The organism is Rhizobium leguminosarum bv. trifolii WSM2297, from assembly GCF_000271845.1.
Genome location: NZ_JH719392.1, coordinates 713,271 through 824,497, shown reverse-complemented (window position 1 = coordinate 824,497; position 111,227 = coordinate 713,271). Strand labels below are relative to the sequence as shown.

99 protein-coding genes and 7 pseudogenes (1 of these 106 only partly in view) are annotated in these 111,227 nt (G+C 61.4%); 54 read left to right on the top strand and 52 right to left on the bottom strand.

The genetic code is table 11. The features are described from left to right. From RLEG4DRAFT_RS59785 to RLEG4DRAFT_RS59760, 6 genes are all read right to left on the bottom strand, one after another. A protein-coding gene (locus RLEG4DRAFT_RS59785) for a glycosyltransferase family protein (protein ID WP_003574350.1) crosses the window boundary here: on the bottom strand, positions 1-991 show its 5' portion. The gene continues 218 nt to the left of window position 1, outside the view; the window shows 991 of its 1,209 coding nt (coding positions 1-991); it begins with the start codon at positions 989-991; its stop codon lies off the left edge, out of view. Positions 992-1,088: 97 nt separating this feature from the next. Then, on the bottom strand, positions 1,089-2,261 hold the full coding sequence (locus RLEG4DRAFT_RS59780) for an ABC transporter permease (RefSeq protein ID WP_003574352.1): 1,173 nt from the start codon (positions 2,259-2,261) through the stop codon (positions 1,089-1,091). Continuing rightward, positions 2,261-3,259 (bottom strand): ABC transporter permease, encoded by a 999-nt coding sequence (locus RLEG4DRAFT_RS59775; protein ID WP_003574354.1) that lies wholly within the window; start codon positions 3,257-3,259, stop codon positions 2,261-2,263. Before RLEG4DRAFT_RS59775 ends, RLEG4DRAFT_RS59780 begins: the two co-directional genes overlap by 1 nt. A gap of 3 nt (positions 3,260-3,262) precedes the next feature. Beyond that, positions 3,263-5,170: an ABC transporter substrate-binding protein gene (locus tag RLEG4DRAFT_RS59770; RefSeq protein WP_003574355.1), complete on the bottom strand. Its 1,908-nt coding sequence runs from the start codon at positions 5,168-5,170 to the stop codon at positions 3,263-3,265. Further along, positions 5,170-7,059 carry an ABC transporter ATP-binding protein gene (locus tag RLEG4DRAFT_RS59765; protein WP_003574358.1) on the bottom strand — a complete coding sequence of 630 codons (1,890 nt, stop codon included), beginning with the start codon at positions 7,057-7,059 and terminating at the stop codon, positions 5,170-5,172. The genes RLEG4DRAFT_RS59770 and RLEG4DRAFT_RS59765 overlap by 1 nt, the downstream gene beginning before the upstream one ends. Positions 7,060-7,212: 153 nt before the next feature. Further along, the gene (locus RLEG4DRAFT_RS59760; protein ID WP_003574360.1) at positions 7,213-8,556 is read right to left on the bottom strand and encodes an adenylate/guanylate cyclase domain-containing protein; all 1,344 of its coding nucleotides are present in this window, start codon (positions 8,554-8,556) and stop codon (positions 7,213-7,215) included. A gap of 574 nt (positions 8,557-9,130) precedes the next feature. On the opposite strand from RLEG4DRAFT_RS59760, the gene RLEG4DRAFT_RS59755 reads away from it, so the two are divergent. After that, positions 9,131-10,468: a nucleotide sugar dehydrogenase gene (locus RLEG4DRAFT_RS59755; RefSeq protein ID WP_037093042.1), complete on the top strand. Its 1,338-nt coding sequence runs from the start codon at positions 9,131-9,133 to the stop codon at positions 10,466-10,468. Here RLEG4DRAFT_RS59755 and RLEG4DRAFT_RS59750 read toward each other — a convergent pair. Beyond that, complete coding sequence (locus RLEG4DRAFT_RS59750) at positions 10,458-11,633, bottom strand: DUF3095 domain-containing protein (protein ID WP_003574364.1); 1,176 nt, start codon at positions 11,631-11,633, stop codon at positions 10,458-10,460. The genes RLEG4DRAFT_RS59755 and RLEG4DRAFT_RS59750 overlap by 11 nt on opposite strands. A 125-nt stretch (positions 11,634-11,758) precedes the next feature. Between RLEG4DRAFT_RS59750 and RLEG4DRAFT_RS59745 the strand changes: the two genes are divergently transcribed. Beyond that, positions 11,759-12,238, top strand: a complete 480-nt coding sequence (locus RLEG4DRAFT_RS59745) for a class I SAM-dependent methyltransferase (RefSeq protein WP_003574366.1) — start codon at positions 11,759-11,761, stop codon at positions 12,236-12,238. 223 nt (positions 12,239-12,461) lie between these two features. Here RLEG4DRAFT_RS59745 and RLEG4DRAFT_RS59740 read toward each other — a convergent pair whose 3' ends face one another. Then, positions 12,462-13,355: a LysR family transcriptional regulator gene (locus RLEG4DRAFT_RS59740; RefSeq protein WP_003574367.1), complete on the bottom strand. Its 894-nt coding sequence runs from the start codon at positions 13,353-13,355 to the stop codon at positions 12,462-12,464. A gap of 69 nt (positions 13,356-13,424) precedes the next feature. On the opposite strand from RLEG4DRAFT_RS59740, the gene RLEG4DRAFT_RS59735 reads away from it, so the two are divergent. Beyond that, on the top strand, positions 13,425-14,396 hold the full coding sequence (locus RLEG4DRAFT_RS59735) for a quinone oxidoreductase family protein (RefSeq protein WP_003574368.1): 972 nt from the start codon (positions 13,425-13,427) through the stop codon (positions 14,394-14,396). Positions 14,397-14,432: 36 nt separating this feature from the next. Here the strand turns inward: RLEG4DRAFT_RS59735 and RLEG4DRAFT_RS59730 are convergent, their stop codons facing one another. Together RLEG4DRAFT_RS59730 and RLEG4DRAFT_RS59725 are read right to left on the bottom strand one after the other, a co-directional pair. Beyond that, positions 14,433-15,311 (bottom strand): FkbM family methyltransferase, encoded by an 879-nt coding sequence (locus RLEG4DRAFT_RS59730; protein ID WP_003574369.1) that lies wholly within the window; start codon positions 15,309-15,311, stop codon positions 14,433-14,435. After that, a complete protein-coding gene (locus RLEG4DRAFT_RS59725) occupies positions 15,311-17,023 on the bottom strand; it encodes an adenylate/guanylate cyclase domain-containing protein (protein ID WP_003574370.1) in 1,713 nt (570 codons plus the stop codon). Before RLEG4DRAFT_RS59725 ends, RLEG4DRAFT_RS59730 begins: the two co-directional genes overlap by 1 nt. 180 nt (positions 17,024-17,203) lie before the next feature. Here RLEG4DRAFT_RS59725 and RLEG4DRAFT_RS59720 point away from each other — a divergent pair, with 180 nt between their 5' ends. The 3 genes from RLEG4DRAFT_RS59720 to RLEG4DRAFT_RS59710 are packed head-to-tail and all read left to right on the top strand — an operon-like array spanning position 17,204 to position 19,852. Further along, on the top strand, positions 17,204-18,298 hold the full coding sequence (locus RLEG4DRAFT_RS59720; protein ID WP_003574371.1) for a glycosyltransferase family 4 protein: 1,095 nt from the start codon (positions 17,204-17,206) through the stop codon (positions 18,296-18,298). Further along, positions 18,295-19,044, top strand: a complete 750-nt coding sequence (locus tag RLEG4DRAFT_RS59715; protein ID WP_003574372.1) for a polysaccharide deacetylase family protein — start codon at positions 18,295-18,297, stop codon at positions 19,042-19,044. Before RLEG4DRAFT_RS59720 ends, RLEG4DRAFT_RS59715 begins: the two co-directional genes overlap by 4 nt. Positions 19,045-19,081: 37 nt before the next feature. Continuing rightward, positions 19,082-19,852: a hypothetical protein gene (locus tag RLEG4DRAFT_RS59710; RefSeq protein WP_003574373.1), complete on the top strand. Its 771-nt coding sequence runs from the start codon at positions 19,082-19,084 to the stop codon at positions 19,850-19,852. A 101-nt stretch (positions 19,853-19,953) separates the two neighbouring features. On the opposite strand, the gene RLEG4DRAFT_RS59705 is transcribed toward RLEG4DRAFT_RS59710, so the two are convergent. Together RLEG4DRAFT_RS59705 and RLEG4DRAFT_RS59700 are read right to left on the bottom strand one after the other, a co-directional pair. Next, a complete protein-coding gene (locus RLEG4DRAFT_RS59705; protein WP_003574374.1) occupies positions 19,954-20,328 on the bottom strand; it encodes a GFA family protein in 375 nt (124 codons plus the stop codon). A 115-nt stretch (positions 20,329-20,443) separates the two neighbouring features. Next, positions 20,444-21,274: an MBL fold metallo-hydrolase gene (locus RLEG4DRAFT_RS59700; RefSeq protein ID WP_003574375.1), complete on the bottom strand. Its 831-nt coding sequence runs from the start codon at positions 21,272-21,274 to the stop codon at positions 20,444-20,446. Positions 21,275-21,768: 494 nt separating this feature from the next. Between RLEG4DRAFT_RS59700 and RLEG4DRAFT_RS59695 the strand changes: the two genes are divergently transcribed. Further along, positions 21,769-22,437, top strand: a complete 669-nt coding sequence (locus RLEG4DRAFT_RS59695) for a GntR family transcriptional regulator (protein WP_003574376.1) — start codon at positions 21,769-21,771, stop codon at positions 22,435-22,437. Further along, complete coding sequence (locus RLEG4DRAFT_RS59690) at positions 22,434-23,150, top strand: GntR family transcriptional regulator (RefSeq protein WP_003574377.1); 717 nt, start codon at positions 22,434-22,436, stop codon at positions 23,148-23,150. The genes RLEG4DRAFT_RS59695 and RLEG4DRAFT_RS59690 overlap by 4 nt, the downstream gene beginning before the upstream one ends. A gap of 9 nt (positions 23,151-23,159) precedes the next feature. Here RLEG4DRAFT_RS59690 and RLEG4DRAFT_RS59685 read toward each other — a convergent pair whose 3' ends face one another. Next, positions 23,160-25,055 (bottom strand): bifunctional sugar phosphate isomerase/epimerase/4-hydroxyphenylpyruvate dioxygenase family protein, encoded by a 1,896-nt coding sequence (locus RLEG4DRAFT_RS59685; RefSeq protein WP_003574378.1) that lies wholly within the window; start codon positions 25,053-25,055, stop codon positions 23,160-23,162. A 221-nt stretch (positions 25,056-25,276) separates the two neighbouring features. On the opposite strand from RLEG4DRAFT_RS59685, the gene RLEG4DRAFT_RS59680 reads away from it, so the two are divergent. From RLEG4DRAFT_RS59680 to RLEG4DRAFT_RS59645, 8 genes are all read left to right on the top strand, one after another. Then, positions 25,277-26,107 carry a transporter substrate-binding domain-containing protein gene (locus tag RLEG4DRAFT_RS59680; protein ID WP_003574379.1) on the top strand — a complete coding sequence of 277 codons (831 nt, stop codon included), beginning with the start codon at positions 25,277-25,279 and terminating at the stop codon, positions 26,105-26,107. 285 nt (positions 26,108-26,392) lie between these two features. Further along, positions 26,393-26,842 carry a type II 3-dehydroquinate dehydratase gene (locus RLEG4DRAFT_RS59675; RefSeq protein WP_003574380.1) on the top strand — a complete coding sequence of 150 codons (450 nt, stop codon included), beginning with the start codon at positions 26,393-26,395 and terminating at the stop codon, positions 26,840-26,842. Then, positions 26,839-27,507: an amino acid ABC transporter permease gene (locus RLEG4DRAFT_RS59670; protein ID WP_003574381.1), complete on the top strand. Its 669-nt coding sequence runs from the start codon at positions 26,839-26,841 to the stop codon at positions 27,505-27,507. Before RLEG4DRAFT_RS59675 ends, RLEG4DRAFT_RS59670 begins: the two co-directional genes overlap by 4 nt. A gap of 10 nt (positions 27,508-27,517) precedes the next feature. Next, entirely contained in the window at positions 27,518-28,159 is a 642-nt protein-coding gene (locus tag RLEG4DRAFT_RS59665; RefSeq protein ID WP_003574382.1) for an amino acid ABC transporter permease, read from the top strand. A gap of 56 nt (positions 28,160-28,215) precedes the next feature. Then, complete coding sequence (locus tag RLEG4DRAFT_RS59660; RefSeq protein WP_003574383.1) at positions 28,216-28,980, top strand: amino acid ABC transporter ATP-binding protein; 765 nt, start codon at positions 28,216-28,218, stop codon at positions 28,978-28,980. Between the two features lie 39 nt (positions 28,981-29,019). Further along, positions 29,020-30,087, top strand: coding sequence for a Gfo/Idh/MocA family protein (locus tag RLEG4DRAFT_RS59655; protein ID WP_003574384.1), 1,068 nt, complete (start codon positions 29,020-29,022; stop codon positions 30,085-30,087). Positions 30,088-30,091: 4 nt separating this feature from the next. After that, the gene (locus tag RLEG4DRAFT_RS59650; RefSeq protein WP_003574385.1) at positions 30,092-30,922 is read left to right on the top strand and encodes a shikimate dehydrogenase family protein; all 831 of its coding nucleotides are present in this window, start codon (positions 30,092-30,094) and stop codon (positions 30,920-30,922) included. A gap of 63 nt (positions 30,923-30,985) precedes the next feature. Next, complete coding sequence (locus tag RLEG4DRAFT_RS59645; RefSeq protein ID WP_125869607.1) at positions 30,986-31,168, top strand: hypothetical protein; 183 nt, start codon at positions 30,986-30,988, stop codon at positions 31,166-31,168. Here the strand turns inward: RLEG4DRAFT_RS59645 and RLEG4DRAFT_RS59640 are convergent. The 5 genes from RLEG4DRAFT_RS59640 to pcaD form a co-directional block, all read right to left on the bottom strand. Continuing rightward, positions 31,165-32,211 (bottom strand): 3-carboxy-cis,cis-muconate cycloisomerase, encoded by a 1,047-nt coding sequence (locus tag RLEG4DRAFT_RS59640; RefSeq protein ID WP_003574387.1) that lies wholly within the window; start codon positions 32,209-32,211, stop codon positions 31,165-31,167. The two genes, RLEG4DRAFT_RS59645 and RLEG4DRAFT_RS59640, sit on opposite strands and share 4 nt — an antisense overlap. A 229-nt stretch (positions 32,212-32,440) precedes the next feature. Beyond that, on the bottom strand, positions 32,441-33,052 hold the full coding sequence (gene pcaG / locus RLEG4DRAFT_RS59635) for a protocatechuate 3,4-dioxygenase subunit alpha (protein WP_003574388.1): 612 nt from the start codon (positions 33,050-33,052) through the stop codon (positions 32,441-32,443). A 2-nt stretch (positions 33,053-33,054) separates the two neighbouring features. Next, the gene (pcaH, locus tag RLEG4DRAFT_RS59630; protein ID WP_003574389.1) at positions 33,055-33,804 is read right to left on the bottom strand and encodes a protocatechuate 3,4-dioxygenase subunit beta; all 750 of its coding nucleotides are present in this window, start codon (positions 33,802-33,804) and stop codon (positions 33,055-33,057) included. A 9-nt stretch (positions 33,805-33,813) separates the two neighbouring features. Further along, on the bottom strand, positions 33,814-34,215 hold the full coding sequence (gene pcaC / locus RLEG4DRAFT_RS59625; protein WP_003574390.1) for a 4-carboxymuconolactone decarboxylase: 402 nt from the start codon (positions 34,213-34,215) through the stop codon (positions 33,814-33,816). Further along, complete coding sequence (pcaD, locus tag RLEG4DRAFT_RS59620) at positions 34,212-35,021, bottom strand: 3-oxoadipate enol-lactonase (RefSeq protein WP_003574391.1); 810 nt, start codon at positions 35,019-35,021, stop codon at positions 34,212-34,214. The genes pcaC and pcaD overlap by 4 nt, the downstream gene beginning before the upstream one ends. A 333-nt stretch (positions 35,022-35,354) precedes the next feature. Between pcaD and pcaQ the strand changes: the two genes are divergently transcribed. The 3 genes from pcaQ (at position 35,355) to RLEG4DRAFT_RS59605 (ending at position 37,537) form a co-directional block, all read left to right on the top strand. Beyond that, complete coding sequence (gene pcaQ / locus RLEG4DRAFT_RS59615) at positions 35,355-36,272, top strand: pca operon transcription factor PcaQ (protein ID WP_003574394.1); 918 nt, start codon at positions 35,355-35,357, stop codon at positions 36,270-36,272. Between the two features lie 72 nt (positions 36,273-36,344). Next, positions 36,345-36,869: an MbcA/ParS/Xre antitoxin family protein gene (locus RLEG4DRAFT_RS59610; protein ID WP_003574396.1), complete on the top strand. Its 525-nt coding sequence runs from the start codon at positions 36,345-36,347 to the stop codon at positions 36,867-36,869. After that, complete coding sequence (locus RLEG4DRAFT_RS59605; protein WP_003574398.1) at positions 36,866-37,537, top strand: RES family NAD+ phosphorylase; 672 nt, start codon at positions 36,866-36,868, stop codon at positions 37,535-37,537. Before RLEG4DRAFT_RS59610 ends, RLEG4DRAFT_RS59605 begins: the two co-directional genes overlap by 4 nt. On the opposite strand, the gene RLEG4DRAFT_RS59600 is transcribed toward RLEG4DRAFT_RS59605, so the two are convergent. After that, the gene (locus RLEG4DRAFT_RS59600; RefSeq protein ID WP_003574399.1) at positions 37,534-38,172 is read right to left on the bottom strand and encodes an alpha/beta hydrolase family protein; all 639 of its coding nucleotides are present in this window, start codon (positions 38,170-38,172) and stop codon (positions 37,534-37,536) included. The two genes, RLEG4DRAFT_RS59605 and RLEG4DRAFT_RS59600, sit on opposite strands and share 4 nt — an antisense overlap. Before the next feature lie 70 nt (positions 38,173-38,242). On the opposite strand from RLEG4DRAFT_RS59600, the gene RLEG4DRAFT_RS59595 reads away from it, so the two are divergent. Then, positions 38,243-38,425: a hypothetical protein gene (locus RLEG4DRAFT_RS59595; RefSeq protein WP_003574401.1), complete on the top strand. Its 183-nt coding sequence runs from the start codon at positions 38,243-38,245 to the stop codon at positions 38,423-38,425. A gap of 444 nt (positions 38,426-38,869) precedes the next feature. Here RLEG4DRAFT_RS59595 and RLEG4DRAFT_RS59590 read toward each other — a convergent pair whose 3' ends face one another. Further along, on the bottom strand, positions 38,870-39,769 hold the full coding sequence (locus RLEG4DRAFT_RS59590) for a LysR family transcriptional regulator (protein ID WP_003574402.1): 900 nt from the start codon (positions 39,767-39,769) through the stop codon (positions 38,870-38,872). Positions 39,770-39,906: 137 nt separating this feature from the next. Here RLEG4DRAFT_RS59590 and RLEG4DRAFT_RS59585 point away from each other — a divergent pair, with 137 nt between their 5' ends. The 4 genes from RLEG4DRAFT_RS59585 to RLEG4DRAFT_RS59570 all read left to right on the top strand — a co-directional run bounded on the left by RLEG4DRAFT_RS59585 (position 39,907) and on the right by RLEG4DRAFT_RS59570 (position 43,208). Continuing rightward, positions 39,907-40,755 (top strand): DODA-type extradiol aromatic ring-opening family dioxygenase, encoded by an 849-nt coding sequence (locus RLEG4DRAFT_RS59585; RefSeq protein WP_003574404.1) that lies wholly within the window; start codon positions 39,907-39,909, stop codon positions 40,753-40,755. A gap of 113 nt (positions 40,756-40,868) precedes the next feature. After that, positions 40,869-41,267 (top strand): DoxX family protein, encoded by a 399-nt coding sequence (locus RLEG4DRAFT_RS59580; RefSeq protein WP_003574406.1) that lies wholly within the window; start codon positions 40,869-40,871, stop codon positions 41,265-41,267. Positions 41,268-41,357: 90 nt separating this feature from the next. Further along, on the top strand, positions 41,358-42,260 hold the full coding sequence (locus tag RLEG4DRAFT_RS59575) for an NADP-dependent oxidoreductase (RefSeq protein ID WP_003574408.1): 903 nt from the start codon (positions 41,358-41,360) through the stop codon (positions 42,258-42,260). Between the two features lie 246 nt (positions 42,261-42,506). After that, complete coding sequence (locus RLEG4DRAFT_RS59570; RefSeq protein ID WP_003574410.1) at positions 42,507-43,208, top strand: DUF899 family protein; 702 nt, start codon at positions 42,507-42,509, stop codon at positions 43,206-43,208. A 20-nt stretch (positions 43,209-43,228) separates the two neighbouring features. Here RLEG4DRAFT_RS59570 and RLEG4DRAFT_RS59565 read toward each other — a convergent pair whose 3' ends face one another. The 6 genes from RLEG4DRAFT_RS59565 to hutI all read right to left on the bottom strand — a co-directional run bounded on the left by RLEG4DRAFT_RS59565 (position 43,229) and on the right by hutI (position 49,962). After that, positions 43,229-43,858: a J domain-containing protein gene (locus tag RLEG4DRAFT_RS59565; protein WP_003574412.1), complete on the bottom strand. Its 630-nt coding sequence runs from the start codon at positions 43,856-43,858 to the stop codon at positions 43,229-43,231. Between the two features lie 174 nt (positions 43,859-44,032). Then, complete coding sequence (locus tag RLEG4DRAFT_RS59560; protein WP_003574414.1) at positions 44,033-44,608, bottom strand: HutD/Ves family protein; 576 nt, start codon at positions 44,606-44,608, stop codon at positions 44,033-44,035. Between the two features lie 5 nt (positions 44,609-44,613). After that, positions 44,614-46,287 (bottom strand): urocanate hydratase, encoded by a 1,674-nt coding sequence (gene hutU, locus RLEG4DRAFT_RS59555; RefSeq protein WP_003574416.1) that lies wholly within the window; start codon positions 46,285-46,287, stop codon positions 44,614-44,616. 24 nt (positions 46,288-46,311) lie between these two features. Then, positions 46,312-47,115: an N-formylglutamate deformylase gene (gene hutG, locus RLEG4DRAFT_RS59550; RefSeq protein WP_003574417.1), complete on the bottom strand. Its 804-nt coding sequence runs from the start codon at positions 47,113-47,115 to the stop codon at positions 46,312-46,314. A 52-nt stretch (positions 47,116-47,167) separates the two neighbouring features. Next, positions 47,168-48,703 (bottom strand): histidine ammonia-lyase, encoded by a 1,536-nt coding sequence (gene hutH, locus RLEG4DRAFT_RS59545; protein ID WP_003574419.1) that lies wholly within the window; start codon positions 48,701-48,703, stop codon positions 47,168-47,170. Next, positions 48,700-49,962 carry an imidazolonepropionase gene (gene hutI, locus RLEG4DRAFT_RS59540; protein ID WP_003574421.1) on the bottom strand — a complete coding sequence of 421 codons (1,263 nt, stop codon included), beginning with the start codon at positions 49,960-49,962 and terminating at the stop codon, positions 48,700-48,702. Before hutI ends, hutH begins: the two co-directional genes overlap by 4 nt. A gap of 122 nt (positions 49,963-50,084) precedes the next feature. Here hutI and RLEG4DRAFT_RS59535 point away from each other — a divergent pair, with 122 nt between their 5' ends. Both RLEG4DRAFT_RS59535 and hutC (RLEG4DRAFT_RS59530) read left to right on the top strand, forming a co-directional pair. Continuing rightward, the gene (locus RLEG4DRAFT_RS59535; protein WP_003574424.1) at positions 50,085-51,431 is read left to right on the top strand and encodes a formimidoylglutamate deiminase; all 1,347 of its coding nucleotides are present in this window, start codon (positions 50,085-50,087) and stop codon (positions 51,429-51,431) included. A gap of 61 nt (positions 51,432-51,492) precedes the next feature. Then, positions 51,493-52,215 (top strand): histidine utilization repressor, encoded by a 723-nt coding sequence (gene hutC / locus RLEG4DRAFT_RS59530; protein ID WP_003574427.1) that lies wholly within the window; start codon positions 51,493-51,495, stop codon positions 52,213-52,215. A 35-nt stretch (positions 52,216-52,250) separates the two neighbouring features. Here hutC (RLEG4DRAFT_RS59530) and hutC (RLEG4DRAFT_RS59525) read toward each other — a convergent pair whose 3' ends face one another. After that, positions 52,251-53,006 carry a histidine utilization repressor gene (gene hutC / locus RLEG4DRAFT_RS59525; RefSeq protein ID WP_003574429.1) on the bottom strand — a complete coding sequence of 252 codons (756 nt, stop codon included), beginning with the start codon at positions 53,004-53,006 and terminating at the stop codon, positions 52,251-52,253. 196 nt (positions 53,007-53,202) lie between these two features. Between hutC (RLEG4DRAFT_RS59525) and RLEG4DRAFT_RS59520 the strand changes: the two genes are divergently transcribed. The 5 genes from RLEG4DRAFT_RS59520 (at position 53,203) to RLEG4DRAFT_RS59500 (ending at position 57,886) form a co-directional block, all read left to right on the top strand. Next, positions 53,203-54,045, top strand: coding sequence for a transporter substrate-binding domain-containing protein (locus RLEG4DRAFT_RS59520; RefSeq protein ID WP_003574431.1), 843 nt, complete (start codon positions 53,203-53,205; stop codon positions 54,043-54,045). A 106-nt stretch (positions 54,046-54,151) separates the two neighbouring features. Continuing rightward, a complete protein-coding gene (locus RLEG4DRAFT_RS59515) occupies positions 54,152-54,877 on the top strand; it encodes an ABC transporter permease (protein ID WP_003574433.1) in 726 nt (241 codons plus the stop codon). A 10-nt stretch (positions 54,878-54,887) separates the two neighbouring features. Continuing rightward, positions 54,888-55,592 (top strand): ABC transporter permease, encoded by a 705-nt coding sequence (locus RLEG4DRAFT_RS59510; protein WP_003574434.1) that lies wholly within the window; start codon positions 54,888-54,890, stop codon positions 55,590-55,592. Positions 55,593-55,619: 27 nt separating this feature from the next. Beyond that, entirely contained in the window at positions 55,620-56,396 is a 777-nt protein-coding gene (locus tag RLEG4DRAFT_RS59505) for an ABC transporter ATP-binding protein (RefSeq protein ID WP_003574436.1), read from the top strand. Beyond that, positions 56,393-57,886 carry an HAL/PAL/TAL family ammonia-lyase gene (locus RLEG4DRAFT_RS59500; RefSeq protein WP_003574438.1) on the top strand — a complete coding sequence of 498 codons (1,494 nt, stop codon included), beginning with the start codon at positions 56,393-56,395 and terminating at the stop codon, positions 57,884-57,886. Before RLEG4DRAFT_RS59505 ends, RLEG4DRAFT_RS59500 begins: the two co-directional genes overlap by 4 nt. 13 nt (positions 57,887-57,899) lie before the next feature. Here RLEG4DRAFT_RS59500 and RLEG4DRAFT_RS59495 read toward each other — a convergent pair whose 3' ends face one another. Continuing rightward, complete coding sequence (locus tag RLEG4DRAFT_RS59495) at positions 57,900-58,442, bottom strand: hypothetical protein (RefSeq protein WP_037093100.1); 543 nt, start codon at positions 58,440-58,442, stop codon at positions 57,900-57,902. A 170-nt stretch (positions 58,443-58,612) separates the two neighbouring features. On the opposite strand from RLEG4DRAFT_RS59495, the gene RLEG4DRAFT_RS59490 reads away from it, so the two are divergent. Continuing rightward, positions 58,613-59,350, top strand: a complete 738-nt coding sequence (locus RLEG4DRAFT_RS59490) for a phosphatase PAP2 family protein (RefSeq protein WP_037093102.1) — start codon at positions 58,613-58,615, stop codon at positions 59,348-59,350. An 82-nt stretch (positions 59,351-59,432) separates the two neighbouring features. On the opposite strand, the gene RLEG4DRAFT_RS59485 is transcribed toward RLEG4DRAFT_RS59490, so the two are convergent. From RLEG4DRAFT_RS59485 to RLEG4DRAFT_RS59455, 7 genes are all read right to left on the bottom strand, one after another. Further along, complete coding sequence (locus RLEG4DRAFT_RS59485; protein WP_003574444.1) at positions 59,433-59,771, bottom strand: helix-turn-helix domain-containing protein; 339 nt, start codon at positions 59,769-59,771, stop codon at positions 59,433-59,435. Then, the gene (locus RLEG4DRAFT_RS59480) at positions 59,768-60,151 is read right to left on the bottom strand and encodes a type II toxin-antitoxin system RelE/ParE family toxin (protein WP_003574446.1); all 384 of its coding nucleotides are present in this window, start codon (positions 60,149-60,151) and stop codon (positions 59,768-59,770) included. Before RLEG4DRAFT_RS59480 ends, RLEG4DRAFT_RS59485 begins: the two co-directional genes overlap by 4 nt. Before the next feature lie 275 nt (positions 60,152-60,426). Next, positions 60,427-62,988: a GcvT family protein gene (locus RLEG4DRAFT_RS59475; RefSeq protein WP_003574447.1), complete on the bottom strand. Its 2,562-nt coding sequence runs from the start codon at positions 62,986-62,988 to the stop codon at positions 60,427-60,429. A gap of 347 nt (positions 62,989-63,335) precedes the next feature. Beyond that, positions 63,336-64,856 (bottom strand): cyclic nucleotide-binding domain-containing protein, encoded by a 1,521-nt coding sequence (locus tag RLEG4DRAFT_RS59470; protein ID WP_003574449.1) that lies wholly within the window; start codon positions 64,854-64,856, stop codon positions 63,336-63,338. A 245-nt stretch (positions 64,857-65,101) separates the two neighbouring features. Then, complete coding sequence (locus tag RLEG4DRAFT_RS59465; protein ID WP_003574451.1) at positions 65,102-65,341, bottom strand: hypothetical protein; 240 nt, start codon at positions 65,339-65,341, stop codon at positions 65,102-65,104. A 9-nt stretch (positions 65,342-65,350) separates the two neighbouring features. Then, positions 65,351-65,611 (bottom strand): hypothetical protein, encoded by a 261-nt coding sequence (locus tag RLEG4DRAFT_RS59460; protein WP_003574453.1) that lies wholly within the window; start codon positions 65,609-65,611, stop codon positions 65,351-65,353. Beyond that, complete coding sequence (locus RLEG4DRAFT_RS59455) at positions 65,612-65,932, bottom strand: helix-turn-helix domain-containing protein (protein WP_003574454.1); 321 nt, start codon at positions 65,930-65,932, stop codon at positions 65,612-65,614. 233 nt (positions 65,933-66,165) lie between these two features. Here RLEG4DRAFT_RS59455 and RLEG4DRAFT_RS59450 point away from each other — a divergent pair, with 233 nt between their 5' ends. Then, positions 66,166-67,227 (top strand): class I SAM-dependent methyltransferase, encoded by a 1,062-nt coding sequence (locus RLEG4DRAFT_RS59450; RefSeq protein ID WP_003574456.1) that lies wholly within the window; start codon positions 66,166-66,168, stop codon positions 67,225-67,227. Between the two features lie 36 nt (positions 67,228-67,263). Here the strand turns inward: RLEG4DRAFT_RS59450 and RLEG4DRAFT_RS59445 are convergent, their stop codons facing one another. After that, the gene (locus tag RLEG4DRAFT_RS59445; protein ID WP_037093105.1) at positions 67,264-68,106 is read right to left on the bottom strand and encodes an AraC family transcriptional regulator; all 843 of its coding nucleotides are present in this window, start codon (positions 68,104-68,106) and stop codon (positions 67,264-67,266) included. A gap of 245 nt (positions 68,107-68,351) precedes the next feature. On the opposite strand from RLEG4DRAFT_RS59445, the gene RLEG4DRAFT_RS59440 reads away from it, so the two are divergent. The 7 genes from RLEG4DRAFT_RS59440 (at position 68,352) to RLEG4DRAFT_RS59410 (ending at position 77,855) form a co-directional block, all read left to right on the top strand. After that, positions 68,352-69,818, top strand: a complete 1,467-nt coding sequence (locus tag RLEG4DRAFT_RS59440) for an alpha-glucosidase/alpha-galactosidase (RefSeq protein WP_037093108.1) — start codon at positions 68,352-68,354, stop codon at positions 69,816-69,818. A gap of 125 nt (positions 69,819-69,943) precedes the next feature. Continuing rightward, positions 69,944-72,031 carry an ABC transporter substrate-binding protein gene (locus RLEG4DRAFT_RS59435; RefSeq protein WP_003574461.1) on the top strand — a complete coding sequence of 696 codons (2,088 nt, stop codon included), beginning with the start codon at positions 69,944-69,946 and terminating at the stop codon, positions 72,029-72,031. A gap of 161 nt (positions 72,032-72,192) precedes the next feature. Then, entirely contained in the window at positions 72,193-73,200 is a 1,008-nt protein-coding gene (locus RLEG4DRAFT_RS59430) for an ABC transporter permease (RefSeq protein ID WP_003574463.1), read from the top strand. Position 73,201: 1 nt separating this feature from the next. Next, a complete protein-coding gene (locus RLEG4DRAFT_RS59425; RefSeq protein WP_003574464.1) occupies positions 73,202-74,338 on the top strand; it encodes an ABC transporter permease in 1,137 nt (378 codons plus the stop codon). 10 nt (positions 74,339-74,348) lie between these two features. Then, the gene (locus RLEG4DRAFT_RS59420) at positions 74,349-76,016 is read left to right on the top strand and encodes an ABC transporter ATP-binding protein (protein WP_003574466.1); all 1,668 of its coding nucleotides are present in this window, start codon (positions 74,349-74,351) and stop codon (positions 76,014-76,016) included. A 22-nt stretch (positions 76,017-76,038) separates the two neighbouring features. Next, positions 76,039-77,409 carry an alpha-glucosidase/alpha-galactosidase gene (locus RLEG4DRAFT_RS59415; protein ID WP_003574468.1) on the top strand — a complete coding sequence of 457 codons (1,371 nt, stop codon included), beginning with the start codon at positions 76,039-76,041 and terminating at the stop codon, positions 77,407-77,409. A 155-nt stretch (positions 77,410-77,564) separates the two neighbouring features. Further along, positions 77,565-77,855 carry a hypothetical protein gene (locus RLEG4DRAFT_RS59410; protein WP_003574469.1) on the top strand — a complete coding sequence of 97 codons (291 nt, stop codon included), beginning with the start codon at positions 77,565-77,567 and terminating at the stop codon, positions 77,853-77,855. Positions 77,856-78,144: 289 nt separating this feature from the next. On the opposite strand, the gene RLEG4DRAFT_RS59405 is transcribed toward RLEG4DRAFT_RS59410, so the two are convergent. The 4 genes from RLEG4DRAFT_RS59405 to RLEG4DRAFT_RS59390 form a co-directional block, all read right to left on the bottom strand. Continuing rightward, positions 78,145-80,418 (bottom strand): glycosyltransferase family 4 protein, encoded by a 2,274-nt coding sequence (locus RLEG4DRAFT_RS59405; RefSeq protein WP_003574471.1) that lies wholly within the window; start codon positions 80,416-80,418, stop codon positions 78,145-78,147. Beyond that, a complete protein-coding gene (locus RLEG4DRAFT_RS59400) occupies positions 80,415-83,651 on the bottom strand; it encodes a glycosyltransferase (protein ID WP_037093043.1) in 3,237 nt (1,078 codons plus the stop codon). The genes RLEG4DRAFT_RS59405 and RLEG4DRAFT_RS59400 overlap by 4 nt, the downstream gene beginning before the upstream one ends. Next, the gene (gene glf / locus RLEG4DRAFT_RS59395; protein WP_003574474.1) at positions 83,644-86,001 is read right to left on the bottom strand and encodes a UDP-galactopyranose mutase; all 2,358 of its coding nucleotides are present in this window, start codon (positions 85,999-86,001) and stop codon (positions 83,644-83,646) included. Before glf ends, RLEG4DRAFT_RS59400 begins: the two co-directional genes overlap by 8 nt. A 65-nt stretch (positions 86,002-86,066) precedes the next feature. Continuing rightward, the gene (locus tag RLEG4DRAFT_RS59390) at positions 86,067-87,239 is read right to left on the bottom strand and encodes a glycosyltransferase (RefSeq protein WP_003574475.1); all 1,173 of its coding nucleotides are present in this window, start codon (positions 87,237-87,239) and stop codon (positions 86,067-86,069) included. Positions 87,240-87,814: 575 nt separating this feature from the next. Here RLEG4DRAFT_RS59390 and RLEG4DRAFT_RS59385 point away from each other — a divergent pair. Further along, positions 87,815-88,259 (top strand): annotated as a pseudogene (locus RLEG4DRAFT_RS59385) (hypothetical protein); the annotation flags it as partial. Here RLEG4DRAFT_RS59385 and RLEG4DRAFT_RS59380 read toward each other — a convergent pair. Together RLEG4DRAFT_RS59380 and RLEG4DRAFT_RS59375 are read right to left on the bottom strand one after the other, a co-directional pair. Then, the gene (locus RLEG4DRAFT_RS59380) at positions 88,247-88,840 is read right to left on the bottom strand and encodes a general stress protein (protein WP_003574476.1); all 594 of its coding nucleotides are present in this window, start codon (positions 88,838-88,840) and stop codon (positions 88,247-88,249) included. The pseudogene RLEG4DRAFT_RS59385 and the gene RLEG4DRAFT_RS59380 overlap by 13 nt on opposite strands. Positions 88,841-88,868: 28 nt before the next feature. Continuing rightward, a complete protein-coding gene (locus tag RLEG4DRAFT_RS59375; protein ID WP_003574477.1) occupies positions 88,869-89,186 on the bottom strand; it encodes a hypothetical protein in 318 nt (105 codons plus the stop codon). A gap of 412 nt (positions 89,187-89,598) precedes the next feature. On the opposite strand from RLEG4DRAFT_RS59375, the pseudogene RLEG4DRAFT_RS59370 reads away from it, so the two are divergent. Both RLEG4DRAFT_RS59370 and RLEG4DRAFT_RS59365 read left to right on the top strand, forming a co-directional pair. After that, a pseudogene (locus RLEG4DRAFT_RS59370) lies at positions 89,599-89,706 on the top strand (exodeoxyribonuclease III); the annotation flags it as partial. Positions 89,707-89,844: 138 nt separating this feature from the next. Continuing rightward, a pseudogene (locus tag RLEG4DRAFT_RS59365) lies at positions 89,845-89,944 on the top strand (GlsB/YeaQ/YmgE family stress response membrane protein); the annotation flags it as partial. 120 nt (positions 89,945-90,064) lie between these two features. Here RLEG4DRAFT_RS59365 and RLEG4DRAFT_RS59360 read toward each other — a convergent pair. Continuing rightward, positions 90,065-90,163 (bottom strand): annotated as a pseudogene (locus RLEG4DRAFT_RS59360) (alpha/beta fold hydrolase); the annotation flags it as partial. A gap of 230 nt (positions 90,164-90,393) precedes the next feature. On the opposite strand from RLEG4DRAFT_RS59360, the gene RLEG4DRAFT_RS59355 reads away from it, so the two are divergent. Next, positions 90,394-90,750, top strand: coding sequence for a response regulator (locus RLEG4DRAFT_RS59355; RefSeq protein ID WP_003574478.1), 357 nt, complete (start codon positions 90,394-90,396; stop codon positions 90,748-90,750). A 301-nt stretch (positions 90,751-91,051) separates the two neighbouring features. Next, a pseudogene (locus RLEG4DRAFT_RS59350) lies at positions 91,052-92,372 on the top strand (alpha-glucosidase/alpha-galactosidase). A 685-nt stretch (positions 92,373-93,057) separates the two neighbouring features. On the opposite strand, the pseudogene RLEG4DRAFT_RS59345 reads toward RLEG4DRAFT_RS59350, so the two are convergent. The 6 genes and pseudogenes from RLEG4DRAFT_RS59345 to RLEG4DRAFT_RS59320 all read right to left on the bottom strand — a co-directional run. Beyond that, a pseudogene (locus RLEG4DRAFT_RS59345) lies at positions 93,058-93,885 on the bottom strand (adenylate/guanylate cyclase domain-containing protein); the annotation flags it as partial. Then, positions 93,881-93,971, bottom strand: a pseudogene (locus RLEG4DRAFT_RS59340) (response regulator); the annotation flags it as partial. The pseudogenes RLEG4DRAFT_RS59340 and RLEG4DRAFT_RS59345, both read right to left, overlap by 5 nt. Beyond that, positions 93,968-95,458 carry a sensor histidine kinase gene (locus RLEG4DRAFT_RS59335; RefSeq protein WP_003574482.1) on the bottom strand — a complete coding sequence of 497 codons (1,491 nt, stop codon included), beginning with the start codon at positions 95,456-95,458 and terminating at the stop codon, positions 93,968-93,970. The pseudogene RLEG4DRAFT_RS59340 and the gene RLEG4DRAFT_RS59335, both read right to left, overlap by 4 nt. 2 nt (positions 95,459-95,460) lie before the next feature. Further along, complete coding sequence (locus tag RLEG4DRAFT_RS59330; RefSeq protein WP_003574483.1) at positions 95,461-96,489, bottom strand: mechanosensitive ion channel family protein; 1,029 nt, start codon at positions 96,487-96,489, stop codon at positions 95,461-95,463. A 68-nt stretch (positions 96,490-96,557) separates the two neighbouring features. Beyond that, a complete protein-coding gene (locus RLEG4DRAFT_RS59325; protein WP_003574484.1) occupies positions 96,558-96,977 on the bottom strand; it encodes a cupin domain-containing protein in 420 nt (139 codons plus the stop codon). A 62-nt stretch (positions 96,978-97,039) separates the two neighbouring features. Next, positions 97,040-97,792 carry an SDR family oxidoreductase gene (locus tag RLEG4DRAFT_RS59320; protein ID WP_003574485.1) on the bottom strand — a complete coding sequence of 251 codons (753 nt, stop codon included), beginning with the start codon at positions 97,790-97,792 and terminating at the stop codon, positions 97,040-97,042. Here RLEG4DRAFT_RS59320 and RLEG4DRAFT_RS59315 point away from each other — a divergent pair. Next, positions 97,776-97,961, top strand: coding sequence for a hypothetical protein (locus RLEG4DRAFT_RS59315; RefSeq protein WP_141651642.1), 186 nt, complete (start codon positions 97,776-97,778; stop codon positions 97,959-97,961). The genes RLEG4DRAFT_RS59320 and RLEG4DRAFT_RS59315 overlap by 17 nt on opposite strands. On the opposite strand, the gene RLEG4DRAFT_RS59310 is transcribed toward RLEG4DRAFT_RS59315, so the two are convergent. Both RLEG4DRAFT_RS59310 and RLEG4DRAFT_RS59305 read right to left on the bottom strand, forming a co-directional pair. After that, positions 97,955-98,866 carry an MBL fold metallo-hydrolase gene (locus tag RLEG4DRAFT_RS59310; RefSeq protein WP_245277924.1) on the bottom strand — a complete coding sequence of 304 codons (912 nt, stop codon included), beginning with the start codon at positions 98,864-98,866 and terminating at the stop codon, positions 97,955-97,957. The two genes, RLEG4DRAFT_RS59315 and RLEG4DRAFT_RS59310, sit on opposite strands and share 7 nt — an antisense overlap. A 367-nt stretch (positions 98,867-99,233) precedes the next feature. Then, positions 99,234-99,689, bottom strand: coding sequence for a carboxymuconolactone decarboxylase family protein (locus tag RLEG4DRAFT_RS59305; RefSeq protein WP_003574488.1), 456 nt, complete (start codon positions 99,687-99,689; stop codon positions 99,234-99,236). A gap of 273 nt (positions 99,690-99,962) precedes the next feature. Between RLEG4DRAFT_RS59305 and RLEG4DRAFT_RS59300 the strand changes: the two genes are divergently transcribed. The 7 genes from RLEG4DRAFT_RS59300 to RLEG4DRAFT_RS59270 all read left to right on the top strand — a co-directional run bounded on the left by RLEG4DRAFT_RS59300 (position 99,963) and on the right by RLEG4DRAFT_RS59270 (position 108,549). Continuing rightward, positions 99,963-100,748: an alpha/beta fold hydrolase gene (locus RLEG4DRAFT_RS59300; protein WP_003574490.1), complete on the top strand. Its 786-nt coding sequence runs from the start codon at positions 99,963-99,965 to the stop codon at positions 100,746-100,748. 231 nt (positions 100,749-100,979) lie between these two features. Then, a complete protein-coding gene (locus RLEG4DRAFT_RS59295; protein WP_003574491.1) occupies positions 100,980-101,960 on the top strand; it encodes an alpha/beta fold hydrolase in 981 nt (326 codons plus the stop codon). Between the two features lie 119 nt (positions 101,961-102,079). Next, positions 102,080-102,940 (top strand): SDR family oxidoreductase, encoded by an 861-nt coding sequence (locus RLEG4DRAFT_RS59290; protein WP_003574493.1) that lies wholly within the window; start codon positions 102,080-102,082, stop codon positions 102,938-102,940. 216 nt (positions 102,941-103,156) lie between these two features. Continuing rightward, positions 103,157-106,834, top strand: coding sequence for a PAS domain-containing protein (locus tag RLEG4DRAFT_RS59285; protein WP_003574495.1), 3,678 nt, complete (start codon positions 103,157-103,159; stop codon positions 106,832-106,834). Further along, positions 106,831-107,472, top strand: a complete 642-nt coding sequence (locus tag RLEG4DRAFT_RS59280; protein ID WP_003574497.1) for a response regulator transcription factor — start codon at positions 106,831-106,833, stop codon at positions 107,470-107,472. The genes RLEG4DRAFT_RS59285 and RLEG4DRAFT_RS59280 overlap by 4 nt, the downstream gene beginning before the upstream one ends. A gap of 2 nt (positions 107,473-107,474) precedes the next feature. After that, the gene (locus tag RLEG4DRAFT_RS59275; RefSeq protein ID WP_003574499.1) at positions 107,475-107,852 is read left to right on the top strand and encodes a response regulator; all 378 of its coding nucleotides are present in this window, start codon (positions 107,475-107,477) and stop codon (positions 107,850-107,852) included. Between the two features lies 1 nt (position 107,853). Next, positions 107,854-108,549 (top strand): response regulator transcription factor, encoded by a 696-nt coding sequence (locus RLEG4DRAFT_RS59270; RefSeq protein ID WP_003574501.1) that lies wholly within the window; start codon positions 107,854-107,856, stop codon positions 108,547-108,549. A 32-nt stretch (positions 108,550-108,581) separates the two neighbouring features. Here RLEG4DRAFT_RS59270 and RLEG4DRAFT_RS59265 read toward each other — a convergent pair whose 3' ends face one another. Beyond that, entirely contained in the window at positions 108,582-109,517 is a 936-nt protein-coding gene (locus tag RLEG4DRAFT_RS59265) for a LysR family transcriptional regulator (RefSeq protein WP_171898162.1), read from the bottom strand. A gap of 59 nt (positions 109,518-109,576) precedes the next feature. Between RLEG4DRAFT_RS59265 and RLEG4DRAFT_RS59260 the strand changes: the two genes are divergently transcribed. Beyond that, positions 109,577-110,326: an SDR family NAD(P)-dependent oxidoreductase gene (locus RLEG4DRAFT_RS59260; RefSeq protein ID WP_003574504.1), complete on the top strand. Its 750-nt coding sequence runs from the start codon at positions 109,577-109,579 to the stop codon at positions 110,324-110,326. The last annotated feature ends 901 nt before the right edge of the window (positions 110,327-111,227 follow it).

Sequence of the window (111,227 nt, the reverse complement as noted above, 5' to 3'; positions counted from 1 at the left end):
TGGCGCGCAGCAGCTGTTCCTCGCGCGGCTTGACGCGCGGCACAATGAGCGCCGGTTTGTCGAAGGAGATGATCTCGCAATAGGTGTTGTAGCCGCCCATGGCGACGACGCCGGCGGCGCCGTCGATCAGCTCTTCCATGTGGTTGTCGAACTCGATCACCTCGATATAGGGAATGGCGTCCCCCTTCTGCACCAGCTTGGCGCGCTCGGCCGCCGGCATATAGGGCCCGAGCACGACGAGCGCCTTCTGCGTCAGGGTCGGATCGGCCTCGTAGGCGTTCATCACGTCGTGGACGAGATCGGAGCCGTCGCCGCCGCCGCCTGTGGTGACCAATAGGTAATTATCCTTGCGGGCGTTGATCGAGGTCTTGCCCTTGGAGACGCTGCGCTGCAGGAAGCCGACGAAATCCATCTTCCGGCGCAGGCTGGCCGGCACATCGAGACCGATCAGGGGATCGTAGAAGTCAGGCGGACCATAGACCCAGACGCTGTCGTAATATTGGTCGATCTTCTGCATGATGCCGTTCCTCTTCCACTCGGCGTCGAGCAGATGCGGCGCGTCCATGATCTCGCGCAGGCCGAGCACCAGGACGGTGCCGCGGGCCTTGAGATAGGCCAGTGTATCCTCGACCTCGCCCTTCAGTCCCATCGGCTCCTTGTCGACGATGAAAATATCAGGCTGGAACGTCTCGGCCGTGTGGCGGATGCTCGACTCGCGCATCTTCAGCGTCTCGTGCAGGTCGATGTGGCTGGCAAGCGACGTGTATTCGCCGTTGCGCAGCTTGATGACGCTCGGGATCTTCACGAAGTCGACGCGAGCGCGGTAGTCGAAGGCGCCGGCGATCGTCGCGCCCGAAATAATCAGGATGTTGAGGCCGCGATAATCCTCGACCAGCGCATGGGCGATGGCGCGACAGCGCCTGAGATGGCCGAGACCGAAGGTGTCATGACTGTACATGAGGATGCGTGCATCTTCGAGACGTCTCACCATGGGTGTTCCCTCCGGGGTGAACAACATGCGTTAGTACCCCCACCGTCCGGAGGCCACGTGGCGTGGGCGGTGCCATAAGGCGCCGCCGGGTTTTCTGCTATTTGTAGGGATCTGCCGCATCACGCAAGCCGTCTCCCAGAAAGTTGAACGCCAAAATGACAAGAACAACAGGAATGATCGGATAGAGCAGCCAAGGATAGAAGGCGATGACGCTGACGCTTTTTGCCTCGGTGAGCAGAATGCCCCAGCTGGTGATCGGCGGGCGAAGACCGAGGCCGAGGAAGGAGAGCGCGGTCTCGCCGAGGATCATGCCGGGGATCGAAATCGTTGCCGAGGCAATCAGATGCGACATGAAGCCCGGCACCAGATGCCGGCCGATGATGCGGGGCGTGCTGGCGCCCATCAGTTGCGCGGCCTGGACGTAATCCTCTTCGCGCAACGCCAGAAGCTTGGAGCGCACGGCGCGTGCAAGCCCCGTCCAGTCGATGATGCCGAGAATGACGGTAATGCCGAAATAGATGACGATCGGACTCCAGGTCACTGGCATGATGGCGGCCAGCGCCATCCATAGCGGCAGGCTCGGCAGCGATTGCAGCACTTCGATCAGGCGCTGGACGATGAGATCGAAAATGCCACCCCGATAACCGGCAAGGCCGCCGATGACGATGCCGAGCACGAAGCTGATCGAAATGCCGATCAGACCGATCGTCAGCGATATCCGCGCGCCGTAAAGAATGCGCGACAGCACGTCACGGCCGAGCCGGTCGGTGCCGAGCAGGAACATCTGGCCGCCGATTGCCGGGCAGACCAGATGATAGTTCGAGGCGGCAAAGCCCCAGAATTTGTAGGCATCGCCGCGGCAGAAGAAGCGGATCGGCTGCACGTCGTTCGGCCGGTCGGTATAGACGCGGTGCAGCGTGTCGAGATCGAGCGTCATGCTGCGGCCATAGACGAAGGGGCCGACGAAATTGCCCTTGTCGAAGAAGTGGATGCTCTGCGGTGGCGCATGGATGAAATCCACATTGCGCGTATGCAGGCCGTAGGGCGCCAGGAACTCGACGATCAGGATCATCAGGTAGACAGCAGCAAGAAAGATGCCGGAGATCAAGGCCAGCTTGTGCTGCTTGAACTTCCACCACATCAGCTGCTTCTGCGAGGCGAGATGGATGCGCGATTGCGCCGCCGTCATGGTCTCGGTCGCCAGCGGATCGAAAGGTGCGGTCGAGACGTAATGCGGCAGCGGGGCGCCGGGTGCGGGAAGGGGCGACATTATTTGGTGCTCCTGCCTTGCAGACGGATGCGGGGATCGAGGAAGCCGAGCGCGATGTCGGAGATCAACACGCCGATGACGTTGAGGAAGGCCAAGAACATCAGGAAGGAGCCGGCCAGATACATGTCCTGGCTCTGAAGCGCCTTGATGAGCATCGGCCCCGTCGTCTCGAGCGACAGCACGATCGCGACGATCTCGGCGCCCGAGATGATCGATGGCAGGATCGAGCCGATATCGGCGACGAAGAAGTTGAGCGCCATGCGCAGCGGATATTTGAGCAGCGCCCGAATCGGATGCAGGCCCTTGGCCCGCGCCGTCGTCACATATTGCTTCTGCATCTCGTCGAGCAGGTTGGCGCGCAGCCGCCGGATCATCCCTGCAGTCCCCGCCGTGCCGACGATGATCACCGGGATCCACAGGTGAGAGAGGATCGAGCGCGCCTTCTCCCAGCTCATCGGCGCCGAGATATATTGCTGGTCCATCAGATGGCCGATCGAGATGCCGAACCAGATATTGGCGAAATACATCAGGATCAGCGCCAGCATGAAATTCGGAATGGCGATGCCGAGCAGGCCGAGGAAGGTCAGACCGTAATCGCTCCAGCTATACTGATGCGTGGCCGAATAGATGCCGATCGGAAAGGCGATCAGCCAGGTGAGCAGGATGGTCGTGAAGGAGACGAGGATCGTCAGCCACAGGCGCTCGCCGACCACGTCCGACACCGGCAGCTGGTATTCGAAGGAATAGCCGAAATCGCCATGCAGCATCCCGCCGACCCAGTAGAAATAGCGCACGATCTCCGGCTTGTCGAAGCCGTATTGCTGGCGCATCTCCTCGATTTCCTGGAGATTGGCGGTTTCGCCCGAGGCGCGCAGTTCGGCGATCTGGCTCTCGAAGAAGTCGCCCGGCGGCAGCTCGATGATGGTGAAAACCAGCGCCGAAATGACGAAGAGCGTCGGCACCATGGCGGCGATGCGCCAGAGAATGTATCTGAGCACGCCTCAGGCCTCCTTGTACCAGAATGCATCCGGCATGTAGATGCCGAGATAGGAGGTGGGATCGAAGCCGTAGAGGGCTTTTTCCGGCAGGTTCTGCAGCTTGGCGGCGCGAAGGATCGGCTGCAGCGTGCTGTTGATCAGACCGATCGAGAACACCTGCTGCGTATAGAGCGACAGCATCTTGTGCCAGATCACCTGACGCTCCTCGAATTTCGCCGTCGAACCCCATTGGCCTAGCAGGTCGACCAGTTCGGCGGCTTCCGGCAGGTCCGGGGCCGTGCCCTCCTGGCCGGCCGAGAGGTAGTGCATCCCCCAGAGCGGCCATTGCAGCTGATCGTCGAGCGTCGGCGCCAGTCCTGCGGGCGACATGTCGGCCGTCGGCACGCCATTGTCGAGGCCGTACCAGATCGACATCATGATCGAACCGCTCATGGCGCGGTTACGGAAGACGTCGCGCTGCGAGGTGCGGGTATAGAGCGCAAGGCCGATATTGGCCCAGTGATCGTGCACCAGCTCCAATACGTCGGTATCGAGATTGCTCTCGCCGGCGGTTTCGACAGTGATCTCGGCGCGCCGCCCGTCCGGCAGCAGGCGGATGCCGTCGCTGCCGCGCTTGGTCAGGCCGAGTTCGTCGAGCAAACGGTTAGCCTCGTCGGCATCGAACTTGACGAAAGCATCGGCATATTCCTGCTTGAACAGCGGGCTGTCGGGCAGGACGGTATCGGCGCTCGGCGTGCCCAGGCCGTAGAAGGCGACCATGTTGATCTCGTGCCGGTCGATTGCCAGCGACAAGGCCCGGCGCAGGCGCACGTCGCGGAAAAGGCCGCGCCACACCTCGTCTGCGCAGTTGAGGTTCGGCAGCAGTGTAATGCGCGAGCCGCGCGCCACCTTCCAGAGATTGACCTTCACTGGGAAGCGTTTCTCGGCCTCCTTCAGGAAGGTGTAGTCGTTGAAGTCGATGCCGGTCGCCTGCAGGTCGGCCTCGCCGGCACCCGCCTTGGCGGCAATGATCGACGAGGAGGAGACGTTGAGGATGAACCGGTCAAGATAGGGAAGCTGCCTGCCGGTCTCGTCGACGCGGTGGAAGAACGGGTTACGCTCGAAGACGAACTGCTCGGCCGGCAGCGGCGTCGTATTGCGCCAGGGATCGAGCGTCGGCAGGTTGGGATTCTCAGGCCGGTAGGAGCGGGCCATCTTGATGTGCAGGTCCTGCCATTTCTTGACGCGGTTGGCCTGCATCATCTGTTCCATCTTCGCCTGGTCGGGCTGGAACTTCTTATGGAACTGCTTGAGATAATGCGCCGGCCCGACGATGACGAGCGGGATGGGGCCGGCCAGCGTCGGCAGGAACATCGGGTTGGGTTTGTCCCAGGTGTAGCGCACCGTCAGCGGATCGAGCATCTCGAAACGCGGCAGGCTGCCGTGCGGGCGAAGCTCCAGCGCACCGCCGCCCGGCGTCAGCTTGTCGTTCAAGATGACGTCTTCCCACCAGTAGCGGAAATCGTCGGCCGTGAACGGCTGTCCGTCGGACCATTTATGGCCCTCGCGCAGCGTGAAGGTGAAGACCGTGTCGTCTTCCGAGTGGAAATCGGCGAGAATGTCAGGCTGGAACTGCAGGTGCTTGTTGTAGCCGACCATGCGGGCATAGCCGTAGATCGTCATGAAGCGGATGTCGCGCTGGCTGCCGATGATGGTGCGCACCGTGCCGCCGTAGCTGCCCGGTTCGAGCCCCATTTCCTTGAGGTTGACGATGCGCGGGCGGGCGGGAAGGCGCGCGGCCATCGGCGGCAGGCTGCCTGATGTCAACTGCTCCTTCAGGAATTCCGGCTCGCCGGCCTGTTCGGCCCGAAGCACCGTGGGCGCGATCGCCGCGCCGACAAGGCCGCCCAGAAAAATGCGACGCGTCACCATCAGCGCAACTCCCTGGCATCGGCGCCTTTGCGGGCGCGCACCAGATGGCCGTCGCCGAGATCGGCATAGGCAAGCTCGGAAGCGTCGTCATGCTCGGCGGTGAAGGTCGCGCCCCAGTTCTGCTTGTCGGCGGCGCCGTTTTCCCGGAGCGCCTTGAAATCGAGCGGCCGGTCGAGATCGGGGAAGGGGACGGCGGCGAGCAGAGATTTCGTATAGGGGTGGACCGGGTCGCGCAGGATGATCTCGCGTGGCGCGATCTCGACGATGCGGCCCTTGCACATCACCGCAATGCGGTCGGCCATATAGTCGACGACGGCGAGATTGTGGGAGATGAACAGATAGGTCAGCCCCAGCTCCTTCTGCAGGTCCTTCAACAGGTTGAGGATCTGTGCCTGGACGGAGACGTCGAGCGCCGAGACCGGCTCGTCGAGGATGACGAGCTTCGGGCCGAGTGCAAGCGCGCGGGCGATACCGATGCGCTGGCGCTGGCCGCCGGAAAAACTGTGCGGGTAGCGGCTGAGGTAACGCTTGTCGAGGCCGATCGCCGCCATCAGCCCTTCGACCTTGCGCTTGTGCTCGTCACTGTCGCCGCGGTCGTGGATCTCCAGAGGTTCGCTCAAAATATTGCGCACCGTCATGCGCGGTGAGAGCGAGGAGACCGGATCCTGGAACACCATCTGGATCTTAGTGCGCATATCCTGCAGGGCCTCGCCGCGCACCGAAAGTACGTCGATCACGTCCTTGCCGTCGTTGAACACCACCGCGCCGCTATCGGGTGTGACGGCGCGCATCAGGATCTTGCTGAGCGTCGTCTTGCCGCAGCCGGATTCGCCGACGAGGCCGAGACATTCGCCGCGGCGGATGTCGAAGCTGACATCGTCGACGGCGTGCACGACCGCGGCTTCATGCTTGCCGAGGAAACTGCGCTTGCGCGTCTTGTAGGTCTTCGAGAGATTGGCAACCGAAAGCAGTGTGCCCGGCGCCTCCGCCTGCAGCGGCTTCTTCTTGCCGACAAGGGTTTCGAGATTGACCGGCACGTCGCGCAGCGCCTTCAGCCGCTCGCCGGGTTTCATGTCAAAATGCGGAACGGCGGCCATCAGTGCCTTGAGATAGGGGTGCTGCGGATTGCGGAAGATCGCCTCGACCGGTCCGGCTTCCATGATCTCGCCGTGATAGATGACGACCACTTCGTCGGCCATGTTGGCGACGATGCCGAGATCGTGGGTGATGAGAAGCATCGCCATGCCGAGCTTGGCCTGCAGGTCGCGCAGCAACTCGAGGATCTGCGCCTGGATCGTCACGTCGAGTGCTGTCGTCGGCTCGTCGGCGATCAACAGCGCCGGCTTGCAGATCAGCGCCATGGCGATCATGGCGCGCTGGCGCATGCCGCCGGACAGTTCGAAGGGGTACATGTCGTAGGTGCGGTGCGGATTGGAAAAGCCGACGAGACCGAGCATTTCCTCGGTCTTTTCCCGTGCTTCCTGCTTGTCGGCTTCGGTATGGATCAAAAGCGCTTCGCTGATCTGGTTGCCGACCGTGTGCAGCGGCGAAAGCGAGGTCATCGGCTCCTGGAAAATCGTCGCCATGCGCCGGCCGCGCAGGTCGCGCATTTCCTCGCTGTCGCGCGAAAGCGACAGGATATCCGTCGTGCTGCCATCGAGCGGATCGGTAAAGAGGATGCTGCCGGAGGCCTTGGCCGGGTTGGGCAGGATGCCCATGATCGACTGGCTGATCACCGATTTGCCGGAACCGGACTCGCCGACGAGCGCGGTGACCTTGCCCGGAAGGATACGAAGATTGGCTTCCTTTACGACGCGCAGCCGGTCGCCGAAAACCGAGAAGGAAACGTCGAGATTTTCAATACGCAACAAATCGGCTGCAGACGCCATACCAATGAAATTCCCCAGTCTTCTGTGTTCCCGTTAAGGCACACTATCGTACCGCAAACGGGGTGTCTAGCAGATGACAATCACAGGAAAACTGCCACATCTCGCCGAAGTTCCCCAGACGAGTCGCGCAGATTCAGAGCAGGCGTTCGAGGTTTACTGGATGAACTTCTCCGTGGTTGTGCGCTCGACGTGTTTCTTCGCGTCCCGGTGCAGGAGAATGACTTGCTCGGCTTCAGAAAGCCCGTTCTGAACCGCCTCGCGGAAGCCCTCGTCGACGTTGATCTCGGGAGCCGGCGCCCGCGGCTGCAGCACCGTCACCTTCTGGCGGATGCCGCGCAGCTTCTCTTCGCCGAGCGTCGTCCATTCGCCGCCGCAATAACCGGCGAAAGCCTGGCTGGCGACGACCTCCCGGCCGTATTTCTTGGTCAGGATCTGCAGCCGCTGCACCTCGTTGACCGCTGAGCCGAAGGCGGAGAAGGTCAGCCGGTCTTTCAGGCCGACATTACCGAACATGACGTTGCCGACATGCAGGCCGATGCCGTAGCCGACCTTGCTGAGGCCTTTCGCCTCGCGGTCCCTATTGAGCTCGGCCACCCGCGCCTGCGCCTGATGGACGGCGGAAAGGGCTGCCTCGCAGGCGATTTTCGACGGGTCCTTGTGGCGCCCGCAGGGATAGACGGCAAGGAAGCCGTCGCCGAGGAAGCTCAGGATCTCGCCGCCATTCCGGTTGAAGGGGGCGGCGATCGCGTCGAAGAACTGGTTCAGCGTGTCGATATAGGCCTGACGGCCTTCCTTTTCGGCATACATGGTGGATTCGCGCATATCGCCCATGACAAGCGCGGCACGGATGGTTTCGCCATCGCCGCGGCGGATCTGGCCGTTCAGCACCCGCTTGCCGGCATCGCCGCCGAGATAGGTGGTCAGCATGTTGTTGGCGAGCTTGCCGAGCACCGCCATCTTGGCGGCGACCGCCAGATGGTTTTGCATCCTGAGCAGCGCGTCGATCATATCGTCGGAAAAGCCGGTGTGATGGTCGGTCGACCAGGAGCCCATCATGCCCTGCACCGAGCCGTCGCCGAAGGGCTGCACGAAGGCGAGGTAATCGGTGATGGCGTCCTTGCGCAGATCCTCGAAGATCGGAAATTCCGCCGGCCCTTCCTGCATCAGCCGGCGGCGGATGTGCTGCAGGTTGTTGTCGAGCAGGTAATAATAGGGGCTCTGCAGGAAGCGGTCCGGCTTCTGCCCGGCCGGCATGCGGAAGCCCTCGATGGTAACGCCGCTCGCGCGCCGCCAGGTAAAACTCAGCGCGTCATAAAGCGGATGCAGCATCGAAAAGGTCAGATGCACGCGCGCAATCGGCAGGCCGGCGGCGGCAAGCCTTTCGCAGAAGCCGCGCACGATGTTTTCAAGCTCGTCTCCGGCCAGCGAAGAGTTCGTCAGCCATTCAGCGACCCGATCCAACAGGATGGAGGACACGCTGGTTTCGATCGTGCTCATTCTCGGTATGATCCTCATAAGGCACGCCATCCCCAAGAGCCAAAAATTCCCCGGCCGGCACATCTTCATGCGCAGGTCAAAAGGAAATCAGGATGTACGAGCGGTATTATTTGTCAACGATGTGCCGAGAGCCCGGCAAGGGCACCCCTCTGTTCCCCATGTCGGAGGACCGGACGGGCAGTCCTTTCACTGTGGTTCATTATCAAGAATCAAAATAGGGATGCTGCAGATGCGAAACAATGGGATGGGAATTTTTTTGTGCGCTGAAGTTGCAGCAAAGGTCATCGCCGGGGCTTTTCGGCCACACCCGGCTAAGGGTTCATCCCCTCGTACGCCTGCCGGCGCCTTCTCCGGTTAGACAGGCGAGGGGACGACGTGCGGCGGCCTCCTCGGTTCCCAATACCCTCTCGCGTGGCACGTCTCCTGTCCGCGCCAGGACGGCCAGAATGGGTGAGGGGCAGTTTTTGGCGCAAACCGGACAGCACTGCCGCCGGGGAGAAGAGGAGCCGGGTTTAATTTGCCCGGATCATGCATTAGATCAGCTTCCTCTCTTCCCCGTTTGAAAGATCCCGCCTTGGCCATCTCCACTTTCGACACGCTTTTGCAGAAGATCGAAACCCGCGCGGCGCGTGCCGGCGTCATCGGGCTCGGCTATGTCGGGCTGCCGCTGGCGATGGCGGTGGCACGCAGCGGTTTTGCGGTCACCGGCTTCGACATCGATCCCTCAAAGATGGTGGCGCTCGATGCCCGCCGCTCTTATATCGACGCCGTCAGCGACGCAGCGCTTTCAGCCGAGATCGAGGCCGGGCGCTTCCAGGCGACCACCGATTTCGCCGGTCTTGCTGACTGCGACGTCATTATCATCTGTGTGCCTACCCCGCTCACCAAACACCGCGATCCCGACCTTTCCTACGTCGAGGCGACGTCGCGCTCGATCGCCCAGCATTTGCGCCCCGGCCAACTCGTCGTCCTGGAATCGACCACCTATCCCGGCACTACCGACGATATCGTCAAGGTCATCCTCGAGGGCACCGGGCTGAAATCCGGCTCCGACTTTTTCGTCGGCTTCTCGCCGGAGCGCGAGGACCCCGGCAATCAGCATTATCATACCGCCACCATCCCGAAGGTGGTCGCCGGCGATGGTCCTGAGGCGCTGTCGCTGATGAAAGCCTTCTATGGTGCCGCGGTTTCGACCGTCGTTCCGGTCTCCTCGAATGCGACGGCCGAGGCGGTGAAGCTCACCGAAAACATCTTCCGTTCGGTCAACATCGCTCTCGTCAACGAGCTGAAGACCGTCTATGCGGCGATGGGCATCGATGTCTGGGAGGTGATCGACGCGGCCAAGACCAAGCCCTTCGGCTACATGCCCTTCTATCCGGGCCCCGGCCTCGGCGGCCACTGCATTCCGATCGATCCCTTCTACCTCACCTGGAAATCGCGCGAATACGAGCTGCCCACCCGCTTCATCGAACTCGCCGGCGAGATCAACTCGGCGATGCCGCGTTACGTCGTCGGCAAGCTTGCCGAAGCGCTCGACATCCGCGCCGGCAAGGCGCTGAGCCGCAGCCGGGTGCTGGTGCTCGGGCTAGCCTACAAAAAGAACGTCGCCGATATAAGAGAAAGCCCGTCGCTGCGGCTGATCGAGATTATCGAGGAACGCGGCGGACGGGCGGAGTATCACGACCCCTTCGTCGCCGAGATCCCGCCGACACGCGAATACCAGGCGCTGAAGGGCCGCAAATCGGTGGCGCTGACGCCTGATACGATCGCCGGCTACGATGCCGTGCTGGTCGCGACCGATCATGATGGGGTGGATTATGCCGCGCTTTCGAAAAGCGCTGCACTGATCATCGACACGCGCAACGTCTTCAACCGGCTAGGCCTCTCGGCCCATCACATCATCAAGGCGTGACGGAAACGGCGGAAAGCGACTTGCCGGTCATCCGGCTGGCGGCCACTGCATAACCGCCAGATGCACCGTCGATGAAATGCATGTGGTCGCGCGAAATCGGCGTCGGCACGAAGCAGGTCATGAGCGCCGAAGTCTGTCGATGCAGACCGTAGCGGGCAATGCCCTTGGCGCGGGCCGCTTCCAGCAGCGTCTCGATCCGTTTCAGGTGCTCGGCGTCGACGTCAACCGTCATCTTCAGCCCGTCGTCGAACTTGCGGAAATCGGAATTGCCGGCGACGTCGCGCTTGTAGCGGCGCGCATCGAAGCGGCCGAGCGGAATGCCCAGCCGGTAGCACACGACCGTGATGGCAAGCTGCAGGAAGATGAAGAGTTTCTGCCGCAGACGCCTTCCGGCTGGCGCGGTGGCCTTGGCCTCGCGATTGATGCCGTGCAGCGAGAAAGCGAGCTCCGGGCCCTCGGCCGGCACCGGATGGCTGCCGCGGCTCTGCTCGCTGGTGATGGCGACGATGCCATTGACGAGGGAGCGAAATTCTTCGCCGGGCCGGCCTTCGCCGGGAACGGCGATGATCGAGACGATCTCACCATTCTGCGCATCGATCGGGCTCCAGCGGCAGGAGAGGCCGGTGAGATCGGGGCGGGTGCCTGCGGGCGCGCGCTCGACATTGTAATGGCCGAGCTTCATCTGTCTTTCGGCCCAACTCGTCCCGCCGCCCCAAAACATCGCATAGGTGACATGAGGGCTTACGGAATAACGGGCGACGCGGACGTCAAGACCCTCGGCGCGGGTGTCAGTGACCGGAACGATGGCGATGCGCAGCATCAGGCCGAGATCCTCCTCGACCCAGACCTGCACGGCGGCAAGCGCTTCGCGCGCCGCCGGTTCCAGCGAACCCGGAAGTGCAATCAGAGCGCCGTCGCCGCCGAAGACGAAGGGATAGTCGCCCTTGCCGACGGCATTCAACACCGCCGAAATGACGCTGGCGCCCGCCATGTTGACGTCCTTGTAGCGGCCGCCGGCGATCGCCTGCGTCGAGCCGACGATATCGGCAAGCGCCAGCACCCATCCATCCGGCAGGGGCCTGTAATTGGCGGCATCGGTCACGCCCTCGAAGGCGCTGAACAGCGGCACGGCGGCAAAGAATTCTTCGTCGGTCACGGTTTTCATGTCATTGACCTTAGCACAGACCCATGTTGCCACTGCAACGCCATTTCCCATTTTACGGCAATCGACTTGGCAAGGTTTCATGTGTTAGCACCCGCTGACGATTTTTCACGACGGATACGGAATAGATGAGCCGCCTCGACAGCTTCATTCGCCGGTTGACGGCTCAACGCGACATTCTGAACGCGATCATCGATCTGGTCAGCGAAATCGACGGCCCGGTGCTGGAATTCGGCCTCGGCAACGGCCGCACCTATGATCACCTGCGCGAAAATTTTCCCGACCGCCGCATCGTCGCCTTCGACTGGGAAGTCCGCTCCTATTCGGCCTCGACACCGGAGGCCGAAGACATGGTGACCGGCAATATCCGCGACTCCGGCCAGGCCTTCCTCGGTATTGGTGCCGCGCTTGCCCATGCCGATATCGGCACCGGCCATGACGAGATCGACGCGGTAACGCTGACCTGGCTGCCGCAGCTCATGGCCGGCGTGCTCACCCCAAACGGCATCGCCGTCAGCGGCCTGCCGCTGGAGCATCCGGAGTTGGCGGCGCTGCCGCTGCCGGAGGGGATCAAGGAAGGGCGGTATTTTCTGTATCGGAGGACGTAGGTGTTGTGGGGTAGCGACTACGGTTCCTTAAGCCTGAAGGTCCAGACGATATAGCCGCAGGTTTGACTTGGTGGCGTTGCTGTTGAATCGGCATTTTCCCCTGATCCCTACGATGGCATGGCGTGCGCAGCGTCCGGGGCCTGAGAGGATGTTGCAGCGTGGTTGCCGGTCCTGCCAACGCCGGGAAGCGCGCAAGGTCGACCTTCCTCTTCTGGCCGTTGATTTACTCGGACAAATGGGGCTGGTCGGAATGAGACTTCTTTTTGAACGCGCTCTTGACCGCATCAAGGACGACACGAATAGACGGAACGTCCTTGATCTCCGAGTGCACGACCAACCAAAGCTCTCTTACGAGAGCATGTTCGCTCTCGATGAGCTGGAGATCCCCAGGGACTGCGAAATCGGGGAGCATGACGACACCCCCGTCAAGCCTTGCGGCTGCGACCTGAAACTCCAGAACGGATGATCTCAACGCAATTTGGCGGCCCGCGGCCACCTCCTTGAGACGCAGCTGTTGCGGCGAGGCATTCATCGCTTCATCGTAGCCAATAAAAGTCCATTCGGACGGCGCAAAGGTTTCGAGGTAACGCTTCGAGGCGAAGAGACCGAAAGTCATCTCGTGGAGCTTAACGATCGAATAGTCGCCATCTTCCGGTCTTGACAGTCGGACCGCGATGTCCGCTTCGCGCCGGTTCAAGGACGTAAACCGCTTCTCGCCAACAAGCGTAATCTGAACACCCGGATGATCTCGCCGGATTGCCACGATCGGTTTTGCCAGAAGCACGCTCGAAAGAGCGGGAGGGGCGCTGATCCTCACGTGGCCATGCACTTCCGTAGCGCTGCTGCGCCCAATCTGCTCGACTGCAGCAGTTTGCAAGGCAATGACGGCCGCATGCTTGGCAACCTTCTCGCCTTCCGGAGTGAGAATGACGCGCCGCCCGCGACGGTCGATGAGCTTGCGATCCAGCGTTGCCTCAAGCGATGAGACGCGCCGGCTTATCGTCGCGTGTTCGACGCCCAGCTGCTTCGCCGCGCCGAGAAGTGTTCCCGACTGCGCCAAAGCCAGAAAATGCCGCAAGTCGTCCCAGTCAAGTTGTGTGAATTTGTTCCCATTCATTGTGCAGCAATAGGGAATTTTCACACGTTTGGCCAGCCGCTAACCTATGCGCATCAAGGAGATCCAAGGATGCCAGATCAGATCGTAATGTTGAACGCCCCAGGCGACGTCACGCGGTTTCAGTTACAGGATCATCGTTCCGTTGATCCCGGTCGGGGCGAGATAAAAATTCTTCATGAAGCGATCGGGACCAACTTCCTGGACATCTATCATCGGAAGGGCATCTATCCGATGCCCTCCTATCCGGCCGTGATCGGTGTTGAAGCTGCAGGTGTCGTGACAGCGATCGGTCCTGACGTCACCGACTTGAAAGAGGGCGACCGGGTGGCATATGCGGGGCCGCCGGTCGGAGCCTATTGTTCGACAAGGACCATTGCCGCTGAAAGAGTGGTCAGGCTTCCCGATGCGGTTTCGACCAAAACGGCTGCGAGTTCGCTGCTCAAAGGCATGACGACCTATATGCTGCTGAAGAAGACGAGCGATGTTGGCGGCGGAAGTCGTATTCTAATCCACGCGGCCGCTGGTGGGCTGGGAAGCATCCTCGTTCGCTGGGCCAAGTCGCTCAATGCCACGGTGATCGGCACCGTCAGCACTCCCGAAAAGGGGGTGCTCGCCAAGTCCTTCGGCGCGGATCATCTGATCGTCGGGCGAGGGGCCGATATCGTCGCAGAAGTCCAGCTGCTCACCAATGGCAATGGCGTTGACGTCGCCTTTGATGGAATTGGCGGTGATATGCTGGTCAAAAGTCTTCGTTCGGTCCGAGCCTTCGGGATGGCTGTCACCATCGGGCAAGCCGCCGGACCGGTTCCACCGGTTCCGGTCGAGGAACTTCGACCCGGCAAGTCGCTCTCTCACCCGAGCATCATGGCCTGGTGTGGCGATATCGAAAGATACCGCGAGGCGGCGCAGGCGGCAGTCCAGGCCATGGAAACGGGGATCGTCTGTCAGATCGCTGCCGAATTCAGCCTGGCAGATGTTGCAAGAGCGCATCTCGAACTGGAGTCAGGGCGGGCCGCAGGCAGCATTTTGCTGATACCTTAGGGCATGGCGCGCAAAGGTGCGGCTCTGAAGCCGCCTCTACGGCAAAAACAGCACATTGTACTGCTCAAACTCCCCCGGCAGATCCCGCACCTTCATCTCCTCCTCGCGATCCTCGAACAGCACGAGGCAGTCCTCGTAGAAGCCCGACAGCATCGATATGAAGGCCTTCGTGCCCTCCGGGCCGTAGAACAGCGGCGTGAACTCCATATGGAGCGGCACGCGACGGGCAAGTAGCGGCTGCATCGACCGACAGGCGACTGGCTCGTAGCCCTCGATATCCATCCAGATCAGGCCGATTGCGGCCGGATCGATCGAAAGGCCGGCGAGGATTTCGGAGACCGGCTTCACCGGCACGCTGATCTTCCTGTCGGTCTTGCTCTGGCGGATGGCACTGCTCTTGCCGTGGTTGTTGAGGTTGAGGAAAAAGTCGATCTCGCCTTCGCTCTCACCGGCGGCGCAATTAACGAACCGGACCTTTTCCTCCAGCCGGTTCTGCCGAATGTTGAGTTCGAGCAGCGGAAAATTGCGCGGATCCGGCTCGACGCTGACGATATGAGCGTAGGTGTTGCTGAGCGCAAAATAGACGGTCTGGGTGCCGATATTGCCGCCGATCTCGAGCAGCGTCGCATCCTTTCGCAGTAGGCCGCGCTCGCGCAGGATAACGATCAACCGGTCGACGGCGTCGCGCTCGAAATGGCCCTTCCGGAAGACCTTGCGGCCGATATAGTCGGCGGGCGAGAAGGTCATCAGGTGGTCGCCGGCATCGACCGTCATCGAGACGACGCGGGGGCCGATATTCTCGATTAACAGCCGGCGGCCGAAGCGGGTGTCGAAGAAGCGCGAGGCGGCTCTGTTGCGCGCCTTGCGCAGCCGGCGGCTCCAGTATTTGGCGGTCAGCCATGGCTTGCCGGGCATCAGTCTTTTCCTTTGAGCGGTGCTACCGCTTTCTCTCTCGGAATGACATAGACTTTCAAGGGCAGAGCCCGGCCGCGTACACTGATTTCCCGGCTTTCAATGCCGGAAAGATCGGCGCCGGAAAGGTTCGCCACCGGTTCGGAGATGACGATCGCCGCCTCGAACTCCTTGGCCGCACTTTCCAGCCGGCTCGCGACATTGACCGTATCGCCGATCGCCGTCATGCTGCGCACCCGGCCATATCCCATCGTGCCGACGACGGCCGGGCCGGTGTGGATGCCGATCGCGATGCGCAGCGGCAGCGCCAGTTCCTCGGCTAATTCCTCCGCGAGTTTCTCGATCTCGGCGACGATCGCCGCGGCGGCCGTCAGCGCCTGGCGGCAGGCTTGATCGGGCGCGGTGTTGAGGCCAAAGAGCGCCATGGCCCCGTCGCCGATGAACTTGTCGAGCCGCCCGCCGGCCTGCTCCACCGCCTTGCCGATGATGGCGAAATAGCGGTTCAGCAGGAAGACGACATCGAAGGGCAGGCGGGTTTCCGTCAGCGTGGTGAAATGGCGGATGTCGACGAACAGCACGGCGATCTCGCGTTCGCGGCCGGGGCTGGTCTCCTGGCTGTTGGCGGGAAGGGCGGCTTCGACTGCCGGCACGAGCAGCGGCGCGACCGCAACATCGCGGTTCGGGCGAAGCTGGCAGGCGAGCCGGACATCCGGGCCGGCATTGATGCGCCTCAGCGTCGTCTGTTCCATCTTGTCGGGGCCAGGCAGGCTGTCGTAATCCCCGAGGATCTGCACCCGGCAGGTGGAGCACTGGCCCTTGCCGCCGCAGACGGAGTAATGCGGCAGGCCGCCGAGCCGGCTAGCTTCCAGCACCGTGAAGCCGCGCGGCACGCGGATCACCTCGCCGCCCGGATAATGCACGGCCACCTGGTCGAGCCGCTCCTTTAGCCGGCGCCGGGCGCGGGCGGCGACGACGACCAGCAGCGAGGCCGAGAAGGCGCCGTAGAGGCCGGCGCGGACGCCGGCGATCTGGGTGCGAACCTCAGGATCGGAGAGATAGTGGGCGTTGAGGTTCACCTCGTAGGGATTGGTCGTCAGCTGATAGGAGGGGTCGGCAAGGGTGCGGCCCATCTGCACGAAGCCGAGAACCGAGAGCACGGGCACGAGGATTGCCAGCGCCAGGAGCAGTGGCGCGGCGCCTGCATACCATGGGCGGTAGCGCAGCCAGAAATGGATGCCGATGCAACCGTGAAACCAGACGGCGATGACGCCGAGCACCTGCCGTACACCCGTCGCCGGCGCTTTGATCCACTGCAGTTCGACGACCGCCTCGTAATCGTCGATATAACCATAGAGGGCGTGGGCGATACGCGTGCCGATGACATGATCGATGAGTAGCAGCGGGATCAGCAGGCCGAGCACGATCTGCGCCGTTTCGCCCTTGGGCATCACCAGGCTGCGGCGCATGTAGATCGCGCGCAGCACCAGCGCCATATGGATCAGCACCGACGAATAGAACACCGCCGTGCCGACGGGATTGCGCCAGATGGCGAGGAAAAGGTGGCGGGCCTTGTCGGCGGCGGCGAGCGAAATCAGCCCGATCGCATGGTTGGACAGATGCATCAGGACAAAGATGAAAATGACCAGGCCGGAACCAAGCCTTGCCCTTCTGATCGAGCGCTCCGAAAAAATCCCTGTGACTGAGGCCGTCGTCATTCATTCCCGTTCTTGTCGATGCAACCGCAGCCTCATAGAAATTGAGAAAGAGGCGGAATTGCTTCGATCGCGATCACATTCCATATGCTTATGCGCAAGTTTTAGGGAAATGGACAATAGTGGAGTTTCGCAACCGGGCATGCCGGCCGGAAACACTGTGTCTTCATATGAGGGTTGTGCATGCGGGTGGCTTTTTACGCGCCGATGAAATCGCCGAACCATCCGGTGCCGTCAGGCGACCGGCTGATGGCGCGGCTGCTGATCCGAGCGCTGGAGATCGCCGGGCATGAGGTCGAGATTGTCTCCGAATTCCGCAGCTATGCCGCGACACCGGAGGCGGCAGCGGGCCTCGAGCCGGCAATCCGTGCCGAGCTGCAGCGGCTACGGGAAAAGTGGACATCAGCGCAGCGACCCGAGCTCTGGTTCTGCTACCACCCCTATTACAGATCGCCCGATTACTTCGGTCCGGTGATTTCAGCCGAATTCGCTATTCCCTATGTAACGGTCGAAGCTTCCTATGCGGCCAAACGCGACCGGACCGGCTGGGCCGGCCAACAGACGCTCGTGGGCGAAGCGATCAGGCGGGCGGCGGTCAATATCAGCTTCACCGAGCGCGACAGGGCGGGCCTTGCTGCCGCCATCCCGCAGGCGCGGCTTGCCGGCCTGAAACCCTTCATCGATACGGCGTTGTTCGAGAAGGTGTTGCCGGTTCCCGATCCACGCCGGCTGATGACGGTGGCGATGATGCGGGCCGGCGACAAGATGGCGAGTTATGCAATGTTGGCAAAAGCGCTGCGGCTGGTCGAAGACCGGCCCTGGACGCTTGCCGTCATCGGCGATGGTCCGATGCGACACGAGGTGCAGGCCCTGTTTGCAGACCTCCCCGCCAGCCGCATCGAGTGGCTGGGCGAGCGGAATGCGTCAGAGATCGCCGGCATGCTCGGGCGCGGCGGCCTCTATGTCTGGCCGGGCTGCGGCGAGGCTTACGGCCTTGCCTATCTTGAAGCCCAGGCCGCCGGCCTGCCTGTCGTTGCGCAGGAAACGGCGGGGGTACCCGCGGTGGTCGAGGCTGGGGTGACCGGCTTGCTGACGCCCGATGGTGATGTCGCAGCCTATGCTGCGGCCATGGCAGCCCTGGTTGACGACGCGGAAAGACGCGAGGCCATGGGGCAGGCTGCGCGGCGTTTCGTACTCGAGAAGCGCTCGTTGGCGATGGCGGCCGAGCGGTTGGACGGAATTTTGCAGGATTATGCAGCAACAGGAGTGATGGGATGACCGACAGGATGCGCTGGGAGCCGCTGCGCCGCGAGCTCGACCGCTGGCAGACCGCCGGCCGCGTCGCCCGCTTCTGGCTGCGGGACGACGATGCGATCGAACCGACGCCTGATCTGGAGACGCTGTTGGCATCGGCCGGCGACAACGCGGTCCCGCTGACGCTTGCCGTCATTCCCGGCCTGACCGGAGAAGCATTGGCGGCGCGGCTGGCGGAGGAAGCAGGTGTCAGCGTCGCGGTGCACGGCTGGTCGCATACGAACCATGCCGGGCCGGAACGGAAAAAGCAGGAACTGGGGGCCGAGCGGCCGGCGGAAATCGTGCTCGGCGAGCTGCGGGACGGGTTCCGGCTGCTCCAGCGTCTGCATCCAGCCCGCTTCCAGCCGGTCCTGGTGCCGCCGTGGAACCGCCTCGACGCCGCCCTCATACCAGCGCTGCCGGACCTCGGATTCGCAGCACTTTCGGTCTATGGGCGGGCAAAGCAGGGCGGGCCGATACCGCTTCTCAACACCCATGTCGACATCATCGATTGGCACGGCACGCGCGGCGGCCGAGCCGAAGAGGAGCTGGTGGCAGAGCTGGTGGCGGAGTTGCGCGACCGCTTTGCCGGCAGCGACGAGCCGATCGGCGTGCTTACCCACCATCTGGTGCACGATGCGGCAGCCTGGCATTTCTTGTCGGCCTTATTTGCGGTGACGAGCCATCCCGCCGTCTGCTGGTTGCCGGCGGCGGCACTTCTCAGGAGTTAGACCTGAGTGTTAACCGCTCAGGGCAACGGGTGTTCTTATGATAAACCGCTCTCCGCAAAGCAGTCTCCTGAAACACAGGATACGCTCCGACGCGGAAAAGGCCCGCCTTTGCGCCGCCAACAATGCGGACCTGTATCAGGCGATTTTTCGCGCCCATCGACTGCCTGACCAGCGCACTGATGCGTTCTGGTCAAGCGATGCGATTGCACCGCCATATTATTCGAACCTGACGACACTCGATCCGGAGGCCATCGAGGAACAACTCGCCGAAATCGGCCGGCTGACAGATCGGCTTGGGCGGCGATGCGGCTTGAAAGACGGGTTTTCCACGCTCGATCTCATCAGCAAGGGATTTCGGCTGTTATTTTCGGCGTCATGGATATGGGCTGAGTCTCCGACGATGGCAGCGCGTGTGCCTGAGGATTGGAGCCGCGTTCGCGATGCGGCGGAACTGAATCTTTGGGAGCAGGCTTGGAAGCAATCGGGTAGCCCCACCGAAGCAAAAGTCTTCACGCCAGCCCTGCTGGCCGATCCCGACATGCATATCTACGGTCAACCAGCCGGCGACAGATTTGAAGCTGGCTGCATCGTGAACCGTTCGGCGGAGGTTGTGGGCGTTTCCAACATTTTTCACTTGCCCGGCACGCCGCCAGCCCTCAGAGACGCCATTTCTGTGGCCGCTATTGCCTTTTTACCTGGTTTGCCACTTGTCGGATATGACAGGGGCGAAGCACTAGACGAGATGATAGGACTGGGTTTCAGGTCAGTCGGCGAATTGCGGATTTGGGTATCTGGCGAGGACGCATAGGCATCCGGTCGCCCGGCTTCGCGACGAAAAGTCTGACGCCCACCACGGTGATGCGGCGATGCCGGACGAGGGCGGCCATCGGAACGCTTCCAACGTCCCGCTCATCTTCGGTCTTGTTCATGCTGCTCGGCGCCTTCTACCGGTTGCAGCCAAGGTTCGCGGCGCTTGATCCAAAGTTCGTAGCCCGGGACCAGCGGCGTTGGCGCATCGGACAGGATGCCGAGTTTGATTTCCGCCTCCTCGTCATCGAGGGAAAACAGCCGTGAACCGCAGCCGGTGCAGAAATGCCGGCCTTTGAACTCGCGGGTTGCTCCCGAGTGCTCAAATTGGCCGGCGGGCCACATTCCATAGAAGGTGAAGGCCGAACCGCTTTCCTTCCTGCAGTCCGTGCAATGACAGATACCGACGCGTAAGGGCTCGCCGCGAACAGAGAGGTTCACCTGCCCGCAAAGGCATTGTCCGGAAAATACGGTCATGGCTGATACCCGTTTTGGCGTTCTTGCGATGCCGAGAAAACGGTCTGGCTCGCGATCGGTTCCGCAGGAAGCTCAAGCGCGGCCCCCTGCAGCCGGCGAAACCGGCCTGCAGCTATCAGATCAAGACCGTCTGATTGTCGCGGGCGGCGAAGGTTTCGGGGAAGACGGCTTGTGCCTGCGTTTCCATCTCCGCCAGCTGCTCGTCCGTGCGCGAGGGAGCGTGGTGGAAGAGCGCGAAGCGCTTAGCGCCGGCGATCTTTGCCAACTCGGTGCCGTGCTGCCAGGTCGAATGGCCGAAACCCTTGAACCGCTGCATCTCGTCTTCATTGTAGGTGCAGTCGTAGACGACGAGATCAGCATCCCGCATCATCTCCAAGGAGATCGGATCGTGAGCGCCCGGAATATGCTCGATGTCGTAAATCAGCGCGACCGAGCGGCCCTGCCATTCGATGCGGTAGCCGATAGCGCCACCCGGATGGTTGAGCATGAAGGTCTTGATCTCGATACCCTCGTAGGGCGTCAGTGCCTGGCCGGGGTGGAAGTCGCGGAAGTTCATCGTCGCCTGGCAGATGTCGGTCTTGACCGGAAACCACGGTGGGCTGATGAACTGCTCGACCATTTCCCGCGTGCTCATCTTGCCGTCGAGATGGCCCGACCAGATGTTGACGTTGATCGAAGGATAATAGATCGCCTTGAAAAAGGGCAGGCCGATGATGTGGTCGTAGTGGCAGTGGCTGAAGAACAGGTCGACGTCGCTGACGCCGTCGGCGAGCAACGACAGGCCCGCCTCGCGCAGGCCTGAGCCCGCGTCGAAGATCATCCGATGTTTTCCGCAGCGAATTTCGATGCAGGATGTGTTACCGCCGTAGCGGTCGAACTCGGGGCCCGAAACGGGAATACTGCCGCGGACGCCCCAAAATTTTACCTGAAACAGTTCTGTCGTCATCTTTCTTCAAACCGGCCTTCCCGCATCGCCATCGTAATCATAGTTTATCCCGATGCGAAGCAGCAGAATTTTACGGGTTTGCCTGTGTCCCTTTCATTCTCCTAACCGCTAGCGGAAGAAGGAGTAGATTTTCCTAAGCAATCGGCTTTCGCGTCGGAAAGCAACCCGGTATGGTTGGTTTTCGGTAAACGGTCTGCTGGGGCTGGGACATTCTCCCGTACTCATGCCTATTAGATGGTTGCGCGCGATTGAAAAAACAATTGCCGTCGTTCTAGGCCCGAATCCACTGTGAACCGCTCGCGTTAAGTCTCCACGAAACGCCGTGCAGCCGGGACCCCACGTTGGCGGGCGTGGGTGGATTTCTCGTCCCGTCTCAACCGCAGAACCCCGTATCATATGAGAAAATTCTATTGGCTCAGGCGCGAATGTTTCCTTGATCGGCCCCGCCGAAAAGCGATATATCGGATGATATGAGAAATATAAGAGACTCGGTGATGCTGCAGCCTGTCGTAAACGAGACCATCGCCGAGAGCAGCTACCGGCGCATTCGGGCCGACATCATTTTCGGGCGGCTGGTGCCCGCCCAAAAGCTCAAGCTCGAAAACCTGAAGGAGTCCTACGAGACCAGCATCAGCACGCTGCGCGAGGTGCTGAACCGGCTCTCCTCCGAGGGTCTTGTTGTCGCCGAGGGACAGAAGGGGTTCGAGGTCTCTCCGGTGTCGGTTTCCGATCTTAAGGAGACGGCGGCGATGAGACTGCTGCTCGAAAGCCATGCCTTGGAGCAGTCATTCGCGCATGGAGATGTGGAATGGGAGGCGCCGCTAGTCGCCGCCCACTACAAATTGGCGCGGATGGAGAAGGTCATGGCATCCGGCGATACCAGCAGGGCCGAGGACTGGAAGCGCTACGACTGGGAGTTCCACCAGGCGCTGATTTCCGCCTGCGGATCGAAGCTGCTGATGCAGACCCATTCGGTCATCTTCGACAAATATCTGCGCTATCAAATGGTCGCCCTGTCCTACCGGGGTGACGTCGCCGCCGTCGAACATCAACAGCTTTTGGACGCGGCGCTGCGGCGGGATGCGGAGACCGCCAAGCGGGTGCTCGCCTTCCATATCCAAGGCGGCGTCGAGCATGCCTTGGCGCGGGGGACGTTGAAATGACAGCGGATGCTCGCCGGGCCATCTCACCAGGAAAAGCCACGCTCAAACAAGTCCACGACCCCGCCGAAACGGTCAGCGATGTCGTTTTCCGGCAGATCCGCGAGGATATCATATCGGGGGTATTGCCGCCGGGGGCCAAGATCAAGCTGGAGCAGGCAAAGGAGCGCTACTCCATCGGCATTTCGTCGCTGCGCGAAATTCTGAGCCGCCTGACCACGGAGAACCTCGTCCTCGCCGAAGGGCAGCGTGGTTTCGAAGTCAGCCCGGCTTCGCGGCGGGAATTGCTGGAACTCGCCGACCTGAGGATCGTGCTTGAAACGCATGCGATCGGCCTTGCATTCGCGGCGGGAAATCTCGAATGGGAAGGGCGCATCGTCGCTGCCCATCACCGTCTGGCTGCCGCCGAGCGCAAGCTGCTCGCAGGCGACGTCTCGCGCACGGTCGATTGGGTCCGCTACGATTGGGAATTCCATCAGGCAATCGTTTCGGCCTGCAATTCAGCGACGCTGATGGCGACATTGTCGTCCGTCTTCGACCGCTTTCTTCGCTACCACATGCTGGCCGAAAGCTTTCGCGGCAAGCCTGTCGTCGACGACCACAGGCTTTTGTTCGAACTATCCATTCAGCGTGACGTCACTGGGGCCACCGAGGTGGTCAGACGGCACGTTCAAAGCGGCGTCGAACACGTGCTGAAGAGTGGCCGCATTCTCTGAACCAGGAAATTAATCGGCATCTTTCGGAATGCCTTCCGGGCGCATCTGCCTTTTCAGTGCGGCGATCCGGAAAATGGCGTTCGGCGCGCCATATCCACGATAGCCGCGCCGCTCGACGATCTCGAAAAAGAAACCCTCTCCATAGGTGCCGCTGTAGAGCTGGAAGTACTCGCCATGCTCGTCGCGGTCATAGAGGATGTTCTCCGCTTTCACCCGGTCGGTCATTGCAGGATCGAGGCCGAAGCGGGCTTCGACGTCATCGTAATAGTTCGGCGAAATATGCAAGGATCTGAAACCGCAGGCGCGGAGCTTTTCGGCGGTTGCAAATATGTCATCGGTTGAAAATGCCAGGTGCTGGATCCCGGACCCGAACTTCTCGGCAATGAAATGCCCCGCCAGGGTGCGGCGGTTTTCGGCGCCGTTCATGGTAATGCGCAGCGCGCCTGACTGGTTCTCGACGACCTGGCTGCGCACCACTCCGGCCGGATCGATGATGTCGACCATCGGGGTCTTATGGGTCTCGAAAATCGAGGTATAGAACAGCAGCCAAGTGAGCATTTCATCATAGCCGACCGTCTGGGCGACGTGATCGACGCGCAAAAGACCGGCCGACGCCGTGTTGGTATCATCAGTGACCGGCCGGAAGTCGATTTCGGAAAAACGCCCCAGGGCGCTCTTGTCGTCGATGAGATAGACGAGCCCGCCGCCAACGCCCCGAATGGCCGGCAGCTCGAGTTCACCCTCGGCGACCGGCTGGGTGAAGGGTTCGGCATCGAGAGCAAGCGCGCGTGCATAGGCCTTTGGCGCATCGTCGACGATAAGCGCGATGGCATAGGCAAACGTGCCGTGAACGGCATAGGCTGCATTGGCAAATCCTGCCTGGTCGACGTTAACGAGGATCCGGATCTCGCCCTGCTCGAACAGAGAGACTTTCTTCGTGCGGTGGACGGCGGTCTGTTTGAATCCGAGCGTGCGCAGCAAGGCCACCAGTTCGACTTCATCCTGTTCGTCCGTGGCAAACTCGACAAAGCCGACACCTTGAACGGCAGCCCTTTGCGGCATCGCCGCCCCGGTCATGCTGGCGGCGCCCAGATGGCGGCGCACTTGGTCGCCCAGATAGATCAGCGAGCGGTGGCCATCGGCGGCGATACTCCGCGACAGGCCGCCTCGAAACTGATCGTTGAAAATCTCCAGGGAGAAATAGCCGTCATAACCTGTGGCAGCGACGGCTTCTGTGAAGGCCGTGACCGGAAGGTCGCCTTCGCCGGGCATATTTCGGAAGTGGCGGCTCCAATAGAGCAGGTCCATGTCGATCAGCGGCGCATCGGCAAGCTGGACGATGAAGATCTTCTCTTTGGGAATCGAGCGGATCGAATTGACGTCGATCTTGCGTGACAAGGTGTGGAAACTATCGAGGATGAGACCGACATTCGGATGATCGGCGCGCCGCACGATTTCCCAGGCGTCGCGGTGGTCACTAATATGGCGACCCCAGGCGAGCGCCTCGTAGCCGACCCTCAGTCCACGCTGGGCGGCACGCTCGCCGAGTTCCCGGAAATCCTCAGCTGCCCGGTCGATGCCGCCCAAGGCCGCCGGCGAGACGTTCGAGCATACCAGCACCAGGTCCGTTCCAAGCTGCTGCATGACGTCGAACTTCCGTTCGGCGCGATCGAAGGTGCGGCTGCGCAGCGGTTCCGGCATGCCCTCGAAATCCCGGAACGGCTGAAACAGCGTGATAACAAGGCCATGGTCGCGGACGATTTTTCCGACATCGGCCGGGCTTCCGTCGAAGGCCAGGAAATCATTTTCGAAAATCTCGACGCCGTCGAACCCCGCCCGGGCGATCGACTCGAGCTTTTCCGGCAGTTCGCCGCTGATCGTCACAGTCGCAATCGAGGTCTTCATATCAAAACCCTTTCGGCATCCACAGCCAGCCGCGAAAAATCGCTCTCACCTATTATTGCAAATCTCTTGAGGAATTCAAATAGCTCGATGTATCATAAATTCTCATATGATTTTGAAAAACTCTGTTGATTTAGCCGTCTGTCTCTGGCAATCATTTCTCCAACAGTCAAAAGGTGAGGTGGCTGTCCGGTCGAAAGGCCGCCAAAAGAGGAGGAAACATAATGTTCAAATCTATGCTGACGCGCCGAAACGCGATGCTCGGTGCTGCGGCCCTGGTGGCTGCCGTCACCTTCGCACAACCGGCCGCCGCCATCACGCCTGACGAAATCAAGGCTCGCGGTAAGATCATCGTCGGAATCCAGGGTGACAACCCGCCTTGGGGCTTTGTGACCAGCGGCGGCAAACAGGACGGCCTCGACGCCGACATCGCGACACTGTTTGCCAAGGAACTGGGTGTTACCGTCGAGTTCGTGCCGCTTGAAGTCAACAACCGCATTCCGGCACTGACGGCCGGCCGCGTCGACGTTCTGTTTGCAACCATGGCCATGCTGCCGGATCGCGCCAAGGCCGTGCAGTTCAGCAAGCCCTATGTTGCCAATGCCATCGTTCTGATCGGTCCCAAATCGGCGGAGATCAAGACCAACGCCGATATGGCCAAGTTCACGGTCGGCGTCGCCAAGGGCGCTGCACAGGACACACAGGTGACCAAGAATGCGCCTGAGGGCACGACGATCCGCCGCTATGATGGAGACGCTGCGAGCGTTCAGGCCCTGGTTTCCGGCCAGGTCGATACGCTGGGCGGCAACATCTTCTATATGGACCGGGTGAACAAGGCGCGCCCGGGCGAATTCGAAAACAAGCTTGAATTCCAGAAGCTCTACAACGGCGCTTGCACGCGTCTCGGAGAGAAGGAAATCAATGCGGCGATCAACACCTTCATCGACAAGATCAAGGCAAACGGCGATCTCAAGGCCGTCTATGACAAATGGATGAAGGTCCCGGTGCCGCAATTCCCGGAAACGCTGGAAGGTATCCCGTTCGCAGCGAAGTGAGCGAACGGTAGAGGATGGCTGCCCTTACCCTAACCCTCTCCCCGCTCGCGGGGAGAGGGAACTTGCCCTGCGAAGAGTTGGTGGGGACGGAGAGGTTGGCGCATATCACCTTCTCCCCGCGAGCGGGGGTCCGAAGGAGGGGTCGAGACCACAGGTTCGACCCGACCGGGTGGCGGCAGCCGGATGAAGGGCAGGCGGCGATCTCCAGACGAACCTTATCCATGAAGGCGGGCATGCCGATGCCCGCATCCAATCGACCTAACCCGAGGCCCTGAGGTGCGCGACATGACCAGAACCATCTTTGTGCTCAACGGACCGAACCTGAACCTGCTCGGTGAGCGCGAGCCCGCCATTTACGGCTCGACGACCTTGGCCGACATCAAGGACAAGTGCCTGGCAAAGGCGGAAAGCCTCGGCTTTGCCATCGATTTCCGCCAGACCAATTTCGAAGGCGAGCTGGTGGAAAGCGTGCATCAGGCACGCAAAGAGGCCTGCGGCATCATCATCAATCCGGCCGGCTATACCTTCACCTCGATCGCGCTGCTCGATGCGCTGAAGATGTTCGATCCGCCGAAAATCGAGCTGCATATTTCCAACGTCCATGCCCGCGAGGAGATCTATCACAAATCCCTCGTCTCGCGCGTCGCCACCGCCATCATGATCGGCTTCGGCGCCCGCGGTTATGAGCTCGCCATAGAAGCCATGGCCGGCATGGTGGGGGCTTCGAAGGCATGAATTACAAGTTGGATTTCACCCCCGTTATCGATGGCCTGCCGAGCCTCTTGCTCGGCTGCCTCGGGACATTCCTGCTTGCCATTTGTGGAATGCTGCTGGCGATCATCATCGGAATTGGCGGCGTTGCCCTGCGCGACTCCGCCGTCAAGCCGGCGCGCTGGCTGGTCATAGCCTTCGTCGAATTGATCCGCAACACGCCGTTCCTGGTCCAGATCTTCTTCATCTACTTCGCGCTTCCGCTCACCGGCATCCGGCTGGATCCAACGCCGACGGCGATCATCGCGCTCGGCATCAACGGCGGCGCCTATGCGATCGAGATCATTCGCGGCGGCGTCCAGTCGATCCCCAAGGGGCAGATGGAAGCCGGACTGGCCCTAGGCCTGCATAAAGCGCAGGTCTTCCGACTGATCATTCTCAAGCCGGCATTGCGGGCAATCTATCCGTCTTTGACCAGCCAGTTCGTGCTGCTGACGCTGACCACCAGCATTGCATCGGCGATCTCCGCCTATGAGCTGACCTCGGTTTCCCAGCGCATCGAATCGGAGAGCTTCCGCAGCTTCGAGGTCTACTTCACCGTCACGCTTTTCTATTTCGTGATTTCCTGGGTGATGATGCGCCTGTTTGCGCTATTTTCGGCCCGCTACTTCAAATATCCCATCAAGTAGGAGGAATTTTATGGGTCACGACGAGTTCGTCTTCCTCCTGATCGGTCTGAAATGGACCGTGGTGCTGTCCGCCGTCGGCTTCGTCTGCGGCTGCATTGCCGGGCTCGGCGTTGCTCTCGCCCGTGTCTCGGGCAACCCGCTCTTGGAACGCGTCACCGCCGGCTACATCGCCGTCTTCCAGGGAACGCCGCTGCTGATGCAGCTTTTCGTAGTCTATTACGGACTGGCTCTGATCGGGCTGATGCTCGATGCCTGGGTGGCCGTCGCCATCGGGCTGACGCTGCATGCCAGCGCCTATCTTGGCGAGATCTGGCGCGGATCGATCGAAGCGGTGCCGCGCGGCCAGACGGAAGCGGCAAAGGCGCTCAGCCTCCGATACGTCTCCCGCATGAGGGATGTCATCCTGCCCCAGGCGCTGCGTATCTCGCTGCCTGCCACGATCGGCTTCCTGGTACAGCTGATCAAGGGCACCTCTCTTGCCTCAATCGTCGGCTTCACCGAGCTGACGCGGGCCGGCAACATCATCTCCAACCAGATCTTCCAGCCGCTGACGGTCTTCGGCATCGTCGGCATCCTGTACTTCCTGATGTGCTGCCCGCTGACAATTCTCGGCGCGCGCCTCGAGCGAAAGTTCGCCGTCTCCGCGCGCTGAAACCGCATCCCCTTGTTATTCGATGCGGCCGTGCCCGCCTCTCCTGGAGTTCTCCGATGACCAGTCCCATTCCCGCCCAGGCCGCAGAAACGATGATCTCCATGGCGCAGGTGGAAAAGTGGTACGGCTCGTTCCAGGCCCTTCACGACATCAACATGACGGTGCGCAGCGGCGAGAGGATCGTTCTGTGCGGCCCTTCCGGCAGCGGAAAGTCGACGCTCATTCGCTGCATCAACCATCTCGAGACCTACCAGAAGGGTGAAATCCGGGTCGGCGGCATCGTACTCAGCGACCAGGCCAAAACCATCGATGCGATCCGCCGCGAGGTCGGCATGGTCTTCCAGCAGTTCAATCTGTTTCCGCATCTGACCGTGCTGCAGAACTGCATGCTGGCGCCGATGAAGGCGATCGGCGTCGGCAGGGCGGAAGCCGAGGAGCGCGCCCGCGGACTGCTCGAGCGGGTCAAGATCCTGGAGCAGGCCGACAAATACCCGGTCCAGCTTTCAGGCGGCCAGCAGCAGCGTGTCGCCATTGCCCGCGCGCTCTGCATGCGGCCGAAAGTGATGCTGTTCGACGAACCGACGTCGGCGCTCGACCCGGAGATGGTCAAGGAGGTGCTGGATACGATGATCGCGCTGGCCGACGAGGGCATGACGATGATCTGCGTCACCCACGAGATGGGCTTTGCCCGCCAGGTCGCCGATCGGGTGATCTTCATGGCCAGCGGCGCGATCGTCGAAGAAGCCCCGCCCGCCGAATTCTTCACCAATCCGCAGCACGAGCGGACCCGAAAATTTCTCGGAGAGATCCTGCGGAAATAGGGACAAGGCCGATCCGTCGTCAAAATCCGGGAGCCGATCATGAAACCGCTAGAGATTGCTGTCATGGGAGCCGGCCTGATCGGCAGACGCCATGCCGAACGCGTGATGTCCGAGCCCGGAACCGTTCTTTCCGCCGTTATCGATCCTTCCGCCGCCGGTCGTGATTTTGCCCAGGGGGCCGGCATCCGCTGGTACGCGAACTTCCAGGACATAAGTATCGAAGACAGACCTGACGGCGTCATCGTGGCGACGCCGAACCAGCTTCACGTCGAGAACGGAATGGAGCTTGTCGCAGCCGGCATTCCCGTTCTCTTGGAGAAACCGATCGCCGACGACGTCGATGCTGCAGCAAGGCTCGTTGCCGCCGGCGAGAGGGCAGGGGTACCGATCCTCGTCGGCCATCACCGGCGCCACAATCCGATGATCCAGGCGGCCAAACAGATCGTCGACGGCGGGAGGCTTGGCCAGATCGTCACCGTCCACGGCACGTTCTGGGTCGCCAAACCCGACGATTATTTCGACATCGCCTGGCGGCGTGAAGCGGGCGCCGGCCCGACCTTCGTCAACCTGATCCACGATATCGACCTCTTCCGCTTTCTCTTCGGTGACGTCGATGCCGTGCAGGCAATGGAATCGCACGCCGTGCGGCACCACGCTGTCGAGGATAGCGCCGTCGTCTCGTTGCGGTTCGCAAGCGGTGTTCTCGCCACGCTCAACGGCAGCGATGCCGTCGCCGCGCCCTGGAGCTGGGAGGCTACCACCGGTGAAAATCCGGCTTTTCCCCGTTATGATCAGTTCTGCTACCAGATCGGCGGCACGAAGGGATCGCTCGGAATTCCCGACCTGACGCTTTGGACGAGCACGTCGAAGCCCAATTGGCTTGAGCCGCTTGCCGAGGAGCGGGTGCCTTACGCTGCAGCCGATCCACTTTGTGTTCAGCTCAGGCATTTTTGCGATGTCGTTCGTGGCGATGCATCGCCTCTCGTCAGCGGCCGGGAGGGGCTCGCGACCCTCAGGGTCGTCGAAGCGATCAAGAGGTCGGCGCGCTCGGGGCAGATGATCCGCCTTTCTGACGTCAGCGCCTTTCCCGATCCCCAGAAAGTCTAGCCCTATGATCACCGGGACGACCAAACTGATCGCGCATCTCGGTTATCCCACCGAGTCCTTCAAGGCGCCTCTGATCTACAATCCCTATTTCGAAAAGACCGGGATTGACGCGGTCGTCGTGCCGATGGGCTGCAGGCCGGAGGACTATCCGGCGTTCTTCAAGCTTGTCTTCCGGCTCTCCAATATCCACGGCGCGCTGATTACCATGCCGCACAAGATTTCGACGATGGCACTGCTCGACGAAACATCGACCAATGCCAAAGTCGCGGGCTCGTGCAATGCGGTGCGTCTCGGTTCGGACGGCAGGCTGATCGGCGACATGTTCGACGGCGAGGGCTTCGTCCGCGGCGTTTTGCGCAAGGGCAAAAAAGTCGAGGGCGCACATGCGCTCGTCGTCGGCGCCGGCGGCGTCGGCTCGGCGATCGCCGCGTCGCTGGCAAAGGCCGGTGTGGCCCATCTGGCAATCTTCGACGCCAATGCGACGACTGCGACCGCGCTGCTCGACCGGTTGCAGACATATTATCCGCAGCTGCAGCTCACGATCGGCTCTCTCGATCCGGCAGGATTCGACATCGTCGTCAATGCGACCCCTCTTGGAATGCGACGGGGCGATCCTCTGCCCATCGATGTCGAGCGCATCTCGCCATCGACCTTCGTCGGCGAAGTTGTGATGAGCAAGGAGATCACCCCCTTTCTCGAGGCAGCTCGGGCTCGGGGCTGCGCCTTTCAAGTCGGCACGGATATGCTGTTTGAACAAATCCCGGCCTATCTCGAATTCTTCGAATTCCCGACAACGACGGCCGACAATTTGCGGGCGATAGCCAAGCTCGGTTGATCACTGAACCGGAATTGTTCAAGATCGCGCGAATATCGATGCCGCGGCGCGCTCGCGGAGGCAATGATGAAGACAAAGCGGAAGTTCAAAAGCGATGTTTTCGAAGCGATCCACAATTCGGTCGAAGCCATGCATCTTGCCGGCACAGCCGACAAAGAAACGATGCACTCCTTCGATGAAACTTGCCTCGTTTCGCCTCACGTAAAGCCGCAAGGGGCGGATCTGAAAGATCGCGATGCGCTTTAGGCCGTTCCAAGCCGCTTGATATTCCCCACCAGTTCACCCGCCCACCGCAGCGAGGTGGCAGTTGCAATCGTCATCTGCGGCAACAAGAGCCATTCGAGCGTCCAGGCGGCACCGGAGCGTTCCTGTTCATGGACGAGGGATTGGTGGATGCCCGAGAGCGCCGTGGCGTTGAAGCGGGCAAGCGAGACCAGGACTTCGGCTGCAACCGGGTTCTGCTTATGGGCCATGGCCGACGAGGTGCCACCGCCTGCGATTTCGATCTCAGGGCCTGCCTGAGCGAGCAGGGCGATATCCTGGCCGAACTTGCCGAGGCTTCCCGAAATCAAAGAGAACAGGCCGGTGATATCGGCGATCGGCAGACGCTGGCTTTGCCATTGCGGTGCATCCGTCAGGCCGAGTTCCTGGGCGAGCGAGGCGCGGATTACGGAACCTTGCGCCCTGAGTTTATCGAGCGTACCGGCGGCTCCACCGAACTGGATGGGAAAATTTTGCTCGGTCAGGCGGTCGCGATAGGTGATCAGCGGTGCACGCCAGGCGACGAGACGGTCGGAGACAGTGATCGAGACCGCAGCCTGCATGCGGGTGTACCCCATCAGCCGGTTGCCGCTGAACTGGCGTTCGAGTCCATCGAGCCCTGCGACAATGGCGGAAAGCCGCCCGGCAAACAGGAAGGTGATCGCCTTCAGCCGGATCATCAGGCTGGTGTCGATCACATCCTGGCTGGTGGCGCCGAGATGCAGGCTCTTGGCCGCTTCCTCGCCGACAGCGGTGCGCAGCTGCTTGATGAGCCCGGGAACGACGACGCCATCCCTTGCAGTTGCCGATCGCAGACTGGGGAGATCAGGAGAAAAGCTGGTACAGGCTGCGGCGATCGCCCTTGCCGCTTCAGTGGGGATGAGGCCATGGGCGGCTTCGGCCTTTGCCAGCGCGGCCTCGAAGGAAAGCATGGCGCGAAGATCGGCCTCAACGGAAAAATAGGGCGCGATTTCATCGTCGCCGAGCAGGCCGGAGAGGAAGGGATGGTCGAAGGGCGATGTGGTCATGGGGTGCTCGTTTATGATGGTGGCCCCCTCATCCGGCTGCCGCCACCCCGGGGTCGAGCCATCGGTCTCGACCCGTCCTTCGGACCCCAAGGGGAGAAGGGATTTGGGGCAACGCCGGCGCTGTATGAGCTGGCGATCTCGTATGGCACTATTCCCCTCTCCCCTCGGGGAGAGGGCAGGGTGCGGGGGCTACTTGCGCGGGACTTCCCGAACAAGCAGCCGGCACCCCTCAAATATCCAAAAATACCGTTTCGTCAGCACCCTGCAAACGAATGTCGAAATGGCAGGTCGCGCCGTCGCGGCTGGCGATCATCGTTGCGACGCGCTCGCGATGTTCGATGCGCAGAAGCAGCGGGTCGCTGGCGTTGGCCTCCGTCTCCTCGGGGAAATACATGCGCGTATGCAGGCCGATATTGATGCCGCGGGCGACGATCCAGACGGTGATGTGCGGGGCCTGTCTGCGGCCGTCCTTGAAGGGAACACGGCCGGGCTTGATGGTCTCGAAGCTGTAGACACCGTCCTCGGCGCGGGTCGGGCAGCGGCCCCAGCCGGTGAAATTCGGGTCGGCGGTGCCACGCATTTCCGAGGGGCTGTTGTAGAGGCCGGCGCTGTCCGCCTGCCAGATCTCGACAACGGCATCGCGCACCAGGGCGCCGGCGCCGTCGAAGATGCGGCCGGTGACGGTAATGCGTTCGCCGAGGGTCTTCTCGTTCACCATCTCGGTGCCGAGATCGCTGTCGTAGACGCCTGTGATGTCGCAGAAATTCGGCGTCAGGCCGATATGGACATAGGGGCCCGCCGTCTGCGACGGGGTTTCCTTGAGATAGCCGAGTTGCTGCATGGTCAATTGCCCTCCAGCCTGTTTTCGAACATCGTCGAGCGGCGGCCGCGCAATACGATATCGAATTTATAGGCGCGCGAATCCATCGGAATGGTATTGCCCCAATCGAGCGGCGCGATCAGCTGTTCGATCGCCGCCTTGTCCGGGATGGTGCCGACGATCGGACATTTCCAGATCATCGGGTCGCCCTCGAAATACATCTGGGTGATCAGCCGTTGGGCAAAGCCGTGGCCGAAGATCGAGAAATGGATATGGGCGGGGCGCCAGTCGTTGACGCCGTTCGGCCAGGGATAGGCGCCGGGCCGCACGGTGCGGAAATGATAGCGGCCTTCCTCGTCGGTGATGGCGCGGCCGCAGCCGCCGAAATTCGGGTCGATCGCCGCGAGATAGCTTTCCTTTTTGTGGCGATAACGGCCGCCGGCATTGGCCTGCCAGAATTCGACCAGGGCACCGGCAACCGGTTTTGCGCGCTCGTCAAGCACACGGCCATGGACAATAATGCGCTCGCCGATGGCGCTTTCGCCGGGCTGCGCATAGTTCAGGATGAGGTCATTGTCGAGATCGCCGATCATCGAATGACCGAAGACCGGGCCCGTCGTTTCGGAGATTGTGCCGTCGAGCGACAGCAGCGCGCGCTGTGGTGCGCGCAGCACCGAGGTTTTGTAGCCGGGGGTCAGGGCGGGCGCATGCCAGGCGCGGTCGCGGGCGAAGAAGGCGCCGGTCTCGGGCTTTTGGTTGGGTCGTTCGGACATTTCTCTCCCTCAGGCCGCCTTTTCGGCGTCCATTTGTGCAAAGGCCTGCTTGGCGATCTTGATCGCGTGATTGGCGGCGGGGACGCCGGCATAGATAGCCACATGCAAGAGCGCCTCGCAGACATCCTCGCGAGTGGCGCCGGTATTGACGGTGGCGCGCACATGCATGGCGACCTCGTCGTCCTGGCCGAGTGCTGCCAGCAGCGCGATGGTGACGATCGAGCGCTCGCGCTTGCTCAGCGCCGGGCGCGACCAGACATGGCCCCAGGCGGCTTCGGTAATCAGTTCCTGGAAGGGCCGGTCGAACTCGGTCGCTGCCGCTGCGGCGCGGTCGACATGGGCGTCGCCGAGCACGGCGCGCCGGGTCACCATGCCCTGTCGGTAGCGTTCGGAGGAGGCGGTCTCTTTCATCGGCGGGTTTCTCCGTGTGGAATAGATGCGAGGAATGCGCGGATGATCGCCGTCAGCGCCTCCGGCTGCTCGACACAGGGAATGTGGGCGCAATCGGGGATGACCTCGTAACGGGCGCCCGAGATCAGCTTCGCGGTCGACAGCACCAGATCGGGCGGCGTCGAACCGTCCTGGTCGCCGACGATGCAGATCGTCGGCACAGTGATCCTCTTCGCCGCCTCGGTGAAATCGGCATCGCGGATCGCTTCGCAGGCGGCGATATAACCCTCGACCGGCTGGCGCGTGAGCATGTTGCAATAGCCTGAATAGGCGGTGCTCTCGGGTCGGCGGAAGGCCGGCGTGAACCAGCGCTCCATGATGGCGTCGACGATGCTGCCAATGCCGTTTTGCTCGATCGCCGCGATGCGGGCGTTCCAGCTCTCCGATGTGCCGATCTTATGGGCGGTGTCGCAAAGGATCAAAGCGCGGACGAGATCCGGCCGGCGCTGGTAGAGCGACTGGGCGATCAGGCCGCCGACGGAAAGCCCGCAAATGACGGCATCCTTGACCGACAACAGATCGAGCAGCCCGGCCAGATCGGTCGCATGGTCCTCGATCGAGGAGGGAAGCTGGCCGACATCGGACAGGCCGTGTCCGCGCTTGTCGTAAAGCACGATGGCAAATTCGCCGGCAAGCCGCACCACGACGTCGCGCCAGATGCGGAAATCCGTTCCGAGCGAATTGGTGAAGACGATCACCGGCCGGTCGGCTGGCGCACCGATGACCTGATAATGGATTGTCACGTCGTTGATGCGGGCAAATTGCACGTCCGTTTCCTCCTCACGTCAATTCAGCTGGAGGCCGCCATTGATCTGCGCGGCCCTTTACTCCTCCGCCGTGCTCGGCCACCGCTGTAGCCCCTCGTCCGCCTGCCGCCACCTCTGCCTCGGTCGAAAGGGGATATGCCGCAACGGCTCCCTCAACCTCGACGCCGCGTTTGGCGCTTCCCCTCGCCCCGCGGGGAGAGTCAGGGTGAGGGGGCAGCTACAATGTTCATCCGATGAATCAGGGCAGCATTCCCACCGCGAAATTGAATGGTTGATCCGGTTAAGTAAAATGATATTTTTCGGCTTTTCGATAACCTTGGAGTTATGGGAGCAATGATCGACAGCCGCGTCAAGTTTCGCCATCTGCAAACCTTTGTCGAGGTGGCGCGGCAAAAGAGTGTGATGAAGGCGGCCGAGTTACTGCATGTCAGCCAGCCGGCGGTGACGAAGACGATCCGCGAGCTGGAACAGGCGCTTGGTGTAGCCGTCTTCGAGCGCGACGGCCGCGGCATCAAGATCACCCGTTACGGCGAGGTCTTCCTGCGTCATGCCGGAGCGGCGCTGACGGCGCTACGCCAGGGGCTGGATTCTGTCTCGCAGGAGCAGTTCGCCGACGCGCCGCCGATCCGCATCGGCGCGCTGCCAACGGTGTCGTCGCGCATCATGCCACGGGCGATGGAACTCTTCCTCAAGGAGCGGACCTGGAGCCGGGTGAAAATCGTCACCGGCGAGAACGCCGTGCTGCTGGAGCAGCTGCGTGTCGGCGATCTCGACGTGGTCGTCGGCCGCCTGGCCGGTGCCGAGAAGATGGCGGGCTTTTCCTTCGAGCATCTTTATTCCGAGCAGGTGGTGTTTGCGGTGCGCGCCGGCCATCCACTGCTCGACGGCCGGCAATCGCTGTTTTCAGGCTTCGGCGACTATATGGTGCTGATGCCGACGCGGGGTTCAATTATCCGGCCGGTGGTGGAAAACTTCCTCATCGCCAACGGCGTCTCCAGCCTGCCGAACCAGATCGAGACGGTCTCCGATTCCTTCGGTCGCGCCTTCCTTCGCTCAAGCGACGCGATCTGGATCATTTCCAACGGCGTGGTGGCCGCCGATGTCGCCGACGAACGCCTGGCGCTGCTGCCGGTCGATACCGGCGAGACCCGGGGGCCGGTCGGCTTGACGATGCGTGCCGATGCAGTGCCGTCTGTGCCGCAATCGATCCTGATGCAGACGATCCGCGAGGCGGCAGCGGAGATTTCCTGAGAGCTCGGGGATCTACTCTCCTTGTAAAACGCCCAGATTTGGACTATGTCTAATTCAAGACGGGAGATTTTGATGCAGCATGCACGACGCAGGGAACAACGGGAAAGCCAGGGGCCACAGCGGCTCGAGACCGAACGATTTGCGCCGGCGAACCGCAAAAGGTTGAGCGCACCGGCGTTGCGAACCTTCCTGGCGATCGCCGATCTTTGGGGCTTAAGCGAAGAGCAGCGACTGCTGGTGCTCGGCTATCCCTCCCGGTCGACCTATCACAGTTGGGCCAAGCAGGCGCGCGAGCACGGAGCATTCACCCTGGATGTCGATACGCTGACCCGGATCTCTGCGGTGCTCGGTATCCATCAGGCGCTCGGCGTGCTTTTTTCCGACGAACACGCCGGCGTCGCCTGGCTGCGCATGCCGCATCAGGCGCCGGTTTTCGGCGGGCATCCGCCGCTTGACGTCGCGACCAACGGAACCCAGGACGGGTTGATGACCGTCCGCCGCTTTCTCGATGGCGCCAGAGGCGGTGTCTATATGCAGCCGAATGTGCTCGACGAAGCGTTCACGCCTTACGAAGATACGGACATCGTCTTCCGGTGAACGACCGTTTTACAGAGGCGCCGCGCCCGTCCCACCGGCTGATCCCCTCGCAATTTCCGCCGATCGGTCTCTTCGACACGGTGGCGAGGGCGTCCGATCTCGAAGCGGTGATGGAACTCGTCGGCTGGACCAACGACCGTCTTGTCGCCGACCGCATCCGGCGGCTTCCCGAGCATGAATGGGTTTTCGGCGTGCCGAACGCCAGCATCGTCATGGCGGCTTTCCTGCATGTCGCCCCCGGCGGCATGCGCTTCAACGGTCCCGATCTCGGCGCCTGGTATGGCGCCGACAATCTGAAGACCGCCGCCGCCGAGGTCGGGCATCACCTCCGGCGCGAGGTCTTGGCCCGCGGGGTGGCGACGATGGCGCGAACCTACCGAAGCTATTCGGCTACGCTGATGGGCGATTATCTCGATATTCGCGGCGAGCAGAGGCTGCGGCCCGATGTCTATGACGGTACCAGCTATACGGCCTCGCAGGTGCTGGGCGAACAGGTTCGTTCGAGCGGCGGCGCCGGCATCCTCTATGACAGTGTGCGGTTGAGAGGCGGGGTCAACATCGCCGCGCACCGGCCGAAGAACATTCGCGACGTGGTCCAGGCCGACCACTTCGAAATCTCCGTTTTCGCCGCCGACCGGCGCATCGATGTCAGGAAGCTTGCCGCCTAGATGGCGAGCCGCTCGGCCCACGCCTTTGCCGTCTTCGCCATCGTGGCGAGGTGATCGGCAGCGGAGAAGCCGGAGATTTTCTTGCGCGGCTTTAGGTCGTGATCGCCGTCTTCGAGCCAGAGGATCTCGATCTTGTCGGAGAGATTGTAGCCCGGAACCTCGTCCCGCGTGCCGAATTCATCGCGTGTTCCCTGGCAGATCAGCGCGGGCGTCGCGAGGCCCTTGAGGTGAGCGGTGCGCAGCTTTTCCGGCTGGCCGGGCGGATGGAAGGGATAGCCGAGGCAGAGGAGGCCGGCGATCTTCCCCTGACGATGGAGATCGTCGGCGATCATGCTGGCAACCCGGCCGCCCATCGACTTGCCGCCGAGGATCAGAGGCCCGCTCGCGTCAAGTTCGGCAATGGCCGCCTCATATTCTGGATTGAGCGTTTCGGCCCGCGGCGGCGGCTTGCGACCTCCGCTGCGGCGAGCGGCCATATAGGCGAATTCGAAACGGGCAACGCGGAAACCGACGGCGGCGAGCGCCTCTGCCGCTGAGGTCATCGAGGCCGAATCCATCGGCGCGCCGGCGCCATGCGCAAGCAGGATCGTGAAGCGCGCATTCTCGGGCCCCTGGAGCAGAAATCTCTCAGACATCGTCGATCCTCCATCCCGTCATCGGAACCATGTCGGCATCCGTGACTTTTTCCTCGAAAGGAGACGGACAATGTCGACGAATGACGAAAACGTAAAGCCCGAACAGCGCCGCCCCAAGGATGTCGGAACCGTTCCGGAAAAACCGGAGCCCGCTGACGAAGAATCCATGGCGACACCGGTCGTGCAGCCGGGCGGCGTCAAGGACAAGAGTGAGCGGCCGGTGGTCAATCCGGTGACTGGCGTCGCCTTCTAGCGGCTGACCGGAACTATCCTGCAGAACGGCCCTTGAAACCGCGTCGCAAAAGGTACATATACCGGCCCTGCCTGAAAAACGGATGCGCGCGGTATCGACGCCGTCGAACTGTTCGCTGTCCGACAGGATAAGGGCGCTCCCCGCAAGGGTCGAGCGCCCTTTTTGTTTTCCGGACATCGCCTCAGATCAAGGCGTTGGTCTTGTGGTAACGGCGATCGCGAGGAACTCCCACCATGATCTATAAGCACTTCGGATTCCCGCACTTGGCTGCGGCGTTGAAATTATTGCATATTTTATGTGAATCGGCCTGAAAAGGCGGCGAATTTCGGAATCCCGAAGCGGAGGAATATCGGGATTCCTATATGTGGGATTCTTACTGCCGCCGCATTTTTCGCGCCGCCGCCGTGCTTGGCAAAGAATGGCATCCAGTTCCAGTGAGAGCGTCTATCGCATCTCCCGCGTGCTCACCGTCAGAAAATCGATGAAAGTGCGGACCTTGGCCGAGAGATATTTGCGGCTCGGATAGACTGCGTAAAGTGTGCTGTTGAAGCCGAGCATAATTGCCGGAAGCACAATCTCCAGCCGACCCGCTTCGATATCCTGGTCCGCCATCCATTTCGGCAGGAAGGCGAGGCCCATACCCCGCAGCGCCGCCAAGTGCATGATTGTCTCGTTGTCGCTCAGCATCACGGTGCGGAATGTGATCTTGTGCGGTCCGTCCGGACCGTCCAGCGATATGCTTTCCCCGAAGTTGACGGCAGAGTAGCGAAGCAGAGCGTGGCCGTTGAGATCGGCGACATTCTCGGGGCGCCCCGTTCGCCTCAGGTAATCCGGCGAGGCCATGAGGCGGAACTGCACATTCGTCAGCGGGCGGGCGACGAGGCCCGGATCGAGCCGGTCGTGCGCGGTTGCCCGCAGAGCAAGGTCGAAACCTTCGTCAACCAGATTGACCAGCCGGCCGCTGAGGTCCACGTCCAGGCAGACGTCGGGATAGCGCCGATTATACTCTGCCAGCATGTCGGCAAAATAGCTGGTTGCCGCCCAAACCGGCGCGCTCAATTTCAGGGTCCCACGAGGCGCCACCGTTACATTGCCGATGGCGTCTTCCACCTCGTCCAGCCGTTCGAGCATCTCCTTGGTCTGGTTGAAATAAAGCCGCCCGGTTTCCGTCAGGCTGACGTGGCGGCTGGTTCGGTTGAGCAGCCGCGTGCCCAGCCGGTTCTCGAGCTGCATCACATGCTTGCTCGCCATCGCTGGTGAGATGCCAAGGCGATCGGCGGCAGCGGTGAAGCTTTTCAATTCGGCGACGGTGCAAAACACCCGCAGGCTGGTCAACGTGTCCATCGATCATCAACATCCAGGAAATGGTTCTTCAATATCGGCTACATTGATCAATGCTCGAGAAAAAATCAAAGTCTTCCGCAACAGGATCCTCGAAAGCCCCGCCGACACGCGCGGCTATGTTGTGAAGGACACACCCGGTGACAGTTTCTCGACTTCCAACCTATTTCGTCAGCCACGGCGGCGGCCCCTGGCCCTACATGACGGGCGAATTCCGCCGCAACTTCGATGTGCTCGAAAGGTCGCTGGTCGACATGCGCGCCGAACTCGGTGGCACGCCGAAGGCGATCCTAATGGTCTCGGGTCACTGGGAAGAAAAAGGTTTTGCCATCTCGTCGGGCGTCAAGCCGGGCATGGTCTACGATTATCACGGCTTTCCGGAACACCTCTATCACATCACCTATGATGCCCCCGGTTCGCCAGAGCTCGCAAACCGCGTGCAGCAGCTGCTACGCGTCAGCGGCATCGAAGCGGCGCTCGATCCGACGCGCGGTTACGATCACGGCACTTTCAGCATCATGAAGCCGCTCTATCCCGAAGAGAACATCCCTGTCGTGCAGCTTTCGATGGATATGGGTTACGATCCGGCGCTGCATTTAAGGGTCGGCCGGGCGCTCGCACCCCTGCGTGACGAAGGCGTCCTGATCATCGGCAGCGGCCTCAGCTATCACAATCTGTCGGCCATGCGCGGCACGGGCGGATACGAGCCGTCTCGCCGGTTCGACGCCTGGCTTCAGGAAACCCTGGTGCACGCGCCATCCAACGAGCGCACCGAGCGGCTGATTGCGTGGGAGCAGGCGCCGGCCGCCCGGGCGGCGCATCCGCGCGAAGACCACCTCATCCCGCTGTTGGTGGTGGTCGGCGCTGCCGAGAACGAACCGGGTGTGACCACCTATCATCAGAAAGACTTCGCGGGCGGGCTCACCGCATCGAGCTTCCGTTTCGGTCACGCCCCCTCAGCCATGCCGTCGAACGGCGACCCGCAATGACCAGCGGAAACTCCGGGCCGATTTCGCAGGGCGATAAGGCTGGAAAGAAACCAGGAACTCAAGAAGGCGGCCCCCGCCGCCTGATCTCTCTCATCAACCTCTGGAGAATCTCGATGACCGATACCGGTAAATGGAGGCCATATGTCCTCGCCCTTCTGCGCATCATGGCGGCCCTTCTCTTCCTCGAACACGCGACCATGAAGTTTCTGCAGTTTCCGGGCCCGATTCAAGGCGTACCCTATCCGCTGCCCGCCATCATGCTGGTGGCCGGGGCAATCGAGGTGATCACCTCGGCTCTGATGCTCGTCGGATTTCAAACGCGCATCGCAGCATTCATCGCTTCCGGCGAAATGGCCGCCGCCTACTTCATGGGCCATATGCCCTATGGCTTCTGGCCCGCGCTGAACATGGGTGAAGGCGCGATCCTGTTCTGCTTCATCTTCCTCTACATCGCCTTTGCCGGCGGCGGAGCCTGGACGCTCGACAATGCTCGTCGGCCCTCCACGGCCTGAGGCGGCGCCAGCCGGAAACCGGCCTATGCCTGGCTGCCGAGCGGCAGCCGGCAGCAGCACAAATAAGACGATCAATTCTGGAGACGCGCAATGAAAGCCGCACTTCTCAAATCCTACGGCGATGTCGATCAGTTCGAAATCGGTGATATTCCGGCGCCGAAACCCGGACCGGGCGAAGTCCTCATCAAGATCAAGACATCCGCCGTCAATCCTTTCGATCTGATCCTGCGCCAGGGCTTCATGGCCAAACTCATCCCGCTGCCGCTGCCGGCAATTCTCGGAGGTGACGCCGCCGGTACCATTTCAGGCCTCGGCGAAGGCGTGAGCGGTTTTGCGGTCGGTGACCGTGTCGTCGCCGATTTTGCCGCAAACGGCAAAGGCGCACATGCCGAATACGGTGTCGTTCCCTTCACATCCATCGCAAAGCTGCCCGCCGCATTGAGCTTCGAGCAGGGCGCCTCACTGGTCAAGGCAGGCCTTACCGGCCGGCAGACCGTCGAAGCGCTCGGCGTCAAGGCCGGCGACCGGGTTCTCGTTTCCGGCGGCCTCGGCACGGTCGGGCGGTCAGCCATCCAATATCTCAAGCAGATCGGCGCAAAGCCGGTGGCCGGGGTCCGGCCCGAGCGGTTGAGCGAGGGCCTGGAACAGGCGGGCGAAGCGCTCGATATCACCGTTGCCGCCGCAAGCCCGAGCTTCGACTATGCGATCAGTACGGCCGGCCCCGTGGCCGGCAACCTCATCGGCAATGTTCGCGACGGCGGCACGGTTGCGAGCATTGTCCCGGTGCCCGAAGGCGCCAATGCCGGAAACCGGGTTACCATCCGTGAACTCTACCACCGCACCGACGCGGCCATGCTCGACGCTATTCTGGCGTCTGCCGCCAGCGGTGAGCTGGTGATCCCGATTTCCCACACCTTTACTCTGGACCAGATCGGCCTCGCCCAAAGCGCGGTTGCCGCAGGGGCTCCCGGGAAGGTGGTTCTCCAACACTGAAAGACAGACACGCAGCTCCACGCCACGTGAACCGTCATCGACCGGCATGACGCTCTTCATGCCGGTCTCTCGGCCGCTGATGCAATTGTTCTGTTCTGGAGCTCCTCGAGAGTCCATTTTTTCGCGCCGGTACTGTCGATTTTCGTATACGCCGATCGTCATGCTAACGTGTGCCGCAATTCCCGCTGTGGCTTCAGCACGTTCTTGGCGCGTCTAGGACGCGCGGCAACAGAAGGAGGATATGTCATGGATCATCAGCATCTGGTTCCCGCAGCCGTGCTCGCGGCAAAGAACGGCGTCCGCTTCCCCAATGAGAGCGAGGAATATCGCATCGCTCGGGATGCGCTCCTTGCCGAAGAGATCGAATTGCGCCGGCACATCGAGCGCGTGGCGAAACAGCGCCGGGCGCTGCCGCCGGGCGGCGAAGTGAAAAAGGATTACCGTTTCGAAGGTGTTGACGGGCCGATAAGCTTCAGCGAGCTCTTCGCCGACAAGGACACGCTGGTCGTTTACAGCTATATGTTCGGCCCGGAGCGGGAGCGCCCGTGCCCGATGTGCACCTCGCTGCTGTCGGCCTGGGACGGCGAGGTGCCTGATATGCAGCAGCGCGTCGCCCTTGCCGTCGTCGCGCTTTCGCCGATCGGCCGGCTGCTTGCCTTCAAGAAGGAGCGCGGCTGGCATCACCTGCCGCTCTATTCCGACCCGACGGGCGACTACAGCCGCGACTATCACGCCATCGGCACGGGCGGCGGGGATGATGCCGCCTACAACGTCTTCACGCGCCGCGACGGCACCATTCGCCATTTCTGGAGCCAGGAAATGGGCGGGGTGACGGCCGATCCCGGCGAGGACCCGCGCGGCGCGCCCGATCTGATGCCACTCTGGACCGTGCTCGATTGCACACCTGAAGGCCGGGCGCCCGACTGGTATCCGAAGCTGTCCTATTAAGACTAAAGCCGGCCGCTTGGTCAGCCGGTGGAGCGGCTTCTGGAGGTCTCGACCCATTCGAGGTTGGCGACCGAGGCCTCCGGCAGCGGCGTCGCATCGATGTCGTAGACATAGCCGCTCAGCATGTCGGCGGCGCGTTCCGTCGCCTTGATCTTCGCCTCGGTTTCCGCGACCGCCTTGGAGATCGCTTCGATGCGGGCGCGGAACATGTGGGCGAGTACATCGCGGCCGGACTGTTTTTCGAGCCGCTCCAGATGCAGCGCGACGCGCGAGGCGTGGCGCTGCAGCTCGCTCTTGCTGAATCGCGCTTTGCGCAGTTCCTCAGAAAGGCTGTCCTGCATGACGGCGACCGGATCGAAACTTCCGGGCTCGCGCTCGTCGAGCACCGCGTCGGTGACCAGTTTCTCGATCATCACAAGCGCCTGCAGCTCGGCGGCATCGGCGAACTCGACGTCATAGCCGGTGTCGTCGTAAACCTTGCGCCGGACCGGGTCGAGAAGCAGCGCATAGGCCTTCTGCAGGATGTCGAAAGCTTCGGTATCGCCGCCCGAATCGGGATGAGCGACCTTTGCCAGGCGCCGATAGGCGGCCTTCAGCTTTGCCTCATCCGCATCGCGTTCAACGCCGAGAATATCGTAGGGATCCGTCACGCCTGCTCCATTGCTACCCGGCACGCCCGGACAGTCTAGGTCTTCTTCTGCATCAGAAAGGCGAAGTTTAGACCGAAAGCAGGAATGACGTCCATGGCCCGAAATTGAAATGGTCCGCGCGAACGCCCGGACCATTATTCGATTGCCCAATTTTTTCAGGCTGTTGCGCCAAGATTAGTCGGTCGTGATCGACGCAAGATAACAGGTTGCCTCGCCATCGATTTTGAGTTCCGATCCGGCCGCATCCGTCATCAGCAGCGCATCGCCGGCCGCAAGCGTGCCGGTCTCATTGCTTTGCCGGAACCACAGGGCGCCGCGGTGGCAGAGCAACAGGCATGTCGACGACGTCAGCGGCACGGTCTTGCCTCCATTGACGTTGATGCGGATCAGCGTGTGGCCAAATCCCTCGCGGCGGGTCATGACGTTGAGATCGGTGATCGCGCCGTCCCGCAGCCTGGCGGCGACCGGGATGTCCGCCGGGAAGGCCAAAGGATCGCTTGCCGTCGTCAGCAGAACCGGCGCGCTGCCGTCGATGTCGAGCGTCATGCCGTTGCCGTCAAGGATAGCCAGCGTGCGGTCGATGCCCGGGAAGATCGAAAACGGCCCATCGGTTGCGACGGTCGCCATGCTGACGCGCCAGTCGAAACCGGCAAGCCCGGCGTCTTCGGGCGAAACGGCGATCTCCACCGTTTCGCCGCCGCCGTTTTTCCAAGGCATGCGTTTGTAATCGCCGGCGCGCAGGATCCTCACGAGGCTCAGTTCCCGAGAATGCCGGGCAGGCGCAAGCCCTTTTCCCTGGCGCAGTCGAGGGCGATCTCATAGCCCGCATCGGCGTGGCGCATGACGCCGGTCGCCGGATCGTTCCACAGCACCCGCTCGAGACGCCTTGCCGCATCATCGGTGCCATCCGCGCAAATGACCATGCCCGAATGTTGCGAAAAGCCCATGCCGACCCCGCCCCCGTGATGCAGCGATACCCAGGTGGCGCCCGACGCCGTGTTGAGCAGGGCGTTCAGGAGCGGCCAGTCGGAGACGGCGTCAGAGCCATCCTTCATTGCCTCCGTCTCGCGGTTCGGCGAGGCGACGGAGCCCGAATCGAGGTGGTCGCGGCCGATGACGATCGGGGCGGAGAGTTCGCCTGATCTCACCATCTCGTTGAAGGCGAGGCCGAGCTTGTGGCGGTCGCCGAGGCCCACCCAGCAGATGCGAGCCGGCAGGCCCTGGAAGGCGATGCGCTCCCTGGCCATATCGAGCCAGTTGTGCAGATGCGTGTTGTCGGGGAGCAACTCCTTCACCTTGGCATCGGTCTTGTAGATATCTTCCGGATTGCCGGACAGCGCCGCCCAGCGGAAGGGGCCGATGCCACGGCAGAAAAGCGGTCTTATATAGGCAGGCACGAAGCCGGGGAAGGCAAAGGCGTTTTCGAGGCCTTCGTCCTTGGCGACCTGGCGGATATTGTTGCCGTAGTCGAGCGTCGGAACACCGGCGTCCCAGAAGGCGATCATTGCTTCGACATGCTCGCGCATCGAGGCGCGTGCCGCCTTTTCCACAGCCTTCGGATCGCTTTCGCGCTTGGCCTTCCACTCGCCCATGGTCCAGCCCTTCGGCAGGTAGCCGTTGATCGGGTCGTGCGCCGAGGTCTGGTCGGTGACCATATCCGGGCGGATGCCGCGGCGGACCATTTCCGGCAGGATCTCGGCGGCATTGCCGAGCAGGCCGACGGACTTGGCTTCGCCTGCCTTCGTCCAGCGATCGATCATTTCAAGCGCCTCGTCGAGCGTCTCGGCCTTGGCGTCGAGATAGCGGGTGCGCAGCCGGAAATCGATCGAATCGGGATTGCATTCGACGGCGAGGCAGCAGGCACCGGCCATGACGGCGGCGAGCGGCTGGGCGCCGCCCATGCCGCCGAGGCCGCCGGTCAGGATCCATTTGCCCTTGAGATTGCCGTCATAATGCTGACGGCCGGCCTCGACAAACGTCTCGTAAGTGCCCTGGACGATGCCCTGCGTGCCGATATAGATCCACGAGCCGGCCGTCATCTGGCCGTACATGGCAAGGCCCTTCTTATCCAGCTCGTTGAAATGATCCCAGGTCGCCCAATGCGGCACCAGATTGGAATTGGCGATCAGCACTCGCGGCGCGTCCTTGTGGGTGCGGAAGACGCCGACCGGCTTGCCGGATTGAACGACCAGCGTTTCTTCTTCCGTCAGCGTCTTCAGCGTCGCGACGATGCGGTCGAAATCCTCCCAGGTACGGGTGGCGCGGCCGATGCCGCCATAAACGACGAGCTCGTTCGGATTTTCGGCGACGTCGGGATCGAGATTGTTCATCAGCATGCGCAGCGGCGCTTCGGTCATCCAGCTCTTGGCATTGAGATCGTTGCCGCGGGGTGCGCGGATTTCGCGGATGTTGTGACGTGGATTGTTCATGGCGATTCCCCTGTCAAATGATCGTTATCGTTTCAGGTCGGGTGCGATCTGTTCGATGCGCACCAGAATGTCTTTGAGATGGACGCGAAGCTTGTCGGCCTTAGCCGCGTCGTAGGCGAAGGGTGTTGTCTCGGTTTGGAGATGGGTCGATTGCGCGAGCTCCATCTGGATCGCGTGCACGCCGGTCTCCGGTCGGCCATAATGGCGTGTCGTCCAACCGCCCTTGAAGCGACCGTTGAGGATGCTGTCGTAACCTTCGGCGGATTCGACGACGGTGAGCGTCGCCTGCGCGATGGCGCTGTCGCAGGTCTTGCCCATATCGGTGCCGATATTGAAGTCCGGCAGCTTGCCCTCGAACAGGAAGGGAATGTGGGAGCGGATCGAGTGGCAATCATAGAGGATCGCCACGCCATGGATGGCTCTGACGCGCTCGATCTCGGCGGCAAGTGCCGCATGATAGGGCGCATGAAAATCCCGCAGCCGCGCCGCGATATCGCCTTGATCAGGCGCCTGCCCATCCTTCCAGATCGGCTTGCCGTCGAAGTCCGTTTCCGGAACCAGGCCGGTGGTGTTCTGGCCGGGATAGAGGCTGACGCCCTGGGGATCGCGGTTGGCGTCGATCACGTAGCGATGGAAGGTGGCGCGCACGGTCGTGACGCTATCGAGCAGGCCGTCGTAGAGCTGGTGGATGTGCCAGTCGGTATCGGCAAGCAACCTGCCATTGTCGTTGAGCCGGTCGGCGATCTCAGCCGGCACGTCGGTTCCTGTATGGGGGAAGCCGAGGATGACGGGTGAGGTGCCCTGGCGGATTTCGTAGGGTGCGGTCATGGGCAAAGCACTCCGATAGTGCAGGGGGGTGCCAAATACAGAGACATCACGATCAACCCTCCAGAACCGGTAGGATGCCATTCGAAACCGAGGCGTTGAGCGCGCCCGTCGCCACCAGTTCGGCGGCGGCGGCGAGGTCATTTGCCATGTAGCGGTCGGTCTCGAGGCTCGGAATTTTCTCGCGGATCATTTCGATCGCCCTGGTCAGCTCCGGGCTGGTCGAAAGCGGCGCGCGCAGCTCGACGCCTTGGGCCGCGGTCAGCGCCTCGATGCCGATGATGCCGAACAGGTTCTCGCTCATCTGCAACAGGCGGCGGGCGCCGTGGCAGGCCATGGAGACATGGTCTTCCTGGTTGGCCGAGGTCGGGGTCGAATCGACCGAGGCCGGATGCGACATCTGCTTGTTCTCCGACATCAGCGCTGCCGAGGTGACCTCGGCGATCATCAGGCCGGAATTCAAGCCCGGCTTCTTGGCGAGGAAGGCCGGCAGGCCGTAGGACAGCGTCGGATCGACCAGCAGCGCGATGCGGCGCTGCGAAATCGCGCCGATCTCGCAGATGGCAAGCGCGATCTGGTCGGCGGCGAAGGCGACCGGCTCTGCGTGGAAGTTGCCGCCGGATACGACCGAATTATCCGACAGCACCAGCGGATTGTCGGTGACCGCATTGGCTTCAATTTCGAGGGTGCGGGCGACCGAGCGCAGCAGATCCAGGCATGCGCCGTCGACCTGCGGCTGGCAGCGGATGCAATAGGGATCCTGGACGCGCTCGTCGCCTTCGATATGGCTCTGGCGGATGACCGATTGTTCGAGCAGGGCGCGAAGGGCGGATGCCGTATCGATCTGGCCCTTATGGCCGCGCAGCGTATGAATATCCGGATGGAAGGGCGCCGAAGAGCCCATGGCCGCATCCGTCGACATGGCGCCGGTGATCAGGGCGGACTGTGCGGCGCGGTGGGCTCGGAAGAGGCCGGCAAGTGCGAGCGCCGTCGAAGTCTGGGTGCCGTTGATCAGCGCCAGGCCTTCCTTGGCGGCGAGCACGACCGGCTTCAGACCGGCCCTTTCGAGGGCCTCGGCGCCCGGCAGGCGTTCCCCGGCGAAGAAAGCTTCGGCCTCGCCCATCATTACCGCCGCCATATGGGCGAGCGGCGCAAGATCGCCGGAAGCGCCGACCGAGCCCTTTTCCGGGATCAGCGGGATGACGCCCTTTTCCAGCATGCCCTCGATCAGCCGCACGAGCTCCAGCCGCACGCCGGAAGCGCCGCGCCCGAGCGAGACCAGCTTCAGTGCCATGATCAGCCGCACGACATTTTCGGGCAGCGGCGCGCCGATGCCGCAGCAATGCGACAGGATGAGATTGCGCTGCAGCGTGGCGACATCGGCACTGTCGATCTTGATCGACGCGAGTTTGCCGAAGCCGGTATTGATGCCGTAAACCGGCGCGTTGCCGGCGGCGATCTCGGCGATGCGGGCGGCGGCCTTGGCGATACCGACATCGAAGGCGGGATCGAGCCTGGCCGGCTCGCCGGTCCAATAGATGATTTCCAGATCCTTGAGCGAGACGGAGCCCGGATGAAGCGTGATGGTCATCGACCGTTCCTTTCGCCCCTGAAGACGCGTGCATGAAGTGGGTTGAAGCCGATGCGGTAGACGAGCTCGGCAAGTCTTTCGATATTCCAGATAGCAAGATCGGCCGACTTGCCGAGTTCAAGCGTTCCGGTCTCGCCGATGAGGCCAAGCGCGCGGGCGCCTTCGCGAGTGGCGCCGGCAATGCATTCCTCGACGGTGAGGCCGAAAAGCGTCGCCGACATATTCATCGTCAGCAGCATCGAGGTGAGCGGCGAGGTGCCCGGATTGCAATCGGTGGCGATGGCGATCGGCACGCCCGCCTGGCGCAACACTTCCACCGGCGGCTTCTGCTTCTCGTGGATGGCGTAAAAGGCGCCGGGCAGCAGCACGGCGACGGTGCCGGACGCAGCCATCGCGGCAACGCCTTCCGCGTCGAGATATTCGAGATGGTCAGCTGAAAGCGCACCGTAGGAGGCGGCAAGCTTGGCGCCTCCAAGATTGGAGAGTTGTTCGGCATGCAGCTTGACCGGCAGGCCGAGCGCCTTCGCCTTGTCGAAGACGCGGGCGATCTCAGTGGTCGAAAAGGCAATGCCCTCGCAAAAACCGTCGACAGCGTCGGCAAGGCCGAGATTATACATGTCGTCGAGGCCGGGCAGCACGACATCGTCGAGATAGTCGCCGTTGCGGCCCTTGTATTCCACAGGCGTCGCATGTGCGCCGAGATAGCTGGTGGCGACGCGGACCGGTCTCACATGGCCGAGCAGGCGGGCGCTCTGCAGCATCTTCACTTCGCCTGATCTGTTCAGCGCATAGCCGGACTTGATTTCGATCGTCGTCACGCCTTCGGCCAGCAACGTATCCAGCCGCGGCAGAGCCTCGCTGACAAGGTCTTCGACCGACATCGCATTGGTGGCCTTCACCGAGGAGACGATCCCGCCGCCGGCGCGCGCAATCTCCTCATAGGTCGCGCCCTGAAGGCGCATTTCGAATTCGCGGGCGCGATTGCCGCCGTGGACGATGTGGGTGTGGCAATCGACGAGACCGGGGGTCACCCAGCGGCCTTCGAGGTCGACGATTTCGGAGTGCTCGATGGCCGACGCCGGCAGGTCGCTTTCGGCGCCGGCAAAGGCGATGCGGCCGTTTTCGACCAGAATTGCGCCCTTTTCGACGATGCCGAGCCCAGCGCTTTCAGGCGCCAGTGTCGCCAGGCGGGCATTGCGCCACAGCACCGGACGGGTGTCGGCAGATGGGGCTTCCTCTGAAAAATTGTTCCCGGTCATCAGCTTTGCGCCTTTCCTTATGCCAAAACATGTATATACATAATCAGCAGGTGACAAGAGAAATTTTGCGCGCTCTTCTGGAAAAGAAAGATCTGTGGCGCGGCAGGAGGAAAGGGAAGGCCATGACCATACTTCACGCAGGCACTGCACTGACGCCGCAAGGCTGGCAGCAGAACGTACGTCTGACGCTCGAAGCCGGGCGCATCGCCCGCGTCGTATCAGGCGCGTCTCCCGCGCCGGGCGATGAGCGCCATGCTTTGATCGTTCCCGCCATGGGTAACCTGCACAGCCATGCCTTCCAGCGGGCAATGGCCGGTCTTGCCGAAGTGCGCGGCCCGGCCAATGACAGCTTCTGGAGCTGGCGCACGGTCATGTACAAATTTGCCCTGTCGATGACGCCGGAGCATGTCGAGGCAGTCGCGGCCAAGCTCTATGCGGAGATGCTGGAGGCAGGTTTTTCCCGCGTCGGCGAATTCCACTATCTCCACCACGACCGGGATGGCAGCCCTTATGCCAATATCGCCGAGCTTGCCGAACGCATCGGTGCGGCGAGCCAGGAGTCCGGCATCGGCCTGACCTTGCTGCCGGTCTTTTATGCCCATTCCGGCTTTGGCGGTGCCGCCCCGATCGACGGCCAGCGGCGCTTCATCAATTCGCTGGAAAGCTTCGAAAGGCTGATGGAGGGTTGCCGCGTGGTGGCCGGCCGGCTCGACGGCGCCGAGCTTGGGCTGGCGCCGCACAGCCTGCGCGCCGCAACGCCTGAGGAACTGGCGAAGCTCGTGCCGATGGCCGGCGACGGTCCGATACATATCCATGTGGCCGAGCAGGTGAAGGAAGTCGAGGACTGCATCGCATGGTCGGGCGCGCGGCCGGTGGAATGGCTGCTCGATCATGCGCCGGTCGACGAGCGCTGGTGCCTGATCCATGCGACGCACATGACCGAGGACGAGACGCGACGGATGGCAAAAAGCGGCGCGATTGCCGGCCTCTGCCCGATCACCGAAGCCAATCTCGGCGACGGCGCCTTTGCCGCGCCGCTCTTCCTCGAAGAGGGCGGGCGTTATGGCATCGGTTCGGATTCCAACGTGCTGATCTCCGTGCCGGAGGAACTGCGTCAGCTCGAATATTCGCAGCGCCTGGCGCTTCGCGCCCGCAATGTCGTCGCAGCACCCGGCGGTTCGACGGCGCTATCGCTATTTACCCAGGCGCTTGCCGGCGGCGGCGCCGCGCTGAAGGCGCCGGCCGGCCTCACCGAGGGCCATCACGCCGATCTGGTTTCGCTCGATACTTCAGCCGTTCCCTATCTCTCAGGCGACCAGATTCTCGATCACTGGCTGTTTGCCGGCGGCATTTCCGTCGACTGCGTCTGGGCAGGGGGCCGCAAACAGGTGGAGAGCGGGCGCCATGTCAGGCGAGACGCCATCGATCGGCGTTTCCTCGCCGCCATGGGCGAATTGCTGGCTGCCTGAAAAAGAGCTTTTCCTGTCAAGCTATTCGAATTAGAGCGGGGGGACCAATCGGAACGTGTCGATGAACCAAAGCAGGGACCTGACCTTGCATCAGCGCATCCTCGGCGAGATCGAGGGCCGTATCGTCTCTGGCGATTGGCCGCCGGGGCATCGTATTCCCTTCGAGGTCGATCTCGCCACGCAGTATGACTGCTCGCGCATGACGGTGAACAAGGTGCTGACGCAGCTCGCCAAGGCCGGCCTCATCGAGCGTCGCAAGAAATCCGGCAGCTTCGTCACCCAGCCGCAGGCGCAATCGGCCGTTTTGGAAATCCACGACATCAAGGCCGAGGTGCAGTCGCTGAATCTCGCCTATTCCTATGCGGTTTCGAAGAAGACGAGCCGCAAGGCCAAGGCCGAAGACAGTCGCCGGCTTGAACTGCCGGTGGCGTCCTCGGTCGTCGAGGTCGTCTGCATCCACAATGCCGGCACGCGGCCCTTCTGTCTGGAGGAGCGGCTGATCAGCCTTGCAACCGTGCCCGAGGCTGCCGATGCCGATTTTCTGACGGTGGCCCCGGGGCCCTGGCTGCTCAACCAGGTGCCGTGGAGCACGGCCGAACACCGGATCCACGCCGTCTCGGCCAGTGCCGAGGTGGCGGCCGCGCTCGACATCGCCCGCAATACCGCCTGCCTCGTCGTCGAACGCCGCACCTGGAGCGGCGCCGGCCCGGTGACCCATGTGCGCTTCACCTATCCCGGCGATCGCCATGCGCTGGTGGCGCGTTTCACGCCGGCATCACAATAAGCCCGCATGTTCCATATACAACATGGCGACTGTTTTCATTCCTCGAACATCTTGCCGCTGCGCGCTTCGAGCCGGTAGCGGTAGGCGGGATAGACCAGACGGGCTGTGGAGACCACCTGCTTTGCCGACCACGTGCGCCTGCGGATCGTCAGGCACGGTTCGGTCTTCAGGATCGTCAGCAGCTTGCATTCCCAAGCTTGCGGCATCGCCGCCTCGACGACGTGCTCGGAGCCGCTAAGCGGGGCTGCCGCCGTCAGATAGGCGTTCGGTGTCAGTGTCGTAAAATCCTGGTCGAGATATTCGGGGGCGGCCTCCGGATGGACGAAACGATCCTCGATCTGCACCGGAACGCCGTTTTCGCTGTGCACGATCAGCGAGTGGAAGACTGCCGCGCCGATTGCAAGTTCCAATGCGTCGGCGATCTCCGGAGAGGCTGTTTCCTGGGCGAGAACGACGACCGTTGCCTCGTGAACATGGCCGCGCTCGGCGATTTCCTCGGCAATGTTGCGCACCTCAAACAGCGCCGAATAGCCCTTGCGCTCGGCGACGAACGAGCCGACACCCTGGATGCGGACGAGCTCGCCCTCGTTTGCAAGTTCGCGCAGCGCCCGGTTGGCAGTCATCTTGCTGACGCCAAGCTCGACGACCAGCTCGTTTTCCGATGGCACGCGGTATTTCGGCGGCCATTCGCCGCTGTGGATGCGGTCGAGGATCACCTGCTTGACGCCCGCATAAAGGGGCGTGCTATCATTTTCTGCCAGCTCGCGCTTCATTTCGCCGGAACGCTTCATTGCCTATTCCTTTTGCACGAATGGAATTCGCCACATAAACCGACTTTCCTCTTGCATATCACAAAATATCTCATATGGTACCATATACAACCTCCCAATCGGTCCTTGATACAGAAATAGGACAGGAATGGGCAAGCCGGCGAAGATCGGCCCGGGTGCCGCAAGGTCTGTTTCAATTCCAGAGGAGAATTCATCAATGAAATTCACTGCAATCCTGTTTTGCGGCGTCGCCGCTCTTTCCACTTTTGCCGCGCCCGCCTTCGCCAAGGACTGGACGAAGGCGACCATCACCCTCGAAGGCGCCTATGCGCCTTGGAATCTCACCAATGCCGACGGCACGCTCGGCGGCTTCGAGCCGGAGCTCGCCAAGGTGCTGTGCGAACGCGCCAAGATCGAATGCACGCTGGTCGCCTCCGATTGGGACGGCATGATCCCGGCGCTCAATGCCGGCAAGTTCGACGTCATCATGGACGCGCTGTCGATCACTGAAGAGCGCAGGCAGGTGATCGATTTCACCATTCCCTATGCCGCCACGCCGGCCGCCTTCGCCACCGCCAAGGACAGCCCGCTGGCCAAAGCTGCTGGCACCGGATCCACGATCAAGATGACGCCCGGCCAGACCGGCGTGAAGGAGATCGACGCGCTGAAGGCTGCCTTCAAGGGCAAGACGATCGGCATCCAGGCAGCGACCGTCTACGCGAAGTTCGTCTATGACAATTTCGGCGACATCGCCGAGATCCGCGAATACAAGACCGGCGCCGATCGCGACCTCGACCTGCAGAACGGCCGCATCGACCTCGGCTTCGACGATGCCGTCTATTTCGCCAACGCTTTTGCAAGCGCCAATGGCGCGCTCGACTTCACCGGTCCCGAGATCGTCGGTTCGATCTGGGGTGAGGGCGAAGGCCTCGGCGTCCGCAAGGCCGATACCGACCTGCGCGACAAGTTCAGCGAGGCGATCAAATCGGCGCTCGCCGACGGTACCGTCAAGAACCTCTCGATGAAGTGGTTCAAGGTGGACGTCAGCCCGCAGCAATAAGCGTTTCGGCCTTCTGGCCGCAACCACCGGTCTCCGGCTTTCCCGCCGGAGACCGCGTGTTATTGTTCAATCCACAAAACACTGCCGCGGACGGGGAACGGACGATATGGCAAGTTTGGAACTGCTTGGCTTCGGCTCGACGGGATGGGGCGCGCTGCTCATTCTCGCTACCTTGATGACGCTGGCCGTCACGGCGACGGCGCTGGCGATCGGCGCGGTGCTGGGTGCGATCGTTGCGGGCGCGAAGCTCTCCGGGAACCCCTTCCTCGTCGCCTTCGGCAATGTCTATACGACCGTGTTTCGCGGCGTACCGGAATTGCTGATCATCTATCTGATCTATTTCGGCGGCTCTTCGGCCGTCACCTCGATCGGTAAAGCGATGGGGTTCGAGGGTTTCCTCGGGCTGCCCTCCTTTGCCGCCGGCGCGCTTGCCGTCGGCATCATCTCCGGATCCTATCAGGCGGAAGTGTTCCGCGGCGCCTTCCTCGCCATCTCCAAGGGCGAACTGGAGGCGGCCTCGGCAATCGGCATGCATCGCGGATTGCGCTTTCGCCGCATCATCATGCCGCAGGTGCTGCGGCTGGCCATTCCCGGGCTCGGCAATGTCTGGCAGCTCAGCCTCAAGGATTCGGCGCTGATCTCCGTGACCGGCCTTGCCGAACTGATGCGCACCAGTCAGGTGGCGGCGGGCTCGACGCGGCAATATTTCCTGTTCTTCATCGCCGGCGGCTGCCTCTATCTGATCCTGACCAGCCTTTCCGACCGCATCTTCAACGGTGCGGAACGCCGCGCCAACCGCAGCATGCCGGCATCCGCCATGGGCCAGGCATAAGGAGGCGATGATGGATTTTACCTTTCTTGCTTCGACCATGGTGACGCTGCTCAAGGCCGTGCCGACGACGCTGATCCTGTTTTCGCTGTCGATCTTCTTCGGAGGCCTGCTGGCCCTCGTCATCGTCTCGATGCGGGTGAGCGGCAACCGGGTGCTCTCGGGCTTTGCCAAGGGTTATATCTTCGTCTTCCGCGGCTCGCCGCTGTTGATCCAGATGTTCCTGATATTCTATGGCCTCGGCCAGTTCGGGGTCATCCGCTATTCCTTCCTCTGGCCGTTCTTGCGCGAGCCGATGGTCTGCGCCGTGCTGTCGCTGGCGCTTTGCACCGCCGGCTATACGGCGGAGATTTTCCGCGGCGGCATTCGCGCCGTTTCACCGAAAGAGATCGAGGCGGCGCGCTCGATCGGCATGTCCGGCTTCCTGCTGGTGCGCCGCATCCTGGCGCCGATCGCCTTGCGCCATGCACTGCCGGCCTATTCCACCGAGATCGTCCTGATGATGAAGTCGACGGCGCTTGCCAGCCTCGTCACCGTCTGGGAGGTCACCGGCGTTGCCCAGCGGCTCATTTCGCAGACCTACCGCACGATGGAAGTCTTCCTCTGCGCGGCAATCATCTATCTCGTGCTGAACTTCATCATCCTGCAGGGCATGGCTCTGCTTGAATATTCGCTGTCCCGACACCGCCGCGCGGCCCCGCAGCCGCTGAAGGCATAGGCGGTCTTTGACCTGATTGGAGCAATCATGCCAGGCGTCACCAGACTTTCGGTCCGCAATATCCGCAAGAGCTTCGGTACCCACGAAGTGTTGCGCGGCATTTCCCTCGATGCGGAAGACGGCGATGTGATTTCGCTGCTCGGCGCCTCCGGCTCGGGCAAATCGACCTTTCTGCGCTGCATCAACATGCTCGAAACCGCCAGCGACGGCGAGATCTGGGTCGATGGCGAGCATGTTGAAATGGTGCACAAGAACGGGCGAAGCAAGCCGGCCAGCCAGAAGCAGGTCGACCATATCCGCTCCGAGCTCGGCATGGTGTTCCAGTCCTTCAATCTCTGGTCCCATATGACGATCCTGCAGAATGTCATCGAGGGCCCCGTCCATGTGCTGAAGCGGCCGCGCGCCGACTGCATTGCCGAGGCCGAAGCGCTGCTCGAAAAGGTCGGTATCGCAGACAAGCGCCACGCCTATCCCGCTCATCTCTCCGGCGGCCAGCAGCAGCGCGCCGCGATCGCCCGCGCACTGGCGATGAAACCGAAGGTCATGCTCTTCGACGAGCCGACCTCCGCCCTTGATCCGGAACTCGTCGGCGAGGTGCTGCGCGTCATGCGGGCGCTTGCCGAGGAAGGTATGACCATGCTTGTCGTCACCCATGAGATGAGCTTTGCCCGCAACGTATCGAACCGCGTCGTTTTCATGCGCGAAGGGCTGATCGAAAGCACCGGAAAGCCGGATGAGATGTTCACCGGCGGCGCCACACCTGCCTTCCGCCAGTTCATCGGCCATTTCGGAAGCGGTCAATGACCATCACCATCGATAATGGGCTGACCTGGCGCGACATCGCCAGCGTCGGGGCAGGGGAAGCGTTTGCGCTATCGCCGGCCGCCTGGGCACGGGTCGAGCAGGCAAGCCGCATCGTCGCCAGCATCGTTGCGACCGGCGTGCGCGCCTATGGCGTCAACACCGGCGTCGGGGCGCTCGCCGATACCGTGGTCGACCGGGCCTCGCAGAGCCTGTTGTCGCGCAGCATCGTGCTCAGCCACGCCTGTGGCGTCGGGTCGCTGCTCGGTGCCCGCGAGGTGCGCGCCATCATCGCTGCTCAAATCGCCAATTTCGCCCACGGCCATTCCGGCGTCCGGCGCGAGATCGTCCAACATCTCGCAGCCATGCTGGAGCATGACTGCATTCCCGACGTACCGTCCAAGGGCTCGGCCGGCTATCTCGTCCATAATGCCCATATTGCGCTTGTCGTAATCGGCGAAGGTAGTGCGGTGCTCGCCGGCCGGCGCCTGAGCGGCCGCGAGGCGCTAGCGGCGATGGGTCTCGAACCGCTGGTGCTCGGCGCCAAGGAGGGCCTGAGCCTTGTCAACGGCACGGCCTGCGCCACGGGGCTCACCGCTACCGCCCTTTGCCGCGCCGAACGGCTGCTCGACTGGGCCGATGCGATTGCAGCGCTGACGCTGGAAGCGGCCGGCTGCCAGATCGGCGCCTTCGACGAGGCGGTGCTCGCGCTGCGCCCATCGGTAGGGATCCAAAAAGTGGGAGCGACGCTGCGCGCCCGGCTTCAAGGCAGCGGCCTTGTCGCTGCTGCCTTTGGTCGGCGCACACAGGATGCACTCAGCCTTCGGTCGGTGCCGCATGCGCATGGCGCGGCCCGCGATGTCTTCGACAATTCCGCCCGCGTTGTTAATCAGGAACTGGCTTCGGTGACCGACAACCCGGCCGTCTCGGGCACGCCCGACCAACCCGTTGTCTCCTCCGAGGCCCATGCCGTCGCCCCGGCACTGGGGCAGGTGGCTGACAGCCTCGCCGTTGCGCTGGCGCAGCTCGGCGCGATCAGCGAACGGCGCATGGACCGGCTGGTCAACCCGCTGGTGAGCGGCCTGCCGCCGTTTCTGGCAAGCGATGCCGGCAGCCATTCCGGCTTCATGATCGCCCAATATACCGCAGCTGCCCTCAGCAACGACAACCGCCGCCTTGCCGCGCCCGCAGCCTTGGACGGCGGCCTGACCTCAGGCCTGCAGGAGGATTTTCTCGCGCATCCGACAGCTGCCGCCGGCAAGCTGCTGACGATCATCGATAATGCCGAATATATCCTGGCGATCGAGCTGATGGCCGCCGCCCAGGCGCATGATTTCCTGGCGGCAAGCGCGCCGCGGGCGGCAGGCACCGACCTCGTCTATCAGGCGGTGCGGCAGCGTATTTCCCATTATGGCGACGAGCGGCCGCTCAACGGCGATATCGAGGCGGTGCGCAGCCTGATCCGCGAAACCGCGCCACCAGCGATGGCGTGAATCCGGCAGGCCGTCAGAACGGCTTGCCGCTTTCGGAAACCTGCTTGGGTTTTCCGCCGGCTTCGAGACGCTTGAGGCACTGGCGATACGTCGGGTAGAGCTGGTCCACCCGCGAGAGCGGCAGCGTCCAGTCGCCTTCGTCGCCGGCAAAGGTCAGCTGCACGTCAGGGGTTCCGGCAAAGGAATTCTTGATGACCTTTTTCAATCCGCCGCTGTCCTTGCTGGCCGGCGGCCAGAGTCGCAGCGTGTTCTTGTCGAAGAATTGGGCGGCGACCACCTTCGTCATGCCGCGATCTGTCAGCGTTACCTCGGTCGTGGTGCCGGCCGGAATGTCCCAGCTGGTCTTGGTCACCAGCCAGAAGGTCTCGGTGACAGTCTGACGGAATTCCATGGTCTTGCCGAGTTCGCTGTCCCAGAGCAGCCGGCAATAGGCAGGGCTCTCGTTCGCAAAACCGACCGACCATTGCCGCGCGCCGCCCATCCATTCGGTCTCGCCGAGGGCTGCGACCGGCTGCAGGACGGCTGCCATCAGAACCGTCGCCGTCAAAATTTTCATCGTCGAAATCGTCTCCAACGCAATCGGCTCCAGCCATAGCATGAGAAGGTTGAGCTTTTGCTACCGGGCGTTCCGGGGAAAGCCCATAAATGCCGCAAGGTCTTGAATCCTGGAGCGTCATTGCCAATCTGGCACGGGATAGACATCATGAAGGGAGTGCGACGGCCGGCATGAGTGACGTTCAACGACGCGGGGTTTGGGCGAGGCTCAACGCCTATGAGCCGCTGGCACTGATCATTGTGGCGTCGATCGCCGGCGGGCTCTTCCTGCTGCAGCGGCTGACGAGCGAGGTGCTCGAGGGTGAGACTCTCCGCTTCGATGAAGCGATCCTGCTGGCGCTGCGACATCAGGGCGATCTCAGCGCGCCGATCGGTCCCGCCTGGCTGACGCATGCCGTCGGCGACATCACCAGCCTCGGCGGCATCACCGTTCTCTCGCTGATGACCGTCCTCGTCACCGTCTATCTCTTGCTCGACCGGCGCTGGCCGATCGCCATCTTCGTTTTTTCTTCGGTGCTATCAGGCTGGCTGGCGAGCACGGTGCTGAAGATCCTCGTCGCCCGGCCGCGTCCCGATATCGTGCCGCATCTCGTCGAGGTCAGCGATCTCAGTTTTCCCTCCGGACACGCCATGGTCTCGGCGGTGACCTATCTGACGCTCGGGGCACTGCTGGCGCGGACGCAGCGATACCCCTCGACGCGGATTTTCGTCATGGGCGCCGGCGTCTTCTTGGCCGTCATCATCGGCTTGAGCCGGATCTACCTCGGCGTCCATTACCCGACTGACGTCTTCGCCGGATGGTGCGCCGGTGCGCTCTGGGCGCTCGGCTGCTGGCTGATCTCGAAACGGTTCGTTTCAAGCCGTCCCATTGACGATGGCGTCGAAGCCGGAAATGGCAACAGGCGGTAGCGCTTTCACATTCTACAAGCGGGCGGGCGAGCTCGACGCCGCCTGCCAACGAATAATCAGTATGTCGGGCGGGCCGATCTCGTTAAGCCATGCCGGCATTGAAGGTTATGTTGCCGGTTTCTCCGGCCTTGGCATGAGGCCTTACGACAATTTCAACGTCCTGGTTGAAAGCTGTTAGGAAACTCATGAGGCGTTCAACGGAGTATTCCCGGAAATGGCCCCGGAAGAGGCGGGACACTTCCGGCTGAGTAATACCCATAAGGGTCCCGGCCTTCGCCTGGTTGAGTTTGCGCTCGTTGACGAGGCGGTGCAGGGCTGCCACAATCTGCGCTTTCAAGAAGTGGTTTTCGGCGTCCGGTAGTCCCAGCTCTTCAAAGATGTTGGGGTGGCCGGCATGAACCTCGACATGTTCGGTTTTCATCGCTTGCGCTCCTCATTTTGTTTCGCTGCATAATCGGCTTCCGCATCACGGAAACGGCGTTTGATCAGCTCGATATCGCTCTGGGGTGTTTTGATGCCGCTCTTGGACTTCTTTTTGAAGCAGTGCAGCACGTAGACGGCCGTATCAAAACGGGCGGTGTAAACGGCGCGGTAGGTATCGCTGTCGTGGTCTTCGACCAGCTCTACTATACCCGTGCCGAGACCCTTGAGCATCTTTGCCGATGGAGGGTGTTGCCCCGTCTGCGCCAGAAACAGCTCAAAGCCAAAAGCTTCCTGAACTTTGGGCGGAAAATCCGCATAGTCTTTGCGGCTCGACGCTATCCAAAGGAGCGCTCTGGTAGGGCGGGGTAAGTTTTCCATCTGGGGAAATTATGAGTAAAGACTCATAATTTGTCAAGCCGGCATTTCACGGCAGGAATTAAGTGTGGGACCTTCCTGGCCTTTCGATACGGCCTTCATCTGAGGAACTCCGAAATTTCCTCGTTTCGGTCAAGAGGCTTAATGTTTTTCGTGCCCCATCCTTGCGACGCCACAAGGGCTTAAGTGCTTACAGCGCCGCGCTTTTTTGACGCGCGGCGCTGTACTACTTCAATCCTCGCATCGTGCTTTCCGAAAATCGATTCCGGGCCGATGCGTTAGGTGCGCGGCTTCAGATTTTCCGGGTCATAGATCGGCTTGTAGCCGACGCCGACAACCTCCACCGGATAAGTCTCGGCAAAATACTCGACATTCAGCTTGCGTCCGACCTGGCAATGCGACCAGGGCAAGTAAGCCAAAGCGATGTTCTTTCCGACAGTCGGGCCGTAGGCGATCGACGTGGTGTAGGACCGACGGCCGAGCTCGTCGACTAGGACCTCGCCCGTGGCGGGATCGACGACCGGCAGGTTGCCGAGGGGATAACGCTTCACACCCGATTTGTCGGTATTGTCGGTCATCACAAGCGTGCAGAGCATGGCCGGCTGGTGCTCACGGGCCTTATATTCCAGATGCTTTGCCTTGCCGCGGAAATCGGCTTCCTTGACCTTCGGACGGGCGAGATCGGCTTCGATCAGATTATACTGGGTCAGGAGGTCGGCGTTCTGCAGGCGAAGGCTCTTTTCCATGCGGCGCGAGTTTGCGTAGGTTTCGACGCCGAAGGCCATCACACCGGTCGCGCGCAGCGCATCCCAGACGGCGAGGCCGTCTTCGTATTTCATGTGCAGTTCCCAGCCCTGCTCGCCGACATAGGAGATGCGGAAGGCGGTGACGGGCTTGCCGGCGATTTCGATCGGCTTGATCGCCGCAAAGGCGAAGTTTTCCTGATCGAGTCCGGCCGGATCCGCTACGGCCTTCTTCAGCGTGTCGCGCGCGTTTGGACCCCAGATGCCGATGGTCACGAATTTTTCCGAGACGTCGGTGATGGTCACGTCAAGGCCGCGGTCTTCGGCGACGCGCTTCATATAGTGCAGGTCGCGCGGGCCGGCATCGGCGCCGTTGACGAGACGGCAGCGGTCGGCCATGCGGAAGACGGTGAAGTCGGCGCGCACCATGCCTTCGTCGTCGAGGAAGTGAGTGTAAACGCCCTTGCCGATGTTTGCATCGCCGCCGACCTTGGCGGCGCACAGCCATTCCATCAGCTCGACATGGTCAGGTCCCTCGATATCGACCATGTGGAAGTGGCTGAGATTGACGATGCCGCAATCCTCGCTCATCGCCAGATGCTCGGCATTCGACACGCGCCAGAAATGGCGGCTGTCCCATTCGTTCTCGCGAACCGGGACGCGGTCGGCGTACTTCTCCAGAAGGTGTTCGTTGGCGGCGTAGCCGTGCGCACGCTCCCAGCCGCCAAGTTCCATGAAGTAGCCGCCGAGTTCCTTTTCGCGCTCGTAGAACGGCGAGCGCTTGGCGTTGCGGCTGGATGCATAGGGTTCGCGGGTGTGAACGGCCGGGAAATAGATCTTCTGGGCGGCTTCGAAGCAGCGGTTTTCGATGAACTCTTCGGTCAGCTGATGCGGATAGAAGCGGGCGTAGTCGATGCTGTTGTGATCGATTTCAGTCCGGCCATCGGTCATCCAGTCGGCGATCAGCTTGCCGTAGCCCGGGCCGTCCTTGACCCAGATGGCAACGCAATACCAGAGGCCGCGAACCTTCTGGCTCTCGCCGCAGGATGCGCCGCCGCCGGCGGAAACCTGCAGCAGGCCGTTGAAGGAGTGACCTTCATTATAGCCGAGTTCGCCGAGGATCGGCGTCAGTTCCATGGCGCGCTCGAGCGGCTCGATGATCTGTTCCATCTCGAGGTCGCGCTGCGAGGGCGAAAGCCGGGCTTCGTGTTTTTCGAGAATATCGCGCGGATGGCACATGCGCGGATTGGTGGCTTCGTAATAGCCCCACTCGATCTGGCCGCCCTCGGTCGTCGCCGGGTCACCGGTATCACGCATATAGGCGGAGTTGCCCTGGTCGCGCAGCAGCGGGAAGCCGATCTCCTTGCCGGTGCCTTCAAACTCGTTATAGGGACCGAAGAAGGTGAGGGGGTGGTCGACCGGCATGACCGGCAGGTCTTCGCCGACCATCTCCGCGATCAGGCGACCCCAGAGGCCGGCACAGACGATGACGTGGTCGGCCATGATCGTACCGCGATGGGTGACGACGCCCTTGATGCGGCCGCCTTCGACGATCAGCGACTTGGCCGGCGTGTTGCCGAACACCTTGAGCTTGCCGGCCTTTTCGGCGGCATCGACCAGCTTGCCGGCGACGGTTTGTGAGCGCGGAATGACGAGGCCGGCGTCGGGATCGTAAAGGCCGCCCATGACCTGATCTTCCTCGATCAGCGGGAACTTCTCCTTGATCTCGGAAGGGCTGACGTAATGGGCGCGCGTGCCGAAAGCGCGTGCCGAGGAAAGCTTGCGCTTGATTTCCTCCATCCAGGCATGGTCGCCGGTGCGCGCCACTTCGAGGCCGCCGATGCGGGCGTAATGGCCCATTTTCTCGTAGAAATCGATCGAATATTGCGTCGTCCAGACGGAGAGATAGTCGTGGCTCGTGGTGTAACAGAAGTCCGAGGCGTGGGCTGTCGACCCGATATCGGTCGGTATGCCCGACTTGTCGATGCCGACGATATCGTCCCATCCGCGCTCGGCGAGATGATGCGCGATGGAGGCGCCGACGATACCGCCGAGGCCGATGATGACGACCTTTGCCTTTTCCGGAAATGTTGCCACGTGTTATTCCTCTATTGATCGGACGAATTAGAATTGGCCAGCCGCGCTCGACTTGCGCTTCGCGGCTGGAACGCTCCGTGCGGAAGGCGCAAGAGCCGTGTCAGCCTCGTAACGGTGTCACATTTACCAAAGCTGCGGAACCTCCAGACCTCTTCGCAACAAAGCTGCGATGCCGCTATTATGTCTCAGGCTCGTCATCGTCATTGGTCCTACGCCGTCGAGTACCGGTGTGATTGCGTCAGCCCGATCGAGGCTAGAGGAATTCCTGAAAAATGCGAAACAGGAAGAGCTGAACCGATTCATGGGGCAGCCAAATCCCGTCCAGGGCGACATGAATAACGAGGCCGCTATTGCGGCACCTGGAACAGATGGCGGATCCGTGTCACCAGCGAGGTCATCGAGCCGCCGTTTAGAGTGACGCCGTCGGTCGCGAAGGAATGCTGGCTGGTCTCGATGCGGCGCGACAGTGTTGCCGCCAGCTCCTCTGCAATCCCCGGCCTGTCGTGCAACAGCGGCGTCAGGCTGGCCTGGGCAATCTCATAGACGACGACAAAGGTGAGCGCGCGCAGGCTCGCCGCCTCGCCGATGCCGATCAGCAGCCCGCTTTCGCCGAAATAGTCTCCCGGCGCCAGCCGGCCAAGTTCGATTTCCTTGTGGCCTTCCTGCCGGGTCGCGATAAGCGCGCCGCTGCGCACGATCATCAGCGATGCGACCGTGTCGCCTTGTTCGAGGAGAACAGTGTCCTTCTTGTAGGTCCGCCGCGACATGGAGGCCGCGAGCGTTTCCTTTTCGTCCTCGGTCAGCGAGGCAAACAGGGGCACGGCATCGAGAAGCTTGAGCGGCGTCGGCCGGTGCGGCTTCACCACGTCTTCCGACAGCATCTGATCGGGCGGCGGGCCGGCGGCATCGATCGGCCGCGCGAGAGTGAGGCCTGCGGCCTTGATATGGCGGTAGATGAGATCGAATATCTCATTCTTCGCCGGTCCGGCATGGCCGATATCCCTGACGCGGAAGAATAGCTCCACGTCCATCGCGTCGGCATTCAACGATTTGATCTGCACGCCGGGCTTCGGTTCGGTCAGGATCGAGCCGCTGCTCAGAAGCACCGTCTGCATGACGTCGAGGATCGCCGTCGGCCCGATCGTCGGCACGACACGGACCGTCAGGGTCACGCCATGGCTGCGGTCGGGGCTGCTGAGGTTGGTCAGCCCAACCTTGGCAAGGAAGCTGTTGGGCAGGACGACGAGGTCGTTCGAACCGTTCAGCAGATGGGTGGAGCGCCAGTTGGTCTCGACGACGCGTCCTTCGACACCGTCGTTGAGGACAATCCAGTCGCCGATGATGTAGGGCCGCCCGAGATTGAGGGCGATGCCGGAAAACACGTCGCTGAGCGTGCTCTGCAGCGCAAGGCCAAGGATGATGGCAAAGACACCCGAGGTGGCGATCAGCGTGCCGACGGGAAAGCTGAAGACATAGGCGACCACCGAGAGTATCGCGCCGAGATAGATCAGGCCAATGACCAGATCCTGAACGAGCCGGCCCTCCCGCGGTTGGCGCTCGAAGATCAGGAAGACGCGCACGAAGCCGATCAGCGCCCAGGCGGCGTTGATCCACCAGACCACTTTGGCAAGGGCGATGAAGACGCGTTCGAATGTCGAATCCGGCGTCGGGCCGACCTCGTAGGGCACGATGTCGTGATAGAGCAACAGAATGGTAAGCGCTGCGAAGAAGAATACCTGGCCCGCGAGCTTCCAGCTTGGGAAGGGGCGAAGCGCTATTCGCGTGATGATCGCGCCGACGACGGCCAGCGTTCCGGCCTGTACGACAGGATCGGCAAGCACCCCGGACCATGTCAGCCTATCAAGCATCGAAATCAACTCGCTCGAGCAGTTTCAGGAAAATGCGAAGCGGTTTCCCGGGAATTGCGTAAAAATAAGATGTTAGAGGAGTTCTGCGATTCCATGAAGAGCTGAACCGCTCCAGGGAAGGACGCAACTCTCGTTCAGGATCGCGCCGGCGCGTGGCGATCAATCCTGCATCGAACGGTCAGGCAACGGCTGGCTTCGTATGTGCGAGCCCTTGCACCTGGCCAGCCCCCTCGCACGCCCCGGGATCACGGCGCTGAAATCGCCTTGAGCCGGTCGATATCGACCAGCACAATGTCATCGGAAACGGGCTCGCGATTGTGCAGGCGGAACCATTCGGCGGCTTCGCGCACGCGGTCTCCGTGCGGCGACGGATAGGCGCCAAGGCCGAGAACCCATTCGCGCACGGTCTCGCGTTCCATCCGCCCGGCCCGATATCGGTCGCAGACGGTCTTCGCCGAGGCGACCAGATCATTGATGCTTTTCACAGATATCCCTCAATGCACGGAAGGCTCTTCATCTTCGAGAAAGGATCGTATCCCGTCCCGCGCCACCACGGCCAGGAATTCGTCGAAGGCATCCCGGTCGGTCGAAAACGGCTCGTCCCAGCGGATCAGATCCTCGCCTTGCGTGACGACCTCCATCGTCCAGTCCTCGTTGCTGCCGGCGGTTCGAAAGATATCGACGAGCACGGTTACGCCGTCATCGGAAAATTCCCCCGCCAGTTCGGAGTGTTCAAGCTTTTGCTTCTTTGTCATTCAGCCGCCAGCGCCGGGAGGGGCGTCGTTTTTGAGATGTTCTTCATATTGAACCGTCTCGGTTTCGTTCGTGTCGATCGAGGCATTGGCGCCTTTCGCAAGGCGAACGCCGGCACCACCGCCATTCTCTGCAATGAAAAGCACGCCCGCATCCTCCAAACTACGCTTCATATCCTGCAGGATTCGCTCAGACGGGGGAAGCGTCCCGGCCTCGAAATCGGCAATCGTCTGTTTGGCGATTTTCGACACAGAAGACAAGTCATCTTCGGACCATCCGACGAGGGCCCGCGCGGCCCGGCATTGAGCTGGAGATAGGCACAAAACAACCACCTGACATTGAAAGAAGGGGAGAGCGTTTCCGTGGTTTCCGAGAAATCAGGGCCTGCTCTTGGTCGGCCATATTAAGATGTAACCACAGGCGGAGAAGGCAAGCGCACGTCTTGCCGACGCGCAATAGGACCGTTGAGCTACCCTGATTGGGCGATGGGGACGGTTGATTGACTGAATATTATTAAAGCCTAATCTACAGGCGTTTGTCACGCTGGGAGGTAACAATGCGTGAGCCGGATATGCAGAAACTCGATGCGCTGGTCGGTCGTCTCATCGGCGATGTCGGCGCCGCCGTGTCAGGTGCCTTGGTCGTGCTTGGCGACAAGGTGGGGATCTTCAAGGCGATGGCCGACGGAACACCGCTGACCGTAGAGCAGCTGGCCGCCAAGACCGGGGTGAAGGAGCGTTATCTTAGGGAATGGTTGAGCGCTCAGGCGGCGGCAGACTATGTCGCTTACGATGAAAAAACCGATCGGTTCAGCCTGACGGCTGAGCAGGCGATGGTCTTTGCCGAGGAAAACAGCCCGGCCTTCTTCGTCGGCGCCTTCGAGGTCGTGCAATCCATGTGGATGGACGAGCCGAAGGTCGCAGATGCCTTCCGCACCGGTAAGGGTCTCGGTTGGCATGAGCACAGCAACTGCCTCTTCCGGGGAACCGAGCGGTTCTTCCGTCCGGGCTACAACAGCCATCTGGTGAACGAATGGATTCCGGCTCTCGCAGGCGTCGAAGAAAAGCTCAAATCCGGCGCCAACGTCGCCGATGTCGGTTGCGGTCACGGCGCATCGACCATCCTGATGGCGCAGGCTTATCCCGCGTCGCATTTCACCGGCTTCGATTATCACGGGCCCTCGATCGAAAGAGCAAAGGCCGCCGCAAAAGAGGCTGGCGTTTCCGACCGCGTCACTTTCGAGCAGGGCAAGGCGTCCGAATTTCCAGGGCGCAGCTATGACATGGTCGCCATGTTCGACTGCCTGCACGACATGGGCGATCCGGTCGGCGCCGGCCGGCATGTCAAGGAAACGCTCGCTCCAAACGGCACATGGCTGATCGTCGAGCCCTTTGCCCATGATCATCTGAAGGACAATCTCAATCCGGTTGGACGCGTCTATTACGGCGCCTCGACGATGATCTGCACGCCAGCATCGCTCTCCCAGGAAGTGGGGCTCGGGCTCGGCGCACAGGCGGGAGAAATGAAGCTGCGCAAGGTGGCGCTCGACGCCGGCTTCAAGCATTTCCGCCGTGCGACGGAAACTCCGTTCAACATGGTGTTCGAGGTGCGGGCCTGAGGAGGAGGGCGCGCGGCAGCAGAAACAGACCGCCGGCTATCTCAGCTTGCCGATGCTGGCATACATGCCGGTCGTGCGGAACTCCGTTGGGTTGGTGCCGTAAACCCGGCGGAAGACCTTGGAGAAATAATTAGGATCCTCGAAGCCGCACATGATGGCAACTTCCTTGACCGGCAGAAAGTCGGCCTTGGTCAAAAGCTTGACGGCGCGCTGCAAGCGCTGCTGCAGCACGAATTCGGCCGGCGGCATGCCCTCGCTCTCGGCGAAACTGCGCGAAAAATGCGCGCGGCTGAGGCCGACGATGCCGGCAAGTTCGCTGACAGGCAGCGGCTTTTCGAGATTGGCGTTGATATGGTCGATCACCGGCTGCATCAGGCTGAGCTCGGCGGCAAAGGCCGGCGAGCCGAAGACGTCGTCGTAAAGCGCCATCGCCGCTTCATAGGCAATCGCCGAGGCGGCACCCGGAGAGGTCGCCCCGGTGACGAGGCGCAGGCTGCAATCGGCGAGATGATCGATCGTCGATGACTGCAGCTTCAGCACGGGCCCGGCGGTCGACAGTACCAGCTGGTGGATGCGCAGCGTTTCCTCGCCATTCATCGAAATCCAGAAATATTCCCAGCGGTCGCCCTTCTCCAGCCAGTAGCGGTGATTGTGCGGGACGAGCACCAGCAGCGTGTCGCCGCCCTGGAGCCGATAGTTGCGATTCTGGTAGCGCAGCCGGCCGGTGCCGCTGATCGTGTGCTGCAGCACGGTGAACGGCGTCTGGCCGCGCCTTCGGCCGTCCCAGTCATAGGGCTCGTTCTCGCGCACCTCATAGCCGGAGCTGGTCGGCATGGCATGCAATCGTTGGCGGCCGCGGGGCAGCGAAACCGTCCTCATCGACTGTCCGTTGGCAATCAAATTCTGCAGCACAAAATTACCCCTGAAAGCATAATCCTTCTCTGGTCGCCCTGCCGATTTCGGGCATAATCCCGCTCGACAAACAGAGAAGAGACGACGGCCGAAAGAGCGGCCGGGAGGAAAACAGACAGTTTTTCGGCTTTTTCAGTCCCATGCGCCAGCATGCGGCCTGGTCCTCCGTGGCCGTCATTTCTGTAGCATTCGATTGGGTCGAGGTGAAGATCATGAGTTTCAAAATCGCTATTATCGGTGCGGGCAGTGTTGGATTCACCAAGAAGCTGTTTACCGACATTTTGTGTGTTCCGGAGTTTCGCGACGTCGAATTCGCGCTGACCGATCTCAGCGAACATAATCTGGAGATGATCAAGGCGATCCTCGACCGGATCGTCGAAGCGAACGGATTGCCGACCAAGGTCACGGCGACGACCGACCGGCGCCAGGCGCTGACCGGCGCCCGCTACATCATCAGCTGTGTCAGGGTCGGCGGCCTCGAAGCCTATGCCGACGATATCCGCATTCCGCTGAAATACGGCATCGATCAGTGTGTGGGCGATACGATCTGTGCCGGCGGCATCCTCTACGGCCAGCGCAACATCCCGGTCATCCTCGATTTCTGCAAGGATATCAGAGAGGTCTCCGAACCGGGTGCCAAATTCCTCAACTACGCCAACCCGATGGCGATGAACACCTGGGCGGCGATCGAATATGGCAAGGTCGACACCGTTGGTCTCTGCCACGGCGTCCAGCATGGCGCCGAACAGATCGCCGAAGTGCTCGGCGCCAAGTCGCTCGGTGAGCTCGACTATGTCTGCTCCGGCATCAACCACCAGACCTGGTTCATCGACCTGCGCCTCAACGGTCGCAAGATCGGCAAGGACGAATTGATTGCCGCTTTCGAGGCGCATCCGGTCTATTCGCAGCAGGAAAAGCTGCGCATCGACGTGCTGAAGCGTTTCGGCGTCTATTCCACCGAAAGCAACGGCCATCTTTCGGAATACCTGCCCTGGTACCGCAAGCGGCCGGAGGAAATTACCCGCTGGATCGACATGTCCGACTGGATCCACGGCGAGACTGGCGGCTATCTCCGCCATTCAACCGAAACCCGCAACTGGTTCGAGACGGAATTCCCGCAATTCCTGGAATCCGCCTCAAAGCCGATCGATCCGGCCAAGCGCTCGAACGAACATGCGAGCCATATCCTCGAGGCGCTGGAGACGAACCGGGTCTATCGCGGCCATTTCAACGTCAAGAACAATGGCGTCATCACCAACCTGCCGGCCGATGCGATCATCGAATCGCCTGGTTTCGTCGACCGCTTCGGCATCAACATGGTCTCGGGCGTCACGCTGCCGGAAGCTTGTGCCGCCACCTGCATTGCCTCGATCAACGTCCAGCGCATGTCGGTGCATGCCGCCATAACAGGCGACATCGACCTATTGAAGCTTGCCGTGCTGCACGATCCGCTTGTTGGAGCCGTATCGACGCCGGAAGAAGTCTGGCAGATGGTCGACGAGATGGTCGTTGCCCAGGCGCGTTGGCTGCCGCAATATGCCGATGCTGTGCCGGCCGCCAAGGAGCGGCTGTCGAAATCCAAGGTGCAGACCCGCGATTGGGCGGGAGCTGCGCGCCGCAACGTTCGCTCGATCGAAGAGCTGCGCGCGGAAAAGGCGGCGCTGAAGCAGGCCGTCTGATTTTCGTAAAGGAGGGGTCGTCATGGGTTTCCGGGAGGGAAATCCATGGGCCGCCGGCCCGCCTTCATGTCGTTCGAGGAAAAGGAGCCCGTGAGATCCGCGCTCCGGAACAAGAGGGAGAAACGATGATGAAATTCCGTAACCTTGGCATTCTGGCAGGACTGGCGCTCGGCGTCTCGGTCCTGGCGCTGAATGCATATGCCTCTGAGGCAACCGTGCCGCCGGTGCCGCCGGCATTCCCTGCCGAAGGCAAGATCAAATATGTGGCGCGCGACTCCATCCTGGAGTTCAAGGCGCTGCCCGAATATCACGAGCCCGATTGGGTCACGAAGAATTTCGTCGCCGCCGGCAAGCTGCCGCCGGTGAAAGACCGCCTGCCGAAGGAGCCGATGGTCTTCAAGACAGGCAATATGCCCGACGGCATCGGCGTCTACGGCGATACGATGCGCCATGTCATCGGCGGCCGGCCGGAAGGCTGGAACTATGGAGCCGGTCAGACGCAGGGCTGGGGCGGCATCGATATCGGCCTTTCCGAATGCCTGACGCGCACCGCGCCGCTGTTCCAGGTGGAAGCCAAGGACACCGAGCCGCTGCCGAACCTTGCCAAGAGCTGGGATTGGTCGGAAGACGGTCACAAGCTGACCATGCACCTGGTCGAAGGTGCCAAATGGTCGGACGGCGCTCCGTTCAATGCTGACGACATCATGTTCTACTGGGATGACGAAGTCGTCGACCCGAACGTCTCGCCGCTCGGCGGCGGTGCATCGCCTGAGGCTTTCGGTGTCGGCACGACGCTGAAGAAGATCGACGACTACACGGTGGAATGGACCTTCAAGGAGGCCTTCCCGAAGCAATATCTCTACACGATGTCCTACCCGAACTTCTGCCCGGGTCCGTCGCATATCCTCAAACCCCAGCATCCGAAATATTCGAAAAACACCTACGACCAGTTCAAGAACGCCTTTCCGCCGGAGTTCATGAACATGCCGGTGATGGGCGCCTGGGTGCCGGTGGAATATCGTTCCGACGACATCATCGTCATGCGCCGCAACCCCTACTACTGGAAGGTCGACGAGAAGGGTAACCAGCTGCCTTATCTGAACGAGCTGCATTACAAGCTCTCGACCTGGGCCGACCGCGACGTTCAGGCCGTGGCAGGCTCCGCCGATTTCTCCAACCTCGAGCAGCCGGAAAACTTCGTCGCCTCGCTGAAGCGTGCCGCCGAAAAGACCGCGCCGGCCCGGCTTGCCTTCGGCCCGCGGCTGATCGGTTATAACCTGCGCATGAACTTCTCCGCCAACGGCTGGGGCAACCCGGATGAGCGCGGCCAGGCGATCCGCGAGCTGAACCGCAATGAGGACTTCCGCAAGGCCGTCACCATGGCGCTCGATCGCAAGGCGATCGGTGACTCGCTGGTCAAGGGGCCGTTCACCGCGATCTATCCGGGCGGGCTTTCCTCCGGCACCAGCTTCTACGACCGCAACTCCACCGTCTACTATCCCTTCGATCTCAAGGGCGCCAAGGCGGAACTCGCCAAGGCAGGCCTCAAGGATACCGATGGCAACGGCATCGTGAACTTCCCGGCCGGCACGGCGGGCGGCAAGGATGTCGAAATCGTCATGCTGATCAACAATCAGTACACGACCGACAAGAGCCTTGCAGAAGGTGTCGTCGGCCAGATGGAGAAGCTCGGCCTGAAGATCGTCATCAACGCGCTCGACGGCGCCAAGCGTGACGATGCCCATTATGCCGGCCGCTTCGACTGGCTGATCCAGCGCAACACGACGGAGCTGTCGTCGGTGGTGCAGAATACCGAGCAGCTTGCCCCTGTCGGTCCGCGCACCAGCTGGCACCATCGCGCCGGCAAGGATGACCAGCTCGATCTGATGCCGTTCGAAAATGAGCTTGTCGACGTCGTCAACAAGTTCAGGACGAGCCAGGACAACGACGACCGCGTCAACCTGATGAAGCAGTATCAGAAGATCTCGACCGAGCACGTCAACACCGTCGGTCTGACGGAATATCCGGGCGCGCTGATCGTCAACAAGCGCTTCTCGAACGTGCCGCAGGGGACGCCGATCATGATGTTCAACTGGGCCGAAGATTCGGTGATCCGCGAACGCCTGTGGGTGGCTGCCGACAAGCAGGGCAAATACGAGTTGTTCCCAGAGCAGCTGCCCGGCAAACCCGGCGACAAGGGCCCGATCAACTGATGCCTGATACAGAGGCGCGTCGCATTCGATGATGCGGCGCTGGAGAGTTCCCTCCCAGCTGAAATGAGAGTCAGGCCGCGCGTGGCGCGCGGCCTGATATGACCAACAAAGCCGGCCGCGCCGACAAGGAGCGACCGGCGGCAAGGTAAGCGAACCGTCCGATGTTACGATTCCTGCTCGTGCGCATAGCCTCCGCGATCCCTGTTCTGTTCATTCTGAGCGTGGTGACTTTCGCGATCATCCAGGCCCCGCCTGGCGACTATGCCGATTATATAAGATCGCAGCTGATCAATCAGGGCGGCGCCTCCTACGCCCAGGCCGAAGCCCAGGCCCAGGCCTACCGCGTCGAACACGGCCTCGACAAGCCGATGGTCGTCCAATACGTCAACTGGATCGGCGGCATCGTCACGCGCGGCGATTTCGGATACAGCATGTTCTACAACAAGCCGGTCGCCGATGTCGTCGGTGAGCGCCTGCCGCGCACATTGCTTCTCGCGCTCGTCTGCCACATCTTCGCCTCGGTCCTCGGCATCGGTTTCGGCATCTGGGCGGCGACGCGCCAATACAGCTGGATCGACAGCGCGCTTTCGGGGATTTCCTTCCTCGGCATGACGGTGCCGCGCTTCCTGATGGCGCTGATCATCGTCTATCTCCTGGTCTTCCAGTTCAACGTTTCCGAAATCGGCAGCTTCTTCTCGCCCCAATATGGCGGTGCGCCGTGGTCCTGGGGGAAATTCGTCGATCTCGTTCACCATGTCTGGCCGGTCGTCGCGATCGCGACCTTCGGCGGGCTCGCCTACAATATGCGCGTCATGCGCGGCAATCTGCTCGATACGCTGAATGCGCAGTATGTCGAGACGGCCAAGGCCAAGGGGCTGACCGGCGCAGCGGTGGTGATGCGCCATGCGGTGCCGAACGCGCTGCATCCGCTTGTCATGTACCAGGGTGTGGTCCTGCCTTATATGCTGACCGGCGAGATCGAAACCGCGATCATCTTCGCACTGCCGACCGTCGGCCCGGCGATCGTCGGCTCGATGGCGGTCGGCGACGTCTATGTCACCGCCACTTTCATGATGGTGCTGTCGGCGACGCTGATCGTCGGCAATATCATCGCCGACATGCTGCTCGCCTTGCTCGATCCGCGCGTGCGCCAATACGGAGGAGCCTGAGATGCTTGCTTTCGACTCTTCGGCCACCCCGCCCACAACCGAACTTGCGATCAAGAAGCCTTCGCATGGCAATGAGAGCTATCTGGCGCTCGTCTGGCGCCGGTTGCGGCGCTCCTGGACCGGCATGGCCGGGCTGGTGCTCGTCGGGCTGCTGCTGATCATGGCGATCTTTGCCGATTTCTTCGCGCCGATGGATCCGAAGGCGACCGATGTCGGCTTCGCGCCGCCGCAGGTGATGAGCTTCCACGACAAGGACGGCAATTTCGTTTTCCAGCCGCGCGTCTATGCGCTGTCGGATTCCGAAGAACTCGACCCCGTCACCTTCCAGCCGATCGTCGGCATGGATTACGACAATCCGCGACTGCTCGGCTTCTTCGTCAAGGGCGCCGAATATAAGCTGCTCGGCCTCATTCCGGCCGACCGCCATTTCTTCGGTTCGACCGACGGCCAGCCGGTGCATTTCCTCGGCACCGACAAGTTCGGCCGCGACGTGCTGTCGCGCGCCATTATCGGCTCGCGGATCTCGCTGACGATCGCGCTGACCGTCGTCTTCATCGTCACCCTGATCGGCACGACGGTCGGAATGGTGTCGGGTTATTTCGGCGGCACTTTCGACGTCTGGCTGCAGCGCTTCGTCGAACTGGTGCTCGCCTTCCCGCAATTGCCGCTTTATCTGGCGCTGACCTCGCTGATCCCGGTGACGGCGCCGACCAACGTCTTCCTCGCCTTCGTCATCGTCGTGATGTCGGCGCTCGGCTGGGCGCAGATGTCGCGCGAGGTGCGCGGCAAGACCTTGGCGCTTGCCCGCATCGATTATGTCCGGGCGGCGATGGCGGTCGGCGCCACCGACAAGCGCATCATCATGCAGCATATTTTCCCGAACGTCATGAGCCACGTCATCGTTGCGGTGACGCTGCACATACCGAGTGTCGTGTTGCTGGAATCCTTCCTCGGTTTCTTGGGCTTTGCCGTCAAGCCGCCGCTGATCTCCTGGGGACTGATGCTGCAGGATACGGCGACCTATTCGGTCATCGGCTCCTATCCCTGGATTCTCTCTCCCGTCGGCTTCGTGCTCGTCACCGTCTTCGCCTTCAATGCGCTCGGCGACGGACTGCGCGACGCAGTCGATCCTTATTGAGGTGATTGATATGGCTCTCGCACTGGTCAATTCCTTCGCCCCGCCCGTCCGCCACGACCATGATGGCCGCTCGGACACGCCGATCATCGACGCCCGCAATGTGGCGGTGAACTTCAAGGTCGAGGACGGCATGGTCGAAGCCGTCAAGGACGTCTCCTTCCAGCTCTATCGCGGCGAGACGATCGCGATCGTCGGCGAATCCGGCTCCGGCAAATCGGTGACGGCGCGAACGGTGATGGGGTTGCTTTCGAAGCGCGCCGTCGTCGCCGCGAACTCGACGGTCGCCTATGACGGCGATAATATCCTCAAATTCTCCGAGCGGGCGCGGCGCAAGCTGCGCGGCGACCGCATCTCGATGATCTTCCAGGAGCCCATGAGCTCGCTGAACCCGATCTATACGATCGGCAGCCAGATCGTCGAAGCGATCCGCGTCCATCGCCGGATGAGCCGGAGGGATGCGCAAAAGCGCGCACTCGAACTGCTCGAACATGTGCAGATCCCGGATCCCGCCGCACGGCTGATGCAATATCCGCATCAGCTGTCCGGTGGCCAGCGCCAGCGCGTGATGATCGCCATGGCGCTCGCCAATGATCCCGACGTCCTGATCGCCGACGAGCCGACGACGGCACTCGACGTCACCGTGCAGGCGCAGATCCTCAATCTGATCCGCAACCTGCAGAAAGAGCTGGGGATGGCCGTCATCCTCATCACCCACGATCTGACCGTGGTGCGGCAGTTCTCCGACTACGTCTATGTGATGCAGCATGGCGAAGTGCGCGAGCACAATGTCACCGAAGCGCTGTTTGCCAATCCGCAGCACGCCTATACCAGGCATCTGCTTGCCTCCGAGCCGCGTGGCCAGGCCAATCCGCTGCCGGAGGGGTCGGATGTCATCCTCGATGCCAAGGGCGTGCGCGTCGGCTTCATGATGCGCCACGGCACTTTTCTTAAGCCGGAGATGCGCGAGCTTGTAGCCGTCGACAGCCTGAGCCTCACGCTGCGTCGTCACGAAACGCTCGGCCTCGTCGGCGAATCCGGCTCTGGCAAGACCACCTTCGGCCAGGCGATCCTGCGGCTGAATACACCGCAGGCAGGCGAGATCCATTTCGACCGTCAGCCGATCCACGGGCTTTCCAGGGGCGAGATGCGGCCGTTTCGCGCCCGCATGCAGGTGGTGTTCCAGGACCCGTTCTCATCGCTCAATCCACGCATGACGATCGGCCAGATCATCGAGGAAGGGCTCGTCGTCAACAGTCTGGGCGCCAACCGGAGCGAACGGCAGGACCGGGTGCGGGAGGCATTGATTGCCGCCGGCATGCCCGGCAATATCCTGTCGCGTTTCCCGCATGAATTTTCCGGCGGCCAGCGCCAGCGCATCGCCATTGCCCGCGCCATCGCGCTGGAGCCGGAATTCATCCTGCTCGACGAGCCGACGTCCGCACTCGACCTTTCCGTCCAGGCGCAGATCATCGAACTGTTGCGCAAGCTGCAGGACGAGCGGGGTCTCAGCTACCTCTTCATTTCCCACGATCTCAAGGTCGTGCGAGCCCTCTGCCATCGCGTCATCGTCATGCAGCATGGCAAGATCGTCGAAGAAGGGCCCGTCAACGAAGTTCTCACCCATCCCAAGACCGCCTACACCGAACGGCTCGTCAAGGCCGCTTTCGAGGTAGCATGATTATCGAATGCCGGAGGCTATAATGGCAGCAAATCCCAAAATCACATTCATCGGAGCAGGCTCCACCGTCTTCATGAAGAACATCATCGGCGACGTGTTGCAGCGTCCCGCTTTATCCGGTGCGACGATCGCGCTGATGGATCTCAATCCGCAGCGGCTGGAAGAAAGTGCAATCGTCGTCAACAAGCTGATCTCGACGCTCGGGGTCAAGGCCAAGGCCGAGACCTATTCCGACCAGCGTAAGGCGCTGTCAGGCGCCGATTTCGTCGTCGTCGCCTTCCAGATCGGCGGCTATGAGCCCTGCACGGTCACCGATTTCGAGGTGCCGAAGAAGTATGGTCTGCGCCAGACGATCGCCGATACGCTCGGCGTCGGCGGCATCATGCGCGGGCTTCGCACCGTGCCGCATCTCTGGAAGGTCTGCGAGGACATGCTCGCCGTCTGCCCCGAGGCGATCATGCTGCAATATGTCAACCCGATGGCGATCAACACCTGGGCGATATCGGAAAAATACCCAACGATCCGCCAGGTTGGCCTTTGCCATTCGGTGCAGGGCACGGCGATGGAGCTCGCCCATGACCTCGACATCCCCTACGAGGAAATCCGCTACCGCGCAGCCGGCATCAACCACATGGCCTTCTATCTCAAATTCGAGCATCGCCAGGCCGACGGCTCCTACCGCAACCTCTATCCCGATCTCCTGCGCGCCTATCGCGAGGGCAGGGCGCCGAAGCCCGGCTGGAACCCGCGCTGCCCGAACAAGGTGCGCTACGAGATGCTGACGCGGCTGGGATATTTCGTCACCGAAAGCTCGGAGCATTTCGCCGAATATACGCCCTATTTCATCAAGGAAGGCCGTGACGACCTGATCGAGAAATTCGGCATTCCGCTCGATGAATATCCGAAGCGCTGCATCGAGCAGATCGAACGCTGGAAGGGCCAGGCCGAGGCCTATCGCTCGGCCGACAAGATCGAGGTCAAGCCGTCGAAGGAATATGCCTCCTCAATCATCAATTCGGTCTGGACCGGCGAACCTTCTGTCATCTACGGCAATGTCCGCAACAACGGCTGCATCACCTCGCTGCCCGAAAATTGCGCCGCCGAAGTGCCTTGCCTGGTCGACGCCTCCGGCATCCAGCCGACCTTCATCGGCGACCTGCCGCCGCAGCTGACTGCGCTGATCCGCACCAACATCAACGTCCAGGAACTGACGGTGCAGGCGCTGATGACCGAAAATCGCGAACACATCTACCACGCCGCGATGATGGACCCGCACACGGCGGCCGAACTCGACCTCGACCAGATCTGGTCGCTGGTCGACGACCTGCTCGCCACCCACGGCAACTGGCTGCCCGAATGGGCGCGCACATCCAGTAAAGTCAAGGCTGCCTGACCTACTCTCCCTGGTCAGGCGTCAAAGAGCCCCGCGGTCGCAACAACCGCGGGGCTTTTTCTTTGAGATGTAAGTCGGCGTCAATTACAGGACCTTAAATCCCGGACCCGTCGAGCTGCCGCTCGTCCTCGCCCTCCCAAGGCAAAGGTACCGACATGATCAACTGGTTCAAGGCGACCAATCCAATCGTTTTCGAATTTTATCGCCAGACCATGGAGCTGTTTGCAACTGGTGGTGAGTTACCGGTCACGGCGGTCAGATCCTCATTTCCCCATCGTCCTATTGACGGGATTGCGCTGGCTGATCACGGCGACTGGCTGTCGGAAGGGTCCGCATCAGCCGTAAACCCTGGCCTCCTCTCCCGGCCGGTCGGCATCCACCAGCAAAAGGTGGCCCGATGCTTCGAGCAGGAGGCCAACCCCAATGCACCGCCGGCAATCTCATAAAAAAATAGTCGATCTCACGGGCAAGTTCGTTCTAGCCAATCCAGAAGTGGAGCCTCAGGTTCCTGCCCGATCTGGCCAACCGCTCCTATGACGCAGCTCCCGCTGGCGGGAATATCGAGATAGACGGGCACCGCAACTTCCCGGAAACTGTCGTCGGGAAAAAATGCTTGCTTGGCGGCTTGACCAGGAACGTGTCCTGCTAGCGTTCAGCGCATGACGAGACGCTGGTCCGTTCGCGCTTAAGGCTGATCTGCCGTCCCGTTCTCATCGGGCGGCTTGCGACGGAATTTTATCTTTTGGCCGACTCGCGGGCGGCGAAAGGGACTCGAGCCCCCGCCTCTTGAATGGCGGTCGCAAGCGGTGCGTAGGCAGTTCGTCCGGAAGTCGTGACCTCGGTCGAAAGAACGCCATTTGCGCAGTGACGGCCATCGTCCCAACCTGGATGATCTACGATCGGATAGAGGCATAGTCCCTCCAACGGAACGCCAGACTGCATCGCGAGGGAAGCTTGGCCAAGGACATATTCGAACCACGTCGCCCGTCGCTCGTTCTCGATACCGGTCTCGGCGATGAGGATTGGCCTGCCGTATCGGGCGAAAGTCTCGCGCAAAATTTCATTGAGGGGCTTGTATAACTCGTGCCCGATGTCGATCGGCGCGCGCCCATGAATCCATTGGTTGTTGAAGTAATAATTAACGCCGATGACATCGAGATAGCGCTCGCGTCCCCCGATCTGTGGCCACAACCGTCCGCCAATGAGGTCCCACGCCTGGTATTGCGATTGGCGGTGACCTTCGGCGATGCCCCGCTCTTCGGGCCGTGAGGGATGCGCGGTGACGTTGATTACCGGCTCGCAGTGAACGAAGCGCGCGCGCTGGTCGATTGCCCTGATTTGGTCCATCGCAGCGATAGCGGCGCGCGCCAGCTGCACCTTCAGTTCAAAGCCACGGCCATTGGCAAAAGGATTCAGATAGCCGGCATCGCCGCCGCCCCAGGAGAAAAACGAAATCTCATTGACCGGGCAGTAAAAGGGAACACTGTCGCACTCTTCGCGCACCAGCTTGGCGCAAGCGCCGGCGAAGGCAGCAAAGCGATCGACAAAACACGGCGACCAGATGTCGAGATCGTCCGGCCAGCCATAATGCAGCAGATCCCAGATGACCTGCGTGCCGGTCACCGCGGCCGCCCGTACCATCGGTCGCACGCTCGACCAGTCATAACCACCGGATTTCTCGATAAGGTGCCATCTAAAGCCGTCGCGCGCCGTGCAAATCCCCATGCCTAGAAGCTGCCGGTAGTCCTCTTCGGCGTAGCGATCGTGGCCGACGGCGGCGATCATATCGAGACGGCGGCCCATGGTCTCACCTTCCCACGGCCGAAGGCGATGGGTAGAGCATTCGAAACCTCCCTGCAGAAAAGACCTGAACAGACCGGTCGGGCCAGCCGCTTGGCGCTTGCTGCAGACATCCTCCAGCAGCTGCTCCCACTGCGGCAAAACCGCCTCGATTGAATAGGTGGTTTCAACCTTCCGCCGTAGTGCGATGCCAAGTGCGTGTCGGCGTTGCGTGTCCCGCAACAGAGCCATCATATGTCCGGCCACGGCGGCGGCATCCCGATAGGGGACAAATACGCCGGATATGTGGTCGTCTATTTGCTGCTTCGCGCCGTTATCGGGCGTCGCGATCACCGGCAGGGCTGCTGCACCGGCTTCTCCAATGACATGCGGCATACCTTCGCCATTTGAAAGCCAGGCAAAGATGTCGAATGACGCCATGAGGGCAGGGATATCCTGCCGGTCGCCCAGAAACTGAAGCACACCGCCCAGCCCGCGTTGGGCCGCCATGGCCTTAAGTTGAACCGCATAGTCCGGCACGAAGGCATCAGGCCCGCCGACAATTGCGAACCTGGCATGCTTGGCCGCGACACTCACCCGAGCAGCGGCTTCGATAAAGTCCTCGACGTTCTTCTTGGGGTCGAGCCGGCCGACCCAGCCAATCAGGACCTCGTCCCCGGCAATCCCCAGGGCCCTACGGGTCGGTCCCCGCAATCCCGGATCGAACGCCGAGAGGTCGACCATCGAAGGAATCTCAAGCGCATCATGCTCGCGTCCCGGCATCCGCGATGCGGCGGCGTCGCGGATGGAACGGCATACGCCGACGTAGCGGGTCGTCAAATGTTTAGGGCCGGCGAGTGCTTCAGAAACGAGCCCGCCATGTTCGATCAGCGGCGGGCGAAGATGCAGGCGCTCCAACGCAGGATAGATATCCGCGACGTTCTGACAGGAGATCACGACGTCGTAGCTCGAGATTTTTCCGGCAAGGTAGTTGACGGTGTCGTTAAACGACAGGTCGTAGGGCGTGGTGTCGACGTCGATCCCTAGCGAGCGAAGCTGGACATGGGTCTGCTCGGGCATGCCGGGCTTTTTGAAGCAGGCCACGACGTCGATGCGGTACCGGCGGCGATTGAGGTGTTTGGCCAGCAGTCGCACTTCGGTCTCCTCTCCCCCGACGACCAGCCAAGCAAAAACGAATAGGATCCGTATCGGCGTCGGTTCGATGGTCATTTGCCAACCTTGAAGACGACCTGCAGAAACTCCGGTCGGTTCTCGACCAGATCAGCGAGGAAGGATGGTGCCTCGTCGATAGGGACGACATGGGTAACCATATGCTCACGGATCATCGTTCCGTCCGAGGCAAGGAGGTCGACAGTCGCACACGCAAGCCGGCGCCGATCCCAGAGTGGAGCGAGCCCGCGGGGAACGCGGTTGATTTGAGCGCACCGTATGTTCAGGCCATTGTGGTGGAATTCTTCGCCAAGCCGCAAGGCGTCCGCTCCGTGCTGGTAGAAGGCAAGATCGATCACCGTACCCTGCGGCCGCAAAGCTTTGAGGGCCGTATGCAGGCTCCCGGGGTGAGCTCGTGTCTGAAACGCAAGATCGGCACCGCGTCCCATCGTCCCGTCGTGCCAACGTGCCTTGGCATGCTGCCAAGCCTGATCTTCCGTCATCGCGGTCAGCCCCATCGCCTCCGCCTTTTCTCGGCGAAAGTCGGAAGGGTCGGCAATCAACACGTCGGAGGCGCCAAGCACGCGGGCAAAGAGCGCCGTCATCAGACCGACGGTGCCGGCCCCGAGAACGATCACCGGACGACCGGCGACACCCGCACCGAGTGCGGGGACATTGGCCCCGAACGTTTCCGCGTCGGCATGGAGGATCCCGTTGGCGGCGATCGGCCCCATCTGGGCGACGAAGATGCCGAGCAGGGGATCGAGTTCGAGGGGCATCTGGACCAAGAGATCGTGATAGGGGTCCGCCGTATGGCCGCTCTTATGGCCATAACTCGCCGCTAGCACCGCGCCCTCGGAGAAACCATGTGCACGCGACTGCGAAACGCGCGCGACCTCCATGTAGCCGAGGAATGGAACGGGATAATGCAGATCGGGCTCGCCTTCCATAAAGACACCACGCCCGCCATCGAAGCGGGAATGGAAATAAGGATTGGTATGCTTCAGGAACGTCAGCTCGGTACCAGCGGACAGACCAGTGAACAGCGTGTCAAGCCGCAACTGGCCATCTGCCGGCGGTCCTTCGTCATAGTCGAAGAAATAGGCGCGGCCTGGCGCCTCGACGCCAAGCGAGCATATCTTGCGATGGCCTGATGCAAGCCCCTGCCGCAGCCGCGGCTGCGGCTGCAGCGGCGCCGGTTGAGGCCGTCTGATCCCCGAGGGGTCGAGGTGCACGACCGACCCACTCCGAGCCGAGGACACGACGGCCAGGGCAAGCTGGTGGGTTGCTACAGCGTCGCCATAGGGGCATCGGATGCGGTTTTCACCGCCACGCACGGTGTCGATAAAATCGCGGTCCTCGCGCCAGACTGGATCGCCGTCGGCGGTGCGCACGGGGCGACCGCGTCCAATATCAACCATGATGTCGCGATCGGTCAGCTCGATTGCCAGCCTTTCGGCAAAAATGTGCAGGCCGACCCGATGGCTCCAGCCGAGAAGGCAGGTGGAAGCTATATTGGCGACCACGCCCGTTTCAAAGGTGAGGCTTGCCGTCGTCACCGTCGGTACGTCCAGGCCTGGAAATTCCGGCCTGTCCTTGTAGCTGGCGCGCCCGTAGACTTCCGTGACGTCTCCGATGAGCCACCTGGCGAGATCAAGGAGGTGGGTTGCCTGTTCGACAATCTGACCGCCCGATTTCCCCTCTTTCCACCACCATTCCGGCGGGGGGGTCGAGTCGAGCCAGTAGCCTGATAGAAGCTGTGCGGGATTGTCTGCCAACAGGCTTTTTGCCTCGTCGACGATATCGAGATAGCGCCAATGATAGCCGACAGCGGTGACGAGGTTGGCGTTGGCCACGCCCGCAGCGATGTCTTCGGCCTGCGCCAGGCCCAGCGACACCGGCTTTTCGACAAAAAACGGTATCTGGCGCTGGATGAGATCGCGTTCGGGCTCGCCATGGGCAAAAGGCGGGATGCAGATATAGACCGCGTCAAGCTGTTGCGTATCGAGCATTTCGCGATGATGCGCGAACGATCTCGCGCCGAAGCGCATCGCCGCCTCGTCTGCCCGTCCAAGATCAGGGTCGGCAAATGCCACGAGTTCGACATCGTCGAAGCTCGCCAGAACGTCCAGGTGCCGGCGCGCGATGCCGCCGACGCCGATGAAGCCCAGCCGTGTCTTTTCCATTGACCTGTCCTTTTGTGTCCGGTTTCGCGGCTGGTTCAGGAGCCGCTCGTAGACCGCCGAAGTCTCAGCGGCCATTCGAAAGACGGAAAAGTCCCGCTTGAAACGTTCAAGGCCGGACCGGCCGCTTGCCGCCAGTCGACCGGGATCGGCTAGCGCGCGATTGATGACTGCGGCAATCTCCGCCGGATTGCCCGGCTGGGTGAAATAAGGATGATCATCGCCGAGCGCCTCCACCGTCCCGCCAATGCGGGTTGCGATCACGGGCACCGCAAGCGACATGGCCTCCAGAACGGCCAGCGGAAGCCCCTCGAAGTGCGATGGAAGAACGAAAAGATCGGCGATGGCCATGATCTCGGCGACATCGTCCCTTTGCCCTAGAAACTGGACGTAGTCGGCCAGGTCAAAATCCGTTACCAGGGCCCTCACGCGCTCTTCTTCGGGACCAGTCCCCACAAGAAGCAAGACAACGGAAGGATTGCCCTCCAAGACGGCCGGCAAAGCGCGCACCAGCGACGCCTGGTCTTTCTGCTCGGTGAAACGCGCGACGGTCAAAAGGACCGTCTTTCCGACAAGGCCGAGTCCCTCCGAAAAATCGATGGCGGATCGCACGGGCAGCAGCGGAAAGATGCCGTTTCGGACCACCGTCAAACGCGAGGGCGCGACCCGTGCCTCAAGGAAGCTTTGACGTGAGGCTTCGGAAACGACGATGAGATGCGCCAATCTCTCGGTTTCGCGTCGGTAACACTCGATTTGTTCCGGGTCATTGAGAAGATATGGGAGATGCTCGGTGCGTATGATCGGAATGCCTCGGGCATCGGCCGCCGCTGCGAGAGAATGCCCTTCCCATCCGATCCCTGCGTGGACATGCAGAATATCGATTCTGGATCTCGACAGCCACTCGTGAAACTCGTCTGTATCCTGGATCAGCTTGATTGCCAGTCCGCAGCGCGCCGCGCGCACCAACAAGCCCGTCGGATCCTCGGACATGATCGCGACTGTGACGTCCCAGCATTCGCTCAAACCGCGGCCGAGAGCGAGCATGTGTTCGCCCATCCCGGAAGGATTGAGGCTATCGGTCGCTAGAGTGACGTGAGGTTTTCTAGTCATGCCGGGCGCCGGCGAGGGTTCCGCTGGTTCCTTGCCGATCCCGCAGGCGCCGATATGTCGCTAGCGCCTGGGCGACGACCTGGTCCATATTGTAATATTTGTAGGTACCAAGCCGCCCGACAAAGGTTACGTCGCCGCACGTACGCGCCAGGGTCTCGTATTGTTTGTAAAGCGCCTGGTTTTCCGGGCGCGGGATCGGATAGTAGGGCTCTCCCTCGGCACTTGCATACTCATAGCTGATACTGGTCCTCGGATGGATCTGACCCGTGAGGTGCTTGTATTCGGTGACGCGCGTATAGGGCACATCCTCCGACGGGAAGTTTATGACCGCGACCGGCAGCAGTCGCCTCACATCACGTGTCTCGTGGGTGAACTTCAGACTGCGATAGGGCAGGCGCCCGAAGCAATGGCCGAAGTATTCGTCGATGGGACCTGTGAAGATCGTATGGTCAGCCAGTTCCTCATTCCTGAGATCGGCGAACTCCGTGGCGACCATCACGGTGATATTGTCGTGGTTCAGCATCCGTTCGAACATGCGGGTATAGCCGTCAAGCGGCATGGCTTGAAAGCGGTCCAGGAAATAGCGGTCATCGGTGTTGGTCCGGGTGGGGATACGTGCCGTCACAGATCGGTCGAGTTCGGAGGGGTCGAGCCCCCACTGTTTGCGAGTGTAGCCCTCGAAGAAGGTCCGATAGAGCTCCGCGCCAACCTGCGATATCACCACGTCGCGCGATGTCTTCACCGGATCGCAAGGCTCCGCCCGATCCGCCAAAAACCGCGCCGTCTCGGCATCGTTGGTCAGATCGATGTTGTAGAGAGCATTCAGTGTCGTGCGATTGATGGGAATCGGAAGGCGCAGATCGCCGACCTGGGCAAGCACTCGATGTTCATAGGGCCGCCATGCCGTAAAGCGGGAAAGGTAGGCGACGACGTCCTCGCTGTTGGTATGGAAGATGTGCGGGCCATATTTGTGAACCAGGATCGCCGCCTCATCATAGTGATCGTAGGTGTTGCCGCCGATATGGGAGCGCCTGTCGCAGACAAGGACCTTTTTGCCACCATCGGCTGCGAGCCGCTCGGCAAGAACCGATCCGGCAAATCCCGCGCCGACGATCAGATAGTCGAAGGTATCCGAAGGTGGTCGGCGGTTGGTGCCGGCGCGAAATCTCTCGGGAACGGCGGCCGAAACGATTTTTTGCGCTGCCGCCTGGTCGACAAGCGCGGACATTCTGCGAAAGGTACTGTCCCATGACGATTGCGCCACAACCCCGTCCACCACATCCAACCAGGCCGTGTCGGAGCGGGACAAGATGAGTGCCGCTTCGCAGGCCTCGGCAAAGGCCTGGGCGCCATTTGCCAAGAACACTCCCGGCACGTCGCCGTAAGTGCGCACGACGTCGACGATTTGTGTTCCAACGACCGGCCGGCCTGCGGCGAGATATTCGGGGGTCTTGGTGGGGCTGATGAAGCGCGTGGCCTCGTTTAGTGCGAACGGCATCAGCGCGGCCTGCCAGCCCGATAGATATGCCGGAAGATCGGAATAGGCCTTTTGCCCGAGATAATGGATGTTTGCGCCTCGGGGTAGATCGTCCGGCGAAATCTTCACAATCGGTCCCAGGAACACAAAGGAAAGATCAGGCCGGGCCGACGCGACGCTGCCGACCAGATCGAGGTCGAGCCTCTCGTCAATCACCCCATAGTAGCCGAGACGAGGCTGAGGAATATCCGCCTGGTCGGCTGGAACGGGTAACGAGCCTCGGGCGGCGCGGAAGTGATGCGTATCGACCCCCGACGGGAACGCATGGATGTTGTCATGTTGGTCCCGTCTTGCCTCGTAGAGGCTGAGGCCGCCGGTAAAAACGACATCGGCGCTAGCCATCAAGGCCTGCTCGCAGGCTTTGAGATTGGCCGGGGCGAATTTGAAGTTCGCGAGTTCATCCATGCAATCATAGACAACCGCGACCGCGTCAACATGCTGGGCAAAGGCAAACATCAGCGGCGTATAGAACCAAAGGATCGGACGCTTGCCGCCGTGGAGCAAAATCAGGTCGTCCAACAGCCTGCGAAGAGCAGCCTCTCGATCGGCCTCGTTCCACCAATGGGGAATCCGCGGGCGAACAGCCTTGACGCTCGTTCCTTCGAAGGGGTGTATCTCCAGATAGGCCAAATGATGGTCGGTGGGGATGAACTCCTCGAAATAGAAGACCGGCCGCCCACGCGAAAACCGTTCCATCAGATGTTGCGGCCTCTGGAGCACAAAGTCCCATCTGAGATGCGAAAAACAAATGAGCGGCGCGTGATCCAACAGGCTGTCGTCGGACAATTGCGGGACGGAATTCAGCAGATTCATCGAGGGGCCTCGCAATCGCAATGATCCCGAACTGCGAATGGCGACGAATGTTCCCGGATGGCGTTCTATCCGGCTGACCCGCCAATGAAGGAACTCAGCTTTCGCAGGCTGTGCGGCCACGTCCAGTTGGCGAGAACGACCTGGCGGGGCTTGAACGTATCGAGCCGGGCCAGCATGTCGCGAATGCCTTCGTGAAAATCTTCGGGCGAGGCCACTCGGCCCGTCTCGGGAGTGATGAATTGCAATCCGCAGCGCAGCTGGCTGTTGGCCAGGACCGGTATTCCCGCCAACATGTATTCGGTAAGGATCGCCGGTGCCCCGTCATCGATGCCGCAGACCACGCCGATACGCGCCTGGTTCATCAGCCTGTTCACCTCCGCAAACGGCACGCCGGGTGGATCGATGAAGTCGACATTGATGCCGAGTTCGCAGACATGGCTTCGCAATGTGTCGATCATCTCGCCGTACCCGCAGACGCAAAGGGCGCGCATCGAACCGGGAAGCTTGGCAAGCGCGCGAAACAGGATGTCGTGCCGCTTATAGGCTTGCGCGGCAGCAACGTAGATCATGTCGTAGGTCTTCGGAACGTCGATCGGCCTGAAGGTGAGTTCGGAGGCAAACTCCGGTCCGATAGGCATGATGATCGTGGGTATCGTCGGATGGTGCGAGCATACCGCCTCCGACTGCCATTCGGAGCCAGTGAGGATAAGGTCGAAATGGCGGCTCACCTCAAAGGGAACGCGCAGGGCGGGCGCGTCGATCGAGTTATAAATCTTGAAACTGTCGCGGCATGCCAACAACACGTCTTCACTCACACCAAGACCCCAGACACAAAGGATCGACGGCGGCCCGAAGGCGGCAAGGTGTCCGAGCATGTCGTTGGAAGAAAACGGCGTTTCGGACCCGTTTGCCTGAAATGCCCGGCGGGTCAGGAATGGGCTGGTGACAGGCTGATCAATCGGTGGCGTAGCGCCGTGCCAATGTGTCCAGACCTCGGCGCAGTCCACAAGACCGGCTTTGAGAACGGCGAGCGGTAGCCGTTCGATATAGCCGCCGATTACCTGAAGGTTTGGGCCCCGATCAGCGGGTTGTGGGCGAGGTCCCCGATTGCCCGCGAGCCACTGTTCGCGATACCACGCCGGGGTGCGAGGCTCTGCGTTTTCGGCGTCGCCGTCCTGGAAGTCGCTGATGATAACTATTCGTCGTAGCGCCCTAGGCGCGGCTGGCAATAATGGCATGGAGGTCCCGCGGCGTGATGTCAGACGCCCGAACCATGCGATCGCACGTAATGTTCCCACCTTGTCGCACTGCTTAGCGCTGCGCTCGAGCCAGAGCTGTCTACGCATTTCCTTTTCGAGACGATGGTTGCGCCTTTTCCTGCCGAGAGCACATGCTCTCTGGTCGCTGCAGTTACGGCCGTTGTGGCCAGCGGGTCAGAAGGCGCACATACCACACTGTCGTGAAAGTCCGGCTTGTCATTGAGATGCTTCTTTGGCGAGTTTTCCATTGCGCCGGGACCCGACAGGGATGGTAAACACAGCGATATTGCCGTTCTTTTCGTCGCCGACGAATGCCAGCCGAGCGCTAACGTGTCCGCACTCTCACCTTCAACCCTGCTTGTCGTAACCCTTAGCTTGCAATGCCGACCAGTTCTCGCGGCACCAGCGGTGGCGGTGGTTTCTGAGCAACTGACAGACAACCAAAATCATCACTTTAAAACCACTGTCATCCGGCTGCGAAAGAACCCATTTCCTCAAGAAGCGCTTCTGAAATCGCAAACTGGCGGGCCGTTCCCCGTCCCATCGAATTTTCAGGATCGGCAAAGGGCGTGATGTTTCCTCACAATCCATGACGAAACCGGCATTGCCAACATCGTCGTCTGGCCGAAGCTCTTCGAACGGTCGCGTCGCGTCGTGCTCGGCGCCAGCATGATGGCGATCAACGGCAGGATCCAGGGGGAAGGCGAGGTTGTTCATCTGGGCGCTCAGCAGCTCTTCGATCTCTCGGCCGACCTGTAGAGCCTTTCCGAGCGCGACGGTGCGTTCCGACCGCCGACCGGTCGCGGCGAAGAATTCGCCTATAGTTCGCCGGGCAGTCCGGATTCGCGCGAAAAAGCGCCTCTTGGGGTACGGGCGAGGGATATGTTCGTGCCGTTATGCCGAATTCGGCATAACGGCACTTATCCCGAGCCCGATACTATGCCGAGCCCAGCGCGCCCGCTAGTTGGCGCGCGCATGCATAGAGTTCAGAGGCGATAACGACTACGTTCGCGTTCGATTTGTTCCGGGCCATAGGGGTCGAGCGTGTCGTCGAACTTGGTCCAACCCTCCTTGGTGTAAGCGGCACGGCGTGCGGCCGGGTCCACCCAGTTGGAGCGCCTGAGGATTGCTTCTGCTTCCGGGACAAGCGCGTCCTCAACCCTCGCAGTGACCAACGAGCCGCCGCGGCGAACGCCTTCAGCATAGACATTTGCGTCCTCGTCAGAGACACCGGAGCTCGTCATTGCGCCGATGATGCCGCCTGTTGCACCGCCGGCGACCGCACCGGCGGCAGCGCCGGCTGCGGTTGCCGCCAGCCAGCCGGCTGCGACGACCGGGCCGACGCCCGGAATGGCCATCAGGCCAAGGCCCGTCAGAAGGCCGCCAGCGCCGCCGACGACTGCGCCGATGCCGGCACCTGTGCCCGCGCCTTCGCCTGCATTCGAATGCTCGCCGTGGCGGTTGTCGGCATTGTTGGAAACGATGCTGATGTCGTTGGATGGGACGCCGGCGGCTTCAAGCGCGCTGACTGCAGAACTGGCGTCGGTATAATCATCGAAAAGTCCAGTTACGGTTCTCATGGTCGTTTCTCCGGAAGGGTCTGTTGCGTTACTTGGCGACGATGTTGCCCTGGTAGTCGAGAGCGATCACGACGGCCTTGCCGTCCTTCATGCCCGACGCCATCCAGATGCCCTTGTCATCCTTCTTGAGGTCCTTGACCTCGGTATAGCCGGCCTTTTCAATCCGGTCCTTGGCCTGACCCTCGGTGAAACTGTTTGCGCCTTCCACCGGGGCGGTCGGGTTGTTCGAGTCAGGAGTTGCGACGGCCGGCGTCTTGCCGTCACTTGTCGTTGCGGGCGCCGTCTGGGCCATGGCTGACAATGCCGAAGCGCCTAGAAGCGCTGCGGCGAAAATGAACGGTTTCATGGGAATTTCCTCTCGTGCCGAACTCAGATTCGTGAGGAAGAAACCCCAGGCGAGCCTCTTCGTTCCACCGTCCGGAACATAAAGCGCGAATGCTTTTCTTGCGTGATTTGCGGTTAACTCGAAGGTCCGGCGCGCGGGCTCGCACAGCAAACGTGATGGGATCGGGCGGTGATATCGGACAGGAAAACATTGGTGGCGGTAAGCGACCGGCATTGACCTGTGGCGGGTGCTGGGAGCACTCGCGACGGCGTAGACCTTTCGAGTAAGGGCGGCAGCAATTTATCTTTGATTTGGCGCGCCGACTGGCTGGAAGCCCCGCCCAGGATCGCTCCCTCATCGTAGCTGATCCAATGGCTTGTGCACTAAATGACTACGCGTCTGAGATTGAAACAATTTTGGATCTTGCCGGTTCGCGGGCGACTTCAACGTCATGCCGACCGAGATGGACATCTACAAGCCCGAGCGCTGGAGGAACGACGCACTGTTCCGCGTCGAGGTTCGGGAAGCGTTCAAAAACTTGTGGGTCGCTTGACGAGCCCGCAAACGAATGGCCGGCCGCAGGCTGATCGCCCGGCGGAACCATCCGTCGTCATGCGCGTGTTTCGCTGCTGGCTGGCTGACGGTTTCGTCAGTCAGACATTCAAACTCGGGATACAATATGGAAAATGCAGGCATCGGCTGGATCGCGGCAATTATCATTGGCGGCATCGCGGGCTGGCTCGCAAATGTTTATGAAGTCCAACATGGGCGTCCTGATGACATCTCGGCAGCAGCGCTGCTGATGCTTGGTTATGCCGATGACAAGCGATTGATTGTCCATCGGCCGCTACGATCTCGACGAGGTCGGCAGCATAGCCGTCGAGCGTTCCGTACTTCTCCAACGAATAGGCGGACAAATCAGATTCACCAGCACCGACGTTGTCGAACAGAACGACGCGATAGCGGCCCTCGAAGGCAGGGACCACATACCGCCACATGTTGCTGTCGCAACCAAAGCCGTGGGCGAACACGATCGTCGTCGCCTGAACAGCGCACGAAGACATTGTTTCTCTTGAAGATATGCATCTGGGTAACATAACGCATTCGCAAAAAATGGACAGCGCTCAGGCGAGGCGGTCAGCGGGTCCGAAATAGGCTTCTCCGTGCAGGAACCAGAGGCCGTCATGCAGGTTTCACCTTATCCGCGGATGCCGCAGGGGATGTGTTGATGCTATCGAAAGTTCTGATTGTTGAAGACGAGCCGCTCCTGCGCATGCTCGCAGTAGACCTCGTCGAAGAAGCCGGGTTCAAGGCATTGGAGGCGGGCGATGCCGAAGCCGCGATAATTCTCCTGGAAACCGAAATCGACATTCGCATACTGCTCACCGACATCGAACTGCCAGGACCTATGGACGGCCTCAAGCTGGCTGCGGCCGTCCGGGACCGGTGGCCTCCTATCCGGATCATCGTGGTGTCGGGAAAGCAGAAGCCGGAGGCGTCGGATCTTCCCAAGGGCGGCGTGTTCTTCTCGAAGCCTTACGACGTGTGGGAGATGACGGACACGCTTCACGAGATGGCCGCATGAAGGCCGACAGGACGAAGCCCGCGTAGCGTCCGCGTTGCCCTTTGCCCACAGACGGATGCATATCGGGCCACCAGATTTCGCCGGGGGCGTGAATATTAGGTCTTACCATTTCCCACGGCCGGCGCATTGATCCACACTTGTTCTTCTGGTGACCGGGGAGCGTTAGAGTCGTAACCCTCCAGCAGTTCATCGAGCTTATACCTACGTTGACGCACCTTCATTGTATTCGAGGAACTCGACGCAGGTTCAGCGGGCAGCAAATCCCAAAATCACATTCATCGGAGCAGGCTCCACCGTCTTCATGAAAAACATCATCGGCGACGTGTTGCAGCGTCCCGCTTTATCCGGTGCGACGATCGCGCTGATGGATCTCAATCCGCAGCGGCTTGAGGAAAGTGCGGTCGTCGTCAACAAGCTGATCTCGACGCTCGGGGTCAAGGCGAAGGCCGAGACCTATTCCGATCAGCGCAAGGCGCTTTCCGGCGCCGACTTCGTCGTCGTCGCCTTCCAGATCGGCGGCTATGAACCCTGCACTGTCACCGATTTCGAGGTGCCGAAGAAATACGGCCTGCGCCAGACGATCGCCGACACGCTCGGCGTCGGCGGCATCATGCGCGGGCTGCGCACCGTGCCGCATCTTTGGAAGGTCTGCGAGGATATGCTCGCCGTCTGCCCCGAGGCGATCATGCTGCAATATGTCAACCCGATGGCGATCAACACCTGGGCGATCTCGGAGAAATACCCGACAATTCGCCAGGTCGGCCTTTGCCATTCGGTGCAGGGCACGGCGATGGAGCTCGCCCATGACCTCGACATTCCCTACGAGGAAATCCGCTACCGCGCCGCCGGTATCAACCACATGGCCTTCTATCTCAAATTCGAGCATCGCCAGGCCGACGGCTCCTACCGCAACCTCTATCCCGATCTCCTGCGCGCCTATCGCGAGGGCAGGGCGCCGAAGCCCGGCTGGAACCCGCGCTGCCCGAACAAGGTGCGCTACGAGATGCTGACGCGGCTTGGCTATTTCGTCACCGAAAGCTCGGAGCATTTCGCCGAATACACGCCCTATTTCATCAAGGAAGGCCGCGACGACCTGATCGAGAAGTTCGGCATTCCGCTCGATGAATATCCGAAGCGCTGCATCGAGCAGATCGAACGCTGGAAGGGCCAGGCCGAGGCCTATCGCTCGGCCGACAAGATCGAGGTCAAGCCGTCGAAGGAATATGCCTCCTCAATCATCAATTCGGTCTGGACCGGCGAACCTTCTGTCATCTACGGCAATGTCCGCAACAACGGCTGCATCACCTCGCTGCCCGAAAATTGCGCCGCCGAAGTGCCTTGCCTCGTCGACGCCTCGGGCATCCAGCCGACCTTCATCGGCGACCTGCCGCCGCAAGCTGACTGCGCTGATCCGCACCAACATCAACGTCCAGGAACTGACGGTGCAGGCGCTGATGACCGAAAATCGCGAGCATATCTACCACGCCGCGATGATGGACCCGCACACGGCGGCCGAACTCGACCTCGACCAGATCTGGTCGCTGGTCGACGATTTGCTCGCCACCCACGGGGACTGGCTGCCCGAGTGGGCCCGCACATCCAGTAAAGTCAAGGCTGCCTGACCTACTCTCCCTGGTCAGGCGTCAAAGAGCCCCGCGGTCGCAACAACCGCGGGGCTTTTTTGCGGACGGTGGGTTGAGGAATATCGACGGCGACGCGCTCCGGTCTGATCGCTATCCGACGCGGTGCGCCTGGGGAATGCAGTCTACTAGGTGGCCGACATCAAGGACCGCACTTCGTCGCCAGGGACGGCTTCACCGCCAACGATCAGATCGACGGCACGACCGGAAAGTCAAGCAATCAAGGGAGTTTAGGGAGATTTGGCTAGGGAACCTGGATTCTCACATGATTTCAAAGACTTAGCTAAATCGTCTTTGAATTCCTCATATTTTCCCGTCGTGAGCGACCGTGGATGCCACCTTTGTGCCCTGGCTTTGGGCCTCAGTCAACCGGCGCGTAAAGCGGCAATAATTTCCGCTTCTGGACCCGGAGCGCGCCTTCGCTGGCTGGTTAGCATCGCAAGATCTAAGCCATTCGCGTGGCATTGGCGTGTGTGGCTCCAGGGGTGCGGCTTGTCCGATATCGACGCCATCGCCGTCTGATCGTTCGCATTGGAATACTTGCGCGATTCCGTCGGATGGTGGCAAAAGTCGCAGCGCCACGCCGATCATCTTCATGCAATCCGAAGGCGGCGACGATCAGTCGCCGGATCGCGCGCTTGTACCAGACTCTTATCCTCGCGCTCGATTATCCCACCTGTATGCGAATGCCCGAGGCGCCGTTGAGCAGCCGCCTCAAATGATAGCTGGCGAGCGGATCATCGGAGTATATGCCAACCAGCGCGGCGAAAGCAGGCATGGCTGCGGCGCAATTCTGCTCGAGCTTGGTAAAGGCTGTCATATACTGCGTCGTGACCGGCGCATTGAACTGCGCAGCCGACAAGGGCTCGTGGGCGCGCAATGGCTCACTGCGCCCGCGCAGGACAAGATCGCCGACCGGCCGTCCCCTGAATTCCTCTACCCCGCTCGCGACACTGTCGCTGACGCAAATCCGCGTGCCCAGCGTCTTGTTCGCGGTCTCCAGCCTCGCGGCAATGTTGACTGTATCGCCGTAGGCGGTGAAATCGAAGAAGCGATCGCCACCGAAGTTGCCGACCAGTGCGGGGCCTGCGTGAACGCCGATACGTGTGGTCCCGAAGTCAACGCCTTTCTGTTTCCAGCGCTCGCTAAACGCCTCGGCCCATTGGTCGAGCGCCTGTGCGCAGGCGATCGCGCGGGTCGCATAGTCGGCCTGGTCGCCAGGTGCATTGAACAGCACCTGAATGGCATCGCCGATCACTTTGGCCACCGTTCCTTCATACGCGAAGACGACATCCGTGAGACCGCCGACATATTCATTAAGCAACTCCGCCAGCACCTCGGGAGCGACTGTCTCGACGAGTGAGGTAAAGCCTGTGATGTCGGTGAAGATCACTGCGATGTCGCGCCAGCGAACCTGCATGTCATCGTCAATACCGCCTGCGGAAAGGTGCTTGGCAAGCTCAGGCGAAAAATAGCGTGACAACGACGCAAGCGCCGGGCGCGAAGATCGCGGCGGAATTGCTGGCGGAACAAGACCTCGACGTCCGCTTCGTCATCCACCACCAGAACCAACACCGTCATGGCTCGCCTCTTCTGCTGTTATTGTCCGAAAAATTGCTGACGCGCGGCAGCAGGATGGTGAACTCGGTAAATTCGCCGGGCTCGGTCTGGACATCGATCCGCCCGCCGTGTTGCTTCACGATGATATCGTGGCTCATCGACAATCCGAGACCGGTGCCTTCGCCAGGCGGCTTGGTCGTGAAGAAGGGCTCGAACATCTTCTCCTTGACCTCGGCTGGAATGCCGGTGCCGTTGTCATGGATGCGGATTTCAATGGTATCGCCAAGGTTGCGCGTGCTGGCGCTGAGCGTAGGTTCAAATCCGGCACCCTCCTCAATGCTACGCTTGGCCACGGCATAGAAGCCATTGCACATCACGTTCAGCAGCACGCGCGTGATCTCCTGCGGAAAGACTTCGGCGGTGCCGGCGTCGGGATCGAACGCGCGCCTGAGGGTCGCGTTGAAATGCGGTGTCCCCGCGCGCGCGCCGTGATAGGCAAGGTTGAGGCTTTCCTCCACCAGCGCATTCACATCGGTCGACCGGTGTTCGCCGCCACCCCCGCGCGAATGCAACAGCATGTTCTTGACGATGGAATCGGCGCGCTTGCCGTGCTGCACGATCTTTTGCAGATTGTCCTTCAGCATCCCGCGCAGTTCGTCGAGCTCATTGCGAACATCATCCGCCAGGGCGACCGGAGCCAGCGCATCGTTCAACTCGTCCGTAAGATCAGCCGAGAGGGCAGCGAAGTTGTTGACGAAGTTGAGCGGGTTTTTGATCTCGTGCGCGATGCCGGCGGTGAGCTTGCCGAGCGAGGAGAGTTTCTCGGTCTGGACCAGACGGTCCTGCGCGGCGCGCAGATCGTCGAGGGACTTGGCGAGCTGCGTGGTCCGCGCCTGGACTTCTTCGAATAGCCGCGCGTTCTCGATCGCGATCACCGCCTGATCGGCGAACGTGTTGAGAAGGTTGATCTGGCTGTCGCTGAAGGTCCCCGGCTCGGCACGCGAAACACCGATCGTGCCGATAGCGATGCCCTCGCGAAGCATGGGGACCACGATGATGCTTCGATATCCCCTGGCGCGCGCCATGTCCTTGATGGCTTGGGGGACACCGGGTTCGGTTTCGATATCGGAGCGGAACGCCATGGCGGAGCTCAGTGCAACTCGGCTGTGAATCCCCGAGGATGTCAGCGGAGTGGGAAATGAAGCCCGGATCTCCTCGTGGCTGATCCGGCTTCCCGCCGTGCAGGCCGCCACATGAAGCATGCCGGCCACGACGCGCGTCACAAGCGCCGTTTGACCGCCGAGCAACCGTCGCGAGCTCTCGGAAATGACATCAAAAACCGGCTGCACGTCGGTTCGCGACATGGAGATGACGTTGAGAATTTGTGCGGTGACGGTCTGGCGCTCCAGCGCAATCGCAAGCTCCGATTGCAGGCTGGCGTTCTCAGCCGCTGCGGCGCGCAGTTGCTGCTCAAGCTCGTCAATCTTGCGCCTCAGTTCGATGTCCATGGCTAAACCGTGCTGGATGAGAGCGGCCTGGCGATAGCTGCCGCGGGCTCGACACTCTCAGGAGGCGGCAGGCAGAAGAAGCTTTTTTCCGGCATTGCCAATGAGAGGCCGTTCGTCTTGCAGTGCCGATAGACGAGATCAATGACCTCATTTTTGGCCGGCATTCGGCTGGCCGGGCTCGCCACGCAAAACTGCAGCTCGACCTCGATAGCCATTGCATCAATCGCTTTGAGCGCGACGGACGGCGGCGGAATTTTAACGATTCGCTCGCAGCTCCGCAGAACGCCCAGCATGAGGTCTTCAACCACGGATGGCGGCTGGGTGGCGGCAACGTGCACGGAAAGTGCGATCCAGTGTGTTTCGTCAGGACGGCTGAGATTGGTCATTCCCTGTTTTGCAAGGACGCTATTGGGCAGGACGACGACATTGTGTCCGCCGGTCAAAAGATTGGTGGAGCGCCAGTTGGTTTCGGCGACGCGCCCTTCCGTCCCGTCGCCAAGCTGGATCCAATCGCCGATGACATAAGCACGACCGAGCGTGAGCGCGATCCCGGAAAAGACGTCGGCCAGCGTGTTCTGCAGCGCCAGGCCTATGATGATGGCGACCACGCCAGAGGTTGCAACCAAAGGGCCGATCGGCGCTCCGAAGACGAAGCCGATGACTGCCAGAGTCACGCCGAGATAGACGACACCGACGATCAAATCCTGCAGCAGATGTGCTTCCCGCGGCTTGTGGTTGAGAGTGATATAGATCTGCACGAAGCCGATTAGCGTCCATGCGAGATGGAGCCACCAGAGAACCCTTGCGGATTTGGCCAGCAGGATGCCGGCCTCCTGAAGCTCGGCATCGTCGAGGCGATAAGGCGAAACTCCGGCAAGCCAAAGCACGAGGCTCATTCCGGCAAAGAACAGGACCTGTACGATCAGGCGGGCGGTCGGACGGCTGCGTCCCTGGATATGCCAAATAACGATTCCGGCAAGCCCCAGAAGGTTGATGAGGAGAAGCGGAAGGGAATGATGTTCGCCAAACATGACGGGCTCGCCGGTAATGATTTGCCAGGGGGATGGGGCGAATGCAGATGGCACTCGCCCCAGCGCAGCTATTTCTTGATCGGGAAGGTCAGTTCCTTCTGGCTGCTGTCGACGACGAAGACCGCCAGGAGCTTCGCCGGCTTGGTCTTGCTGGCATTCTCGCTGACGCCATGGCGATCGCCGGGCATCTCGGAGAAGTTCTGGCCGGCCTTGTAGACCTTGACCGGACCGTCATTGACCTGACTACGGATCGCACCCTCGAGGACCGTCGCATAGATGAAGGCCGAGTCTGGATGGGTGTGGGCCGAAGAGAACCCGCCGGGGCCGTATTCGACCAGAACGCCTTTCATGCTCTTGCCAGGAGCATTCGGCAATTCATGCTCATAGACGAGAGTAACCTTGGCATCTTTGTCGCCGGCATCATGCGCGGTCGCCGCCGTGGCAGACAAGAGAGCCGTCATGGCAAGGGCGAGGATTGACTTGATCATCTCGAATTTCCTTTCTCGAAGCTTGGACGAGGCGCCGCCCGTGGCGGCACATAGTCATCCCCTTATTTGCGTGCGGATGTCGCGAACCATTGTTCGAAATTGATGCGGCCGATACGGGGATTGTTGTCGGAAACGAGCGAGCCGTCCTCCAGTTTGGTGCCGAAATACTGGGCTTCCGGATCGGCCACGACCTTCCGGGTGTCGCCCATCGCCTTCAGGTAACGGGCGACGAAATCCCAAAGCCGAGCACGCTCTGGGCCGGAAATCTCAATGATGCCGTTCATCGGCGCCGCAAGGGCCGCATCCGTCACGAAATCTGCGACATCATCGGAAGCGATCGGCTGCAGAAAACCCGTCGACAGGCGGGTGGTGTCGCCGACCGTGCCGGACTGCGCAATGCCGCCGAGGAATTCCATGAATTGGGTCGAGTGGACGATCGTATAGGGAATGCCGGATTCCTTGACGATCTTTTCCTGAGCGACCTTGGCCCGCATATAGCCGCTCTCGGGCAGGCGATCCGTGCCGATGATGGACAGGGCGATGTGATGCTTCACGCCGGCGACCTTTTCCGCCGCCATAAGGTTGCGGCCCGAGGTCTCGAAGAATTCGAGCACGGCCTTGTCCTCGAAGGAAGGCGAGTTTGCGAGGTCGATGACGACGGAGGCGCCAGTCAGCGCCTCAGCGAGACCCTCGCCGGTGATCGTGTTGACGCCGGTATTCGGGGCGGCGGCAATGACCTCATGGCCCTGTTTGCGGAGGCGATCTGCCGTCTTCGAACCGATAAGGCCGGTTCCGCCGATGATGACGATTTTCATGAGCTTCTCCATGCGCGGCCGCTTCGCGCACCGCATTGTTCATTCGTTTCTGAACGATTGGTCGAGGATCGGGCCGGCCTTGCCGGTTCCGCAGATCCACTCGGCCGAGCCGGGCTTGGCTTTAAAGGCCGTGCGCCGGCTCGGCTCTATTGCACCAGGCGGTCAGTAGTCCCAGAAGACCGGCACCCAACGGAAGTGATCGCCGTCGGCTGCCACATGGCCGACGGAGGGGAACGGCATATGAGTGGCCACCAGAAGCTCGCCGGTCTCCACCAGCTCTCGCAAAAGACGAACGCGGACGCGGGCAGCTTCTTCGGGATCGTGTTCGAAGCCGTTGAACCAGTCGGGGTGATCGAAGCCGACCGCGAATACCGCATCGCCAGCGAACATCAGCCGGTCCTTGCCCGATGCCACGCGGACCACGCTATGGCCAGGTGTGTGGCCGCCGGTGCGAGAGACGACCACGCCCGGCGCCACCTCGTACTCATCATCGAACAATTGCAGGTGGCTGTCGTACTCTTTTCTGAACTGCTTGGCGGCCGCCCGAAGCGCGTCCGGGAAGCCGGGCGGCATCGACACATGAGAGAAATCGGGCGCCTCCCAGAATTTGACCTCGGCCGCCGCCACATGGATCCTGAGGTCTGGACGCAGCCGCTCCTTCACCCCGTCGACGATCAGCCCGCCAACGTGGTCCATATGCATGTGAGTCAGTACCACGTCGGTAACGGATCCAAGGTCGATGCCGGCGGCTTCCAGTCGCTTGATCAATTGCCCGGCCCGCGGAAGGTTCAATTCCGGGTCCAGCCCCAGGCCGGCGTCAATGAGGATGGTCTGCTTGCCACTGCGCACCACGACCACGTTCAGCGCCCAGTCGAAAGCGTCCGGCGGCAGGAACATCTCGTTCAGCCAAGCCGCGCGGTCGGCCGGGTCGGCATTGTATCCCAGCATCTTGGTCGGCAGCGGCAGCACGCCGTCGCTGATCACCAGCACCTCAATATCACCGATCTGCACCGCATAGCGCGATGGAACCAGTTCGTCGGGGGCTGATTTAACGGGCTGTGGAGGGTTGTTCATGTCTGTCTCCTGCTGAGAAATCGTGTGAGGTTTTGTTTCTGTCTGCGACATGATGCGCTCCTGTTTTGCGTGATCGAAACGGCCACAAGCCACGGAGCGGATTTTATGTTGAGGCGCGTTTGACGGTCGATCCGGCCAAGGGAGAGGAAAGGCCATACCTGAGGATAGGGCAGCTCATGCTCTCGGTGGGATGCGGCCGAGACTTGGCAGCGAAGAGGCTGGCATGAAAGAACAGGGGCACTCGCCGGTCGAACGATGTCCCGCCCCTCCTTCCTGCTCATGGATGGCGCATCACCGTATTGAAAGCTTTGGATTGGACATTGCCGGGCGGATAGATCCGCCCGGCGCGTTCGCATCTGCTCAGCGATTAAGCAGCGCGATTGTGATCTGCCGGATGCTGCAGCCGAAAGCCGATCGCCAGCCGGTTCCAGGCGTTGATCATTGCAATACCGATAGACAGCGCCATAAGTTCGTCCTCCGAAAAGACGCTGTGAGCGGCTTCATAATCCGCATCCGGCGCGCGGCTCTCGGCGATATAGGTCAGCGACTCGGCCCACGCGAGCGCCGCACGTTCGCGATCCGTGTAAAGCTGCGATTCATGCCAGGCGTCCAGCAAGAGCATCCGCTCTTCCGTCTCGCCCTGCTTAAGCGCTTCCTGACGATGCATGTGCAGGCAATGGGCGCAGCCGTTGATCTGCGACACGCGCATCTTCACGAGCTCCATCAGTCTGGGATCGAAGCTTCTGGCGATCCATGCCTCGGCGGCGACGAGGCCATCGATGCCGCCATTCGTCCTGGCCAGTATGTTCAAACGCTTGGTCATCCTGTTCTCCGTTGATTGATTGCGATCGAAAGCTGGACGTATCGCCCGGATCACGAACTATCCCCGACGTCGCGGATCAACCATCTGGCCAGAAGGTGCGCCCGGCTGGTCTCTGATGTAGAAGTGCCTGGCCGATCGATCAGATTTCCCGTCATTTGTGCCAGCTCATCCTATACCTCAGTAGTGGATGGGCGCATCTCACGTAGAATGGTTTGCGATCGCAGACCCACGCATTCTCCCGGCATAGGCAACCGCTGCGTTAGGAGAAAGCAGATGCTCAAAATTATGAAGGTCTTGGCGCTTGGCGCCGCGATCGCCACGCTGGCCGTCGCCACCGCACAGTCCCAAGATCACGATCTCAAACCGACAATCGTTCTCGTTCATGGCGCCTTTGCTGAATCGTCGAGCTGGGACGCGGTGATCACCCGCTTGGCGAAGGATGGCTATGTAGCGATCGCGGCGGCCAACCCGCTTCGCAGCGTCGCGTCGGATGCCGCATCCGTCGCATCCGTCGTCCGTGCCATCAGCGGACCAGTGATCCTGGTGGGCCATTCCTATGGCGGACCGGTCATCACTGAAGCCGCGAACGGCAATCCGAACGTGAAAGCCCTGGTCTATGTTGCGGGTTTCATGCCGGATACCGGCGAATCCAGCCTCACCCTGTCGGGCAAATTCCCCGGCAGCACGCTTGCCGGTGCGCTCGCGCCCGTGACGCTGCCGGATGGCACGCAGGATCTCTACATCCAGCCGTCCAAATTTCATCTCCAGTTCGCCGCCGACGTTTCAGATGACAAGGCGGCGCTGATGGCTTCGACGCAGCGACCCGTCACTAAGGCCGCGCTCGCTGAGCCCTCCGGCGCCGCGTCGTGGAGGAAGCTGCCTTCCTACATGATCTACGGATCCTCCGACCGCAACATTCCGCCAGCGGTCATGCAGTTCATGGCCGAGCGGGCACACGCCGTGAAGACTGTCGTGGTCGACGGAGCCTCGCACGCACTCATGGTCTCGCATCCCGGCGAAGTCGCCGCCCTCATCGAAGAGGTGGCGTCCGCCAAGTGAATGGCAGCATTGTCGGTCTGGAGGTCTCTCCTCAAACGAAATTGCATGCACGGTTCCTGACCCCGCTGGCCGGCGTCGGTTTTCAGGACTGCCGCAACCATTACCGACCGAGAATGGGATCGCCCGCCCAACGCCACGATCCCACAGTCCGCAGACGCTTTCCACCAACAGTTTTCCGGGTCGGCGGTCACCGCCCTCATTCGCACTTCAATCATCGTGAAGGATAACAATATGCGCGACATTTCAAACCCATCGGTTGTCAGCGTCTCACGCCGCGACGCTCTGCTCGGCGGCCTCGCCACCGGCATCGTAGCGAGCTTGCCCGCGATCGCCACCGCAAAGACTCCGAAGCAGCCTCTCCCCGCCACCATCAATCACGGAAAGCAAGCCATGAGCACGATCACCACCAAGGACGGCACAGAAATCTATTACAAGGACTGGGGGACCGGCCCGGTCGTCACCTTCTCGCACGGCTGGCCGCTGAATTCCGATGCCTGGGACGGCCAGATGCTCTTCCTCGCCCAGCACGGCTTCCGCGTCGTGGCGCACGATCGCCGCGGCCATGGACGCTCCAGCCAACCGACGTCGGGCAACGACATGAACGGATACGCCGACGATCTGGCCGCGGTTATCGAGGCGCTGGACATCAGGGACGCAACACTGGTCGGCCACTCCACCGGCGGCGGCGAGGTTGCCCGCTATATCGGCCGGCATGGCACGAAGCGTGTCGCCAAGGCCGTCCTCATCGGCGCCGTGCCGCCGGTCATGGTCAAATCGGCGGCCAATCCGGAAGGCCTGCCGATCGAGGTGTTCGACGCGATCCGCGCCGGCCTCGTCAAGGATCGTTCACAGTTCTACCGAGACTTCGCCCTGCCATTCTACGGCGCCAATCGATCGGGCTCGAGTGTCTCCCAAGGCACCCTCGACCAGTTCTGGCGCTTGAGCATGCAGGCCGGCCTGCTCAACGCCTATGAATGCGTCAAGGCATTCTCCGAAACCGACTTCACGGAAGACCTGCGGAAGTTCGACGTGCCGACACTCGTCCTGCATGGCGAAGACGACCAGATCGTTCCGATCAAGGATTCCGCCGTCAAGTCTGCGCGGCTGATCAAGGGTGCTAAGGAGATTTACTATCCGGGCGCGCCGCACGGCATCACCGCCACGCATCAGGACCAGGTGAACGCCGACCTGCTCGCCTTCCTCAAGGCTTGAGCTGGCCACGGCTCGTGGAGCAAGCCGCCGGGCTCCGCGAGCCGTCCTGAACTGGCGCGGCCTTGCCGCGCCAGTTCCTCGATCCTTATTCCATCATCACGTTTCAGAGGTCAGCCAACATGCCGAAGACTTGGCTCATAACCGGCAGTGCCGGCGGGATCGGCCGTAGCGCGGCCGAACTCGTGCTCACACGCGGCGACAACCTCATCGCAACGGCCCGCAATGTCGACCGCCTTCTCGACCTTGCGCGCCGCTACGAAGAGCACGTGGAACTCATCGAACTCGATGTGACAGACGCGTCCGCATCGAAAGGCGCAGTCGCAGCGGCAATGGAACGGTTCGGCCGCCTCGACGTACTGCTCAACAATGCCGGCAATGCGCATCTCAGCCCCTTCGAGCAGATCTCGGAAGATGATTTCAAGGCTGAGATCGACACCAACTTCTACGGTGTGGTCAATCTGACGCGCGCAGCGCTCCCCGTAATGCGCCAGCAGAAATCGGGACATATCATCAACATCTCATCCAGCTCGGCGCGCTTCGGCAGTCCCGGTTCCACGGCTTATAGCGCGGCGAAATGGGCGGTGAGCGGCTTCACTGCTTCGCTTGCCAAGGAAGTCAAGCCGTTCGGCGTCAAGGCCGTCGCCATTGAGCCGGGCAGCATCCGCACGAATTGGACACGGGTCGCCCGTGGCCATGTCCCCCCGCTGCTGCCGGAATACGAACCGACCATCGGCGCGGTCATGAAGATGACGGAGGGCTATGCCGGCACCGAGCCCGGCGATCCCGACAGGGTGGCCGCCGTCATCTTCAATCTTTCACGCCGCGACGATTTGCCGGAACAGCTCGTCCTCGGAAGCGACGCGCTGGCACGAATTGCCCAGAATGATGTGGTCCGATCGACGGCCGCGCTCCAGTGGAACGAGGTCAGCCGGTCGACGGACTTTGACGAGGATGCCATGCCCCTGCGGCTTTTGGACTGAAACAGGAATCATCCAATCGGATGTCGGATACTATTGAGGCTTGACGGTTTTCCACCAGGGCGGCGACGGCAGCGCCGCAAATACATGGATTTCCATAAGTTGCGGCCGCGCAGTGGCGCGAATAGGGTACGACACTGGATCGCTGCTGCTGCTATCGAGACTAGCCACTCGATATGCTGGCGCCCCCCAAGCTTTATGTCCCTGCAGGAGCCGCCGATGACGCGCGTCTGGTCGTACCGCCCCCAACTCATGCGCCTTGGTCTGTTTTTTGCGGCCTATGTCCTGGGTTGTGGCTTCGCACAGGCACTTGCAATCGTACCCGGAACAGGCATTTCCATATGGCCTCCGAGCGGGCTTTTCATTGCAACCCTTATGCTCGCACCCAAGCAGAGCTGGCCGTGGTGGGTGCTGGTCGGCTGCCTCGGCGAGCTGTTCGGCAATGTCCTGTGGTTCCACAGCCCGCTGCCCGCCGCCGTCCTGATTTATGCCGGCAACGCGCTCGAAGCCATGGTCGGCGCGTGGCTCGTAAACCGGGTTTTGGGTCGGCCGGTTCGGCTGGAAACCCTGCGGGAAGTTCTGGTATTCATCGCGTTGGGTGCCGGAGTTGCCCCGGTGGTGAGCGCGACGATCGGAAGTGCGACGCTTGTTTGGTTCGGCATATTTTCACAAACCTTCTCAGGGGCCTGGCCGCTCTGGTGGATCGGGGATGCCACTGGCGTCCTGATCGTCGGGCCGCTCGCGTTGGTCGTGATCCAGAACTGGAACAGCAAGGCCGAGCTATCGGCTGCGCGATGGATTGAAGCGTGCGTCGTAGGACTTATCCTTCTCGGCGTCGCTGCCCTTTCGCTCGGCGGCTACCTGCCCTTCGCCTATATTATCATGCCGCCGCTGCTTTGGGCCGCGGTGCGCTTCGAATTCAAGGGGGCTGCCGTTACTCTTGCCCTCCTCGCGCTGATAACTGCGATCTTCACGATATCCGGCGCCAGCCAGTTCGCCGGAAATGCCGAGAGCCAGCGCCACAACCAGATTATGTTGCAACTCTTCCTGGCGATCTCGGCATTTTCGGCCCTGGTCGTGGCCGCCATATCCCGGCAGCACCAGCTCGCGTTGCTGACATTACGCCAGAGCGTGGAGGCCCTGCGCGACCGCGAGCGAGAGCTCTCGCAGATCGTGAACATGGTCCCAGTCCACATCAGACGGCTGACGCCCGAAGGCGAGCCTACCTTCTTCAACAAGCGCCTGGTGGATTTTTTCGGGTTTGACCTGCAACAGTTGAAGAGGCCAGGCACAAGCCAGTTGGCGGCAAACATTGAGACCCTGGTTCACCCAGATGATGCGTCCGGTCTACTGCAGGCGGTGCGCCATGCTGTCTCGACAGGCGAACCATACTCGATGAAGTATCGCATGCGCCGCGCGGACGGCGTCTATCGCTGGGTTGATGGCCGGGGGGAACCATTGCGAGACGAATGCGGGAAGATCGTACAATGGTTTGCGATCTCGATCGACATCGATGACGAGGTGCAGGCGCTGGAAGCACTGCAACAGAGCGAACGAAAGCTCCAGCAGCTCATCGACGCGGTGCCCGCTCTAATTTGGGCGACAACCTCGGATGGAATGCCATCCTACATCAACAAACGGTTCAGAGATGTAACAGGGGCCAGCCTGGCGGATATTACAGCGCCTGATGGGTCGCCATCGCTCAGTGTCATTCATCCGGAGGATGCCGACGCGGCCCGGCAGGCCATCCAGCATTCGTTCCGCACAGGCGATCCTTACATCCAAAGATATCGTCAGCACCGGACCGACGGCACCTATCGTTGGACCGAGACGCGCGCAGAGCCGTTGCGGGACGATACCGGCGCCATCCTGCAGTGGTACGGCGTCAGCGTCGATATCCACGATCTCGTGATCGCGCAAGAGGCTTTGCAACAAAGCGAGCGCCGCTATCGCGATGTGTTTCACTATATGCCCATCGGGCTCGCCCAGGTGGATGCCGGAAAACTGGTTCCGTTGTTCAAGGAGTTGCGGGCCGAGGGTGTCACGGACCTCGAAGTCTATATCGATAAGCATCCCGACTTTCTGGCGCGCGCCCTTGAGACCCTCGAAATCGAAGAGGCCAACCGCCACTTGACGGAAATGTTTGGGGCTAATGACCAGGAGGAGATGCGGGGTCCTATCACTCGCTATTGGCAGCCAGGCCTCGCCACCATCCGCCGTTCCATAGAGTCGCGTTATCGCGGCGAGGAGGTCTTTCAAGAGGAAACCAAGGTGGCGCGAATGGACGGCAGCGTCATGGACGTCGTTTTCGCAACCGCCCGCCCTGGCGCCATCGCAGACAAGAGCCTAGTCGGCTTCATCGACATCACCGAACGCAAGAAGGCCGAGGAAGCGCTGAAGAGCAGCAAGCGGCAATTGGAGCAGATGATCGACACCCTGCCGATCAATATCCTGAGCTTTGCTCCATCGCGCAAGATGACCTATGCGAGCAGACGATATCTGGACAATGTCGGTTTGCCGACACCCGACATCGAGAATTTCGATGCGCTGGCGCGAGATTTGGCTCACCCGGAAGACTTTCCGACCATGTTTCAGAGAGCAATTAATGGCTTTGCGACCGGCCAGCCTTTCGTAAACCGATTTCGTCGGCGCACCAAGGACGGAACCTATCGGTGGATTGAAGCTCGCGCGCAGCCTCTGCTCGATACCGATGGTGCGATCGTACAATGGTATATGATCTCGATCGATATCGAAGATGAGATGCTCGCGCAGGAGGCGTTACGAGAAAGAGAACGCTTTCTTTGGCAATTGGTGGAGACGCTGCCGGCAATGATCGATTGCGCCGCGCCGAACGGCGAGCCGGTCTATCGCAGCCAGCAACTCCGGGAATTCCTTGGCTACGAACTGGAAGACTTGGACGGCGCGAAGAAATCACGGCTGAATGGCACCCTCGACGCCGGAGTCCACCCAGAGGATCTTGCGGGGGTCAAGGAACAGTACGCTCGTTGCCTCTCGAGCGGCGAGCCCTACGCACGCAGGCACCGCTTGCGCCGTTTCGATGGCGAATATCGCTGGGTCGAGACGCGAGCAGCCCCGATGCGCGACAACGACGGCACCATCGTGCAGTGGAACGTCATCTGCCTGGATATCGATGGCGAGGTGCAGATGCAGGAAGAGCTGCGCCTGGCGCACGAGAGGCTGGCGCGCGCCAGCCAGGCGGCGAGCCTTGCGGAGCTTTCCGCGTCTATCGCACATGAGGTGAACCAGCCTCTTGCGGCGATCGTCGCCAATTCGCACGCGTGCTACCGCTGGCTATCGGCTGAGCCCGTCAATTTCGAGCGCGCCAAGATCACGACCGAACGGGTCATCCGCGATGCCAATTCGGCGGCGGAAGTCGTTAGCCGTATCCGGGCGCTGTTCAAGCAATCCGTGGAGAACAGGATCAGCCTGTCGCTCTCCGGCGTTATCGCCGAGGCGTGTAATCTGGTGGCAGGAGAGGCTTTGCGCCGTCGCATCCGGATCGACATCGACGTGGAAGGCAAGCTTCCGCCTATCGCGGTCGACCGCGTCCAGATCCAGCAGGTTCTGGTCAATCTCATCCGCAATGGTATGGAGGCAATGGACGCTGTCGCAGGGGAAAAAGCTATCGACGTGCGCGCCCGCCGGGTGGGCAGTGAAGTACAGACCGAAATAGGTGACCGGGGAAACGGCATCGAGTTCCCGGATCAGATCTTCGAACCTTTCTTCACGACGAAAGAGAACGGAATGGGCATGGGTCTCGCCATCTGCCGTTCGATCGTCGAGGCGCATGGCGGGCGTTTATGGGCCGAGAAAAATGAACCGCATGGCGCGCGGTTCATTTTCACCTTACCGCCCGTGGGGAAAGCGGCGCCATGACAACGGATGACCATGTTGTTTTTATCGTCGACGATGACGAACGCATCAGGGAGGCGCTCGGCGGGCTCCTGGAGACCCACGGCATGCGTGCCATCGCGTTCGGTTCGGCGGGCGACTATGTGGACACCGAGAAGCCGGATCTACCTGCCTGCCTGATACTCGACGTTGGATTGCCCGATATCAACGGCCTCGAACTGCAGCGGCAGATCGCCGAGGGCGATCATCCGCCGATCGTCTTCATAACGGGCCACGGCGACATCCCCTCCTCGGTGCGGGCGATCAAGCACGGTGCCGTGGATTTTCTCACCAAACCGTTCAGCGACACGGATCTTATAGCCGCGGTGCATACGGCGATTTCCGAGGATCGGAAAAGGCGATCGGAACGGGCTGAGCTGAGCCTGTTGAAACAGCGCTATCTCGAACTGACGCCACGCGAACGCGACGTGCTGCCGCTCGTGGTCAGCGGCCTGCTCAACAAGCAGGCGGCATCGGAACTCGGAATCAGCGAAGTGACGCTGCAAATCCATCGGAGGAATGTGATGCAAAAAATGGCGGCGGCATCGCTCGCCGACCTCGTGCGCATAGCGGAACGATTGGGAATACCGATCACTCATTCACGCCGGGCGGGAGGAAATTGAGCATGGAGAAGACAAGACCGATCGTCGCGATAGTCGATGACGACCCGCGGCTGCTCGAGTCGCTGGAGGAGCTGTTGGAATCCGCCGGCTATGCAGCTTGCTGTTTCCGCTCGGCTGAGCATCTGCTGACCCACGGCCTGTCGAACCTGGACCTGTTGATCACCGATATTGGCATGCCGGGCACGAACGGCTTTGAGCTTCGTGACATCGTCAACAAGGCGCGTCCGGAACTACCGGTATTCCTGGTCACCGGCCGCCACGAGATCGCCGACCAGGGCCGCGCGCGGGGCATCAGCGGCTTTTTCCGCAAGCCTTTCGATGCGCCTGCCTTGCTCATTGCGATAGGGGAAGCTTTGCAGACATCGAGAAATGGAGGGTGACATGAGAATTGACCAGCCGCTCCGCAGATCGGCACCGCGGTCGCGGCAGCATGAGAATGACACAAGTGAGCCAATCGTCGTCATCGTCGATGACGATGCGGCCGTTCGCGAGGCCTTGTCGGAGCTGATCCTCTCAGCGGGCCTGCGGCCCATGAGCTTCGCCTCGATCCGTGAAGTGCTCGACGCCGACATACTGGACCGCCCCGGCTGCCTGATCCTCGACGTGCGCATGCCGGGGGCGAGCGGCCTTCACCTGCAGCATCATCTGGCGGAGAGCGGCAATGCGAAGCCGATCATCTTCCTGACTGGACATGGCGACATTCCGATGACCGTGCAGGCGATGAAGGCGGGCGCCGTCGATTTTCTTACCAAGCCGGTGCGCGACCAGACGCTGCTCGACGCTGTGATAGCCGGCATCGCGCTCGACGCGGCGCGACGCGCCAACGCTTTGATCGTCAGGCGCAACATCGAGCGCCTGGAGACGCTGACGCACCGCGAGCGCGAGATCCTGCGCGAAGTGGCGCGGGGGCGGCTCAACAAGCAGATCGCCTTCGACCTCGGGATAAGCGAGGTCACGGTCAAGCTGCACCGCGCCAATGTCATGCGCAAGATGGAGGCCGGGTCGATCGGCGAGTTGATCAGGGCCTGGGAGACGCTGCCCATCGCAACGCGCGAGGCCGGTGGCGCCTCGTTCTGACGGGATAGATCCGGCCGGGGAATGCGTTGTGCTCACATCATCTCGATGGCCTTTGCCTCGCCTGCGATGAAGTCGCAGAACAGTTTGACGCGCAATGGCACGGTGCGGCCGAAGGCATGCAGTGCATTGAACGGCAGGCTTGGAAGCGCGATCTCCGATGCAAGACTTACAAGCGCACCAGCTTGTAACTCCTTCGCCACTAGGCACCGCAGCAGATAGGCGGCACCCACCCCTGCGAGCGCCGCCTGGATGAGCGCGGCGCCTGAATCGCAATAGACGCGACCCGTGGGAACAAAGCTGCTGCCGTCCGCCAGGCGTATAGGCTGGACTAAACCGCCGAGCGCGTAGCGGGCAAAAGGCACGGTTGCCAGATGTTCGACAGGCAGCGGGGGATTGCCCGAGGTCTCAAGAAAAGCCGGAGATGCGACGATTGCCAGCGGCAGGTCGGCCAGATGGCGGACCATGAGATCGCCCTGCGTCGGATTGCCGGCGCGCAGCACGACGTCGTAGTCCTCGCGGATCAGGTCAACGAATCGGTCCGTAAGGCCAATATCGAGATGCAGGTCCGGATTGTCCGCGGCAAAGCCCGTAAACAGCCGCGGTAGCAGCAGGGGCGCCAATTCGCTCGGCATGCTGACGCGCAGGCGGCCGGAGAGCGCGGCATCGGACCCGATCACCTCGTCGCTGGAATCCAGATCCTGCAGGAGCGGTGCGACGCGCTCGAAGAAAATCTGACCATCCTGCGTTAACGTCAGTGCGCGGGTGGAGCGCAGGAAGAGGCGCGCACCGACCTTCTTTTCAAGCCTCGCCACACTCTTCGACACTGCCGATGGCGTGGTGTCGAGCGCGCGCGCCGCGGCGCTGAAGGAGCCGGCCTGTACCGTCCGCACGAAGGCCATCAATCCAGACGTCTCGTTCAGTAGATTCGGCATTCGCGACTCCGCGGCACAAATCATGTGCCCGTTCATGATCTAACGGCTGAGGGTGCCCATCGTTTATCTCAACCACAGTTGAAAGGAGATAACCAATGCAGCACCTCAAAGACAAGGTCGCCGTTATTACCGGCGGCAATAGCGGTATCGGCAGGGCGACTGCCAAGCTTTTCGCCGAAGAAGGCGCGAGGGTCATCATCACCGGCCGGCGGCAGGATGTCGTCGACCAAGCGGTGCGCGACATCGGGCGTCATGCCATTGGTATCGTGGGCGACGTCGCCGACCTCGAACATCACCACAAGGTGGTGGACATGGTAGAGAACCATTTTGGTGGCCTCGATATCTATATTGCCAATGCCGGCGTCATCAATCTCACTGCGTCCCGCAATGTGACACCGGAAGACTATGATCGCCATTTCGCCATCAACACGCGCGGTGTGTTTTTCGGTGTGCAGACGATCGCACCGCTGATCCGCGATGGCGGCAGCGTCATCGTCACGAGCTCGCTGGCGGCAACAAAGGTCCTGCCGGACCACGCGGTTTACGCCGGCTCGAAGGCCGCCGTCGCCGCCTTCGCTAAGAATTGGGCGATCGAATTCAAGGCACGCCGCATCCGCGTCAACATACTTAGTCCGGGGCCGATCGAGACGGAAATTCTTGGCAAGCTCGGCGTGTCGGAGGCCGAACGCCCCGCATTTGAGGATCACATGGCATCGCTCATCCCGGCAGGGCGGATGGGGCGGCCGGAGGAGCTGGCGCGGGCCGCGCTCTTTCTCGCCTCCGAGGCGGGCAGCTTTGTCAACGGGATCGAACTTCATGCCGACGGCGGCATGACCCTGGCTTGAAAGGCTCGATACACCTAATCCGCGCGCCCGCAAGATCACAGTGCGACCGTGCGACGCGCGCCGAGAGCGAGTGAACGATACCGTCCGATCGCTGAAGCCGTGCCGGCGACCGAGGTGGAGCGCACCAATCGTTCTCCGGGGAGAACGTCTGGTTGCGCGCCATCACCGGAAATTGCGATAGTCATTCGTGAATGGCAGTCGTGGGTCGAAACGAGCCTGCGTCGACCGGCTTGCGGATGACAGTTCTTGGCGCGAAGCGGAAGATCGTGTTTTAGGGAACCGGGTCCCCAGCTAATTCTAGTGCGATCGTAGATTGCGAAATCGGAGTAGCGCGAAGCTGCGGCTAGCGGCGCGGAAAAGGTAACATGTAGCTGTAAAACCTGCAGGATTTCTGGAGACGATCATAAGATCAGAATGAGGCGGTACAGGCGTAAATTGTGCCTGCCTGGGGAACCTGGATTCTCACATGATTTCAATGGCTTAACAAGATAGCCTTGAAATTCCCTCTGCTTTTCCGTCGCGAGCGACCGTGGATGCCACCTTTGTGCCCTGGGTTTGGGCATCAGTCAACAGGATCGGGCGAGCGGCAATAATTGCCACCTTTTTCTGGTGGGGAATGGAAACTACTGAAAGAGGGAATAGGTCCAAAAAATGGCTTGCCTGGGGACCTTGGATTCTCACATGATTTCAACAGCTTAGCGAAAAAACCCTGAAATTCCCTCTGTTTTTCCGTCGCGAGCGACCGTGGATGCCACCCTTGTGCCCAACCGGAGGGGAGGAGCGGCAATTATTTCCGCTTTTGAGGTCCCAACTTTCCCTCTAACGATCACCGCGCGTTTGTCCCCTTGCGTCCCATATCTGTCGTTGCCATGCGATGTTTCATCTCGAGAAACAGACGTTG

What these genes read in the sequence shown, in the direction of transcription:
- RLEG4DRAFT_RS59780 (WP_003574352.1), bottom strand. Translation starts at nt 2,261, where the DNA reads ATGTCGCCCCTTCCCGCACCCGGCGCCCCGCTGCCGCATTACGTCTCG.
- RLEG4DRAFT_RS59770 (WP_003574355.1), bottom strand. Translation starts at nt 5,170, where the DNA reads ATGGTGACGCGTCGCATTTTTCTGGGCGGCCTTGTCGGCGCGGCGATC.
- RLEG4DRAFT_RS59765 (WP_003574358.1), bottom strand. Translation starts at nt 7,059, where the DNA reads ATGGCGTCTGCAGCCGATTTGTTGCGTATTGAAAATCTCGACGTTTCC.
- RLEG4DRAFT_RS59760 (WP_003574360.1), bottom strand. Translation starts at nt 8,556, where the DNA reads ATGAGCACGATCGAAACCAGCGTGTCCTCCATCCTGTTGGATCGGGTC.
- RLEG4DRAFT_RS59750 (WP_003574364.1), bottom strand. Translation starts at nt 11,633, where the DNA reads ATGAAAACCGTGACCGACGAAGAATTCTTTGCCGCCGTGCCGCTGTTC.
- RLEG4DRAFT_RS59745 (WP_003574366.1), top strand. Translation starts at nt 11,759, where the DNA reads ATGAGCCGCCTCGACAGCTTCATTCGCCGGTTGACGGCTCAACGCGAC.
- RLEG4DRAFT_RS59740 (WP_003574367.1), bottom strand. Translation starts at nt 13,355, where the DNA reads ATGAATGGGAACAAATTCACACAACTTGACTGGGACGACTTGCGGCAT.
- RLEG4DRAFT_RS59735 (WP_003574368.1), top strand. Translation starts at nt 13,425, where the DNA reads ATGCCAGATCAGATCGTAATGTTGAACGCCCCAGGCGACGTCACGCGG.
- RLEG4DRAFT_RS59730 (WP_003574369.1), bottom strand. Translation starts at nt 15,311, where the DNA reads ATGCCCGGCAAGCCATGGCTGACCGCCAAATACTGGAGCCGCCGGCTG.
- RLEG4DRAFT_RS59725 (WP_003574370.1), bottom strand. Translation starts at nt 17,023, where the DNA reads ATGACGACGGCCTCAGTCACAGGGATTTTTTCGGAGCGCTCGATCAGA.
- RLEG4DRAFT_RS59720 (WP_003574371.1), top strand. Translation starts at nt 17,204, where the DNA reads ATGCGGGTGGCTTTTTACGCGCCGATGAAATCGCCGAACCATCCGGTG.
- RLEG4DRAFT_RS59715 (WP_003574372.1), top strand. Translation starts at nt 18,295, where the DNA reads ATGACCGACAGGATGCGCTGGGAGCCGCTGCGCCGCGAGCTCGACCGC.
- RLEG4DRAFT_RS59710 (WP_003574373.1), top strand. Translation starts at nt 19,082, where the DNA reads ATGATAAACCGCTCTCCGCAAAGCAGTCTCCTGAAACACAGGATACGC.
- RLEG4DRAFT_RS59705 (WP_003574374.1), bottom strand. Translation starts at nt 20,328, where the DNA reads ATGACCGTATTTTCCGGACAATGCCTTTGCGGGCAGGTGAACCTCTCT.
- RLEG4DRAFT_RS59700 (WP_003574375.1), bottom strand. Translation starts at nt 21,274, where the DNA reads ATGACGACAGAACTGTTTCAGGTAAAATTTTGGGGCGTCCGCGGCAGT.
- RLEG4DRAFT_RS59695 (WP_003574376.1), top strand. Translation starts at nt 21,769, where the DNA reads ATGCTGCAGCCTGTCGTAAACGAGACCATCGCCGAGAGCAGCTACCGG.
- RLEG4DRAFT_RS59690 (WP_003574377.1), top strand. Translation starts at nt 22,434, where the DNA reads ATGACAGCGGATGCTCGCCGGGCCATCTCACCAGGAAAAGCCACGCTC.
- RLEG4DRAFT_RS59685 (WP_003574378.1), bottom strand. Translation starts at nt 25,055, where the DNA reads ATGAAGACCTCGATTGCGACTGTGACGATCAGCGGCGAACTGCCGGAA.
- RLEG4DRAFT_RS59680 (WP_003574379.1), top strand. Translation starts at nt 25,277, where the DNA reads ATGTTCAAATCTATGCTGACGCGCCGAAACGCGATGCTCGGTGCTGCG.
- RLEG4DRAFT_RS59675 (WP_003574380.1), top strand. Translation starts at nt 26,393, where the DNA reads ATGACCAGAACCATCTTTGTGCTCAACGGACCGAACCTGAACCTGCTC.
- RLEG4DRAFT_RS59670 (WP_003574381.1), top strand. Translation starts at nt 26,839, where the DNA reads ATGAATTACAAGTTGGATTTCACCCCCGTTATCGATGGCCTGCCGAGC.
- RLEG4DRAFT_RS59665 (WP_003574382.1), top strand. Translation starts at nt 27,518, where the DNA reads ATGGGTCACGACGAGTTCGTCTTCCTCCTGATCGGTCTGAAATGGACC.
- RLEG4DRAFT_RS59660 (WP_003574383.1), top strand. Translation starts at nt 28,216, where the DNA reads ATGACCAGTCCCATTCCCGCCCAGGCCGCAGAAACGATGATCTCCATG.
- RLEG4DRAFT_RS59655 (WP_003574384.1), top strand. Translation starts at nt 29,020, where the DNA reads ATGAAACCGCTAGAGATTGCTGTCATGGGAGCCGGCCTGATCGGCAGA.
- RLEG4DRAFT_RS59650 (WP_003574385.1), top strand. Translation starts at nt 30,092, where the DNA reads ATGATCACCGGGACGACCAAACTGATCGCGCATCTCGGTTATCCCACC.
- RLEG4DRAFT_RS59645 (WP_125869607.1), top strand. Translation starts at nt 30,986, where the DNA reads ATGATGAAGACAAAGCGGAAGTTCAAAAGCGATGTTTTCGAAGCGATC.
- RLEG4DRAFT_RS59640 (WP_003574387.1), bottom strand. Translation starts at nt 32,211, where the DNA reads ATGACCACATCGCCCTTCGACCATCCCTTCCTCTCCGGCCTGCTCGGC.
- pcaG (WP_003574388.1), bottom strand. Translation starts at nt 33,052, where the DNA reads ATGCAGCAACTCGGCTATCTCAAGGAAACCCCGTCGCAGACGGCGGGC.
- pcaH (WP_003574389.1), bottom strand. Translation starts at nt 33,804, where the DNA reads ATGTCCGAACGACCCAACCAAAAGCCCGAGACCGGCGCCTTCTTCGCC.
- pcaC (WP_003574390.1), bottom strand. Translation starts at nt 34,215, where the DNA reads ATGAAAGAGACCGCCTCCTCCGAACGCTACCGACAGGGCATGGTGACC.
- pcaQ (WP_003574394.1), top strand. Translation starts at nt 35,355, where the DNA reads ATGATCGACAGCCGCGTCAAGTTTCGCCATCTGCAAACCTTTGTCGAG.
- RLEG4DRAFT_RS59610 (WP_003574396.1), top strand. Translation starts at nt 36,345, where the DNA reads ATGCAGCATGCACGACGCAGGGAACAACGGGAAAGCCAGGGGCCACAG.
- RLEG4DRAFT_RS59600 (WP_003574399.1), bottom strand. Translation starts at nt 38,172, where the DNA reads ATGTCTGAGAGATTTCTGCTCCAGGGGCCCGAGAATGCGCGCTTCACG.
- RLEG4DRAFT_RS59595 (WP_003574401.1), top strand. Translation starts at nt 38,243, where the DNA reads ATGTCGACGAATGACGAAAACGTAAAGCCCGAACAGCGCCGCCCCAAG.
- RLEG4DRAFT_RS59590 (WP_003574402.1), bottom strand. Translation starts at nt 39,769, where the DNA reads ATGGACACGTTGACCAGCCTGCGGGTGTTTTGCACCGTCGCCGAATTG.
- RLEG4DRAFT_RS59580 (WP_003574406.1), top strand. Translation starts at nt 40,869, where the DNA reads ATGACCGATACCGGTAAATGGAGGCCATATGTCCTCGCCCTTCTGCGC.
- RLEG4DRAFT_RS59575 (WP_003574408.1), top strand. Translation starts at nt 41,358, where the DNA reads ATGAAAGCCGCACTTCTCAAATCCTACGGCGATGTCGATCAGTTCGAA.
- RLEG4DRAFT_RS59570 (WP_003574410.1), top strand. Translation starts at nt 42,507, where the DNA reads ATGGATCATCAGCATCTGGTTCCCGCAGCCGTGCTCGCGGCAAAGAAC.
- hutU (WP_003574416.1), bottom strand. Translation starts at nt 46,287, where the DNA reads ATGAACAATCCACGTCACAACATCCGCGAAATCCGCGCACCCCGCGGC.
- hutG (WP_003574417.1), bottom strand. Translation starts at nt 47,115, where the DNA reads ATGACCGCACCCTACGAAATCCGCCAGGGCACCTCACCCGTCATCCTC.
- hutH (WP_003574419.1), bottom strand. Translation starts at nt 48,703, where the DNA reads ATGACCATCACGCTTCATCCGGGCTCCGTCTCGCTCAAGGATCTGGAA.
- hutI (WP_003574421.1), bottom strand. Translation starts at nt 49,962, where the DNA reads ATGACCGGGAACAATTTTTCAGAGGAAGCCCCATCTGCCGACACCCGT.
- RLEG4DRAFT_RS59535 (WP_003574424.1), top strand. Translation starts at nt 50,085, where the DNA reads ATGACCATACTTCACGCAGGCACTGCACTGACGCCGCAAGGCTGGCAG.
- hutC (WP_003574427.1), top strand. Translation starts at nt 51,493, where the DNA reads ATGAACCAAAGCAGGGACCTGACCTTGCATCAGCGCATCCTCGGCGAG.
- hutC (WP_003574429.1), bottom strand. Translation starts at nt 53,006, where the DNA reads ATGAAGCGTTCCGGCGAAATGAAGCGCGAGCTGGCAGAAAATGATAGC.
- RLEG4DRAFT_RS59520 (WP_003574431.1), top strand. Translation starts at nt 53,203, where the DNA reads ATGAAATTCACTGCAATCCTGTTTTGCGGCGTCGCCGCTCTTTCCACT.
- RLEG4DRAFT_RS59515 (WP_003574433.1), top strand. Translation starts at nt 54,152, where the DNA reads ATGGCAAGTTTGGAACTGCTTGGCTTCGGCTCGACGGGATGGGGCGCG.
- RLEG4DRAFT_RS59510 (WP_003574434.1), top strand. Translation starts at nt 54,888, where the DNA reads ATGGATTTTACCTTTCTTGCTTCGACCATGGTGACGCTGCTCAAGGCC.
- RLEG4DRAFT_RS59505 (WP_003574436.1), top strand. Translation starts at nt 55,620, where the DNA reads ATGCCAGGCGTCACCAGACTTTCGGTCCGCAATATCCGCAAGAGCTTC.
- RLEG4DRAFT_RS59500 (WP_003574438.1), top strand. Translation starts at nt 56,393, where the DNA reads ATGACCATCACCATCGATAATGGGCTGACCTGGCGCGACATCGCCAGC.
- RLEG4DRAFT_RS59495 (WP_037093100.1), bottom strand. Translation starts at nt 58,442, where the DNA reads ATGAAAATTTTGACGGCGACGGTTCTGATGGCAGCCGTCCTGCAGCCG.
- RLEG4DRAFT_RS59490 (WP_037093102.1), top strand. Translation starts at nt 58,613, where the DNA reads ATGAGTGACGTTCAACGACGCGGGGTTTGGGCGAGGCTCAACGCCTAT.
- RLEG4DRAFT_RS59485 (WP_003574444.1), bottom strand. Translation starts at nt 59,771, where the DNA reads ATGAAAACCGAACATGTCGAGGTTCATGCCGGCCACCCCAACATCTTT.
- RLEG4DRAFT_RS59480 (WP_003574446.1), bottom strand. Translation starts at nt 60,151, where the DNA reads ATGGAAAACTTACCCCGCCCTACCAGAGCGCTCCTTTGGATAGCGTCG.
- RLEG4DRAFT_RS59470 (WP_003574449.1), bottom strand. Translation starts at nt 64,856, where the DNA reads ATGCTTGATAGGCTGACATGGTCCGGGGTGCTTGCCGATCCTGTCGTA.
- RLEG4DRAFT_RS59460 (WP_003574453.1), bottom strand. Translation starts at nt 65,611, where the DNA reads ATGACAAAGAAGCAAAAGCTTGAACACTCCGAACTGGCGGGGGAATTT.
- RLEG4DRAFT_RS59450 (WP_003574456.1), top strand. Translation starts at nt 66,166, where the DNA reads ATGCGTGAGCCGGATATGCAGAAACTCGATGCGCTGGTCGGTCGTCTC.
- RLEG4DRAFT_RS59445 (WP_037093105.1), bottom strand. Translation starts at nt 68,106, where the DNA reads ATGAGGACGGTTTCGCTGCCCCGCGGCCGCCAACGATTGCATGCCATG.
- RLEG4DRAFT_RS59440 (WP_037093108.1), top strand. Translation starts at nt 68,352, where the DNA reads ATGAGTTTCAAAATCGCTATTATCGGTGCGGGCAGTGTTGGATTCACC.
- RLEG4DRAFT_RS59435 (WP_003574461.1), top strand. Translation starts at nt 69,944, where the DNA reads ATGATGAAATTCCGTAACCTTGGCATTCTGGCAGGACTGGCGCTCGGC.
- RLEG4DRAFT_RS59430 (WP_003574463.1), top strand. Translation starts at nt 72,193, where the DNA reads ATGTTACGATTCCTGCTCGTGCGCATAGCCTCCGCGATCCCTGTTCTG.
- RLEG4DRAFT_RS59425 (WP_003574464.1), top strand. Translation starts at nt 73,202, where the DNA reads ATGCTTGCTTTCGACTCTTCGGCCACCCCGCCCACAACCGAACTTGCG.
- RLEG4DRAFT_RS59420 (WP_003574466.1), top strand. Translation starts at nt 74,349, where the DNA reads ATGGCTCTCGCACTGGTCAATTCCTTCGCCCCGCCCGTCCGCCACGAC.
- RLEG4DRAFT_RS59415 (WP_003574468.1), top strand. Translation starts at nt 76,039, where the DNA reads ATGGCAGCAAATCCCAAAATCACATTCATCGGAGCAGGCTCCACCGTC.
- RLEG4DRAFT_RS59410 (WP_003574469.1), top strand. Translation starts at nt 77,565, where the DNA reads ATGATCAACTGGTTCAAGGCGACCAATCCAATCGTTTTCGAATTTTAT.
- RLEG4DRAFT_RS59405 (WP_003574471.1), bottom strand. Translation starts at nt 80,418, where the DNA reads ATGACCATCGAACCGACGCCGATACGGATCCTATTCGTTTTTGCTTGG.
- RLEG4DRAFT_RS59400 (WP_037093043.1), bottom strand. Translation starts at nt 83,651, where the DNA reads ATGACTAGAAAACCTCACGTCACTCTAGCGACCGATAGCCTCAATCCT.
- glf (WP_003574474.1), bottom strand. Translation starts at nt 86,001, where the DNA reads ATGAATCTGCTGAATTCCGTCCCGCAATTGTCCGACGACAGCCTGTTG.
- RLEG4DRAFT_RS59390 (WP_003574475.1), bottom strand. Translation starts at nt 87,239, where the DNA reads ATGCCATTATTGCCAGCCGCGCCTAGGGCGCTACGACGAATAGTTATC.
- RLEG4DRAFT_RS59380 (WP_003574476.1), bottom strand. Translation starts at nt 88,840, where the DNA reads ATGAGAACCGTAACTGGACTTTTCGATGATTATACCGACGCCAGTTCT.
- RLEG4DRAFT_RS59375 (WP_003574477.1), bottom strand. Translation starts at nt 89,186, where the DNA reads ATGAAACCGTTCATTTTCGCCGCAGCGCTTCTAGGCGCTTCGGCATTG.
- RLEG4DRAFT_RS59355 (WP_003574478.1), top strand. Translation starts at nt 90,394, where the DNA reads ATGCTATCGAAAGTTCTGATTGTTGAAGACGAGCCGCTCCTGCGCATG.
- RLEG4DRAFT_RS59335 (WP_003574482.1), bottom strand. Translation starts at nt 95,458, where the DNA reads ATGGACATCGAACTGAGGCGCAAGATTGACGAGCTTGAGCAGCAACTG.
- RLEG4DRAFT_RS59330 (WP_003574483.1), bottom strand. Translation starts at nt 96,489, where the DNA reads ATGTTTGGCGAACATCATTCCCTTCCGCTTCTCCTCATCAACCTTCTG.
- RLEG4DRAFT_RS59325 (WP_003574484.1), bottom strand. Translation starts at nt 96,977, where the DNA reads ATGATCAAGTCAATCCTCGCCCTTGCCATGACGGCTCTCTTGTCTGCC.
- RLEG4DRAFT_RS59315 (WP_141651642.1), top strand. Translation starts at nt 97,776, where the DNA reads ATGATGACGATTTTCATGAGCTTCTCCATGCGCGGCCGCTTCGCGCAC.
- RLEG4DRAFT_RS59320 (WP_003574485.1), bottom strand. Translation starts at nt 97,792, where the DNA reads ATGAAAATCGTCATCATCGGCGGAACCGGCCTTATCGGTTCGAAGACG.
- RLEG4DRAFT_RS59310 (WP_245277924.1), bottom strand. Translation starts at nt 98,866, where the DNA reads ATGAACAACCCTCCACAGCCCGTTAAATCAGCCCCCGACGAACTGGTT.
- RLEG4DRAFT_RS59305 (WP_003574488.1), bottom strand. Translation starts at nt 99,689, where the DNA reads ATGACCAAGCGTTTGAACATACTGGCCAGGACGAATGGCGGCATCGAT.
- RLEG4DRAFT_RS59300 (WP_003574490.1), top strand. Translation starts at nt 99,963, where the DNA reads ATGCTCAAAATTATGAAGGTCTTGGCGCTTGGCGCCGCGATCGCCACG.
- RLEG4DRAFT_RS59295 (WP_003574491.1), top strand. Translation starts at nt 100,980, where the DNA reads ATGCGCGACATTTCAAACCCATCGGTTGTCAGCGTCTCACGCCGCGAC.
- RLEG4DRAFT_RS59290 (WP_003574493.1), top strand. Translation starts at nt 102,080, where the DNA reads ATGCCGAAGACTTGGCTCATAACCGGCAGTGCCGGCGGGATCGGCCGT.
- RLEG4DRAFT_RS59285 (WP_003574495.1), top strand. Translation starts at nt 103,157, where the DNA reads ATGACGCGCGTCTGGTCGTACCGCCCCCAACTCATGCGCCTTGGTCTG.
- RLEG4DRAFT_RS59280 (WP_003574497.1), top strand. Translation starts at nt 106,831, where the DNA reads ATGACAACGGATGACCATGTTGTTTTTATCGTCGACGATGACGAACGC.
- RLEG4DRAFT_RS59275 (WP_003574499.1), top strand. Translation starts at nt 107,475, where the DNA reads ATGGAGAAGACAAGACCGATCGTCGCGATAGTCGATGACGACCCGCGG.
- RLEG4DRAFT_RS59270 (WP_003574501.1), top strand. Translation starts at nt 107,854, where the DNA reads ATGAGAATTGACCAGCCGCTCCGCAGATCGGCACCGCGGTCGCGGCAG.
- RLEG4DRAFT_RS59265 (WP_171898162.1), bottom strand. Translation starts at nt 109,517, where the DNA reads ATGAACGGGCACATGATTTGTGCCGCGGAGTCGCGAATGCCGAATCTA.
- RLEG4DRAFT_RS59260 (WP_003574504.1), top strand. Translation starts at nt 109,577, where the DNA reads ATGCAGCACCTCAAAGACAAGGTCGCCGTTATTACCGGCGGCAATAGC.